104 protein-coding genes (2 of these 104 only partly in view) are annotated in these 115,343 nt (G+C 41.1%); 96 read left to right on the forward strand and 8 right to left on the reverse strand.

Going from position 1 to position 115,343, the window contains the following annotated elements:
- The 77 genes from fliR to LCD32_RS08015 all read left to right on the forward strand — a co-directional run.
- A protein-coding gene (fliR, locus tag LCD32_RS07635) for a flagellar biosynthetic protein FliR (RefSeq protein ID WP_007499578.1) crosses the window boundary here: on the forward strand, positions 1-645 show its 3' portion. Its footprint begins 135 nt before the window's first position; the window shows 645 of its 780 coding nt (coding positions 136-780); its start codon lies off the left edge, out of view; its stop codon occupies positions 643-645.
- Positions 642-1,730 (forward strand): flagellar biosynthesis protein FlhB, encoded by a 1,089-nt coding sequence (flhB, locus tag LCD32_RS07640; RefSeq protein WP_007499576.1) that lies wholly within the window; start codon positions 642-644, stop codon positions 1,728-1,730. Before fliR ends, flhB begins: the two co-directional genes overlap by 4 nt.
- Positions 1,731-1,759: 29 nt before the next feature.
- A complete protein-coding gene (gene flhA, locus LCD32_RS07645) occupies positions 1,760-3,793 on the forward strand; it encodes a flagellar biosynthesis protein FlhA (protein ID WP_007499573.1) in 2,034 nt (677 codons plus the stop codon).
- Positions 3,793-4,911: a flagellar biosynthesis protein FlhF gene (gene flhF, locus LCD32_RS07650; RefSeq protein ID WP_081114481.1), complete on the forward strand. Its 1,119-nt coding sequence runs from the start codon at positions 3,793-3,795 to the stop codon at positions 4,909-4,911. The genes flhA and flhF overlap by 1 nt, the downstream gene beginning before the upstream one ends.
- Complete coding sequence (locus LCD32_RS07655) at positions 4,908-5,813, forward strand: MinD/ParA family protein (protein WP_224563384.1); 906 nt, start codon at positions 4,908-4,910, stop codon at positions 5,811-5,813. Before flhF ends, LCD32_RS07655 begins: the two co-directional genes overlap by 4 nt.
- Entirely contained in the window at positions 5,810-6,892 is a 1,083-nt protein-coding gene (locus LCD32_RS07660; RefSeq protein ID WP_024720361.1) for a chemotaxis response regulator protein-glutamate methylesterase, read from the forward strand. The genes LCD32_RS07655 and LCD32_RS07660 overlap by 4 nt, the downstream gene beginning before the upstream one ends.
- 5 nt (positions 6,893-6,897) lie before the next feature.
- The gene (locus LCD32_RS07665; protein WP_224563389.1) at positions 6,898-8,925 is read left to right on the forward strand and encodes a chemotaxis protein CheA; all 2,028 of its coding nucleotides are present in this window, start codon (positions 6,898-6,900) and stop codon (positions 8,923-8,925) included.
- A gap of 24 nt (positions 8,926-8,949) precedes the next feature.
- Positions 8,950-9,411 (forward strand): chemotaxis protein CheW, encoded by a 462-nt coding sequence (locus LCD32_RS07670; protein WP_008344771.1) that lies wholly within the window; start codon positions 8,950-8,952, stop codon positions 9,409-9,411.
- 12 nt (positions 9,412-9,423) lie between these two features.
- Positions 9,424-10,050, forward strand: coding sequence for a chemotaxis protein CheC (locus tag LCD32_RS07675; RefSeq protein ID WP_224563392.1), 627 nt, complete (start codon positions 9,424-9,426; stop codon positions 10,048-10,050).
- Positions 10,050-10,550: a chemotaxis protein CheD gene (locus tag LCD32_RS07680; protein WP_007499566.1), complete on the forward strand. Its 501-nt coding sequence runs from the start codon at positions 10,050-10,052 to the stop codon at positions 10,548-10,550. Before LCD32_RS07675 ends, LCD32_RS07680 begins: the two co-directional genes overlap by 1 nt.
- 24 nt (positions 10,551-10,574) lie before the next feature.
- Positions 10,575-11,342: a FliA/WhiG family RNA polymerase sigma factor gene (locus LCD32_RS07685; RefSeq protein ID WP_007499565.1), complete on the forward strand. Its 768-nt coding sequence runs from the start codon at positions 10,575-10,577 to the stop codon at positions 11,340-11,342.
- Positions 11,343-11,363: 21 nt separating this feature from the next.
- A complete protein-coding gene (locus LCD32_RS07690) occupies positions 11,364-11,903 on the forward strand; it encodes a Swarming motility protein SwrB (protein WP_224563395.1) in 540 nt (179 codons plus the stop codon).
- Positions 11,904-12,058: 155 nt separating this feature from the next.
- A complete protein-coding gene (gene rpsB / locus LCD32_RS07695; RefSeq protein ID WP_025207335.1) occupies positions 12,059-12,793 on the forward strand; it encodes a 30S ribosomal protein S2 in 735 nt (244 codons plus the stop codon).
- Between the two features lie 91 nt (positions 12,794-12,884).
- The gene (gene tsf / locus LCD32_RS07700; RefSeq protein WP_007499558.1) at positions 12,885-13,766 is read left to right on the forward strand and encodes a translation elongation factor Ts; all 882 of its coding nucleotides are present in this window, start codon (positions 12,885-12,887) and stop codon (positions 13,764-13,766) included.
- Between the two features lie 134 nt (positions 13,767-13,900).
- Complete coding sequence (gene pyrH / locus LCD32_RS07705) at positions 13,901-14,623, forward strand: UMP kinase (RefSeq protein WP_008344767.1); 723 nt, start codon at positions 13,901-13,903, stop codon at positions 14,621-14,623.
- Position 14,624: 1 nt separating this feature from the next.
- Complete coding sequence (gene frr / locus LCD32_RS07710; RefSeq protein WP_224563398.1) at positions 14,625-15,182, forward strand: ribosome recycling factor; 558 nt, start codon at positions 14,625-14,627, stop codon at positions 15,180-15,182.
- A gap of 129 nt (positions 15,183-15,311) precedes the next feature.
- On the forward strand, positions 15,312-16,094 hold the full coding sequence (locus tag LCD32_RS07715; protein WP_007499552.1) for an isoprenyl transferase: 783 nt from the start codon (positions 15,312-15,314) through the stop codon (positions 16,092-16,094).
- A gap of 12 nt (positions 16,095-16,106) precedes the next feature.
- Positions 16,107-16,901, forward strand: coding sequence for a phosphatidate cytidylyltransferase (locus tag LCD32_RS07720; protein ID WP_007499550.1), 795 nt, complete (start codon positions 16,107-16,109; stop codon positions 16,899-16,901).
- A 39-nt stretch (positions 16,902-16,940) separates the two neighbouring features.
- Positions 16,941-18,092, forward strand: a complete 1,152-nt coding sequence (gene dxr / locus LCD32_RS07725; RefSeq protein WP_025207336.1) for a 1-deoxy-D-xylulose-5-phosphate reductoisomerase — start codon at positions 16,941-16,943, stop codon at positions 18,090-18,092.
- A gap of 6 nt (positions 18,093-18,098) precedes the next feature.
- Complete coding sequence (rseP, locus tag LCD32_RS07730) at positions 18,099-19,364, forward strand: RIP metalloprotease RseP (protein ID WP_007499546.1); 1,266 nt, start codon at positions 18,099-18,101, stop codon at positions 19,362-19,364.
- A gap of 80 nt (positions 19,365-19,444) precedes the next feature.
- Positions 19,445-21,142: a proline--tRNA ligase gene (locus LCD32_RS07735; RefSeq protein ID WP_224563401.1), complete on the forward strand. Its 1,698-nt coding sequence runs from the start codon at positions 19,445-19,447 to the stop codon at positions 21,140-21,142.
- Between the two features lie 75 nt (positions 21,143-21,217).
- Positions 21,218-25,531: a PolC-type DNA polymerase III gene (locus LCD32_RS07740; protein WP_224563404.1), complete on the forward strand. Its 4,314-nt coding sequence runs from the start codon at positions 21,218-21,220 to the stop codon at positions 25,529-25,531.
- Between the two features lie 377 nt (positions 25,532-25,908).
- Positions 25,909-27,801 (forward strand): glycoside hydrolase family 9 protein, encoded by a 1,893-nt coding sequence (locus LCD32_RS07745; RefSeq protein ID WP_017359075.1) that lies wholly within the window; start codon positions 25,909-25,911, stop codon positions 27,799-27,801.
- A 17-nt stretch (positions 27,802-27,818) separates the two neighbouring features.
- Positions 27,819-29,927, forward strand: a complete 2,109-nt coding sequence (locus LCD32_RS07750) for a glycoside hydrolase family 48 protein (protein ID WP_017359074.1) — start codon at positions 27,819-27,821, stop codon at positions 29,925-29,927.
- Between the two features lie 79 nt (positions 29,928-30,006).
- On the forward strand, positions 30,007-31,233 hold the full coding sequence (locus tag LCD32_RS07755) for an endo-1,4-beta-xylanase (RefSeq protein WP_046343548.1): 1,227 nt from the start codon (positions 30,007-30,009) through the stop codon (positions 31,231-31,233).
- 20 nt (positions 31,234-31,253) lie between these two features.
- Positions 31,254-32,384: a glycoside hydrolase 5 family protein gene (locus tag LCD32_RS07760; protein WP_156060464.1), complete on the forward strand. Its 1,131-nt coding sequence runs from the start codon at positions 31,254-31,256 to the stop codon at positions 32,382-32,384.
- Between the two features lie 241 nt (positions 32,385-32,625).
- A complete protein-coding gene (gene rimP, locus LCD32_RS07765; protein ID WP_008344744.1) occupies positions 32,626-33,099 on the forward strand; it encodes a ribosome maturation factor RimP in 474 nt (157 codons plus the stop codon).
- A gap of 32 nt (positions 33,100-33,131) precedes the next feature.
- The gene (gene nusA, locus LCD32_RS07770; protein ID WP_007499530.1) at positions 33,132-34,247 is read left to right on the forward strand and encodes a transcription termination factor NusA; all 1,116 of its coding nucleotides are present in this window, start codon (positions 33,132-33,134) and stop codon (positions 34,245-34,247) included.
- 15 nt (positions 34,248-34,262) lie between these two features.
- Complete coding sequence (rnpM, locus tag LCD32_RS07775; RefSeq protein ID WP_008344742.1) at positions 34,263-34,547, forward strand: RNase P modulator RnpM; 285 nt, start codon at positions 34,263-34,265, stop codon at positions 34,545-34,547.
- Positions 34,540-34,842, forward strand: coding sequence for a YlxQ family RNA-binding protein (locus LCD32_RS07780; RefSeq protein ID WP_007499528.1), 303 nt, complete (start codon positions 34,540-34,542; stop codon positions 34,840-34,842). The genes rnpM and LCD32_RS07780 overlap by 8 nt, the downstream gene beginning before the upstream one ends.
- A 19-nt stretch (positions 34,843-34,861) precedes the next feature.
- A complete protein-coding gene (infB, locus tag LCD32_RS07785) occupies positions 34,862-36,982 on the forward strand; it encodes a translation initiation factor IF-2 (protein ID WP_007499526.1) in 2,121 nt (706 codons plus the stop codon).
- The gene (locus LCD32_RS07790) at positions 36,979-37,257 is read left to right on the forward strand and encodes a DUF503 domain-containing protein (protein WP_017359071.1); all 279 of its coding nucleotides are present in this window, start codon (positions 36,979-36,981) and stop codon (positions 37,255-37,257) included. The genes infB and LCD32_RS07790 overlap by 4 nt, the downstream gene beginning before the upstream one ends.
- A 17-nt stretch (positions 37,258-37,274) precedes the next feature.
- The gene (gene rbfA, locus LCD32_RS07795) at positions 37,275-37,625 is read left to right on the forward strand and encodes a 30S ribosome-binding factor RbfA (RefSeq protein WP_007499525.1); all 351 of its coding nucleotides are present in this window, start codon (positions 37,275-37,277) and stop codon (positions 37,623-37,625) included.
- A gap of 68 nt (positions 37,626-37,693) precedes the next feature.
- A complete protein-coding gene (gene truB, locus LCD32_RS07800; RefSeq protein ID WP_203085353.1) occupies positions 37,694-38,623 on the forward strand; it encodes a tRNA pseudouridine(55) synthase TruB in 930 nt (309 codons plus the stop codon).
- 18 nt (positions 38,624-38,641) lie between these two features.
- Positions 38,642-39,592 (forward strand): bifunctional riboflavin kinase/FAD synthetase, encoded by a 951-nt coding sequence (gene ribF / locus LCD32_RS07805; protein ID WP_025207344.1) that lies wholly within the window; start codon positions 38,642-38,644, stop codon positions 39,590-39,592.
- A 155-nt stretch (positions 39,593-39,747) separates the two neighbouring features.
- Positions 39,748-40,017 (forward strand): 30S ribosomal protein S15, encoded by a 270-nt coding sequence (gene rpsO / locus LCD32_RS07810; protein ID WP_008354438.1) that lies wholly within the window; start codon positions 39,748-39,750, stop codon positions 40,015-40,017.
- A 183-nt stretch (positions 40,018-40,200) separates the two neighbouring features.
- A complete protein-coding gene (gene pnp, locus LCD32_RS07815; RefSeq protein ID WP_007499522.1) occupies positions 40,201-42,318 on the forward strand; it encodes a polyribonucleotide nucleotidyltransferase in 2,118 nt (705 codons plus the stop codon).
- A gap of 125 nt (positions 42,319-42,443) precedes the next feature.
- The gene (locus tag LCD32_RS07820; RefSeq protein ID WP_035392036.1) at positions 42,444-43,397 is read left to right on the forward strand and encodes a polysaccharide deacetylase family protein; all 954 of its coding nucleotides are present in this window, start codon (positions 42,444-42,446) and stop codon (positions 43,395-43,397) included.
- A gap of 33 nt (positions 43,398-43,430) precedes the next feature.
- Complete coding sequence (locus LCD32_RS07825; protein ID WP_017359067.1) at positions 43,431-44,660, forward strand: M16 family metallopeptidase; 1,230 nt, start codon at positions 43,431-43,433, stop codon at positions 44,658-44,660.
- 73 nt (positions 44,661-44,733) lie between these two features.
- Positions 44,734-45,660, forward strand: coding sequence for an aminoglycoside phosphotransferase family protein (locus LCD32_RS07830; protein WP_025207347.1), 927 nt, complete (start codon positions 44,734-44,736; stop codon positions 45,658-45,660).
- Between the two features lie 62 nt (positions 45,661-45,722).
- Entirely contained in the window at positions 45,723-45,995 is a 273-nt protein-coding gene (locus tag LCD32_RS07835; RefSeq protein WP_008344726.1) for a YlmC/YmxH family sporulation protein, read from the forward strand.
- 123 nt (positions 45,996-46,118) lie between these two features.
- A complete protein-coding gene (gene dpaA, locus LCD32_RS07840; protein WP_017359065.1) occupies positions 46,119-47,021 on the forward strand; it encodes a dipicolinic acid synthetase subunit A in 903 nt (300 codons plus the stop codon).
- Positions 47,018-47,611 (forward strand): dipicolinate synthase subunit B, encoded by a 594-nt coding sequence (gene dpaB, locus LCD32_RS07845; protein ID WP_017367267.1) that lies wholly within the window; start codon positions 47,018-47,020, stop codon positions 47,609-47,611. The genes dpaA and dpaB overlap by 4 nt, the downstream gene beginning before the upstream one ends.
- Before the next feature lie 139 nt (positions 47,612-47,750).
- The gene (gene asd, locus LCD32_RS07850; protein WP_035700789.1) at positions 47,751-48,770 is read left to right on the forward strand and encodes an aspartate-semialdehyde dehydrogenase; all 1,020 of its coding nucleotides are present in this window, start codon (positions 47,751-47,753) and stop codon (positions 48,768-48,770) included.
- Between the two features lie 92 nt (positions 48,771-48,862).
- Positions 48,863-50,077 carry an aspartate kinase gene (dapG, locus tag LCD32_RS07855; protein WP_099496513.1) on the forward strand — a complete coding sequence of 405 codons (1,215 nt, stop codon included), beginning with the start codon at positions 48,863-48,865 and terminating at the stop codon, positions 50,075-50,077.
- Positions 50,078-50,107: 30 nt separating this feature from the next.
- Positions 50,108-50,974, forward strand: a complete 867-nt coding sequence (gene dapA, locus LCD32_RS07860; RefSeq protein ID WP_017359061.1) for a 4-hydroxy-tetrahydrodipicolinate synthase — start codon at positions 50,108-50,110, stop codon at positions 50,972-50,974.
- Positions 50,975-51,145: 171 nt separating this feature from the next.
- Complete coding sequence (gene rnjB / locus LCD32_RS07865; protein ID WP_008344715.1) at positions 51,146-52,813, forward strand: ribonuclease J2; 1,668 nt, start codon at positions 51,146-51,148, stop codon at positions 52,811-52,813.
- A 121-nt stretch (positions 52,814-52,934) separates the two neighbouring features.
- Positions 52,935-53,663, forward strand: a complete 729-nt coding sequence (locus LCD32_RS07870) for a ClpP family protease (RefSeq protein ID WP_008344713.1) — start codon at positions 52,935-52,937, stop codon at positions 53,661-53,663.
- The gene (locus LCD32_RS07875) at positions 53,660-53,896 is read left to right on the forward strand and encodes a YlzJ-like family protein (protein WP_008344712.1); all 237 of its coding nucleotides are present in this window, start codon (positions 53,660-53,662) and stop codon (positions 53,894-53,896) included. The genes LCD32_RS07870 and LCD32_RS07875 overlap by 4 nt, the downstream gene beginning before the upstream one ends.
- A gap of 110 nt (positions 53,897-54,006) precedes the next feature.
- A complete protein-coding gene (locus LCD32_RS07880) occupies positions 54,007-56,382 on the forward strand; it encodes an FtsK/SpoIIIE family DNA translocase (RefSeq protein ID WP_046526661.1) in 2,376 nt (791 codons plus the stop codon).
- Positions 56,383-56,546: 164 nt separating this feature from the next.
- A complete protein-coding gene (locus LCD32_RS07885; RefSeq protein ID WP_057079526.1) occupies positions 56,547-57,272 on the forward strand; it encodes a GntR family transcriptional regulator in 726 nt (241 codons plus the stop codon).
- Positions 57,273-57,374: 102 nt separating this feature from the next.
- A complete protein-coding gene (locus tag LCD32_RS07890; RefSeq protein WP_172793306.1) occupies positions 57,375-58,604 on the forward strand; it encodes an MFS transporter in 1,230 nt (409 codons plus the stop codon).
- 319 nt (positions 58,605-58,923) lie between these two features.
- Positions 58,924-62,040, forward strand: coding sequence for an MMPL family transporter (locus tag LCD32_RS07895; protein WP_224563409.1), 3,117 nt, complete (start codon positions 58,924-58,926; stop codon positions 62,038-62,040).
- A 145-nt stretch (positions 62,041-62,185) separates the two neighbouring features.
- On the forward strand, positions 62,186-63,466 hold the full coding sequence (gene yfmF, locus LCD32_RS07900; protein WP_008344702.1) for an EF-P 5-aminopentanol modification-associated protein YfmF: 1,281 nt from the start codon (positions 62,186-62,188) through the stop codon (positions 63,464-63,466).
- Positions 63,463-64,755 carry an EF-P 5-aminopentanol modification-associated protein YfmH gene (yfmH, locus tag LCD32_RS07905; RefSeq protein WP_007499495.1) on the forward strand — a complete coding sequence of 431 codons (1,293 nt, stop codon included), beginning with the start codon at positions 63,463-63,465 and terminating at the stop codon, positions 64,753-64,755. The genes yfmF and yfmH overlap by 4 nt, the downstream gene beginning before the upstream one ends.
- Before the next feature lie 151 nt (positions 64,756-64,906).
- Positions 64,907-65,383: a MarR family winged helix-turn-helix transcriptional regulator gene (locus LCD32_RS07910; RefSeq protein ID WP_007499493.1), complete on the forward strand. Its 477-nt coding sequence runs from the start codon at positions 64,907-64,909 to the stop codon at positions 65,381-65,383.
- Positions 65,361-68,480 carry an MMPL family transporter gene (locus tag LCD32_RS07915; RefSeq protein ID WP_224563413.1) on the forward strand — a complete coding sequence of 1,040 codons (3,120 nt, stop codon included), beginning with the start codon at positions 65,361-65,363 and terminating at the stop codon, positions 68,478-68,480. Before LCD32_RS07910 ends, LCD32_RS07915 begins: the two co-directional genes overlap by 23 nt.
- Positions 68,481-68,509: 29 nt before the next feature.
- Positions 68,510-69,238 (forward strand): elongation factor P 5-aminopentanone reductase, encoded by a 729-nt coding sequence (gene ymfI, locus LCD32_RS07920; RefSeq protein WP_019744181.1) that lies wholly within the window; start codon positions 68,510-68,512, stop codon positions 69,236-69,238.
- A 73-nt stretch (positions 69,239-69,311) separates the two neighbouring features.
- On the forward strand, positions 69,312-69,569 hold the full coding sequence (locus tag LCD32_RS07925; RefSeq protein ID WP_008344693.1) for a DUF3243 domain-containing protein: 258 nt from the start codon (positions 69,312-69,314) through the stop codon (positions 69,567-69,569).
- Positions 69,570-69,700: 131 nt separating this feature from the next.
- Positions 69,701-70,492 carry a DUF3388 domain-containing protein gene (locus LCD32_RS07930; RefSeq protein WP_003211480.1) on the forward strand — a complete coding sequence of 264 codons (792 nt, stop codon included), beginning with the start codon at positions 69,701-69,703 and terminating at the stop codon, positions 70,490-70,492.
- A 23-nt stretch (positions 70,493-70,515) separates the two neighbouring features.
- Positions 70,516-71,427, forward strand: a complete 912-nt coding sequence (locus tag LCD32_RS07935; RefSeq protein ID WP_048003274.1) for a helix-turn-helix domain-containing protein — start codon at positions 70,516-70,518, stop codon at positions 71,425-71,427.
- Between the two features lie 73 nt (positions 71,428-71,500).
- Positions 71,501-72,082 (forward strand): CDP-diacylglycerol--glycerol-3-phosphate 3-phosphatidyltransferase, encoded by a 582-nt coding sequence (pgsA, locus tag LCD32_RS07940; protein WP_008344688.1) that lies wholly within the window; start codon positions 71,501-71,503, stop codon positions 72,080-72,082.
- A 16-nt stretch (positions 72,083-72,098) separates the two neighbouring features.
- On the forward strand, positions 72,099-73,349 hold the full coding sequence (locus LCD32_RS07945) for a competence/damage-inducible protein A (RefSeq protein ID WP_057079522.1): 1,251 nt from the start codon (positions 72,099-72,101) through the stop codon (positions 73,347-73,349).
- A gap of 177 nt (positions 73,350-73,526) precedes the next feature.
- Positions 73,527-74,570, forward strand: a complete 1,044-nt coding sequence (gene recA, locus LCD32_RS07950) for a recombinase RecA (protein WP_007499478.1) — start codon at positions 73,527-73,529, stop codon at positions 74,568-74,570.
- Positions 74,571-74,870: 300 nt separating this feature from the next.
- Positions 74,871-76,433: a ribonuclease Y gene (gene rny, locus LCD32_RS07955; RefSeq protein WP_003211958.1), complete on the forward strand. Its 1,563-nt coding sequence runs from the start codon at positions 74,871-74,873 to the stop codon at positions 76,431-76,433.
- A gap of 89 nt (positions 76,434-76,522) precedes the next feature.
- Positions 76,523-77,317, forward strand: a complete 795-nt coding sequence (locus LCD32_RS07960) for a TIGR00282 family metallophosphoesterase (protein WP_019744184.1) — start codon at positions 76,523-76,525, stop codon at positions 77,315-77,317.
- A gap of 202 nt (positions 77,318-77,519) precedes the next feature.
- Complete coding sequence (gene spoVS, locus LCD32_RS07965) at positions 77,520-77,780, forward strand: stage V sporulation protein SpoVS (protein WP_003211281.1); 261 nt, start codon at positions 77,520-77,522, stop codon at positions 77,778-77,780.
- Between the two features lie 203 nt (positions 77,781-77,983).
- Positions 77,984-81,028, forward strand: coding sequence for an efflux RND transporter permease subunit (locus LCD32_RS07970; RefSeq protein WP_224563416.1), 3,045 nt, complete (start codon positions 77,984-77,986; stop codon positions 81,026-81,028).
- A 177-nt stretch (positions 81,029-81,205) separates the two neighbouring features.
- Entirely contained in the window at positions 81,206-82,270 is a 1,065-nt protein-coding gene (tdh, locus tag LCD32_RS07975) for an L-threonine 3-dehydrogenase (RefSeq protein ID WP_224563419.1), read from the forward strand.
- Positions 82,267-83,448 carry a glycine C-acetyltransferase gene (locus LCD32_RS07980; RefSeq protein WP_116306873.1) on the forward strand — a complete coding sequence of 394 codons (1,182 nt, stop codon included), beginning with the start codon at positions 82,267-82,269 and terminating at the stop codon, positions 83,446-83,448. Before tdh ends, LCD32_RS07980 begins: the two co-directional genes overlap by 4 nt.
- Positions 83,449-83,560: 112 nt before the next feature.
- Entirely contained in the window at positions 83,561-84,667 is a 1,107-nt protein-coding gene (locus LCD32_RS07985) for an MrcB family domain-containing protein (RefSeq protein ID WP_136944352.1), read from the forward strand.
- A 90-nt stretch (positions 84,668-84,757) separates the two neighbouring features.
- Positions 84,758-86,284 (forward strand): tRNA (N6-isopentenyl adenosine(37)-C2)-methylthiotransferase MiaB, encoded by a 1,527-nt coding sequence (gene miaB / locus LCD32_RS07990; RefSeq protein WP_007499471.1) that lies wholly within the window; start codon positions 84,758-84,760, stop codon positions 86,282-86,284.
- Position 86,285: 1 nt separating this feature from the next.
- The gene (locus LCD32_RS07995) at positions 86,286-86,720 is read left to right on the forward strand and encodes a RicAFT regulatory complex protein RicA family protein (protein WP_008344661.1); all 435 of its coding nucleotides are present in this window, start codon (positions 86,286-86,288) and stop codon (positions 86,718-86,720) included.
- A gap of 450 nt (positions 86,721-87,170) precedes the next feature.
- Positions 87,171-87,716: an outer spore coat protein CotE gene (gene cotE / locus LCD32_RS08000; RefSeq protein WP_007499466.1), complete on the forward strand. Its 546-nt coding sequence runs from the start codon at positions 87,171-87,173 to the stop codon at positions 87,714-87,716.
- Between the two features lie 124 nt (positions 87,717-87,840).
- Positions 87,841-90,417 (forward strand): DNA mismatch repair protein MutS, encoded by a 2,577-nt coding sequence (gene mutS, locus LCD32_RS08005; protein WP_035700820.1) that lies wholly within the window; start codon positions 87,841-87,843, stop codon positions 90,415-90,417.
- A 22-nt stretch (positions 90,418-90,439) separates the two neighbouring features.
- Positions 90,440-92,341, forward strand: coding sequence for a DNA mismatch repair endonuclease MutL (gene mutL, locus LCD32_RS08010; protein WP_050827279.1), 1,902 nt, complete (start codon positions 90,440-90,442; stop codon positions 92,339-92,341).
- Positions 92,342-92,546: 205 nt separating this feature from the next.
- Positions 92,547-92,711 carry a hypothetical protein gene (locus LCD32_RS08015; RefSeq protein WP_224563423.1) on the forward strand — a complete coding sequence of 55 codons (165 nt, stop codon included), beginning with the start codon at positions 92,547-92,549 and terminating at the stop codon, positions 92,709-92,711.
- Between the two features lie 151 nt (positions 92,712-92,862).
- Here LCD32_RS08015 and bslA read toward each other — a convergent pair whose 3' ends face one another.
- A complete protein-coding gene (bslA, locus tag LCD32_RS08020) occupies positions 92,863-93,399 on the reverse strand; it encodes a biofilm surface layer hydrophobin BslA (protein ID WP_017359045.1) in 537 nt (178 codons plus the stop codon).
- Positions 93,400-93,524: 125 nt separating this feature from the next.
- A complete protein-coding gene (locus LCD32_RS08025; RefSeq protein WP_224563425.1) occupies positions 93,525-93,926 on the reverse strand; it encodes a hypothetical protein in 402 nt (133 codons plus the stop codon).
- Between the two features lie 590 nt (positions 93,927-94,516).
- Here LCD32_RS08025 and LCD32_RS08030 point away from each other — a divergent pair.
- The 3 genes from LCD32_RS08030 to LCD32_RS08040 all read left to right on the forward strand — a co-directional run bounded on the left by LCD32_RS08030 (position 94,517) and on the right by LCD32_RS08040 (position 97,368).
- Positions 94,517-94,990: a CarD family transcriptional regulator gene (locus LCD32_RS08030; RefSeq protein ID WP_007499456.1), complete on the forward strand. Its 474-nt coding sequence runs from the start codon at positions 94,517-94,519 to the stop codon at positions 94,988-94,990.
- A 314-nt stretch (positions 94,991-95,304) separates the two neighbouring features.
- Positions 95,305-96,054, forward strand: coding sequence for a poly-gamma-glutamate hydrolase family protein (locus tag LCD32_RS08035; protein WP_035391999.1), 750 nt, complete (start codon positions 95,305-95,307; stop codon positions 96,052-96,054).
- A gap of 165 nt (positions 96,055-96,219) precedes the next feature.
- Entirely contained in the window at positions 96,220-97,368 is a 1,149-nt protein-coding gene (locus LCD32_RS08040; RefSeq protein ID WP_017359041.1) for a Rap family tetratricopeptide repeat protein, read from the forward strand.
- 89 nt (positions 97,369-97,457) lie between these two features.
- Here the strand turns inward: LCD32_RS08040 and LCD32_RS08045 are convergent, their stop codons facing one another.
- On the reverse strand, positions 97,458-98,783 hold the full coding sequence (locus tag LCD32_RS08045) for a S8 family peptidase (protein WP_144684283.1): 1,326 nt from the start codon (positions 98,781-98,783) through the stop codon (positions 97,458-97,460).
- 584 nt (positions 98,784-99,367) lie between these two features.
- Here LCD32_RS08045 and LCD32_RS08050 point away from each other — a divergent pair.
- Together LCD32_RS08050 and LCD32_RS08055 are read left to right on the forward strand one after the other, a co-directional pair.
- Entirely contained in the window at positions 99,368-100,102 is a 735-nt protein-coding gene (locus LCD32_RS08050; protein ID WP_008344018.1) for a poly-gamma-glutamate hydrolase family protein, read from the forward strand.
- A 76-nt stretch (positions 100,103-100,178) separates the two neighbouring features.
- Positions 100,179-100,628 carry an OsmC family protein gene (locus tag LCD32_RS08055; protein WP_052320353.1) on the forward strand — a complete coding sequence of 150 codons (450 nt, stop codon included), beginning with the start codon at positions 100,179-100,181 and terminating at the stop codon, positions 100,626-100,628.
- Positions 100,629-100,674: 46 nt separating this feature from the next.
- On the opposite strand, the gene LCD32_RS08060 is transcribed toward LCD32_RS08055, so the two are convergent.
- The 4 genes from LCD32_RS08060 to LCD32_RS08075 all read right to left on the reverse strand — a co-directional run bounded on the left by LCD32_RS08060 (position 100,675) and on the right by LCD32_RS08075 (position 102,264).
- A complete protein-coding gene (locus LCD32_RS08060) occupies positions 100,675-101,034 on the reverse strand; it encodes a DMT family transporter (protein WP_017359037.1) in 360 nt (119 codons plus the stop codon).
- A 15-nt stretch (positions 101,035-101,049) separates the two neighbouring features.
- Positions 101,050-101,367 carry a DMT family transporter gene (locus LCD32_RS08065; RefSeq protein ID WP_017367286.1) on the reverse strand — a complete coding sequence of 106 codons (318 nt, stop codon included), beginning with the start codon at positions 101,365-101,367 and terminating at the stop codon, positions 101,050-101,052.
- A 2-nt stretch (positions 101,368-101,369) separates the two neighbouring features.
- Positions 101,370-101,912, reverse strand: coding sequence for a TetR/AcrR family transcriptional regulator (locus LCD32_RS08070; protein ID WP_008344015.1), 543 nt, complete (start codon positions 101,910-101,912; stop codon positions 101,370-101,372).
- Between the two features lie 112 nt (positions 101,913-102,024).
- A complete protein-coding gene (locus tag LCD32_RS08075; protein ID WP_035700839.1) occupies positions 102,025-102,264 on the reverse strand; it encodes a hypothetical protein in 240 nt (79 codons plus the stop codon).
- Positions 102,265-102,368: 104 nt separating this feature from the next.
- Here LCD32_RS08075 and LCD32_RS08080 point away from each other — a divergent pair, with 104 nt between their 5' ends.
- The 9 genes from LCD32_RS08080 (at position 102,369) to LCD32_RS08120 (ending at position 109,242) form a co-directional block, all read left to right on the forward strand.
- The gene (locus LCD32_RS08080; protein ID WP_007499437.1) at positions 102,369-102,770 is read left to right on the forward strand and encodes a YmaF family protein; all 402 of its coding nucleotides are present in this window, start codon (positions 102,369-102,371) and stop codon (positions 102,768-102,770) included.
- A gap of 68 nt (positions 102,771-102,838) precedes the next feature.
- Entirely contained in the window at positions 102,839-103,789 is a 951-nt protein-coding gene (miaA, locus tag LCD32_RS08085) for a tRNA (adenosine(37)-N6)-dimethylallyltransferase MiaA (protein WP_017359035.1), read from the forward strand.
- 25 nt (positions 103,790-103,814) lie between these two features.
- Complete coding sequence (hfq, locus tag LCD32_RS08090) at positions 103,815-104,036, forward strand: RNA chaperone Hfq (protein ID WP_003211269.1); 222 nt, start codon at positions 103,815-103,817, stop codon at positions 104,034-104,036.
- 161 nt (positions 104,037-104,197) lie between these two features.
- The gene (locus LCD32_RS08095; protein ID WP_025207367.1) at positions 104,198-104,530 is read left to right on the forward strand and encodes a YmzC family protein; all 333 of its coding nucleotides are present in this window, start codon (positions 104,198-104,200) and stop codon (positions 104,528-104,530) included.
- A 79-nt stretch (positions 104,531-104,609) separates the two neighbouring features.
- Entirely contained in the window at positions 104,610-104,822 is a 213-nt protein-coding gene (locus LCD32_RS08100; RefSeq protein WP_003212415.1) for a hypothetical protein, read from the forward strand.
- Between the two features lie 265 nt (positions 104,823-105,087).
- A complete protein-coding gene (gene nrdI / locus LCD32_RS08105) occupies positions 105,088-105,480 on the forward strand; it encodes a class Ib ribonucleoside-diphosphate reductase assembly flavoprotein NrdI (RefSeq protein WP_017359034.1) in 393 nt (130 codons plus the stop codon).
- The gene (nrdE, locus tag LCD32_RS08110) at positions 105,440-107,542 is read left to right on the forward strand and encodes a class 1b ribonucleoside-diphosphate reductase subunit alpha (protein ID WP_017359033.1); all 2,103 of its coding nucleotides are present in this window, start codon (positions 105,440-105,442) and stop codon (positions 107,540-107,542) included. Before nrdI ends, nrdE begins: the two co-directional genes overlap by 41 nt.
- 17 nt (positions 107,543-107,559) lie before the next feature.
- Complete coding sequence (gene nrdF, locus LCD32_RS08115; protein WP_034324190.1) at positions 107,560-108,540, forward strand: class 1b ribonucleoside-diphosphate reductase subunit beta; 981 nt, start codon at positions 107,560-107,562, stop codon at positions 108,538-108,540.
- Positions 108,541-108,624: 84 nt separating this feature from the next.
- Entirely contained in the window at positions 108,625-109,242 is a 618-nt protein-coding gene (locus tag LCD32_RS08120) for a hypothetical protein (protein ID WP_058213759.1), read from the forward strand.
- 55 nt (positions 109,243-109,297) lie between these two features.
- On the opposite strand, the gene LCD32_RS08125 is transcribed toward LCD32_RS08120, so the two are convergent.
- A complete protein-coding gene (locus tag LCD32_RS08125) occupies positions 109,298-110,056 on the reverse strand; it encodes an N-acetylmuramoyl-L-alanine amidase (protein WP_058213758.1) in 759 nt (252 codons plus the stop codon).
- A gap of 320 nt (positions 110,057-110,376) precedes the next feature.
- Between LCD32_RS08125 and spoVK the strand changes: the two genes are divergently transcribed.
- From spoVK to glnA, 5 genes are all read left to right on the forward strand, one after another.
- Positions 110,377-111,336: a stage V sporulation protein K gene (gene spoVK, locus LCD32_RS08130; RefSeq protein WP_008344008.1), complete on the forward strand. Its 960-nt coding sequence runs from the start codon at positions 110,377-110,379 to the stop codon at positions 111,334-111,336.
- A 120-nt stretch (positions 111,337-111,456) separates the two neighbouring features.
- Positions 111,457-112,719 (forward strand): GTPase HflX, encoded by a 1,263-nt coding sequence (gene hflX, locus LCD32_RS08135; RefSeq protein WP_224563455.1) that lies wholly within the window; start codon positions 111,457-111,459, stop codon positions 112,717-112,719.
- 18 nt (positions 112,720-112,737) lie between these two features.
- On the forward strand, positions 112,738-114,018 hold the full coding sequence (locus LCD32_RS08140) for an aminotransferase class I/II-fold pyridoxal phosphate-dependent enzyme (RefSeq protein WP_224563458.1): 1,281 nt from the start codon (positions 112,738-112,740) through the stop codon (positions 114,016-114,018).
- 91 nt (positions 114,019-114,109) lie between these two features.
- A complete protein-coding gene (locus tag LCD32_RS08145) occupies positions 114,110-114,520 on the forward strand; it encodes a MerR family transcriptional regulator (protein WP_007499423.1) in 411 nt (136 codons plus the stop codon).
- Between the two features lie 60 nt (positions 114,521-114,580).
- On the forward strand, positions 114,581-115,343 hold the 5' portion of the coding sequence (gene glnA / locus LCD32_RS08150) for a type I glutamate--ammonia ligase (protein ID WP_007499421.1). 572 nt of this gene lie beyond the right edge of the window; the window shows 763 of its 1,335 coding nt (coding positions 1-763); its start codon is at positions 114,581-114,583; the stop codon falls past the right edge of the window.

The following is a 115,343-nucleotide window of genomic DNA, read 5'->3' on the forward strand; positions in this document are numbered from 1 at the left end:
GTCATTAGTTTTAGCACCATTAAAGAACCGCCAGCACTCGATATCGACGGTCTTTACATGATGCTTGCCGTGAAAGAAGCAATGGTCGGACTTCTTCTTGGACTGATTGCATATATCATGGTGTCCGCAGTTCAAATTGCCGGCTCATTCATCGATTTTCAAATGGGTTTTGCGATCGCCAATATTATTGATCCACAAACAGGGGCGCAAACGCCGCTGATGGGGCAGTTTTTTTATACGGTGACCTTGCTGCTGATGCTGGCAACAAATGCACATCATTTGCTGCTTGATGGAATCTATTACAGTTTTCAATATATTCAAGTTGATCAGTATGCGCTGAACTTCGGTAGTGAATCCTTTGCTTACTTTATTGCAAAGAGCTTCAACCAAATGTTCATCATAGCCTTTCAAATCTCAGCACCTGTTGTGGCTAGTTTGTTTTTAGTCGATTTGGCATTAGGAATTGTGGCACGTACAGTTCCGCAAATGAACGTATTTGTCGTTGGACTTCCCATTAAAATGGGCGTGAGTTTTATTATGATCATCATTTGTATGGGTGTCATCTTCGGGGTCGTCCAAAATACATTTGAAACGATTGTGCTCACCATGAGGAATTTCTTAGCATTGGTCGGTGGTTCGTCATGACGACAAGACTTAGACTCGACTTGCAATTTTTCGCAGGTGAAAAAACAGAAAAAGCAACACCGAAAAAAAGACGTGATTCACGTAAAAAAGGGCAGGTTGCCAAAAGTACCGACGTCAATACAGCCATCTCATTTCTACTAATCTTTTTATCATTCTTTTTTATTGGGCCTTTTATGAAAGAGCGTATTATTGCGCTCATTGAACGTTTTTATTCAACAACGATGCTAATGAAGGTTAGCACATCTAATATTCACCAGTTATTCTTGGAATTGCTTCAAGAGACAGGTCTCCTCCTCATGCCAATTCTTGGTGTTGGGATGCTGGCAGGGATCATCAGTAACTATTTACAAGTTGGATTTCTCTTTTCAACTGAAGTGATCAAGCCCAAATTAGAAAAGCTTGATCCAATCAAAGGGTTTAAACGAATATACAGTATTCGAGCACTCGTTGAGCTATTAAAATCCATTTTAAAAATTGGTTTTGTTGGTTTTGCGACATTTATCGCTCTATGGATGCACTTTGACGAAATCTTGCGGCTCCCTCTACTCACTGCAGAGGAAACCCTTCATTTCGTGGCAAATATGACCTTGATTATGGGGTTATATGCAGCAGGTGCTCTTCTGATCTTAGCCGGGCTTGACTACATGTATCAGAAATTTGATTATGAAAAAAACTTACGGATGTCTAAACAAGACATCAAAGATGAGTATAAAAAATCAGAGGGTGACCCGCTCATAAAATCAAAAATTAAACAGCGGCAAAGGGAAATGGCCATGAGACGGATGATGCAGGAAGTCCCAAAAGCGGACGTCATCATTACAAACCCGACCCACTACGCAATTGCCTTGAAATATGACGAAGAAAAGATGGACGCGCCGTTTGTTGTGGCAAAGGGAACAGATATTTTGGCTTTGAAAATTAGAACAATTGCGAAAGAACATGATGTCATGACTGTAGAAAACCGGCCGCTCGCTCGTGCCCTCTATGATCAAGTGGATATCAACCAAGCGGTGCCGGAAGAATATTTTAAGGCGATCGCAGAAATTTTGGCTTACGTATATAAAACGAAACAAAAGATTTTATGAATTTTTGGTTTTAAAAGGAGAGAACAGGCATGTCAGCAAGAGATTTATCTGTTTTATTCAGTGTTATTTTAATCGTGGCGATGCTGGTCATACCGTTTCCGCCCGTCCTATTAAGTATTTTAATTATTATTAATATTTCTCTTGCGCTTATCGTGCTTCTCACCACAATGAACATGCAAGAACCACTGCAATTTTCCATTTTTCCATCGTTACTTTTGCTCTTAACACTGTTTCGTTTAGGGCTTAACATCTCTACAACCCGTTCTATTTTATCAACTGGAGATGCTGGTAAGGTTGTCGAAACGTTTGGATCATTTGTTGTTGGGGGCAATATACTTGTTGGTCTGGTTGTCTTCCTTATTCTGATCATCATTCAGTTTGTTGTCATCACCAAAGGGGCAGAGCGTGTATCAGAGGTTGCGGCCAGATTTACACTCGACGCGATGCCAGGTAAACAGATGAGTATTGACGCAGATTTGAATGCAGGAATGCTGACAGAAAGTGAAGCTAGAAACCGCCGTGAAAAAGTAGCCAGAGAAGCAGACTTTTATGGTGCGATGGATGGTGCAAGTAAGTTCGTTAAAGGGGATGCCATCGCAGGTATTATCATCGTTATTATCAATATTATTTTTGGCATCATTATTGGGATGATTCAGCAAGGAATGTCAATTCAAGAATCAGCTTCCCACTTTACTCTTTTAACAGTGGGGGACGGAATTGTGTCGCAAATCCCTGCACTTCTCATCTCAACAGCGACAGGGATTGTTGTCACGAGAGCGGCTTCTAACGGAAACCTTGGTTCAGACATTACGGGTCAGCTCTTTGCCTTCCCTGCCATGCTTTACGTCACAGCAGGCACGATCTTCCTGCTTGGATTGTTTACACCAATTGGCGTACTTTTGACAGGGCCGATCGCAGGTTTACTTGCACTCGGTGCGTACATGATGTCGAAAAACAAACAGGATCAAGAAGAGATTGAAGAAGTACTGGAAGAACAGGCAGAGGTAGAAGAGATGAAAAGTCCAGAAAGCGTCATTCATCTCCTGCAAATGGATGCCATTGAATTTGAATTTGGCTACGGGTTGATCCCGCTTGCAGATGCCAATCAAGGCGGAGACCTGCTAGACCGAATTGTCATGATCAGAAGGCAGCTTGCTCTTGAACTAGGTCTTGTCATTCCAGTTGTCCGTATTCGAGACAACATTGCGCTGAATCCGAATGAATACAGGCTCAAAATAAAAGGGAACGAAGTGGCAAAAGGAGAGCTGCTGCTAGATCATTATTTAGCGATGTCCCCAACGCCTGATGATGATCCGATTGAAGGAATTGAAACAATCGAACCATCCTTTGGTCTGCCGGCAAAGTGGATATCAGAAGCGGAAAAAGATCAGGCTGAAATGCTTGGGTATACAGTGGTCGATCCAGCATCTGTTGTGTCTACCCACATCACAGAGAAGATTAGACAAAACACCCATGAACTGCTTGGACGCCAAGAAACGAAGCAATTAATCGATCATCTGAAAGAAAGTTATCCAGTTCTAGTAGATGAGGTAACACCGAATCCACTAGCGGTCGGGGATATCCAAAAAGTACTTGCAAAGCTTCTGAAAGAAAAGGTCTCCATTCGAAACCTTGTGACCATTTTTGAGACCCTTGCAGACTACGGAAAATTAACCACGGATACAGACTTGCTAACAGAGTATGTTAGACAGGCACTTGCAAGACAGATTACTGCACAGTATGCAAGAGAAAATGAATCATTGAAAGTCGTGACATGCTCAGGCCGAGTCGAAAAGGTGATTGCAGACAGCGTGCAGCAAACAGAGCATGGGAACTACTTATCGTTAGATCCAGAATCCTCTGAAAGTGTGATTCAATCAGTGGCGAGAGAAATTGAACAGCTTTCGCTTCGTCAGGAAACGCCGGTTCTATTATGCTCACCTCCTATAAGAATGTACGTCAAACAGTTGTTAGAAAGATATTTCCCAGATTTACCGGTACTATCTTATAACGAACTAGAAGCAAATGTGGAAGTACAGAGCATCGGAGTGGTGGATATCTAATGAAAATGAAAAAAATCACAGCGAATTCTATGCAGGAGGCAACGATCCAAATCAGGCAGCAGCTTGGGAAGGATGCCGTCATATTAAATTCGAAAACCGTTGTCAAACGAAAGCTGTTCGGTTTAAAGAAACAGCAAATGGTCGAAGTGATTGCAGTGCTGGATCAAGATTTTGAAGAAAGAGCCGGTAAAGGATTACAACCAGCAGCTGCGCCTATCCCGGTGTTACCGAAAAAGGAGCAGATTCAACATCTTACGCAAGAGCTGCCGGCTGCCACTCAAGCCGTTAAAGCAGCGCCTTCTCATTCTCAGCCTTTAGAATATGCAAGAAACGAACGCCATGCCGGGATCTTGCCGGATTCTCTCATGAAAATGGATCAAAAGCTAAAGGATCAAGGTCTTGATGATGAGATTCGAGATGAGTGCTTAAAGGGTCTTTTAACAAAAGGTGCTGTGAAAGAAGAGCAGATTGAAAAAGAACTTGAAAAACTACTCACAGGGATGCTGCCGGCTCACACTTCTGATGAGCCGATGATTCGTTCGAAATACATTGTGTTGTTTGGTTCAACTGGTGCTGGTAAAACGACAACGATTGCAAAGCTTGCTGCGAAAACAGCCATTCAGCAGCAAAAGAAAATTGCTTTTATCACAACAGATACGTACCGGATTGCAGCGATTGAACAACTAAAAACATATGCTGAACTGCTGAATGCACCTCTTGAGGTTTGTTATTCAAGAGAGGACTTTGTGAAAGCACAGCAGACCTTTAAAGACTATGATCATATTTTCATCGATACAGCAGGCCGTAACTTTAAAGAAGAGGCGTACATCAAAGAGCTGACAGATATCATTCCATTTGATGAAAGCATTCAAAGTTTTCTCGTCATGAGTGCGACATCGAAATATCAAGATATGAAAGCCATGGTCAAACGTTTTGAACACGTTCCAATCGATCAATTTATTTTTACTAAAGTTGATGAAACAGACACGATGGGAACGATCTTTCAAATCATTGCAGAATCTCAAATCGGGCTCGGGTTTTTAACAAATGGTCAAAATGTACCTGAGGATATTCTTGAGAGTTCTCCCCTTGATTTGACAAGGATGGTCTTACAATGATGAAGCCTGACCAAGCCGAAGGTTTAAGAAAGCTTGTTCAGCAGAATCAACTGATTGTACCGAACTCTCTTCATGCGAATGGACAGGCGAAAACCATTGCTGTCATGAGCGGTAAAGGCGGAGTAGGTAAATCGAATTTGACGCTGAATATGGCACTGTCTATCGCAAGTACGGGCAAGCAAGTGCTCATCATCGACCTCGACTTTGGCATGGGGAATATTGATATTTTACTAGGGAAAACATCGACCAGCTCTATATTAGACGTGCTTGTTAGAAAAAAATCCTTCCAAGCGGCTATGACAAAAGGAACGGACAATCTGTATTACATTTCTGGCGGAAGCGGGCTTGAACAGCTGTTTTCTTTAGAAAAAGATCAATGGTCGTTCTTTTTAGAAGAGATGGAGAAAATATTGAATGACTTTGATTGTATATTCTTTGATATGGGTGCAGGCTTGTCAAAAGATCAACTCCCCTTTGTCTTATCGGCAGGAGAGGTGGTCGTTGTGACAACGCCAGAACCAACATCCATCATGGATGCCTACAGCGCAATTAAGCACTTAGCCATTCATCAGTTTGAACAGTCTGTTCAAATCATCGTCAACCGGTGTAAAACCCCGTCAGAAGGGTCTGAAACGTACCGGAAATTAGCAGGAGTGGTGACGTCATTTCTACACCGAAAGCTTGTGTTTGCTGGGGCGGTGCCTGATGATCCTGCTGTTCCTAAAGCAGTCACTGAACAAATGCCATTTTATATGAAGCAGCCTCATTCAAGGCTAAGTAAAACCATTAAAATGCTAGCTGAAACACTGTATCATCAGCAGATAAGAGAGGCACGGAGAGAGCAGCATACGTTTATAGATAAGTTGTCCTCTTTTTTTAAAAGGAGGAAGGTGGACTCATGATTAGAGTGCTTGTAGTAGATGACTCGGCTTTTATGAGAAAACTCATCAGTGATTTCCTAAGTGCCGAGCAAGAAATTGAAGTCGTCGGAACGGCGCGAAATGGAGAAGATGCCTTAAAGCGGATTAAGGAATTGAATCCAGATGTTGTCACACTTGATGTGGAAATGCCTGTTCTAAATGGAACAGAAGCATTAAAACAAATTCTGGCTGAACACGACCTTGCTGTGATTATGGTGTCAAGCCAGACGAAGCAAGGGAAGGAATTAACCATCCATTGCTTAGAACTCGGTGCTTTTGACTTTGTGACAAAGCCTTCAGGAAGTATTTCGCTCGATTTACACAAAGTAAGAGGTCAAATTGTAGAGCGGGTACTTGCGGCAGGCCTGTCGAGAAAACGTACTGAGAAACAAGTTTCTCCTAAGCCGTTCATGAAGCCGCCAAGTCCAATTCCAGCGGTCGCTCCCCGCCTGCAAGAAGTAAGAAGCGGTTCATCACTCCGAAAGATTATTTCAATCGGAACTTCTACGGGAGGGCCTAGGGCGCTTCAACGAGTCGTCACGAAGCTGCCAAAAGACATAGAGGCGCCGATTTTGATTGTGCAGCATATGCCGGCAGGATTTACGGCATCGCTGGCTACTAGATTAGATCATTTATCACAAATTACGATCAAAGAAGCTCAAGATGGAGACATCGCTAAAAATGGAGTGGCTTACATAGCTCCTGGTGGATTGAATATGTCACTTCATGAACAAGGGGCAGCTTTAGTGATCAGGCTGTCCCCAGAAGACACTGACAGCCGTCACAAACCTTCTGTTAACTATTTATTTGAATCCATCAGCAACATAAAAGGTTACGAGAAAATCGCTGTCATTATGACAGGAATGGGTAGTGATGGCACAGAAGGTGTCAAAAAAATGGTCGCAAGCGGTCATACAAAAGTCATTGCAGAAAAAGAAGAATCATGTGTTGTTTTCGGAATGCCTAAATCAGTCATTAAAGCAGGCCTTGCACATGAAACAAGGCATGTGGATGACATCGCACATGCAATTATAAGCTCCATGAAAAAAGAGAGGGCGTGAACACGTTGGATGTAAACCAATACTTAGATATCTTTTTAGATGAAAGCAGAGAACACTTACAAACTTGTAATGAAAAACTTCTTGAATTAGAAAAGAACCCAACAGACTTGCAGCTAGTGAATGATATATTCAGAGCCGCTCATACACTGAAAGGCATGAGTGCAACGATGGGCTTTGATGATATGGCTCAATTAACACATCATTTAGAAAACATGTTTGATGCCATCAGAAACGAACAAATGATTGTCACTCCTGAATCAATGGATACGATGTTTGAAGCACTCGATCACCTTGAAGCAATGGTTCAATCGATTGCAGAGGGCGGGGATGGAAAACGTGATGTCACGGAGATTAGTAAAAAACTAGATGTGACAGGAAGCCATGCAGAAACAGCATCTGCCGTTGAGACAGCTGAAGCATCATCAGCTGCAAGCGACCTAAATTATAACGAATTTGAGCGTACAGTTCTTGATGAAGCAAGAGAACAAGGCTTTAAATGTTATGAGCTGACCGTGACATTAAGTGACGCATGCTTATTAAAAGCCGTTCGTGTCTATATGATTTTTGAAAGACTGAACGAAGCAGGAGAAGTTGTCAAAACGGTTCCGAATGCAGAACTTTTAGAATCAGAAGATTTTGAATCTGAATTCAGCATTTCTTACTTATCGAAACAGCCGATGGAAGAAGTGAAAAAAATCGTGACAGCGATCTCAGAGGTTGAACAAGTGGAGATTTCTGAAGTCTCTGCCTTTGAAGAAGTGGCTCCGGCTGAAACAAAAGCAGCGAAACCTGAGCAGAAAAATGAAGAAGTCGCAGCTCCTGCTGCTAAAGTGCCAGCAAACGATGCGCCAAAAGCAAATGGCAATAACGGTGCAGCTGCCGGCGGAACGAAAACGATCCGTGTCAACATCGATCGTCTAGATTCACTTATGAACCTGTTTGAAGAGCTTGTCATTGATAGAGGACGTTTAGAACAGATTGCTAAAGAACTTGAAAACAACGAACTCACGGATACAGTGGAAAGAATGTCCCGTATTTCTGGAGACCTGCAATCGATCATCTTGAACATGAGAATGGTACCTGTAGAAACGGTGTTTAACAGATTCCCACGTATGATTCGTCAATTGACGAAAGAGCTCAATAAGAAAATTGAACTGATCATTGAAGGTGCTGAGACAGAGCTTGATCGAACAGTGATCGATGAAATTGGCGATCCGCTCTTACACTTACTTAGAAACAGTCTCGATCACGGGATTGAATCACCAGAAGAACGTGTGAAAAAAGGCAAACCAGAAAAAGGAACCGTTCTATTAAAAGCGTATCATAGCGGAAACCATGTCTTCATTGAAGTAGAAGATGATGGCGGCGGGATTAACCGTAAAAAGGTCCTTGAAAAAGCATTAGAGCGCGGGGTTATTACAGAAAGAGAAGCGGAAACGCTTGAAGATCACCAAATTGATTCATTGATCTTTGCAGCAGGGTTCTCTACAGCTGATACGATTTCTGATATTTCGGGCCGAGGTGTAGGTCTTGACGTTGTGAAAAACAAGCTGGAATCATTAGGTGGTTCTGTGAGTATTAACTCAACAGAAGGTCAAGGCTCACTGTTCTCAATTCAGCTTCCACTCACATTATCGATCATTTCCGTCCTTCTTGTGAAACTAGAGGAAGAAACATTTGCTATTCCGATTTCTTCTATTATAGAAACGGCTGTCATTAAGAAGAGTGACATCCTTCAAACGCATGATCGTGAAGTCATTGATTTCCGTGGATTTATCGTACCGGTTGTGTACTTGAAGAAACAGTTCAACGTACCAAATGCGAATGATTTAGAAGAAGAACTGCACATTATTGTTGTCCGTAAAGGAGACAAGCTAACAGCATTTGTGGTCGATTCGTTTATCGGTCAGCAAGAGGTTGTATTGAAATCACTTGGAGATTACCTACCAAACGTATTTGCGATATCAGGCGCAACAATCTTAGGTGACGGTCAGGTTGCACTCATCGTTGACTGTAATGCACTGATTAAGTAAAAAACAATAGAGGAGCGGTCTGAAATGAGTACAGATATCAAAACTGGCGAAAAGATGATTGTGTTTATCGTAAACAAAAAAGAATACGCCATTTCAGTATCAGAAGTAAAGTCCATTGAAAAATGGCAGCAGCCGACAAGAGTTCCTGGCGTTGCCCCTTATATATGCGGTGTCATTAATCTACGTGGTGTCGTGACACCTGTCATTGACCTTAGAGTGAGACTTGGATCAACTGACAACGAGATTACAGACGAAACAAGAATGATTATTGTACAAGTTGGTGACATTGAAGTCGGCTGGATTGTTGATGAAGCAAATGATGTCATTACTGTTCATCAGGAAGAGGTAGAATCTTCTACTGATTCAGCTGAAAAAGAAGGACTGTCATGGGTGACAGGAATTATTAAGCATGATCAGCGTCTATTCAATATCATTCATGCTGGTGCGGTCCTCGACAAGAGCGTGCAAGATGCACCTGTTCATTAAGGGGGATGTGAGATGAGCATTTTCAATGAAATTAAAGAGGAACAGCTAGATATTTTAAGTGAGGTTGGGAATATCGGAGCAGGCCATGCAGCGTCTGCTCTTGCCAGCCTATTGAACCGCAAAATTGATATGGCTGTTCCTTTTGTCAAAGTTCTCTCGTTTGAAGATTTAATGGATTTCTTTGGTGGAGCAGACCTTCCAGTTGCCAGTATCTTTTTGCGAATGGAGGGTGATCTTACCGGTTCAATCTTTTTCATTATGCCGTTTGAACAAGCTGAACAATTTGTAAGAGAGCTTGTTCAGGACCCAGCATTTGATATTGATACGATTCATGAACACATGCTAGGAACATCAGCGCTTCATGAGCTAGGAAATATTTTAGCAGGCTCTTATTTATCAGCACTTGCCGATTTAACAAAACTGCAGCTTCACCCAAGTGTTCCAGATGTCACGCTCGACATGTTCGGGGCTGTCATTAGTGAAGGATTAATGCAGTTTAGCCCTCTCGGCGATCAGGCGATTGTGATTGATACATCGATTTTTGATGATCAAAATCAGCAAGAGCTGAAAGGAAATATGTTTCTATTACCAGACTTTGAATCGTTTGAAAAACTGTTCAAAGCATTAGGTAACCTATAATGAACGTGCAGATTCCGGCAGTTGTAAAGGTTGGTATAGCGGATGTTCAGCTTGTGAAAACACCGGACCGTATTCGGACATCCGGTCTCGGTTCTTGCGTAGGACTTGTCCTTTTTGACCAAGAAAAAAAATTGGCAGGACTTGTCCATGTCATGCTTCCAGACTCCTCTCTTTCAAAAGGAGCGGTAGAGAACTTGGCTAAGTATGCAGATACAGGTGTCAAGCATACAATTGATCTGCTCTTAAAAGAAGGAGCACGCAAACATGCGCTAAAAGCGAAGCTTGCTGGCGGCGCAGAAATGTTTAAATTTAAGTCAACCAATGATCTGATGAGAATTGGACCTAGAAATGTATCAGCTGTGAAAGAACATCTGTCTCTTCATCATATCCCGATCATTAGTGAGGACACGGGCGGAAACAATGGACGCACGATTGAATTCGATCCGCTTACAACAGAACTTGAGATCCGCACTGTGAAACAAGGCATTATGAAGATATAACTAAGGAAGTATAGGGGGAGAAAGATGCAATCCTTAAATTACGAAGATCAGGCGCTATGGGCTAGATGGAAAGAGTGGAAGGACCCAGCTGCTGGAGATGATCTTATGCGCCGCTATATGCCGCTCGTCACATATCATGTTGGAAGAATTTCCATCGGTCTCCCGAAGTCAGTGCATAAAGAAGACTTGATCAGTCTAGGGATGCTCGGTTTATATGATGCCCTTGAAAAATTTGACCCCGGAAGAGATCTGAAGTTTGATACATATGCATCCTTCAGAATTCGCGGGGCCATCATCGACGGTCTTCGTAAAGAGGACTGGCTGCCTCGTACATCAAGAGAAAAAACAAAAAAAGTAGAAGCGGCAATTGAAAAGCTTGAACAGCGATATTTACGAAATGTGACACCAACAGAGGTTGCTGAAGAACTCGGCATGAGTGAACAAGATGTGGTCACAACGATGAATGAAGGGTTCTTTGCGAATTTGCTCTCGATTGATGAGAAGCTGCATGATCAAGAAGACGGAGAAAACGTTCAAGTCATGATTCGCGACGAAAAGACTGTGACACCTGAAGAAAAAATGCTGAAAGATGAATTAATTGAACAGCTTGCCGAAAAAATGACAGAGCTTTCGGAAAAAGAAAAGCTTGTGATAAGTCTTTTCTATAAAGAGGAATTGACGTTAACGGAAATTGGTCAAGTGCTTAATTTATCGACCTCCCGCATTTCGCAAATTCATTCAAAGGCATTGTTCAAGCTTAAGCATCTGCTTGATAAAGCCATTCAATCTTAAAGAGTTAGTGAGTGAAAAAATATGCTATGGCTGATTAGCTTTATGCTTCATGCTGCACTTATTTATTTTGTGATCATTTTATACACGAGAATGAATTCGCTGAAGGCAACAGAACAAAAGCAGCGAGAGCTTTTAGAAGAAACGGAAAATACCCTGGCTGCATTTTTGATGGAAGTCAAAGAAGAGAATGAAAAACTATCAAAAGCTGCAGCCACTTCCCCTGATTTTTCTGCTGAAGAGCTGAAATCGGATCTTCAGACACCAAAGCAGCCACAACCACCAATTGAATCCCTGCAATCGGTAGAAAGTGAAGATCCAGTTCCAGAGCACCTGTCGGCTCTCCTTAGCGAAGTTGAGGTGCAGGAAGAGAAGGTAAACGAACCCGTTTCAAGTCTCGAAACAGAAGCTTCTGCGCCTTCTGAAAGTGAAATAGAAGAAACATTTGAGGATCAAGTAAAGGCCTTATATGATCAAGGGCAATCATTAGAAGAAATAGCGAAAGAATTAAAAACGGGCAAGACAGAAATCGAGCTTTTATTAAAATTTAGCGGAAAGCTGTAAAGGATTCTTGATTGTCAGTCCATCATGTGTTATATTATTTCTTGGTGTTAAATACACACGCTTAATGATTCGTATGAAGGTGCTGCCGTGGCGCAGTTTTATGTGAACATGACTTAAGCGGAGGAAAAAAAACCATTATATTAGGAGGCAACAACATGTCAGTTATTTCTATGAAACAATTGCTAGAAGCTGGTGTTCACTTCGGTCACCAAACACGCCGTTGGAACCCAAAAATGAAGCGTTACATCTTTACAGAGCGTAACGGTATCTACATCATCGATCTTCAAAAAACGGTGAAAAAAGTAGAGGAAGCTTACAACTTCACGAAAAACCTTGCTGCTGACGGAGGAAAAATCCTTTTCGTTGGTACGAAAAAGCAAGCACAAGATTCAGTGAAAGAAGAAGCAATCCGTTCTGGTATGTACTATGTAAACCAACGCTGGCTTGGTGGAACGTTAACAAACTTTGAAACAATCCAAAAACGTATCAAACGTTTAAAAGATATCGAAAAAATGCAAGAAAACGGTACGTTCGAAGTTCTTCCTAAGAAAGAAGTCGTTCAACTGAAAAAAGAATTAGAACGTCTTGAAAAATTCCTAGGCGGAATCAAAGACATGAAGGGTCTTCCAGATGCACTTTTCATTATCGACCCTCGTAAAGAGCGTATTGCAGTTGCAGAAGCTCGTAAATTGAATATCCCAATTATCGGTATCGTTGACACAAACTGTGATCCAGACGAAATTGATGTTGTGATCCCTGCAAACGATGATGCAATCCGTGCTGTAAAACTTCTAACTGCTAAAATGGCAGATGCGATTCTTGAGTCTAAACAAGGCGAAGAAGAAGCTGTTGTAGAAGAAACGACAGAAACTGAAACAACAACTGCGTAACCTATTCAAAAGGTGATAAGAGGGAACTGCCTTTTATCACCTTTTTTTCACCTAGTAATCCGTGTTTTAACATAGAAGGAGGAAATGTAAAATGGCAATTACTGCTCAATTAGTAAAAGAACTGCGTCAAAAAACTGGTGCAGGTATGATGGACTGTAAAAAAGCGTTAACAGAAACTGATGGTGACATCGACAAAGCAATCGATCTTCTAAGAGAAAAAGGGATCGCAAAAGCTGCGAAAAAAGCAGACCGTATTGCGGCAGAAGGATTAACTCTTATTAAAACTGACGGCAACACTGGCGTTATCCTAGAAGTGAACTCTGAGACTGATTTCGTTGCGAAAAACGAAGGATTCCAAAATCTTCTTAACGAACTTGCTGATCATTTACTTGCTGCGAAACCTGCAACAATTGAAGAAGCACATGCTTCTAAAATGGAAAATGGTTCAACAGTTGAAGAACATATTACTTCTGCAATTGCGAAAATCGGAGAAAAAATTACGCTGCGCCGTTTCTCAGTCATCACAAAAGAAGATAACGCTGCATTCGGTTCTTACTTACACATGGGCGGACGCATCGGTGTATTAGCGGTTCTTAACGGAACAACTGATGAAGAGCTTGCGAGAGACATCGCAATGCACGTTGCTGCTGTAAACCCTAAATACATTTCTCGTGACCAAGTGTCTGAAGAAGAAGCAAACCGTGAGCGTGAAGTATTAACACAACAAGCGCTTCAAGAAGGAAAGCCTGAAAATATCGTTGCTAAAATGGTAGAAGGCCGTCTAAACAAATTCTTCGAAGAAATTTGCTTACTTGACCAAGCATTCGTTAAAAACCCAGATGAAAAAGTGAAACAAGTTGTAGGTGCGAAAAACGCAACTGTTCAAACTTATGTTCGCTATGAAGTGGGCGAAGGTATCGAAAAACGTCAAGACAACTTTGCTGAAGAAGTCATGAGCCAAGTGAAAAAATAATGTTTGAAAAGCTCTCTGGGGCTTTTTTAGGGAGCACAAGCACTGTGTTCCCTATTTTTTAGAGGATATTGATTTACAAAAGGCGGTTTCTTACGCATAATAAGAGACGGTATAGTTTACACTTGGAGGTTATCATGAGCAAACCGAAATATAATCGCATTGTACTGAAGCTAAGTGGAGAAGCACTAGCTGGTGATGCTGGAAATGGAATTAACCCAACTGTCATTCAATCAATTGCAAAGCAAGTAAAAGAAATTGCAGAACTTGATGTTGAAGTTGCAGTCGTTGTAGGTGGAGGAAACCTTTGGCGTGGTAAGACAGGCAGTGACTTAGGAATGGACCGGGCAACAGCAGACTATATGGGGATGCTTGCAACAGTGATGAATTCATTGGCATTACAAGACAGCCTAGAAACGCTTGGCATTCAGTCTAGAGTACAAACCTCTATCGAAATGAGACAGGTTGCAGAGCCATACATAAGAAGAAAAGCGATCCGTCACCTTGAGAAGAAACGTGTCGTGATTTTTGCTGCAGGTACTGGTAACCCTTATTTCTCTACTGATACAACAGCAGCACTTCGTGCAGCTGAAATTGAAGCAGATGTCATTTTAATGGCGAAAAACAATGTAGACGGTGTCTACAGTGCTGATCCTCGTACAGATGCGGATGCAGTAAAATATGATAAGCTTTCATATCTTGATGTACTAAAAGAAGGGCTTGCTGTAATGGATTCTACTGCGTCCTCATTATGTATGGACAATGACATTCCATTAATCGTCTTCTCTATTATGGAAGAAGGAAATATTAAACGTGCCGTCAATGGCGAATCAATCGGAACGATCGTGAGGGGGAAATAACGTGTCAAAAGAAGTGTTGAACCAAACAAAAGAAAAAATGGAAAAAGCCGTTCAAGCATACGGACGTGAACTAGCAACTGTCCGTGCAGGCAGAGCTAATGCTTCCCTTTTAGACAAAGTAACAGTGGATTACTATGGTGCGGAAACACCACTAAACCAAATTGCGTCAATTACAGTGCCAGAAGCACGTATGCTGATTATCACACCTTACGATAAAACAGCGATCGGTGATATCGAAAAGGCGATCCAAAAGTCTGATCTTGGTATCACACCAACAAGTGACGGAAACGTGATCCGTATTGCGATCCCAGCACTAACAGAAGAAAGACGTAAAGAACTTGTAAAAGTTGTGAGAAAATACTCAGAAGAAGCAAAAGTAGCTGTTCGTAACGTTCGTCGTGATGCAAATGATGAATTGAAAAAGCTAGAGAAAAATGGGGAGATCACTGAAGATGAATTAAGATCATCTACAGAGGATGTTCAAAAATTGACAGATGAATATGTCGCTAAAATTGATGAAGTGACAAAAGATAAAGAAAAAGAAATCATGGAAGTTTAAGAAAAAACTATGTACAATAGATAATAGTGAAAAGACCCTCTTCATGTTTACAGGGGGTTTTTTTGTTAATACTGTTGAGGACTATATTATTAGCGGGAACGCAACCTTTTTGGGTGATGGAGGAATCTCATGCTCAATATACTCAAAAATTGGAAGAATCAGCAAACAGCAGCTTCCAACTTAGAAAGCCTGACAAAAGAAGACATATTAAATGGAGAAATTCCTGAACATATCGCCATTATCATGGATGGGAATGGAAGATGGGCGAAGAAACGTGCGCTTCCACGGGTAGCAGGACATCATGAAGGAATGAAAGTTGTCAAGCGCATGACCAAGCTTGCAAATGAGCTGAATGTCAAAGTGCTGACTTTGTATGCTTTCTCTACAGAAAATTGGAAACGTCCAAAACTAGAAGTAGACTTTTTAATGAAGCTTCCTGAAGAGTTTCTAAACATCTATCTGCCTGAACTCATCGAGGAAAATGTCCGTGTACGTTTAACAGGTGATCCAGACGGCCTCCCGCAGCATACGAAAAAAGCGGTAGAGAACGCAGTGAAGAGTACGGCGAATAATGACGGACTCATTTTAAATTTTGCGCTCAATTATGGAGGACGGACAGAAATTATTTCTGCATGCAGACAAATTTCTGAAAAAGTCAAAGAAGGCAAGCTTCGAGCAGAAGACATCACAGAAGAGATGTTTTCAGCTTATTTAATGACAGAATCTCTTCAAGATCCGGATTTGCTTATTCGCACGAGTGGAGAAATTAGATTAAGCAACTTTATGCTTTGGCAAATTGCATACAGCGAGTTTGTCTTTACGGATGTGCTTTGGCCTGACTTTTCTGATGAGCACCTCATAGGCGCTATCGGAGAGTACCAGCGCCGCGGCCGGAGGTTCGGTGGAATTTAGAGGGTGGTGCAGATGAAACAAAGAATTTTGACGGGTGTTCTGGCAGCTGCAGTGTTTTTACTTGCAGTGATTTATGGACAAATGCCATTTACCCTGCTGATTTATTTAATGGGAAGTGTCGCTCTCTTTGAGCTTCTTAGAATGAAAAAGATTTCGATTTTCAGCTTTCCTGGCATTGTCAGCTTAATATTGCTTTGGCTTTTAATGGGCGGAGAAAATAGCTTCTTCCCGAACGTAGACGCATCAAAAATGCAGATTGCTTTATTTGCAGTCTTAATCCTTTTAACTTATACAGTTCTGAGCAAAAACTCTTTCACATTCGATGAGGTTGCTTTTGTTATATTAGCCACATTATATATTGGCGTTAGTTTCTATTATTTTATTCAAATTAGAGGCTTGTATGGCATGAGTGCGATCTTCTTCGCAGCGGTGATTATTTGGTCCACTGACTCAGGTGCCTATTTTATTGGGAAATCTATGGGGAAACGAAAGCTTTGGCCAGAGATCAGCCCAAACAAAACAGTAGAAGGATTTATCGGCGGAATCGTCACAGCGGTCGTGCTGTCACTTGTGTTCCAGGCGGTTACAGGATTTTTGCCATCATATCTGCTTGTTATGTTTATTACTCTTTTGCTCAGTATTTTTGGACAGCTTGGCGACCTTGTGGAATCTGCTTTAAAGCGTCATTACCATGTGAAGGATTCAGGGACAATACTCCCAGGTCATGGCGGAATTTTGGACAGGTTTGACAGCTTTTTATTCGTTCTGCCGTTTTTATATTTATTGCTGGCCACGTTTGCTAGCTAACCTCATAGAAACTAATTGAACGAGAGAAGGAGTGGCAATTTGAAATATATTTCGCTATTAGGCGCAACAGGATCAATTGGAGAACAAACATTAGATGTGATCAGGCAGCATCCAGACAAATTCAAGTTGAAAGCGATGACGTTTGGCAGAAATATAGACAAGGCCATCCCTATCATTGAACAATTTCAGCCTGAATTTGTTGGATGTGTAGACGAAGCGACCTATCGCACGTTAAAAGGTCATTCATTTCAATACGATATCAAAATGGCTGCGGGTGATGAAGCGAACATCGAAGCAGCGACCTATGATGCAGTGGATGTTGTGGTCAATGCACTGGTAGGAAGTGTCGGACTTGTGCCGACATTAAAAGCCATTGAACAAAAAAAGACGATCGCACTTGCAAATAAGGAAACACTTGTGACAGCTGGTCATATAGTAAAAGAGTACGCCAAAAAGTATGACGTGCCTTTACTTCCTGTCGATAGTGAACACTCCGCTATTTTTCAATCCCTGCAAGGTGAACAAGCTAAAAACATTGAACGCTTAATCGTCACAGCTTCAGGCGGCAGTTTCCGAGATAAAAAACGCACGGAGCTTGAGGGTGTAACGGTTGAAGAAGCGCTGAATCATCCGAACTGGTCCATGGGCGCAAAAATCACGATCGATTCAGCGACCATGATGAATAAGGGGCTTGAGGTGATTGAGGCGCATTGGCTGTTTGATATCCCATACGATCAAATTGATGTGCTGTTACATAAAGAGAGCATCATCCATTCCATGGTGGAATTCCATGACAAAAGTGTCATGGCTCAGTTAGGTACACCTGACATGAGGGTTCCGATTCAATACGCGCTCACTTATCCTGATAGAGCGCCATTAAAAGAAGCGAAATCATTAAACCTTTGGGAGATTGGACAATTAAATTTCCAAAAAGCGGATTTTGACAGGTATCGCTGCTTACATTTTGCTTATGAATCAGGTAAAATAGGAGGGACAATGCCTACTGTGCTTAATGCAGCCAATGAAATAGCTGTTGATGCATTTTTAAAAGGCAAAGTAACGTTCCTGCAAATTGAAGAATTGATTGAAAAGGCACTGAACAGACATCATGTGATTTCAACGCCTAGTTTGCAAGATATCCATGAAGTGGACAAAGATACACGAGACTTTGTTCAATCAATCCTCGCATAAGGTGGTATGTTCGTGAATACAGTGATTGCGTTTATTATTATTTTTGGAACGCTCGTTTTTTTCCACGAGCTTGGCCATTTAATTATGGCGCAGCGCGCAGGCATTTTATGCCGCGAGTTCGCAATTGGTTTTGGACCGAAGATTTTCTCCTTTAAACGAAAAGAAACCGTCTATACCATCAGACTTCTGCCAATCGGTGGATTTGTTAAAATGGCTGGAGAAGACCCTGAAGTCATTGAAATTAAACCGGGTCATACAGTGGGGCTCTTATTCAATGAGCAAAATGAAGTAGAAAAAATCATTTTAAATGATAAAGAGAAATATCCTGATGCACTTGTCATTGAAGTTGAACAAATTGATTTAGATCATGCGATGAGAATTTCAGGATATGAGGCTGGAAATGAAGACATTCTGACTGGCTACAATGTAAGCCAAACAAGCTTCTATATTGCAGATGGTGAAGAAATTCAAATTGCGCCATACAACCGTCAGTTTGGTTCAAAAACAGTATGGCAGCGTATTAAAGCCATTGCAGCTGGACCGATTATGAACTTTATCCTGGCATATGTGATTCTAGTGGCTTTAGGATTTATTCAAGGTGTAACCGTGGATGATCCTGTACTTGGTAAGCTGACAAAAGACGGCCGGGCAGCGCAAGCTGGGCTTATGCAGGGAGATCATATCGTTTCAATTAACGGGGATAAAATGAATTCTTGGACAGACGTTGTTCAAACGGTTCAAAAGAACCCAGATAAAAAAATGAATGTCGTCATTGACCGAGATGGCAAAGAAAGCACCATCCAAGTTGTACCGGAAGCTGTGAAGGCCGAAGGAAAAACCATTGGCCGTTTTGGCTCTTACCCGCCAACAGAAAATGGCTTTCTCAAAGTCATCTCATCCTCAGGAACGACAGTGATATCAACAGCAGGTCTCATCTTAACGAACTTGCAAAAGATTGTCACAGGACAATTTTCATTAGATATGCTTGCAGGTCCTGTTGGAATATATGACATGACAGGAGAAGTAGCGAAACAAGGTGTGTTAACATTAATGCAGTTTGCTGCGTTTCTTAGTATCAACTTAGGGATCGTGAATTTATTACCGATTCCTGCATTAGACGGAGGAAGATTACTTTTCCTATTCGTTGAAGCCATTCGCGGCAAACCAATTAATCGTGAGAAAGAGGCACTTGTTGTCTTCATTGGTGTTGCGTTCCTCATGCTATTAATGCTAGTAGTGACATGGAATGACATCCAGCGATTATTTTTATAAAAACCATTGTCTCTTGTTTCTCATTATGGGAAACAAGAGTTTTTGTGAGAAGTCCTATTTCTTAAATGAGGTGTAACGACATGAGACAATCCCTGACTTTCATTCCAACTCTTCGAGAGGTGCCGGCAGATGCTGAGGCAAAAAGTCATCAGCTATTAGTAAGAGCTGGATTTATTAGACAAAACACGAGCGGTATCTATCATTATTTGCCGCTAGCACATAAAGTGATTCAGCACATTCAAGCCATTGTTCGCAAGGAAATGGAAAAGGCGGGAGCAGCTGAGCTGTTAATGCCAGTGCTGCAGCAAGCAGAAATGTGGCAAGAGTCAGGAAGATGGTATACATACGGTCCAGAACTCATGCGTATGAAAGATCGCCACGGCCGCGAGTTTGCACTTGGCCCAACACACGAAGAAGTGATCACATCACTCGTACGCAGTGAAGTCAAATCGTATAAAAAGCTTCCTTTGACACTGTATCAAATCCAATCTAAATTCCGTGATGAACAAAGACCTCGCTTTGGGTTATTGCGCGGACGTGAATTTATTATGAAGGACGCCTATTCATTCCACTCTTCACCAGAGAGCCTTGATGACACATACAACAAAATGTTTACAGCTTACTCGAATGTCTTTTCAAAAGTAGGCCTTAACTTTAGACCAGTCATTGCCGATTCTGGGGCAATGGGAGGAAAAGATACACATGAGTTTATGGCACTGTCAGAAGTAGGAGAAGATACAATCGCATACTCTGACACATCTTCCTACGCTGCGAACATTGAAATGGCTGAGGCTGTGTATCACGGAGAAGAAGCAAACCCTGCGGACTTCAAAGAACTCGAGAAAGTACACACGCCGCAGGTGAAGACGATACAAGATGTTGCGTCATTCTTTGAAGTGGCTCCTTCTACATGTATCAAATCTGTCTTGTTTAAAGCGGATGATGCGTATGTACTTGTCCTGACAAGAGGCGATCATGAAGTAAATGATGTGAAAGTGAAAAACTTAGTTGGAGCACAGCTTGTAGAGCTTGCTTCACGTGAGGAAGTACTAGACGTGATCGGAACAGAACCAGGATTTGTTGGACCAGTGAAGCTTGAAGCGGAAGTAACGATTTATGCAGACCACGCTGTAAAAGGAATGACAAATGCAGTTGCAGGTGCAAATGAATCGGATTATCACTATGTCAATGTTAATCCTGCTCGTGATCTGTCAGTGAAGGAATATACAGATCTTCGCTTGATTCAAGAAGGGGACGTTTCTCCAGATGGAGAAGGCACGATCCAGTTCGCAAAAGGAATTGAAGTAGGACAAGTCTTTAAGCTAGGCACGCGTTATTCAGAGGCAATGGATGCAACATACCTCGATGAAAATGGACGTGCGCAGCCAATGATCATGGGCTGCTATGGCATCGGAATTTCTAGAACCCTTTCTGCGATTGTTGAACAGCATCATGATGACAAGGGGATTATTTGGCCAGAAACAGTTGCGCCATATGATCTTCATCTACTTGCCTTAAATATGAAAAACGATGCACAAAAGGAACTGGCTGAAACGCTGTATGAGCGTTTACAGGAAGAGGGCTATGAAGTCCTTTTCGATGACCGCCAAGAGCGTGCAGGCGTCAAATTTGCCGACAGTGACTTAATTGGACTGCCAATTCGCATTAGCTGCGGGAAACGTTCAGAAGAAGGTATTGTCGAAGTGAAATTCAGAAAATCAGGTGAATCACACGAAGTATCTGTTGATGAACTGATTTCATTTATACGCCAAGCATAAAAAACGAACAAAAAAATGAAGGTACCTCCTGCAAAAAAGAGGTACCTTTCTGATTTACAAAAGGAGGGTCCTGTCTTGGATGAACAATTACCGATTACCCGGCGGCAATTTCATATATTACTCAATCAGATTCAAATGACAGATGATGACCTCAGTCGTTACTTTGAAGAAGGCGAGATCGTCAAATTGACGGTGCATAAGGCGGCAAAAACATGGCATTTCCATTTTAAATTTAAGGCGCTTTTGCCTTACCAAGTATATGCAATGTTTTTAAGCAGGCTGACAAATGCATTTTCTCATATCGCACAAGTCACTTGTACGATTGAAGTCAATGATCCGCACATATCTGAAGAGCTCGTTCAATCGTATTGGTCCCATTGTGTGGAAGAGCTTCAAGGAATTTCTCCCCCAATCATCAGCTTGCTTCAACAGCAAAAACCAGCGCTGTCTGGACATAAGATCATCATCAAAACAAAAAGCGAAACTGAGGCTCTGGCCATCAAGAAGAAATATAGCCCAATGCTTCAGGCTGCATTTAAACAAGTTGGTTTTCCAGAACTTCAATTTGATACAGAAATTTTTGTATCAGATCAAGAGATTCAGAAGTTCAGAGAACAAAAACTTGCTGAAGATCAAGAAAGAGCCATGCAAGCCCTTGTTGAGATGGAGAAGAAGGAAAGTGAGGATCAAGAGGAAGCTCCTTCTGGCCCTCTGATGATTGGCTATCAAATCAAAGACAATGAAGAAATACGTACGCTTGATAGTATTATGGACGAAGAAAGACGAATCACCGTCCAAGGGTACGTGTTTGATGCAGAAACGCGCGAACTAAAAAGCGGCAGAACCCTTTGTATCTTTAAAATTACCGATTATACGAATAGTATTTTGATCAAAATGTTTGCGAGAGAAAAAGAAGATGCTCAGCTCATGAAATCCTTGAAAAAAGGGATGTGGGTCAAAGCAAGAGGAAGCATTCAAAACGATACGTTTGTGAGAGATCTTGTCATGATCGCAAATGACGTCAATGAAATGAAACCTCAGCTGAAAGAAGATACTGCACCAGAGGGAGAAAAGCGTGTTGAGCTTCATTTGCATTCGCCAATGAGCCAGATGGATGCTGTCACTGGCATCGGTAAACTTGTTGAACAAGCAAAAAAATGGGGGCATGAGGCCATTGCCCTGACAGATCACGCCGTTGTACAATCCTTTCCAGATGCGTATGCAGCAAGTAAAAAGCATGGCATCAAAATGATGTACGGGGTGGAAATCAATTTAGTCGACGACGGGGTACCGATTGCGTATAATCCAGAGCACCGCTTGTTAGAAGATGCGACGTTTGTCGTATTTGATGTTGAGACAACAGGACTCTCTGCTGTGTATGATACGATCATTGAGCTTGCAGCCGTGAAAATCAAAGGCGGGGAAATCATTGACCGCTTTGAGGCATTTGCAAACCCTCATCATCCATTATCAGCCACAACCATTGAACTAACCGGTATCACGGATGATATGGTGAGAAATGCACCAGATGTGGTCGATGTTGTTCGGGATTTCAAAGAGTGGATTGGACAAGATATCCTTGTTGCTCACAATGCGAGTTTTGATATGGGCTTTTTAAATGCAGCATATAAGCGACTGTTAAAAACAGATAAAGCGTCAAACCCTGTCATTGATACACTAGAACTCGGCCGATTCCTTTATCCTGAATTTAAAAATCACCGGCTGAACACGCTGTGTAAAAAGTTCGATATTGAACTCACGCAGCATCACCGGGCGATTTATGATGCAGAAGCAACTGGTTACCTCATGCTGAAGATGCTAAAAGATGCGGCTGAAAAAGAGATTGCCTACCACGATCAATTAAATGAAAACATGGGGCAGTCCAATGCGTATCAGCGCTCACGTCCTTACCATGCAACCGTGATTGCACAAAATGAGACGGGTCTAAAGAATTTATTTAAGCTTGTTTCACTTTCTCATATTCATTATTTCTACCGCGTGCCGCGCATCCCGCGCTCACAGCTTGAGAAATATCGAGAAGGTTTAATTGTTGGGTCTGCTTGTGATAAGGGTGAAGTGTTTGAAGGGATGATGCAGAAGTCACCTGATGAGGTAGAAGACATTGCCGCATTTTACGACTATTTAGAAGTTCATCCGCCAGAAGTGTATCAGCATTTACTCCAGCTGGAGCTTGTTCGGGATGAACGTGCATTAAAAGAGATCATCACAAACATTGTGAAACTTGGTGAAAAACTGAATAAACCAGTCGTGGCGACTGGAAATGTGCACTACCTGCATCCAGAAGACAAAATTTATCGCAAAATCTTAATTTCATCACAAGGCGGGGCGAATCCGCTTAATCGTCATGAACTGCCAAAAGTTCATTTTAGAACAACTGATGAAATGCTAGAAGCCTTCTCTTTCCTTGGAGACGAGAAGGCGAAAGAGATTGTCGTGATGAATACGCAAAAAGTATCTGAGATGGTCGAAAGTATTAAACCAATCAAAGACGATCTTTATACACCAAAAATCGAAGGTGCAGATGAAGAAATTCGGGAAATGAGCTATAACATGGCTCGCAGCATCTACGGTGACGATTTACCGAAAATTGTAGAAGACCGGATTGAGAAAGAATTAAAGAGTATTATTGGTCACGGTTTCGCTGTTATTTATTTAATTTCTCATAAGCTTGTTAAGAAATCACTTGATGATGGATATCTAGTTGGTTCAAGGGGATCAGTTGGTTCATCTCTCGTTGCGACATTAACAGAGATTACAGAAGTGAACCCGCTTGCGCCGCACTATGTATGTCCAAGTTGCAAGCACTCCGAGTTCTTTAATGATGGATCGGTTGGCTCAGGATTTGACCTTCCTGATAAAAACTGTCCTGAATGCGGGACGCCGTATAAAAAAGACGGACACGATATTCCGTTTGAAACGTTCTTAGGTTTTAAAGGAGATAAAGTGCCCGATATCGACTTGAACTTCTCAGGAGAATATCAGCCGATTGCCCATAACTATACGAAAGAGTTGTTTGGTGAAGAGTATGTATACCGCGCAGGTACAATCGGTACCGTTGCAGAAAAAACGGCATATGGTTATGTAAAAGGCTACGCAGGAGATCATAACCTTCATATGAGAGGTGCTGAAATTGACCGGCTCGTACAGGGCTGTACGGGCGTCAAACGGACAACGGGCCAACATCCAGGCGGAATTATCGTCGTGCCGGATTATATGGACATTTACGATTTCTCACCAATTCAATATCCAGCAGATGCGACAGGTTCTGATTGGAAAACGACGCATTTTGATTTCCATTCAATCCATGATAACTTGCTGAAACTAGATATTCTTGGACACGATGATCCAACGGTTATTCGGATGCTTCAGGACTTGAGCGGAATTGATCCAAAAACGATTCCGACAGATGATCCTGAGGTCATGAAAATCTTCCAAGGAACGGAACCTCTCGGTGTCACAGAAGAACAAATTGGATGTAAAACGGGAACACTTGGGATCCCAGAGTTTGGCACAAGGTTTGTTCGTCAGATGCTTGAGGATACAAAACCGACCACCTTCTCGGAGCTTGTTCAGATCTCTGGTCTATCTCACGGTACAGATGTATGGCTCGGCAATGCCCAAGAGCTGATTCATAATAAAACGTGTGAACTAAGTGAAGTGATTGGCTGTCGTGATGATATTATGGTCTATCTGATTTATCAAGGTTTAGAGCCGTCACTTGCCTTTAAAATCATGGAATCTGTTCGTAAAGGGAAGGGACTTCCTCCTGAATGGGAAGAAGAAATGAAGAATAATAACGTACCGAACTGGTACATTGATTCTTGTAAAAAGATTAAATACATGTTCCCTAAAGCCCATGCGGCTGCTTATGTATTAATGGCCGTTCGGATTGCTTATTTCAAGGTGCACCATGCACTTCTGTACTATGCGGCTTATTTTACCGTTCGTGCTGATGATTTTGATATCGAAACGATGACAAAAGGATCAAATGCGATTCGAGCGGTCATGGACGATATTAACTCAAAAGGTCTTGATGCATCACCGAAAGAGAAGAACCTATTAACTGTACTAGAGCTTGCACTTGAAATGTGTGAAAGAGGCTATCACTTTAAAAAAGTAGACCTATACCGATCAAGTGCCACTGAGTTTATCATTGATGGAGACGGGCTAATCCCGCCATTCAACTCTATCCCTGGACTCGGAACAAACGTTGCGTTAAATATTGTACGCGCACGCCAAGATGGTGAATTCCTTTCAAAAGAAGATTTACAAAAACGAGGAAAAGTGTCTAAGACCATCCTTGAGTATTTGGATCGTCAAGGCTGCTTAGAAGCACTTCCTGATCAAAACCAGCTTTCTTTGTTCTAATGTGAAAAATGAAGAGCGCCCTTAAAGGGCGTTCTTTTTATATATACAATAAAATTATTATGTAAACTAAAATATTTTAACTGGAATTATTTTCTTGTTGGTTCATATATCTTGATTTAACGTCGTGTTTTGAGAGAAGAGATTGTATGTCATTCTTTCTACCCAAATAGAGCAAAAAAGAGAATTTAGCCGTCTGAAATGTTCTCATACGACATATGATCATTTTGGGTACAGTCACATGAAGAATCAGGAGAAAACCCTCGGTGAGCGTCAAGCTGATGGCTGTTTACTATGCACATTTTTGAAACACGCTTGATTCTTTTCAACACTGTACAAAACACGTACGGAATGACAAGGAGGTGGTCATTTCTTGTTCAATGTTTCACGTTTTAAAAAAAGAAGGGGTGAGAAGTAGGTACATGTCAGATTACAACTATGTAGAGGTGCTTCAAAAATCCATTTTGTTTTACGAAGCCCAGCGTTCCGGAAAGCTTCCTGAAAGCAATCGTCTTAACTGGCGAGGGGATTCTGGACTAGAGGATGGGAAAGATGTTGGTCATGATTTAACAGGCGGCTGGTACGATGCTGGTGATCATGTGAAGTTCGGGCTTCCGATGGCTTACTCGGCAGCCGTGCTTGCATGGACAGTCTATGAGTACCGAGAAGCTTACGAAGAAGCAGAGCTGCTTGATGATATGTTAGATCAAATCAAGTGGGCAACCGATTATTTTTTGAAAGCCCATACAGGTCCAAATGAATTTTGGGCACAAGTAGGCGATGGGAACGCGGATCATGGCTGGTGGGGTCCAGCAGAAGTGATGCCGATGAACCGGCCAGCATTTAAAATTGATGAACATTGTCCAGGAACAGAAGTAGCCGCCCAAACGGCAGCCGCTTTAGCAGCAGGTTCAATTATTTTTAAAGAAACAGACGCGCCTTATGCAGCAAAGCTTCTCACCCATGCAAAGCAGCTTTATGCATTTGCTGACCAATATCGCGGTGAGTATACAGATTGTGTCACCAATGCTCAGCCATTTTATAATTCCTGGAGCGGCTATATTGATGAGCTCATTTGGGGTGGAATATGGCTGTACTTGGCGACAAATGACCAGACCTATTTAAACAAAGCACTAAAAGCAGTAGAAGAATGGCCGAAGGATTGGGATTATACGTTTACGATGTCGTGGGACAATACCTTTTTTGCTTCGCAAATTTTACTTGCGAGAATCACAAAGGAGAAAAGGTTTATCGAATCGACGGAGCGTAATCTCGATTACTGGTCGACGGGTTTTGTTCAAAATGGAAAAGTAGAAAGAATCACTTATACGCCTGGCGGACTAGCGTGGTTAGATCAATGGGGTTCACTTCGTTATACAGCAAATGCTGCATTTTTAGCGTTTGTGTACGCAGATTGGGTCTCTGATCAAGAAAAAAAGAATCGATACCAAACGTTTGCGATCAGGCAAACACACTATATGTTAGGGGATAATCCGCAAAATAGAAGCTATGTCGTTGGGTTTGGCAAAAATCCGCCGATGCATCCACACCATCGAACTGCACATGGCTCATGGTCTAATCAGCTGACAACTCCTTCTTCTCATCGGCACACGCTTTATGGAGCGCTTGTTGGGGGGCCTAATGCACAGGATCAGTATACCGATGACATCTCTGACTATGTATCAAACGAGGTAGCAACAGACTATAATGCCGCCTTTACTGGAAATGTAGCCAAAATGGTGCAGTTGTTTGGTCAGGGGCAGTCAAAGCTGCCGAATTTTCCGCCTAAAGAAAAAGTGGAAGATGAGTTTTTTGTAGAGGCAGCTGTCATGAGTAACGATACAACATCTACTCAGATCAAAGCCATTCTATACAATCGATCAGGCTGGCCGGCAAGAAGTAGTCAATCACTTTCTTTTAGATATTATGTCAATCTAAGTGAGATATTTGCGAAGGGATTCACTGATAAAGATATTCAAGTGACAGCTGTTTACAATGAAGGCGCTTCCTTAACTCCGTTAACGGTGTATGACGCATCATCCCATATCTATTTTACAGAAATCGATTTTACTGGCGTAGCTATTTTTCCAGGAGGTGAATCGCTTCATAAGAAGGAAATACAGTTCCGGTTATCTGCGCCAAATGGTGCGAATATATGGGATGCCTCAAATGATTATTCCTTTCAAGGATTAACATCCAATATGCAGAAAACAGCGAGAATTCCTGTTTTTGATCAAGGTATTTTAGAATTTGGTACGCTTCCGAATAAATAAATATAAAGGGTGAGGACATGACAAATAAAGAACGGTTTTTAACGCTTTATCATCAAATGAAAAACGATGCGAATGGATATTTTTCAAAAGAAGGCATTCCGTATCATTCCGTTGAGACACTCATTTGTGAGGCACCTGATTACGGGCATATGACCACTTCAGAAGCTTACAGCTATTGGTTATGGCTTGAAGCATTGTATGGTCACTACACAGGCGATTGGAGCAAACTAGAAGCGGCTTGGGATAATATGGAGAAGTTTATCATTCCAGTAAACGAAGATGGACATGACGAACAGCCGCATATGAGTTCTTACAATCCATCTAGCCCAGCCACATACGCTTCAGAAAAACCATATCCAGATCAATATCCGAGCCAGTTGACGGGTGCTCGCCCTGCTGGTCAAGATCCGATTGATGGTGAACTGAAGTCAACTTACGGAACGAATGAAACGTATTTAATGCACTGGCTTCTTGATGTAGACAACTGGTATGAATATGGGAATTTGCTCAATCCATCACATACAGCCGCATATGTAAACACATTCCAGCGGGGTCCGCAAGAATCCGTATGGGAGGCCATCCCTCATCCATCACAAGATGATAAAACGGCCGGAAAGCCCAATGAAGGTTTCATGAGCTTGTTCACAAAAGAAAATCAAGCGCCAGCCGCCCAGTGGCGCTACACAAATGCGACGGATGCTGATGCACGTGCGATACAGGCAATGTATTGGGCAAAGGAACTTGGCTATAATGGGTCAGCCTATCTTGATAAAGCGAAAAAGATGGGTGATTTCCTTCGTTACGGAATGTACGATAAATATTTTCAAACAATTGGAAGCGGCAAACAAGGTAATCCGTATCCTGGAAATGGAAAAAGTGCATGTCATCACTTAATGGCATGGTACACCTCTTGGGGCGGGGGACTTGGAGAATATGCGAATTGGTCATGGCGTATCGGAGCGAGCCATTGTCATCAAGGGTATCAAAACCCAGTCGCTGCCTACGCTTTATCCTCAGATAAGGGAGGCTTAAAGCCATCGTCACCGACTGGTGCAAGTGATTGGGAAAAGACGTTAAAGAGACAGCTTGAATTTTACGTCTGGCTTCAATCAAAAGAGGGAGCGATTGCAGGAGGTGCTACCAACAGCTGGAATGGAGACTATAGCGCTTATCCAGCAGGAAGAAGCACATTTTATGATATGGCTTATGAAGATGCGCCTGTTTACCATGATCCTCCGTCCAATAACTGGTTTGGAATGCAAGCATGGCCGATTGAGCGTGTAGCAGAGCTTTATTATATCTTTGCAAAAGATGGCGACAAAACATCTGAAAATTTCCAAATGGCCAAATCTGTCATCACAAAATGGGTCAACTATTCACTAGATTATATTTTTATTGGCACTCGTCCTGTGTCGGATCAAGATGGGTATTTTTTAGATGGTCAGGGTCAAAGGATTCTAGGGGGGACAAATGTTGCTGTTGCTACGACGAGTGCACCTGGAGAGTTTTGGATTCCTGGGAATATAGAATGGAGCGGTCAGCCTGACACTTGGAGCGGATTCCAATCTGCAACAGGTAATCCAAATTTAACGGCAGTTACAAAAGATCCTACTCAAGATACTGGTGTACTGGGCAGTCTCATCAAAGCACTCACATTCTTTGCTGCTGCAACACAGAAAGAGACAGGAAACTACACAGCACTTGGCATAAGAGCAAAAGAGACAGCGGCACAGCTCCTTGAGGTTGCTTGGAATTACAATGATGGTGTAGGGATTGTGACAGAGGAAGACAGAGAAGACTACCACCGTTTCTTTAAAAAAGAAGTGTACTTCCCAAATGGCTGGAACGGAACATTTGGTCAAGGAAATCAGATCCCTGGTTCCAGCACCATTCCTTCTGACCCGCAGCGAGGAGGTAACGGAGTGTATACGAGCTTTGCAGATCTTCGTCCGAAAATCAAGCAAGACCCAGCTTGGTCAGCACTGGAGAGTAAATATCAAGCATCTTTTAATGAAGCAACAGGCAAATGGGAAAACGGAGCGCCAAGTTTCACCTATCACCGTTTCTGGTCGCAAGTTGATATGGCTACGGCTTATGCAGAATACCATCGTCTCATAAACGAATAGAACGTAGTACAGCTGCCGGCTTTTTTAGTCGGCGGTCTTCTCATAAGATAAATGAAGTGAAAGCAAAGGTGATGTCATTATGGTTAAAAAGAAAGAATTTATGAATCATTCATCGAATGGCGGATCACAGGAACAAGAAAATCAAAGCTGGAGAAAAGAAGCAAATGATCGAATCTTACAACATAGACAAAGAGAGCTTGTCATAAACGTCATCAATAAGGAAAAAAAGCCAGTTGCCGGAGTAGAGGTGGAAATAAAACAAATCAGACATGAATTTGCATTTGGTTCAGCAATGAATGACCAAGTACTATTCAATCAAAGGTATGCTGATTTTTTTGTCCAACATTTTAATTGGGCTGTGTTTGAAAATGAGGCAAAATGGTATGCTAATGAGCCTGAAAGAGGGAAAATAACCTACGAAAAAGCAGATGCCATGCTGAATTTTGCCAATAGACACCAAATTCCAGTGAGGGGGCACGCCTTATTTTGGGAGGTAGAGGATGCCAATCCAAACTGGCTGAAATCATTACCGAATCATGAAGTATATGAAGCCATGAAAAGGCGGCTTGAGCATGCAGGCAATCATTTCAAAGGGAAATTCCGTCATTGGGATGTAAACAACGAAATGATGCATGGTTCATTTTTTAAAGACCGGTTTGGGAAACAGATTTGGAAATGGATGTATGAAGAAACGAAAAAAATTGACCCTCAAGCCTTGTTGTTTGTCAATGATTATAATGTAATCTCATACGGCGAACATCATGCATATAAAGCACATATCAATGAACTTCGTCAGTTGGGGGCACCAGTTGAGGCTATTGGAGTTCAAGGTCACTTTGAAGATCGAGTGGATCCAGTCGTTGTAAAACAAAGACTAGATGTGCTTGCTGAGCTTGGTCTACCGATATGGGTGACAGAGTATGACTCTGTTCATCCGGATGCCAATAGACGAGCGGATAACTTAGAAGCTTTATATCGGGTAGCCTTTAGTCATCCAGCTGTAAAAGGTGTGCTGATGTGGGGATTTTGGGCGGGTGCTCATTGGAGAGGTGAGCACGCAGCCATCGTGAATCATGATTGGTCGTTAAATGAAGCAGGCAGGCGTTATGAAAAGCTACTACAGGAATGGACGACACAAAGAGTGGAAAAAACAGATGCGAATGGCCAAGTGACATGTCCAGCGTTTCACGGGACGTATGAGGTTCGAATTGGTGAAGTAAGTAAAATGTTGCAGCAGCAGACGATTGAACTTGATTCAACTAAACAAACACCGCTGCAACTAGATATCATCGTACCAGTAGAATAAGGGATTGTGAGGAGAATGGAATGAAAAAATGGGTTCAACGGGTGGCTTGTTTTATGCTGCTGATCACTTTATGGGCGGGTTGGTTCACTCTGACCGTAAAGGCCTCCTCCTATGTGCAAACATCTGGTACACATTTTGTATTGAACAACCACCCATTTTACTTTGCTGGCACAAATAATTATTATTTTCATTACAAATCAAAAAAGATGGTAGATGCTGTTTTTGACGATATGAAGGCAATGGATTTAAAGGTTATTCGTATTTGGGGATTTCACGATGGTACCCCTCAAGAAAACTCAGTCTTACAATCTCGTCCAGGTGTTTATGAAGAATCCGGTTTTCAAAAACTAGACTATGCGATTTATAAAGCAGGGCAGGAAGGAATCAAGCTGGTCATCCCATTCGTGAACAATTGGGATGACTTTGGCGGGATGAATCAATATGTGAAGTGGTTTCAGGCAGGATCACATGATCACTTTTATACAGATCCTCGGATTAAAACAGCTTACAAAAACTATGTGCGCTATGTATTAGAGAGAACCAATACGTACTCAGGTGTTCAATATAAAGATGATCCTGCTATTATGACATGGGAGCTCGCCAATGAGCCGCGCGCTCAGTCAGACCCTTCGGGAGATATACTAGTAAACTGGGCAGATGAAATGAGTGCATGGATCAAATCAATTGACTCGAATCACCTTGTTGCAGTAGGAGACGAAGGGTTCTTTCGCATGACAGGTCATGACGATTGGTTTTACAGTGGGGGAGAAGGTGTTGATTGGGATCGTTTGACTGCTCTCCCTCATATTGATTATGGAACCTATCATTTATACCCGGATCACTGGAATCAGTCTGCTGCATGGGGAGTGAAATGGATCAAAGATCATATCACCCGAGGAAACGCAATCGGAAAACCTGTTGTATTAGAAGAGTTTGGCTATCAAAATCAAACAGCCCGTCCTGATGTATATGATAGCTGGCTGAAGACAATTGAACAGCTCGGAGGCGCAGGTAGCCAATTTTGGATTTTAACAAGCATTCAAGACGATGATTCCCTCTACCCGGATTATGACGGTTTTCGAGTTTTAAAGGAGAGCCGGGAGGCAGAAATCATTCGTGAACACGCCAAAAGAATGAATGAAAAGAACTGATGAAGAATGCCTGTTTATAAGGAACTTCATTTGCATAAAAAAATTGGATATGGTATAGTTTTTATGGAAATGCTAACGATTACCGAGACAAGAGTGGGGAAACCCGCTCTTTTGTATTGAACAGGCAATTTTTGTCTCGACATTATTCATCCGTTTTCTGCTCCCCCTGCTCACAATAAAGCAGGGTTTTTATGCAGAATGATTGATAAGAGCGTTTATCGAAAGCACAAGGAGGAAGAGAATGAGCAAAAAAGTAGTGGACATCGTAAGCGACATGGTACAGCCAATTTTAGATGGCTTACAGCTTGAACTCGTTGATGTTGAATTTGTCAAAGAGGGTCAAAACTGGTTCCTTCGCGTATTTATTGACTCTGACAAAGGCGTCGATATCGAGGAGTGTGCCAAAGTGAGCGAAGCCTTGAGCGAAAAGCTTGATGAGGCAGATCCAATTAGCCAAAACTACTTTCTTGAAGTGTCCTCTCCTGGAGCGGAGCGCCCATTAAAGAAAAAAGCTGATTTTGAAAAAGCACTTGGAAAAAATGTTTTCATGAAAACATACGAACCAATTGATGGTGAAAAGGCATTTGAAGGTGAGCTTACAAGCTTTGATGGTGAGATTGCAACAGTGACAGTGAAGATCAAGACAAGAAAGAAAGAGATCAATATTCCATACGAAAAAATTGCTAACGCAAGATTAGCAGTTTCGTTCAATTAACCTTTTCATTGATATAAGGGGGAACCATAAAAATGAGTAGTGAGTTGTTAGATGCCCTGACTGTTCTTGAGAAAGAGAAGGGCATTAGTAAAGAAATTATTATTGAAGCGATAGAAGCTGCACTCATTTCTGCATACAAGCGTAATTTTAATCAAGCACAAAATGTGCGTGTTGATTTGAACCGTGAAACGGGAACGATTCGCGTATTCGCAAGAAAAGATGTTGTAGATGAAGTGTATGATTCTCGCCTTGAAATCTCTGTAGATGATGCAGCAAATATCAACCCGAATTACATGGTTGGTGACGTCGTTGAAATTGAAGTCACACCAAAAGATTTCGGACGCATTGCAGCTCAGACAGCGAAACAAGTCGTGACGCAGCGAGTGAGAGAAGCAGAGCGAGGTGTGATTTACACTGAGTTTATCGATCGTGAGGAAGACATCATGACGGGAATCGTTCAGCGAATTGACAGTAAATTCATTTACGTGTCACTTGGCAAAATCGAAGCCCTTCTTCCGGTCAATGAACAAATGCCAAATGAGGACTACAAACCACATGACCGCATTAAAGTGTTCATTACGAAAGTAGAAAAAACAACAAAAGGACCACAAATTTATGTATCAAGAACACACCCAGGTCTTTTAAAGCGTTTATTTGAAATCGAAGTGCCAGAAATTTATGATGGTACTGTAGAGCTTAAATCTGTCGCTAGAGAAGCAGGGGACCGTTCTAAAATATCTGTTCGTACAGATGATCCTGATGTTGATCCAGTTGGTTCTTGTGTAGGACCTAAAGGTCAGCGTGTACAAGCAATTGTCAATGAGCTGAAAGGCGAAAAAATTGACATTGTTCATTGGTCAAATGACCCGGTTGAATTTGTTGCCAATGCGTTAAGTCCATCAAAAGTTCTTGATGTCATTGTAAATGAAGAAGATAAGGCGACAACTGTCATTGTCCCTGATTATCAGCTGTCATTAGCCATTGGTAAAAGAGGTCAAAATGCGCGTCTAGCAGCGAAATTAACGAGCTGGAAGATTGACATTAAAAGCGAAACAGATGCAAGAGAACTCGGTATTTTCCCAAGAACTGAAGACTCTGAATCTCTTTTCTTAGAGGCTGAACCAGTAGCTGAGGAATCTGACGAATAAGAGGTGATATAAAAGGTGAAAAGCCGAAAAAAAATCCCGCTTAGAAAATGCGTCGTGACGGGAGAAATGAAACCAAAGAAAGAACTGATTCGCGTTGTTCGTTCAAAAGAAGGTGAAGTGTCTGTTGACGCAACCGGAAAAATGAACGGGCGCGGCGCTTACCTTTCTCTCGATAAAGAAACCATTCTTGCGGCGAAGAACAAACGTAGTTTACAGCAGCAATTTCAGACACAGATTGACGAACACATTTTTGAAGAATTACTAGAACTAGCTGAAAAGGTGAAAAAACCTAATGACTGAATCTGAATGGTATCCTTTGCTTGGTCTAGCAAATCGAGCTCGTAAAGTCGTGTCAGGAGAAGATCTGGTGATCAAAGAAATTAGACATGCGCGTGCTAAGCTGGTTCTTCTTGCAGCAGATGCCTCATCCAACACAGAGAAAAAGGTATCTGACAAATGCAAATTTTACAATGTTCCGGTTAGAAAAGTTGAAGACCGTTCCGTTCTCGGACGTTCTATAGGGAAGGAAGCTCGCGTAGTTGTCGCTGTCACTGACCAAGGCTTCGCTAAGAAGCTCATAAGCTTGCTCGATTAATTTATTTGGGGGTGAACGAATGGCTAAAGTGAGAGTATATGAATACGCAAAAGCCATAGATGTTTCAAGTAAAGATATTATAGCAGCGCTTAAGGATATGAACGTGGAAGTGAACAACCACATGGCGACGCTTGAAGACGACACTGTGAAAAAGCTAGACGCTATCTATAAAAAAGCCAAAGCAAAAGAGACAGCTAACGAGAAACCCGCAGAACAAAAAAAACAATCATCTAACAAAAACAATGATAGAAAGAAGAATGACGTGCAGAATAATCAATTTAATAAAAACAAAAAAAACAACAACCAAAACAAAAACAAAAATAAACGCGGCGGCAACAACAAGGCGCAGCATCAGCAAGCAAGACCTGTGAAGCCGAAAAAAGAGCTTCCTGAAAAAATTGAATTTACAAATTCAATGACAGTCGGCCAGCTTGCTGACGAGCTTGGCAAAGAAACTGCTGAAATCATCAAAAAACTGATGATGCTTGGTGTCATGGCTACGATCAACCAAGAGCTCGATAAAGATACAGTCGAATTAATTGCTTCTGAATATGGTGTTCCAGTAGAAGAAGTCATCATTTTAGAAGAAACTGAACTTGAAAAGTATGAAGTTGAAGATAAAGAAGAAGATATGCAAGTACGCCCTCCAGTCGTAACGATCATGGGACACGTTGACCACGGGAAAACAACGCTTCTTGACAGCATTCGTAAAACGAAAGTTGTTGAAGGCGAAGCGGGTGGAATTACGCAGCATATTGGTGCATACCAAATTGAAGAAAACGGTAAGAAAATCACGTTCCTTGATACACCAGGACACGCAGCTTTCACTACGATGCGAGCACGCGGTGCTGAAGTAACAGATACGACGATCTTGGTCGTTGCAGCAGATGATGGTGTCATGCCGCAAACGATTGAAGCGATCAACCACGCAAAAGCGGCAGAGGTGCCAATCATTGTGGCTGTCAATAAAATTGACAAACCAACAGCGAACCCTGACCGCGTGATGCAGGAATTAACTGAGCATGGTCTTGTACCTGAGGCTTGGGGCGGCGAAACCATTTTCGTTCCTTTATCTGCAAAAACAGGTGAAGGCATTGACGAATTGATCGAAATGATCCTTCTTGTCAGCGAAGTAGCAGAACTAAAAGCCAACCCAAATCGTGCGGCAAAAGGAACTGTGATCGAGGCTGAGCTTGATAAAGGAAGAGGTTCTGTTGCAACCCTTCTCGTTCAAACTGGTACACTTCAAGTAGGTGACCCAATCGTTGTCGGAAATACATTTGGCCGTGTACGTGCAATGGTCAATGACATCGGACGCCGCGTGAAAACAGCAGGACCATCTACACCTGTTGAAATCACTGGTTTAAATGATGTACCGCATGCAGGGGATCAGTTCCTCGTATTCAAAGATGAAAAAACAGCTCGTCAAGTCGGTGAGGCGCGTGCGTCTAAACAACTTGATGAACAGCGTTCAGACAAAGCGAAATTATCTCTCGATGACCTATTTGAGCAAATCAAACAAGGTGATGTGAAAGATATCAACTTAATCGTAAAAGCAGACGTACAAGGTTCTGCTGAAGCACTGACGGCAGCTCTTCAAAAAATTGAAGTAGAAGGCGTAAAAGTGAAAATTATCCATACGGGTGTTGGAGCGATTACAGAATCTGATATCATTTTAGCAAGTGCTTCTAATGCGATTGTGATCGGATTTAACGTACGTCCTGATGGCAATGCGAAGAGCACAGCTGAAACAGAAAACGTAGATATCCGCTTACACCGCATCATCTACAAAGTCATCGATGAAATTGAAGCTGCGATGAAAGGGATGCTTGACCCTGAATATGAAGAAAAAGTCATCGGTCAAGTTGAAGTTCGTCAAACGTTTAAAGTATCAAAAATCGGTACAATTGCTGGTGGCTATGTCACTGAAGGTACCATTACTAGAGACAGTGGTATCCGCTTAATTCGTGATGGCGTCGTCATCTTTGAAGGTGAAGTCGACGTATTAAAACGATTCAAAGACGATGTGAAAGAAGTTTCACAAGGCTATGAATGTGGTATTACCATTAAGAAATACAATGATATCCGTGAAGGTGATGTCATGGAATCATTCGTTATGCAAGAAATCGAAAGAAAATGATCGGTTATACCGAGTGTGAGTGTATGATCTATGATGCATCCTCACTGAAGGAAAAACGTGCGGTTCTGCAGCGTATCATGACAAGAACGCGCCATAAATTCAATGTGACCATTGCTGAAATGGACTATCAGGATACATGGCAGCGTACTTCGATCGGAATCGCCGTCATTTCCTCCTCCCGGGTTCAAGTGGAAAAGGAACTTCAGCGTGTGTTAAGCTTTATTGATTCTTTTCCGGAAATTGAACGAACGATCACGAAAACTGAGTGGTTTTAATTAGAGGTGATAAGATCATGAGTATGAGAGCAACCCGTGTGGGTGAGCAAATGAAAAAAGAATTAGGCGACATCCTTGGCAGAAAGCTAAAAGATCCAAGAATCGGCTTTTTGACTGTAACGGATGTTGAAGTATCCGGTGATTTGCAAATTGCTAAAGTCTATATTTCTGTTCTTGGCGACGAGAAGAAAAGAGAGGAAACCTTAAAAGGCCTTGCAAAGGCGAAAGGGTATATCCGCTCTGAAATTGGCAATCGAATCAGACTTCGCAAAACACCAGAGCTTCACTTTGAATTCGATGAGTCTGTAGACTACGGTAACCGAATTGAAAGCCTGATTGCTGAACTAAACACAAAAGATCACGAATAAGACGTTGAAATAAGGATAGGCGATGATCGTCTGTCCTTTTTCATCGTTTATGAAAGGAGAGAACGCAGGTGCAAAACGGTGTTCTTTTATTACATAAAGAAAGAGGCATGACCTCTCACGACTGTGTGTTTAAAGTGAGAAAGATTTTACACACAAAAAAAGTGGGACATACAGGGACACTCGATCCAGAGGTTTCAGGTGTTCTGCCTATTTGTATTGGACGAGCGACAAAAATTGTGGAGTACTTAACAGATAAATCGAAAACGTATGATGCGGAAATCACCATTGGATTTTCTACAACGACAGAAGACCAAACAGGTGAAGTAGTAGAAGAAAAAAAGGTGCCGGTACCGATGTCAGAAGATGACATTGATGCTGCGCTGAAACAATTTGAAGGAACCATTGAACAGATACCCCCCATGTTTTCTGCTGTAAAAATTGGCGGAAAAAAGCTCTATGAATATGCAAGGCAAGGCATTGAAATTGAACGTCCAAGCCGTGAAATTACCATTCATCGCATCGAGCGGACAACACCTGTCACATTTGAAAATGGAAAGGTATCCTTTAGATTCACCGTACTGTGTTCAAAAGGCACATATGTGAGAACGTTAGCCGTCGATATCGGAAAAAAACTTGGGTTCCCAGCCCACATGTCTCACCTCATTCGCATTGGATCTGGTGACTTTACGTTAGATGAATGTATCACTCTTGATGAGCTGCAGGAGATCAACGAGGAAGGAACGGTTGAGGAACATCTTGTGCCGATCGAGCGTGCGCTCAATCATTTGCCGAAATGGGAGATAAATGATACATTAGCAAGTAAAGTGGAAAACGGTGCAGTCCTACCTATGCCTGATGAATTTGCTCATTTTGCAGAGGAAGATCGTGTCGCTGTCTTTGCTCCTTCAGGCCGTTGTATGGCGATTTATATGAAGCACCCGACCAAACAGAACCTGATGAAGCCGGCGAAGATTTTATCACAGGACAAGCAATCTTAAAGAAAAGGTGACCATCTCGTGAAGACTATACATATTTCACACCCACATACATTGAATCAAAAGGATCAAGTCCCGTCTGTGATGGCTTTAGGGTATTTTGACGGTGTTCACCTCGGACACCAAAAAGTGATTGATGCAGCGAAAAACATTGCGGAAAAAGAGGGTTTAGCTCTAGCTGTCATGACTTTTCATCCGCATCCATCACATGTTCTGCAAAAAGCACGTGAACCAAAAGACTTAATCACACCGCTTGAGGATAAGATTGATTTTATCGAACAATTAGGTGCTGACTACTTATACATTGTGCAATTCAGCGAAAGCTTTGCAGCACTGTCTCCTCAAGACTTTGTCGATCAATATTTGGACGAACTGAATGTGAAGCATGCAGTCGCTGGTTTCGATTTTACATTCGGCCGGTTTGGCGCAGGCACAATGGAAACGTTTGACGAATACGGGAAAGGGCGGATTGCTGCGACCATTGTACCTAAGCTTTCCAACCAAGACCGGAAAGTCAGCTCGACCCTGATACGTTCCGCATTGAAAAATGGAGACGTTGAATATGTGAGTGAGCTTTTAGGCAAACCGTATCAGCTGCGAGGCATTGTGATTCATGGAGATAAACGAGGACGCACGATTGGCTTTCCAACCGCCAATGTTGGTTTATCTGCTGAATACATCATCCCGCCAACAGGCGTATATGCAGTGAGAGCGGAAGTGAAAGGCAAGGTGTATGACGGTGTTTGTAACGTTGGCTACAAACCAACATTTTATGAAAAACGTCCTGATCAGCCTGCGATTGAAGTGAACCTTTTTGATTTTAACGAAGAAATTTATGGTGAACCGATTAAATTACAGTGGTACAAACGGATTCGCAGTGAACAAAAATTTAACGGTATCCAAGAATTAACGGCTCAAATTAGTCAAGATAAAGAAGAAGCGATTCAGTTTTTTCAAAATCATCTTCATTAAACAAAAAAATCGCAGAAAAACCGCTCTATCATTTGCAAAATCGGCATATTTTTAGTATGATAATTCCTGTAGCTTTAAAACCACTTACTTGGCAGGCCGACTTCACCGACGGTTGCGAGGTAGATGGGGCTAACATGATTTGGAGGTGAAACAGGATGGCTATTACTCAAGAGCGTAAAACTCAATTAATTAATGAGTTCAAAACACACGAATCTGATACTGGATCTCCAGAAGTTCAGATCGCTGTCCTAACAGAATCAATTAACAACTTGAACGAGCATTTACGTACTCATAAGAAAGATCACCACTCACGTCGCGGTCTTTTGAAAATGGTAGGTAGACGTCGTAATCTTCTTACGTATCTACGTAATAAAGACGTAACTCGTTACCGTGAGTTAATTAACAAACTAGGCTTACGTCGATAATCGTAAAAAGCGGGAGGATTCCCGCTTTTTTATCGTATAATCACTAATATTTTATGGTTAAAATGTTGAAAGAATGGCAAAAACCCTTCTACATACAGCTTTCACATTGATATGTGAAAATCATTTTGTTCATAATAAGAAATAACCTAAAAACTTTACGACAAGAGAGGAGTTTATCACAGAATGGGACAAGAGAAACAAGTCTTCACCATAGACTGGGCTGGACGTCAACTGACAGTTGAAACTGGCCAGCTTGCAAAGCAAGCAAACGGAGCGGTTCTCGTACGCTACGGAGATACGGCTGTGCTTAGCTCAGCAACAGCTTCTAAAGAACCAAAACCACTTGATTTTTTCCCGCTCACTGTAAACTACGAAGAAAGATTATATGCAGTTGGTAAAATTCCTGGTGGTTTCATTAAAAGAGAAGGCCGCCCAAGTGAAAAAGCAATCCTTGCGAGCCGCTTAATTGACAGACCGATCCGTCCACTATTTGCAGACGGATTTAGAAATGAAGTACAAGTCATTAGTATTGTCATGAGTGTGGATCAAGATTGTTCATCTGAAATGGCTGCAATGTTTGGCTCATCTTTAGCTTTATGTGTGTCTGACATTCCATTTGAGGGACCAATCGCTGGCGTGACAGTAGGACGAGTAGATGGAAAGCTCATCATCAACCCAAATGTTGAGCAGCTTGAACAAAGCGATATCAACCTTGTTGTAGCTGGAACAAAAGATGCAATCAACATGGTAGAAGCTGGTGCTGATGAAGTACCAGAAGAAACAATGCTTGAAGCCATCATGTACGGCCATCAAGAGATCAAACGCTTAATCGAATTCCAAGAAGAAATTGTAAAAGCTGTCGGTAAAGAAAAAATCGATATTCCTTTATATGAAGTCGATCAAGCATTAGCAGAGGAAGTAAAACAACTTGCTGAAGCGGATCTACTGAAAGCGATTCAAGTACATGAGAAGCATGCTCGTGAAGATGCCATCAGTGCTGTGAAAAAAGCTGTCGTTCAAAAATTTGAAGAAGAAGAGCGTGACGAAGCAACGATTAAACAAGCGAAGGATGTCTTAAACAAGCTTGTGAAAAACGAAGTTCGCCGCCTTATTACTGAAGAGAAGGTACGTCCAGATGGACGCGGCGTTGATCAAATCCGTCCACTTTCTTCAGAAGTAGGACTTCTTCCAAGAACGCACGGTTCAGGATTGTTTACAAGAGGCCAAACACAGGCACTCAGTATTTGTACATTAGGTGCACTTGGTGATGTACAGATTCTTGATGGTCTTGGTGTTGAAGAGTCTAAGCGATTCATGCACCATTATAACTTCCCACAATTCAGTGTTGGTGAGACCGGCCCAATGCGTGGTCCAGGCCGTCGTGAGATTGGACATGGTGCGCTAGGCGAACGTGCATTAGAGCCAGTCATTCCATCTGAAAAAGATTTCCCTTATACGGTTCGCCTTGTGTCTGAGGTGTTAGAATCAAACGGTTCTACTTCACAAGCAAGTATTTGTGCGAGCACACTTGCGATGATGGATGCAGGTGTTCCAATTAAAGCACCAGTTGCAGGGATTGCAATGGGACTTGTTAAATCTGGTGAATACTACACAGTGCTGACAGACATTCAAGGAATGGAAGATGCACTTGGAGATATGGACTTTAAAGTAGCAGGTACATCTAAAGGTGTAACAGCGCTTCAAATGGACATTAAAATCGATGGTCTATCAAAAGACATTTTAGAAGAAGCACTTCAACAAGCGAAAAAAGGAAGAATGGAAATTTTAGATAGCATGCTGTCAACGATTCCAGCTTCTAGAGGAGAATTGTCACGTTATGCACCAAAAATCTTAACGATGACAATCAATCCAGATAAAATTCGCGATGTCATTGGACCAAGCGGTAAACAAATCAATAAAATCATTGAAGATACCGGTGTGAAAATTGATATTGAACAAGACGGTACAATCTTTATCTCTTCTACTGAAGAAGACATGAACCAAAAAGCGAAGAAAATCATTGAAGATCTTGTCAGAGAAGTTGAAGTTGGCCAACTTTACTTAGGTAAAGTGAAACGAATTGAAAAATTCGGTGCCTTCCTTGAAATCTTCAGCGGCAAAGATGGACTTGTTCATATTTCTGAGCTTGCACTTGAACGTGTTGGCAAAGTAGAAGATGTCGTGAAGATTGGTGACGAACTACTCGTCAAAGTCACTGAGATCGATAAACAAGGCCGTGTAAACCTTTCTCGTAAAGCTGTTTTACGTGAAGAAAAGGAAAAAGAAGAAAAGCAGTCTTAATGAGAACAAATAAAATGTGTTAGAAGCCAGGTATCCGTGCCAGGCTTCTTTCTTTTCTTGCGCGTAACAATAGTTCTAGCTTGTTTCTCCCCATCATAATTTGTGGTAAAGGGGAGGGACAACCATTGAAAAAAACGATACCATTCTTTGTGTTTGTATTTTTACTGCTCGTGTCATATCAAACGATGAAGCAGCCGGCTGCTGTTACATATATGAATTCAATGAAAGAGCACGCCGAGGTAGCATCTGTTTCAAAAGATATTCTATATCAAGAGATCGAATCGAAGTCTTCTGACTATGAAGAGAAGCCGCAAAATGCTAAGATTGATAAAGTGTGGAAAAAGATGCCTGGTTTAAATGGACAGACAGTCGATATCGATGCTTCTTACGAAAAAATGAAAAAACAGGGCTCTTTCGATGAAAAGCTGCTTGTTTTTAAAGAAACAAAACCATCTGTCCATTTGCATGAACTTGGTGCTGAACCTATCTATAAGGGACATCCAGACAAAAAGATGAATGCATTCCTGATCAATGTAGCTTGGGGCGACGAGCATTTAACAAAGATGTTGAATACACTAGAAAAGCATCAAGTGAAGGCAACCTTTTTCTTAGAAGGCAAATGGGTGAAAAACAGTCCAGACCTTGCTAAAAAAATCGTGGCAGATGGTCATGAAATTGGAAATCATTCATACAATCACCCGGATATGCGCACACTGACAAGAGAACGAGCATTAGAGCAGATGATTAAAACAAATCGCCAAATTGAAGAATCCCTTGGGAAAAAACCGATATGGTTTGCGCCTCCAAGCGGCAGCTTTAAAGAAGAAACAGTAAAGCTTGCGAAAAAAGAAGGAATGGAAACCATTATGTGGACAGTAGACACGATCGACTGGCAAAAACCATCACCAGCTGTATTACAAAAACGAGTGCTTGGGAAAATTCACAATGGGGCGATGATATTAATGCATCCAACAGACGCAACAGCGAGAAGTCTTGACGCACTTATCACTCAAATCAAAGAAAGAGGATATGAATTAGGAACGGTTTCTGACCTTCTAAGTGAAAAAAGACATCCGTGATGCGATCTGTTTGTTGAATAGGAGGAGCAAAACTTGGTCAAAACGTATACATGCCAAAACGGAGTAAGAATTGTACTTGAAAACAATCCCACTGTAAGGTCTGTCGCAATTGGCGTCTGGATTGGAACAGGTTCTAGACATGAGACACCAGAAGTAAATGGGATCTCACACTTTTTAGAGCATATGTTCTTTAAAGGAACAAGGACGAGATCTGCACGTGATATCGCAGAATCCTTTGACCGCATTGGTGGTCAAGTGAATGCCTTTACGTCAAAAGAATATACTTGCTATTATGCAAAGGTACTTGATTCACATGCTGGGTATGCCCTCGATGTATTGAGTGACATGTTTTTCAACTCTGCTTTTGACGAAGAAGAACTGAAGAAAGAAAAAAATGTGGTCTATGAAGAAATTAAAATGTATGAAGATACTCCTGATGACATCGTTCATGATTTGTTAAGCAAAGCCATTTACGGTGATCATTCATTAGGTTATCCGATTTTAGGGACAGAGGAAACACTCTCTACTTTTAACGGTGATTCCCTTCGAAAATATATGGATGAATTCTATACGCCGGATCGCGTCGTCATCTCTGTTGCAGGGAACGTCGATGACACTTTCATTCGTGAGGTAGAAACATTATTTGGCTCGTATGAAGGAAAGGGGAAAAAGCAGCCTGTCGAAGCCCCGCAATTCCACTATGACAAACTGACACGCAAAAAGGAAACAGAACAGGCGCACCTTTGCATGGGCTTTAACGGACTTCCTGCTGGAGATCAGGGCATCTATGACTTAATCGTCTTAAATAATGTTCTAGGCGGTAGCATGAGCAGCCGGTTGTTCCAAGACGTAAGAGAAGATAAAGGACTTGCGTATTCTGTATTCAGCTATCATAGTTCATTTGCAGATAACGGAATGCTGACGATCTATGGTGGAACTGGAGCGAAGCAGCTGAACCTGCTATCTGAAACCATCTTACAAACATTAGACGTCTTAAAACGTGAGGGAATTACGCAGAAAGAACTTGAAAACTCTAAGGAGCAAATGAAAGGCAACCTCATGCTCAGTCTTGAAAGCACAAACAGCAAGATGAGCCGAAATGGTAAAAATGAATTACTCCTTGGCAAACATCGTACGCTTGATGAAATTATTGATGAAATCAATCGCGTCTCATTAGACGGCGTGAACAATTTATCGAAAAGAATCTTTACAGAAGATTATGCGCTCTCGCTTATTAGTCCGACGGGTGATCAGCCATCATAATGTAAACAACACGGCAGACTTCTCAAGAGGTCTGCCGTTTATTGTATACCAAGAAGAAAGGGGCCCTGCGTTCATGAAACACGAAAAACTGAAACAGCTATCTCCGCTTCTTAAACAAGCCATCTCTTTCCAGCCGATGACATCTGGATTTTCGGGAGACCGCACCTTTTTGGTCATAACGCCTAGTGAAAAGCTAGTACTCAAGCTATCAGACATTCAGAAATATTCCAGTTTGAAAAAGAAAGCGTCCATTCAGCAGAAGTTAAAAAATCGAGGCGTTATTTGTTCTGAAGTGATGGAGGTCGGAGTGAGTGCTGAACAAAACTGTACCTTTCGTATTTTTCCATTTATCGAAGGAGAGATTGCTAGAGCATCCATTCATCTGCTCACAGAAGAAGAGCAGTATGAAATCGGAAGGCGGGCAGGCAGAGACTTGAGTATCATGCATACATGCGATGCCCCTTTTTATGCAGCCCCTTGGGATAAGAAGGTATTAGCGAAACATGAACGGTATGTATATGCCTATCAATCAAGTGGAGTTGCCTTTTCCCATGATCAATTCGTATTAGATTTTATTCAGTCACATGCTGATGTAGTTAAAGAGAGACCAAACCAGTTCCAGCACGATGATTTTCATGTAGGGAATATCATCATACAACGTCATCAATATGCGGGTGTGATCGACTTTGATCAATCCGACTGGGGTGATCCGATTCATGACTTTTATAAACTGTCTTTATTCAGTCGAGAAAGCAGCATTCCATTTTCAGCCGGGCAATTGGATGCCTATTTAAGTACGCAGACAACACATGATTTTTGGCTTCTTTTTTCCATCTATACAGCCATGAGCTGTTTTTCTTCTATTGTTTGGACGTTATCCTATGACCCGGGGCATGTAAAAGACATGGTGAATCGAGTGGAGAGAATGCTGACAGACCATAAGCGTTTTACTCAACTGACGCCAGTTTGGTATACAGATTGGCTTGATTCGTGCGTGTAGAACGGGACGGTCTATTCACCCTCCGTGCTGCATATATGATATGGAAGGGGAGTGATGCGATTTTGAGGCTGAGTGAGCTGTCAGGAAAAGAGATCGTCGATATTAAAAGAGCGGAGCGGCTTGGCGTGCTTGGACAAACCGACCTTGAAATAAATGAACAGGACGGTCAAATTACAGCACTCATCATACCTTCCGTCAAATGGTTTGGCTTTCGAAAACAAGGAAATGACATCCGCGTTCCGTGGAATCACATTCAAAAAATAGGATCAGATATGATCATTCTCGATGTGCCTGAAGAACTTCAGCCGCACGGAGAAAAAGAGCACCCATCATAAAAGGGTGCTCTTTTTCTTTTCTCTCCCCGATTTGTTCACAGGCTGAATCCTCTCCTCATATGCTGAAAGGGAGATTCGGAAAATATTACAGACTTTTTTAAATAAAGAAGGTGAACGGTCAGTATGTTGAGCGGTTTAACGGTTGCGGTGATCGGGGGAGATGCTAGGCAGCTTGAAATCATTCGCAAGCTGTCACAGCAGCATGCCAAAGTGTTTTTGGTCGGATTTGATCAGCTGGATCATGGATTTATTGGTGCTGAAAAGCTGAAAATGTCAGAGCTTCCATTTGAACAAGTGGATAGTATGATCCTTCCGGTATCAGGTGCTACAGACGAAGGGGTCGTTGCCACCGTTTTTTCAAATGAGAAGGTCGTGCTAGAAGCTAAATATTTAGAAAGAACCCCTGCACATTGTACCTTGTACTCAGGTATTTCTAATATGTACTTAGACAATATGGCAAAGCAGGTGAACCGGAAGCTTGTGAAGCTGTTTGAGCGAGATGATATTGCCATATATAACTCTATTCCAACAGTTGAAGGGATTATTATGATGGCTATTCAGCAAACGGACTATACGATTCATGGGTCACATGTCGCTGTTCTCGGACTTGGTCGAACAGGGCTCACCATTGCCCGCACTTTTCGGGCGCTAGGTGCGGAAGTGAAAGTTGGTGCTGCGGATACAGCCCATTTAGCGCGAGCCTTTGAGATGGGACTTGATCCATTTTCAATGGACCGTTTAAAAGATGAAGTTACGGATGTCGACATCATCATTAATACGATTCCAAGCTTAGTATTAGATTCATCTGTCATCGTCAGCATGACACCAAAGACACTCATTTTGGATATCGCCTCCCGCCCAGGTGGAACAGACTTTGACTTTGCACAAAAGCATGGAGTGAAGGCACTTCTTGCACCAGGACTTCCAGGGATTGTGGCACCAAAGACAGCCGGACAGATCATTGCAAAAGTGCTTTCTGGTCTCTTATGTGAACTTGCGGAGGAAAAAAGGGGGATGGAATCATGACTACACTAAAAGGGAAAAGAATTGGCTTTGGTTTAACAGGTTCTCACTGCACGTACGAAGCTGTTTTTCCGCAAATCGAATCACTCGTGAAAGAAGGGGCAGAAGTGCGTCCTGTCGTGTCATATACAGTGCAAAATACGAATACGAGATTCGGAGAAGGAGCGGACTGGATTGAGCGGATTGAGAAGCTGACAGGATTTCAAGCGATTGACTCAATCGTCAAAGCAGAGCCGCTTGGACCAAAACTTCCACTTGATTGTATGGTCATTGCACCTTTAACAGGCAATTCAATGGCGAAATTTGCAAATGCACTAACAGACAGTCCAGTCTTAATGGCTGCTAAGGCGACCATTCGTAATCATCGCCCTGTCGTTTTAGGCATTTCCACCAATGATGCATTAGGTTTAAATGGTACAAATCTCATGAGACTCATGTCGACAAAGAACATTTTCTTTATTCCATTCGGCCAAGATGATCCATTCAAAAAACCGACTTCCATGGTAGCGCATATGGATCTACTGACGAAAACAGTAGAAGAGGCGCTCGAGCATAGACAAATTCAGCCCATTTTAATTGGATCAAACGAATAATAGATTCACTAGAAAATCATGAAAGATTCAAAAAAGGTACTTCAAGCCTTGCTTTTCTATGGTAAAATAAAATGTAAAAAGTCATAGGATGGCCATCCGAAAGAAAAGAATCATGGATGGGTCGGAAGGAGTTTTACTGATGGGAAGAGGATTGCATGTAGCTGTAGTTGGAGCGACTGGAGCTGTCGGTCAACAAATGTTAAAAACACTAGCTGACAGAGATTTTGAAATGGATACACTGACTCTACTATCCTCAAAACGTTCTGCTGGAACAAAAGTGACATTCAGAGGTCAAGAGTATACCGTTCAAGAAGCAACACCTGAAAGCTTTGAAGGGGTCAATATTGCACTATTCAGTGCGGGAGGAAATGTTTCCAAAGCGCTAGCTCCTGAAGCAGTCAAACGAGGTGCAATTGTTGTCGATAATACAAGTGCTTTTCGTATGGACGAAAAGACCCCTCTTGTCGTACCAGAGGTAAACGAAAAAGATTTGCATGACCATCAAGGGATCATTGCAAACCCTAACTGTTCAACGATTCAAATGGTGGCGGCGCTAGAACCGCTTCGTCAAGCGTATGGCATGAAAAAAGTCATTGTGTCTACTTACCAAGCAGTATCAGGTGCAGGACATGAAGCCATTGACGAACTGTACAGCCAGTCGCAAGCCATTTTAAATAAAGAAGATGTGAAACCAGAAGTCATGCCTTATCAAATTGCCTTTAATGCGATTCCGCAAATTGATAAATTCCAAGACAATGGCTATACATTTGAAGAAATGAAAATGATCAATGAAACGAAAAAAATCATGCACTTGCCAGAGCTAGAAGTAGCGGCAACATGTGTGAGACTACCAATTGAAACGGGTCATTCAGAATCAGTTTACGTTGAACTTGAATCAAATGACGCAACGGTTGATGACATCAAGTCCATCCTAAAAGATGCACCAGGCATCACATTACAAGATGATCCGTCTCAGCAAATTTATCCAATGCCTGCAGATGCTGTTGGTAAAAACGACGTATTTGTCGGCCGCATTCGGAAGGATTTGGATCGTCCAAATGGCTTCCATATGTGGATTGTATCTGATAACCTGCTAAAAGGCGCTGCATGGAACTCCGTTCAAATTGCAGAAAGCTTACGAGCATTAAAATTAGTTTAACATTCAATGGATGATGAGGACGAATAGAAGAGAGTTAGGCATCTTTCGCCTACTCTCTTCTGTTACGTCAGAATGAACTTGGAGTGAAAACAGTGAAAATAATTGTCCAAAAATTTGGCGGTACATCTGTCAAAGATGATCAAGGGAGAAAAAGGGCACTTGCACATATCTTATCTGCAAAAGAGAAAGGCTATAAATCGGTCGTTGTCGTGTCTGCGATGGGACGAAAAGGCGATCCTTATGCGACAGATACGCTGCTTGGTCTGCTTTATGGCAGTGCGCAGCATATGACAAACCGAGAAAAAGATTTACTCGTGTCTTGCGGAGAAAATATTTCAGCTGTTGTTTTTTCAAGTATGCTGAATGAAAACGGGCTAAAGGCTGTTGCGATGACAGGATCACAAGCAGGCTTTGTGACAGATAAAGAACATACAAATGCGAAAATTATTGACATGAAGTGTGAACGTCTTGAGGCGGCACTTTCAGAGCATGACGTGGTTGTCGTTGCTGGATTCCAAGGCGCTGCAAAAAATGGAGACGTGACAACAATCGGACGAGGCGGCAGTGATACGTCAGCTGCTGCGTTAGGCGCTGCATTGCAGGCAGATTACATCGATATTTTTACAGATGTAGAAGGGGTCATGACAGCAGATCCTCGTATCGTAGAAAATGCAAAACCACTGAGAGTCGTGACATACACAGAAATTTGTAACCTCGCATACCAAGGGGCAAAAGTCATTCACCCTAGAGCTGTTGAAATTGCCATGCAAGCAAAAGTACCAATGAGGGTCCGTTCAACATACTCTGATGATGAGGGCACACTCGTGACATCGCACTACTCTGATAAAATGAGTCATGATGTGTACGACCGCCTGATTACGGGTATTGCACATGTCAATGATGTCACACAATTCAAAGTCCCAGCTAAAGAGGGACAGTACAGCGTACAAACAGAAGTCTTTAAAGCAATGGCAAATGCCCAAATCAGTGTCGATTTCTTCAACATTACACCGAGCGAAATCGTCTATACGGTGACAGGTGCAATGACTGAAAAAGCAACGGCGATCCTAAAAGATCTGGGCTATACGCCGATTGTCACGACAAACTGTGCAAAGGTATCAGCTGTTGGAGCAGGCATTATGGGTGTACCAGGTGTCACATCTAAAATTGTATCTGCACTATCTGAGCAAAATATTCCGATCTTACAGTCCGCTGACAGTCATACGACGATTTGGGTGTTAGTGAACGAAGAAAACATGAGAGCGGCTGTCAATGCCCTTCATGAAGTGTTTGAACTTTCAAGATAAATGTGATTGAATCATGATGAGGTGAAAAAAATGAATTTCGGAAATATCGCAACAGCTATGATTACACCTTTTGATAAAAAGGGCAACATTGATTTCCAAAAGCTATCAATTCTCATGGATTACTTGTTAAAAAACGGCAGTGACTCTTTAGTCGTTGCAGGGACAACAGGCGAATCGCCAACTTTATCGACTGAAGAAAAAGTCGCTCTTTTTCAGCAATCGGTGAAATTAGCAAATGGTCGTTGTAAAATCATTGCAGGAACAGGCAGTAATAACACAAATGCGTCTATTAAACTAACGAAAAAAGCAGAAGAAGCGGGCGTTGATGCAGTGATGCTTGTCGTACCTTACTACAACAAGCCATCACAGGAAGGCATGTATGCACACTTTAAAGCAATTGCCGAGTCTACATCTCTTCCTGTCATGCTTTACAATGTACCAGGAAGAACGGTTGCTTCATTAGCACCAGAAACAACGATTAAGCTTGCGCAAATACCGAACATTGTCGCAATCAAAGAAGCAAGCGGTGATCTAGATGCCATGACAAAAATCATTGCAGAGACACCAGAAGATTTTGACGTTTACTCTGGTGACGACAGCCTAACGCTTCCTGCGGTTGCGATTGGTGCAAGAGGAGTCGTCTCTGTGGCTTCTCATATCGTAGGCCTTGATATGCAGCAAATGCTAAAAAGCTACGCTTCAGGACAAACAGCGAATGCGGCATTGATTCATCAAAAGCTGGTGCCGATCATGAACCAGCTGTTCTCAGCGCCAAATCCAACGCCTGTCAAAACAGCTCTTCAGCTGAAAGGATTAGATGTCGGATCTGTTCGACTCCCGCTTTTACCTTTATCAGAAGAAGAGAGACTGAATTTAAGCAGCGTATTAAACAGCTGATCAAAACAAAAAAATTCGTAAGCGGTCATTCTCAGATGTCCCTGAGTATGACCGTTTTTTATACATAAACACTTTCTTAAAATGTGACTTCATCTTGTTTTCTAAAATTAGATTCAGTTATAATAGCATTAAGCGATGATGGACGGGCTTGAGACTAGGAGGATAAGAATTTTGAAAAAGAAAAATACAGAGAACGTAAGAATTATTGCACTGGGAGGCGTTGGAGAAATCGGGAAAAACTTATATGTCATTGAGATTGATTCCGACATATATGTTGTAGATGCAGGACTCATGCATCCAGAAAACGAAATGCTAGGCATTGACGTGGTCATTCCTGATATCTCTTATTTAACAGAACGAGCTGATCGGGTGAAAGCAATTTTTCTTACCCACGGACATGATGAAGCAATCGGAGGCGTATTCCATTGCTTAAGCAAATTGTCTGTACCAGTTTACGGCACGAAGCTAACCCTTGCGTTACTTCGAGAAAAGTTAAAGCAATACGGCTTCAATCAAAAAGCTGATTTGCGAGAGGTTCATGCAAAGTCAGTCATTACATTTGAAACAACAAAGGTATCATTCTTTAGAACGAATCACAGTATTCCTGATTCAGTCGGAATCAGCTTCAAAACATCTCTTGGTTCAATCGTATGCACAGGTGATTTTAAATTTGATCAAACCCCAGCGCTTAACCAAGCCTGTGACATCGGAGAGATTGCGAAAATTGGAAACAATGGCGTTTTAGCACTTCTTTCAGACAGTGCAAATGCTGAAAAACCAGGCTATACACCTTCTGAGGCGCTCGTCCAAGACGAAATCTCAAATGCGATGTACAATGCTGAAAATCGTGTGATTGTCGCTGTATCTTCATCAAATATTAACCGTGTACAGCAAATCATTAATGCCACAAACCAAAATGGCCGTAAGCTTGCAGTAGCAGGGAAAAATATGATGACAACTCTTCAGCTTGCGATCAAACTTGGTTATGTGACAGCAGACGAAGAATTATTTGTTCCAGTCCAAGAAGTGAAAAAAATGGCGAAAAACAGTGTGGTCATTCTCACAGCAGGAAGCCACGGTGAGCCTCTCGCTGCTTTAACAAAAATGGCGAAACAAAATCACAAACAGCTTCATATTGAAAAAGATGACACGGTTGTGATTGCTTCTACACCTCTTCCAGGACAAGAACTCACCTATTCAAAAACGGTGGATTTCCTTACAAGAAGCGGAGCACAAGTGATTTTTGCTCAAAAACGTGTGCATGTATCTGGACATGGCTGTCAAGAAGAGTTAAAGCTTATGCTGAACTTACTGAAGCCGAAGTATTTAATTCCTGTAAACGGCGAATATCGCATGCAAAAAGCACATTCTCGTATTGCTGAAGAAGTGGGAATGAAACGAAGCGACATTTTCTTAATTGATAAAGGCGATGTTGTAGAATTTAGAGGACAAAACGTCAAAATCGGTGAAAAAGTGCATCAAGGGAACATTTTGATCGACGGTCTTGGTGTTGGTGATATTGGGAATATTGTCTTACGTGATAGACGCCTATTGTCTCAAGATGGCATCTTAATTGTGGTCATTACGCTCGATAAACAAAAGAAACAATTAATTTCTGGACCTGAGATCATCACAAGAGGATTTGTTTATGTAAGAGAATCCGAAGAGCTGATTGTGAAAGCAACAGAAATGGTCAAAGGGATTGTGAAAGAGCAAACGGAAAACTCAATTGTTGAATGGTCAACACTGAAACAATCCATGCGCGATGTACTAAATCAATTCCTATATGAAAAAACAAAACGCAAGCCAATGATCATTCCAATTATTATGGAAGTGTGATGAGAAAAGCCCAAAGAGCACAAGCTCTTTGGGGTTTTTTAATGTGACATGATGAATGCGGATGGAATGTGACGATCTTGTTCATAATAGGAGGAGAGTTTTTAGGAAAGGATGGAGACAAATGGACGAACAGAATGAACAGCAGCCTGAGCGAAAACCAGAAGAAAAAGATAGCATTATGAGCAAAATACAACAGCTTGGTGAAACAGCCGTCCCGCAGTTGTCACAAGATACAAACATACATTGCCTGACTATTATTGGACAAATTGAAGGGCACATGCAGCTGCCGCCACAAAATAAAACAACCAAATACGAACATGTCATTCCACAAATCGTAGCAGTTGAACAAAACCCAAAAATTGAAGGACTTCTGATCATTTTAAATACAGTGGGCGGCGATGTAGAAGCAGGACTAGCTATTGCGGAAATGCTCGCTTCTTTATCCAAACCGACTGTATCCATTGTGCTTGGCGGCGGCCACTCTATTGGGGTCCCAATCGCCGTATCGTGTGATTATTCATACATTGCCGAAACAGCAACGATGACCATTCACCCTGTACGTTTAACCGGTCTAGTCATCGGTGTTCCGCAAACCTTTGAATACTTAGATAAAATGCAGGAAAGAGTCATTAATTTTGTCACGAGTCACTCAAACATTACAGAAGAGAAATTTAAAGAGCTTATGTTCTCTAAAGGCAATCTAACAAGAGACATCGGGACAAATGTCGTTGGCCATGAGGCGGCTGAATACGGACTGATGCACGAAGTCGGCGGCGTTGGACAAGCGATTAAAAAGCTGAACGAGCTTATTGGAGAACGGGCTGCACAAAACGAGGGGCTGATCCAATGATTTTATATACACCTATGCCTTATGAAGCCATTTACGCTGAGGAACAAGGAGAACGTAAACTTCAGCAGGTAAACATTCAGGGCGTGCCAGTGATGGTTGAAATGAAAGAAGATGAAGCGGAAATCGTTCAAGTAATGAGTACAAATCCAATGGACTTTTTGAATCAGGAGCTTGCACCAGGTAAGCGATTGAAGTTACATTTAGGCACCAATCAAACCGACTCATATGAATGATTCTATGCTATAATAAAGGGAAAACTTACAACAAGATGCAGCCAAAACCAGGCTGCTTTCTTTCTGATCTTTTCGTAGGTTATATTTTCTTTTGTAGTAAGGTGATGAGTATGGCGAAAAAGAGAAAACGTAAAACAAGAAAAAAACAAAATAAACAGCTAAAACTGAAATATGAACTAAATGGGTTAGTCTGTATTGCCATAGCGATCATTGCCATTTTACAGCTAGGTGTAGTTGGACAAACCTTTGTACATCTATTCCGATTCTTTGCAGGTGAATGGTTTATTCTCTGCCTTATCGGATTATTTCTTTTTGGTGTGACGATCTTTTGGAAAAAACAAATTCCTGATTTACTGACAAGAAGAAAAGCAGGTTTATACTGCATCATTGCGAGTATCTTGCTTTTGTCCCATGTGAAGCTTTTTCAGCATCTTTCAGCTGCAGGTGTGATAGGTTCTCAAAGTGTAATCAGAAATACGTTTGAGTTATTCTTAATGGATATGAAAGGTGAGACAGGCTCGCCCGATTTAGGAGGCGGTATGATCGGTGCTGTATTATTTGCGGCCTCCTATTTCTTGTTTGCACAAGCAGGGTCGCAAATCATGGCCATTGTGCTAATGCTGATCGGCATTGTGCTGATCACAAACCGGTCACTGCAAGAAATGGTCAAAAAAGTGACGCTGCCTGTATCACAATTTTTGGTGAAGCAGTGGAAAGCATTTATTGAAGATATGAAAGGCATAAGGCAGGCGAAAAAGAATGCACCTGCGCAGAAAACAAGTGAAAAGAAAAAACGTTCACGCTTGCAAGAAGAGACAGAAGAAGATCATGATCATATCTTGATCGAGGAAGAAGAGCAGGCTTCTGACAATCGTCAGCCGATTATCTCAAGTTTTGCTGATCGAGATGACATGCTCACACCGCAAGTTCAAAAAGATCAGCCGGTCAAAGAGCCAAATCCTCTTCAAGAAACTGTACAAGGAACTCCGTCTCATGATACAGGGGATGAACCGAAAGAAGCTCCGCCTATGACGTTTACGGAGCTTGAAAATAAGGATTATGAGCTGCCATCTCTTGATATTTTAGCTGAGCCGCAGCATTCAGGTCAGCAAACAGATAAGAAGAATATTTATGAAAATGCAAGAAAACTTGAAAAGACCTTCCAAAGCTTCGGTGTAAAAGCAAAAGTGACACAAGTTCATTTAGGGCCGGCCGTCACAAAATATGAAGTATACCCTGATGTCGGCGTGAAGGTAAGTAAGATCGTCAACTTGAGTGATGATTTAGCCCTTGCATTAGCAGCAAAAGACATTCGAATTGAAGCGCCGATTCCTGGTAAATCCGCCATCGGAATTGAAGTTCCCAACGCAGAAATTGCAATGGTTTCTTTAAAAGAGGTTTTAGAATCGAAACAAAATGACCGCCCAAATGCCAAGCTGCTCATCGGACTGGGCCGAAATATTTCTGGTGAAGCTGTGCTGGCTGAAATGAACAAAATGCCGCATTTACTTGTGGCTGGCTCGACAGGAAGCGGAAAGAGCGTATGTATCAATGGCATTATCACAAGCATTCTCATGAGAGCAAAACCTCATGAAGTGAAGATGATGATGATTGACCCGAAAATGGTTGAATTAAATGTTTATAATGGCATCCCGCATCTGTTGGCTCCAGTTGTGACTGATCCTAAGAAAGCCTCACAGGCACTTAAAAAAGTGGTTAGTGAAATGGAGCGCCGTTATGAATTGTTTTCTCATACGGGTACAAGAAATATTGAAGGGTACAATGATTACATTAAACGAATGAATCAATCAGAAGAGGCGAAGCAGCCAGAACTACCTTATATTGTCGTCATTGTAGACGAGCTTGCTGATTTAATGATGGTTGCTTCCTCTGATGTAGAAGATTCCATTACAAGGCTTTCTCAAATGGCACGTGCTGCGGGGATTCATTTAATTATTGCTACACAAAGGCCTTCTGTTGATGTCATTACTGGTGTCATTAAAGCCAATATTCCATCCCGTATTGCATTTAGCGTATCGTCACAAACCGATTCAAGGACCATTCTTGATATGGGAGGCGCAGAAAAATTGCTGGGCAGAGGGGATATGTTGTTCTTACCGGTCGGTGCGAACAAACCAGTTCGTGTACAAGGCGCCTTTTTATCAGATGAAGAAGTGGAACATGTGGTTGATCATGTCATCACGCAGCAAAAAGCACAATATCAAGAAGAAATGATCCCAAGTGAAGAAACGCAAGATCAGCTTGGGGCTGTGGACGACGACTTATATGATGAAGCAGTTGAACTGATCATTGGCATGCAGACGGCCTCTGTTTCTATGCTGCAAAGGAGGTTCCGCATCGGTTATACCCGTGCTGCGCGTCTTATTGACGCAATGGAAGAGCGCGGGGTTGTCGGACCATATGAAGGCAGTAAACCGAGAGAAGTCCTCCTCTCAAAAGAACAACATGACGAGCTCTCTTCATAATTCGAAGAGAGCTTTCCTAACATGAAGTTAACGATATATTGATTATGTTAACTGGAAGTCAGACTATTTATTTATTTGCAAAAACATGATATAGTTATGTTCATCTTATCTCGGAATAGAGATTTCTCATCTTATCATTTGCATTGATTAGACGGAGGGAAAACATGTCGACCAAAACAGACAATCGCCATTTATATTTGAAAGTGATTGACCGTATTAAAGAAGATATTCAAACAGGTGTATATGCCGAAAAGGAAAAGCTTCCTTCTGAGTTTGAGCTCTCAAAGATTTTAGGCGTGAGCAGAGCGACCCTTCGTGAAGCCCTTCGTATATTAGAAGAAGAGAAGTATTTAATTAGAAGGCATGGTGTGGGAACTTTCGTCAACTCAAGACCGCTTTTTTCTACTGGCATTGAACAGCTGACAAGTGTCACAAAAATGATTGAACAGGTCAATATGACGCCAGGTACCATCTTTTTGTCCTCACAAGAAGGGGAGCCGACAGAGAATGATGTCATTCGTTTTCAGTGTGATGAATCCGAGAAGGTTTTTTCAATGGAACGCGTTCGAACAGCAGATGGACAGCCAGTCGTCTATTGTTTAGATAAAATTCCGGTCAAACATCTTCCCGCTTCTTTTACTCATGAGGAAGAATCGCTTTTTGAGCTGTTTGGCAGAGAACCGCACAGCGGAATTAAATATGCAGTGGCAGACATCGAACCGATTGGTTATCACGATCAGGTTTCACCGATACTAGAATGTGACCCAGAAACAGCGTTACTCTTACTGAAACAAATGCACTATGATCAGGATGATCAGCCGGTCTTATACTCGCTCAATTATTTTCGAGCGGATAAATTCAGCTTCCATGTCATACGTAAACGATTTTAACAAAGCAGTCGCTTCCATAGGCGTTGCTTTTTGTTTGCCCATACATAAAACCCGTGAAACATGCCACACTAATACGTAACAGTATATAGAATTGGGTGAATGATGTTGGGCGAGAAAACTGTCAGTAAAAAGAATATTATTGCATTATCATCAGTGCCTCTAATCATGACACTTGGGAACTCGATGCTAATCCCCGTATTACCAGAGATCGAAAAGAAACTCTCAATCACTTCCTTTCAAGTGTCACTCATTATTACGGTATACTCCGTTGTGGCGATTTTGTGTATTCCGATTGCCGGTTATTTATCTGACCGAATTGGGCGAAAAAAGGTGCTTTTGCCGTGTCTTTTAATCGCAGGACTTGGAGGAGCTGTGGCAGCTGTTGCCTCAACCATCATGAAAGAACCCTACATGTGGATTCTATTTGGCAGGGTCCTTCAAGGAGTTGGCTCAGCTGGGGCAGCACCTGTCGTTATGCCGTTTATTGGCGATTTGTTTCACGATGATGAAGAGGTAAGTGCGGGACTTGGAGCCATTGAAACTTCTAATACAGCTGGAAAGGTACTAAGTCCTATTATTGGGGCACTTCTCGCTTCTTGGTTTTGGTTTGTACCGTTTTGGTTCATTCCATTCTTTTCAATCATTAGCTTTGTGATGGTACTGTTTATGGTTGAATCCGCAAAGAAAGAGGAAGATCCGCCTACATTTAAAGAGTTTTTAAAATCAACAAAGACGATTTTTAAGCATGAAGGACGCTGGCTTTATGCCATTTTTGCTATTGGTGGTTTTATTATGTTTCTTCTTTTTGGCGTGCTCTTTTATTTGTCAGATAATCTAGAGGCGGCGTATCAAATAACGGGTGTCAAAAAAGGCTTGCTGCTAAGTATCCCGCTCCTTTTCTTATCAATCAGCTCGTATATTGCGGGGAAAACAATCGGGAAAGAAAAGGGGAAAATGAGGATATTTCTCATCGTTGGTATGGCTCTTTTATCACTTTCGTATATATTTTTATGGTGGAATCACAGTTTTTACGTGTTGTTTGTCTGCTTAAGTATTGGCGGCGTAGGGATTGGCATTGTGCTTCCAGCACTTGATGCGTTGATAACAGAAGGTATTGAAAAAGAGCAGTGCGGAACCATTACGTCATTTTATAGCAGCATGCGGTTTATCGGTGTTGCTTTAGGACCTCCAATTTACGCATTTCTTATGGATAAAGGAGACTCCATCGTTTTTATTCTATCGACCATATGTAGTCTCATTTCATTATTTTTGGTCCTCTTTTTTATCCAGCCAGATGAAAAGGATGAAAGTGAACAATTGAAAACGGTTTAAACATAGAAAAAAGACGGTATTTTGCCATCTTTTTTCTTTTTTATAAATTGACATGTAAAATTTTGATAGTTAAACTAATGTATAGTAATATCTTTTAAATTATCCCAAATAGGAGGTGTTCAAAAACATTCATTTTCTGTCTTTGTTTTAAGTCAGAAATTGAGCTCGTGGCTGATGATGGATATGCGTTTCTTCAACACGAAAGGACAATTGAATAGGTCATCCTGCCATTAGCACGTTGATGGAGACGAAGTCAGCACTTCAGACACGCTCAAAAACAGCAAATTGATTGATGAACTAGAAGGAGCTTGAAGCAGCTATGTTGCAAATAATTAAAGCAAGATGGATTGTATTAATGGTGTGGATGATAACAGCTGTGATTCTGTTTATTACTGCGCCCAATTTAGAGGAATTAACAAGAGAAAAAGGGCAGTTAAAGGTTCCAGAGGGGACACCAACAGCTGAGGCACTTCACTTATTGGATAAGCTTTCAGATCATAATGGGAAAAAAGATACTGGTGTGATTGTATTCTCCGAACAACATTTGTTCCCTGCCAAAGAGCAGGAATTAAAAAAGGCTTTAGCTGCACTCATGACACATGCCCCAGAACTCCACATTGACGGAATTACTTCGTATTTTCATGTAGAACGTGACATTCAAAAACAACTTTTATCAAAGGATAAAAGTACACTTCTTGTTCCATTCAAATTCGACCACTACGAAACAAAAGCTGTGAAGGTTAAAGAACGAATTGAGGAAGTTTTAAAGCCCTACAACGTTTCATATGAAATGACAGGTCAAAAATTTGTGGACTCAGATGTCATTAAAAGCTCTCAACAAGGTCTGAAGAAAACTGAACTTATCACGATGATTTTTATTTTCTTTATTTTAATAATTGTATTCAGATCGATACTGGCACCTGTTGTCCCGCTTATTACGATTGGCATTTCTTATGCTGTCAGCCGGTGTATTGTGGCTTTTCTCGTAGAATATACACCATTTCCTCTGTCTAATTTCACTCAGATTTTTATGGTAGCTATTATGTTCGGTATAGGAACGGATTATTGTATATTACTTTTAAGCCGTTTTAAAGAGGAGATTGGTCAGGGGCGTGATGTCAAAGAATCGATTATCATCACGTATCAATGTGCAGGGAAAACGGTCTTTTTCAGCGGCTTAGCTGTGTTAGTCGGCTTCTCAAGTATTGGTTTCGCAAAATTCCAATTGTACCAATCAGCCGTCAGCGTTGCCGTAGGCGTTGGCATTCTGCTCATTGCACTTGTCACAATCGTTCCCTTTTTTATGTCGGTTTTCGGAAAATCCCTTTTTTGGCCGTCTAAAAGAGAAAACATTCGTCATCCACAAAGTAAGATTTGGGAATGGGCTGGGCGCTTTTCATTTAAAAGACCGCTCATCAGCTTAGGTGTAGTTGCACTCATCACTGTTCCTCCGATTCTGATGTATGACGGCACTCTTTCTTATAATAGTTTAAATGAGATTGGGACAAAGTATGAGTCAGTGTCTGCATTTAATACGATATCTGAGCAATTTGGCTTTGGTGAAGCGCTGCCGCTGAATGTGCTTGTCGAAAGTGACAATGAGCTCGATAATCAAGAAAAGATTGTCATGATTGAAAAACTGACCCGTAAGTTAAATGACATTGAGGAAGTAAAAGCGGTTCGCAGTGTCACTCGCCCAGTTGGAGATGGGTTAAGTCAGCTCTACGTTACCTCTCAAGCGAAAGAGCTGGGAGGAGAGCTTGGGAAAGGTCATGAGGGCATCGGGAAAATTACAGATGGCTTGACCGAAACAAACTTAGCACTTCTCAAACAAAAACCAAAAATTGAAGAATCCGCTAAAGGGATTGATCAATTGATTGATGGGACAAAAGCCATCAAAGGTGGGATCGGAGAAGTGAGGAAATCACTCATTTCTTTAGAGGATGGTGTGAGGCGCAGTAAAGAGGGCGTAGGAACCATTCGCACTGAAATCAAACAAGCGAAAAAAGAATTAGAGCAAGAATATCGCAAAAGTGAAACCATGATTCAAGATCTTGAACGAGTCGTAAGCACACTCGAAGGTCACGCAACATCAAATGAGCAACTGATGACAACGATTAAGAAAGTGAAACAATCCTACGAAAACGTATCATTTGAAGGGCTTGAAAACCGGCTTCCAGAAATCAAAGATATGAATGAATATAAAGAAATCAAAAAAGTATTCAAAGACACAAAAGGAATGATCGATCAAGCTGGAGAGCAAATGAGCGTCTATGAAGAGGAAGCAACTGCCTTTAAACAAAAGATCAAGAAAGCAGATCAAGTCATTCAAACGTTCTCATACAAGCAAAAAGAAATCAAACAACAAGTAAAGGAGCTGATGACAGGTTTAGATCAAATTTATGATGGTCTTGATGAAACGAATAAAGGACAAAAACAGCTCATCAAAGAAATGCCTAAAATTGAAGACGGCGCAGATCAGCTGACAGATGGCCAAAAAGCCGTGAAAAAAGGGTTTAACCAGCTATCATCTAAACTCTCACTATTAACAGATGGATTAGATGAAAGTATTTCCGGACTTGAGCAAGTAAAAAGCGGCTTTACCGAGGCGGACAGCTATTTAAAACAGCTTCAGGAAGCACCAGATGAAGAAGTAACGGGCTGGTTTATACCAGAAGAAGTATTGAAACGCCATGAGTTTAAGAAAATATTTAATACGTATATGTCCCCAGATCGTAAATTAACAACCTTTGAAGTGATTTTAAATGTAAATCCATACAGCAATGAAGCAATGAAAGGTGTTGCAAAAATCGAGGAAACCCTTGATCAATACTTACCTGTAAGTGGTTTGAAAAACGCCAACTACGGTGTATCTGGTATCTCCAGTTTAAATGTTGACTTAAAAGAAACGTCAGACGGTGACTTTATCAGAACGGTTATTTTCATGTTAATTGGTATCTTTATTATTTTAGTTATACTATTAAGATCAATCGTCATGCCGATATACTTAACACTGTCACTCATATTAACGTATTTTACATCCATTGGCTTAACAGAATGGATTTTCAAAACATTCTTTGGCTACGATGGTGTCAGCTGGGCTGTTCCATTTTTCAGCTTTGTGATCCTTGTGACCCTCGGCATTGATTATTCGATCTTCCTCATGGATCGTTTTAATGAATGGAAGGGAGAGCATGTTCAAGCATCCATGATATCAGCGATGAGAAATATGGGGTCGGTCATTATTTCAGCAGTTGCTATTTTAGCGGGTACTTTTGCTGCGATGCTGCCCTCGGGTGTATTATCATTAGTTGAAATTGCAACGGTCGTACTCATTGGACTTTTATTATATGCTTTTGTTGTTCTACCACTCTTTATCCCGGTCATGGTTCGCATCTTTGGAAAATGGAATTGGTGGCCGTTTAGAATGAAATAACAACTTGCGTCTCTGCTTTTAGCAGAGGCGTTTTTATTTCCTATCCTTTCCTCTGATTGATATAATGACTATTAAATGGCTGTTTCACGTATATATCAGCTATGTTCTAATACATAATAAATAGGATGAACAAAGGAGGTTTCTCATGACGTACTTACAAGAGAAGACATTTGATACACCTGGTCTTCATACTCATATTGTCAAAACAGAAAAATTTAAAACCGTGACGATCCTTTTTAAAATGCTTGCGCCTTTATCCAAAGATGACGTCACCATGCGTTCTCTTTTCCCGCATGTGCTATTAAGAGGAACAGAAAAAATGCCGAAAACGGGAGAGCTTCGTGCTTATTTCGACGAGCTCTATGGGGCGACCGTTTCCGCAGACATGGCGAAAAAAGGTGAAAATCACATCATTACCTTCCGTCTAGAAATGGCGAATGAAAAATATTTAAAGGATCAAACCCCTTTACTAGAAAAAGGGATTGCCTTACTTTCTGAACTATTATTCCACCCGTACGTGGAAAACGGGGTATTTCATGAATTGTACGTTGAGCAAGAAAAACGAACATTGAAACAGCGCATTCAAGCCGTTTATGATGACAAAATGCGCTATTCAAACTTAAGACTTGTGCAGGAAATGTGTAAAGGTGAGCCATATGCACTGCACGTCAATGGTGAAATGGAAGACGTCGAAGCGATTACGTCAGAAGCGCTCTTTAAAGCATACGAGCATGCACTTCAGTCCAACCAGCTGGATCTCTATGTTGTGGGAGACGTTGATGAACAAGACATCAATCGAATGGTCTCGCAATACTTTAAAACAAGTGAAAGAGAGCCGGTCAAACAAAATACCGAATCATCAAGATCACAAATAGAGCCAAAAGAAGTCATTGATGAAGAGGATGTAAAACAAGGAAAGCTGAACATTGGCTTTCGCACACATACAACGATAGCGGATGAAGATTATCCGGCGCTGCATTTGTTTAATGGCATATTCGGCGGCTTCTCTCATTCAAAGCTATTTATCAATGTGCGGGAAAAAGCAAGTCTTGCGTACTATGCTGTCTCTAGACTTGAGAGCTTTAAAGGTTTGATGATGGTCATGTCAGGAATTGAAGTCGGCAACTATCAGCAGGCAGTAGACATTATCAAAGAACAATTTGATGCCATGCAAAAAGGCGATTTTTCTGATGAAGCAATTGAACAGACAAAGGCTGTCGTCAAAAATCAGTTGCTCGAAACCATTGATACGTCTTATGGAACAGCGGAATACTTATATCAGCATGCCGTCGTGCCAACAGGGGAGAGCCTCGATTCCTTTTTAGATGCGTTAGACAGAGTGACAAAAGAGGACATCATCAAAGTGGGTCAAAAAATCGAATGGGATACGACCTATTTTCTTAAAGGAACGGAGGGTGCTTCATGACAGTGAAAACAATTCAATTCGATCAGCTGCAAGAGACGGTGTATCACGAAAAAATGGACAGCGGACTTGACGTCTATGTGCTGCCAAAACAAGGGTTTAACAAAACATATGCAACCTTCACAACAAAATATGGCTCTGTTGACAATGAATTTGTGCCGCTTGGCAAAGAAGACATGATCCGAGTGCCTGATGGAATTGCCCATTTCTTAGAGCATAAGCTGTTTGAAAAAGAAGATGGTGATGTGTTTCATACATTTAGTAAACAGGGAGCAGCCGCAAACGCATTTACGACGTTTACGAGAACGGCATACTTATTTTCAAGCACGGCCAATGTCGAACAGAATCTTGAAACACTCATTGATTTTGTGCAAGAGCCTTATTTTACTGAAAAAACGGTCGAAAAAGAAAAAGGCATCATTGGTCAAGAAATCAACATGTATGATGACAATCCAGATTGGCGTTTATTCTTTGGTCTGATCGAAAACCTCTATCAAGAGCACCCAGTGAGAATTGATATTGCTGGAACCGTTGAAAGCATTGCGCCAATTACGAAAGACCATTTATATGAATGCTATGAAACGTTCTATCACCCAAGCAATATGCTTCTTTTTGTAGTGGGTCCTGTTGATCCGGCGCAAATTTTAGACCAAGTAAGAGCGAATCAGGCAAAAAAACCATTTACCGATCAGCCGGATATTCAGCGGAAAGAGATCAATGAACCTGATCGTGTATACCGAAAAGAATACGAACTGAAAATGAATGTACAAGGCTCTAAATGTATGTTTGGTTTGAAAACGAAAAACCCGCATAAAAAAGGAAAACAGCTCCTCAAACATGAGCTTGGCATGAATCTTATTTTAGAGACATTGTTTGGTAAAAGTTCTCTGCAATATGAGCGTATGTATGAAAAAGGCTTGATTGATGAGACATTCAGTTACGATTATACGGAAGAAGGCGGTTTTGGCTTCACTTCAGTTGGCGGAGACACAAATGACCCTGATCAACTCGCAGATGAATTAAAAGAAACGCTTCTTCAAGCAAAAAGCCTGATCACAGAAGAAAAGATTGAACTTGCTCGCAAGAAAAAAATTGGCAGCTTTTTAAAAGCGATGAACTCCCCGGAGTACATCGCCAATCAATTCACTCGATACGCATTCTTAGAAATGAGCTTATTTGATGTCGTGCCAGTACTGGAGCAAATCCAATTAACAGATATTCAGGCAATCTTAGACGAAGAAATTGATGAAGAAAGAATGTCAGTTTTCAAAGTCGTGCCGAAAGCAAAATAAATGAAAAAAAGACAAACTCAACGTATAAGAGTTTGTCTTTTTTGTGTCCAGCTAAAGAAAGCGCTTTATATGCGAAGATATTGATTGACAATTGTTTTGGGTATTAGTTAAACTCTTTAATAGTTAAACAATCAAACTAAAGGAGCAGCATATGGTACAAAATAAAATTGCCCAGCTCATCCAGAGATATGCGGACGTCTATCTCATGATGGAGAAAAAAGTATCGAGTATGATCACGGAAAAGCTCGATAAAGAACTGACACTTGATCAATATTACTCGCTTCGATACATCAATTTACACCCGGGATGTACATCAACAGACCTTGCCATCGAATGTAATGTCAATAAAAGTGCTGTGACATCCATGACCAATCGTCTTTTTAATAAAGATTATATTTATCGTGAGCATGATCAAGCTGATCGAAGAAATGTTCATCTCTATGTGACGCCCGAAGGAAAAGACGTGGTCAGCCGAATGGAAAAGCAGCTTCAGGATCTTGTTCGGTCATATTTAGAAAAGTTTGATGAAAAAGAAATCGAATCATTTATTCAAACATATGAAAAGATTTATCAGATTATCATCGAAGAGGAGGCACAACATAGTAATGAGAGCAATCATAAAGGGTAGATGGCTGATCACGATCCTTTGGGTCGTACTAGCGGCTGTATTATTAATCACCGCTCCTAATATGGCGCAATTAACAAAAGAAAAAGGGCAGATTTCTGTTCCAGATGGTTATCCTTCTTCCTACGCCGATCAATTATTAAAGAACATGTCTGAAAATGGGGATACGGAAAAATCGATCGTCATTGTCTTTCAAGGAAAGGATATCGTTAAAGAAAGAGAAGCCTCTTTAAAGAAAGCGATGGAGATTTTAGAAAAGGATCAAGATCTCCATGTTGAAGACATCACTTCTTATTTTGATGCAAACAAAGATATTAAAAAACAGATGCTCTCTAAAGATCAAACAACACTTCTTGTTCCAGTTACATACGACTCGAACAAAATCAAAGCATCCGATTTTAAAGAAAGAGTCAATGAAAAGCTTAAGAGCCTGAACCTGAAATTTGAAATGACAGGGCAGCCGCTAATCGACGATGATGTCATCACAAGCTCACAAGAAGGTCTGAAAAAAACGGAATTCATTACAATAGGATTTATTTTAATTGTTCTTGTGCTTGTCTTTAGATCCGCAGTGGCACCATTCGTTCCTTTAGTGGCCGTGGCGCTTTCCTATTTGGTCAGCCAATCCATTGTGGCTTACCTAGTAAAGTATGTTGATTTTCCGCTCTCGACCTTTACCCAAATTTTTATGGTCGCCATCATGTTTGGGATTGGAACCGACTACTGCATCTTATTGCTAAGCCGGTTTAAAGAAGAACTATCTCACGGAAAAGATAAGATTGAGGCGATTATTACAACATATAAGACGGCAGGTAAAACCGTTTTATTCAGCGGAATTGCTGTCCTCATTGGTTTTACGTGTATCGGTTTAGCCGAATTCCAACTGTATAAATCAGCTGTAGCCGTGGCGGTTGGTGTCGCCGTGTTAATTGTGGCACTGCTCACTGTCGTTCCATTCTTTATGGCGGTTTTAGGAAAAGTGTTATTTTGGCCGATCAAAGGCGATATTGCCCACCCGCAATCGAAAATGTGGGAAACAGCTGGTCGTTTTTCATTTAAGAAACCACTTCTCAGCTTGCTAATCGTTGCAATTATTACCCTTCCAGCGATTCTTATGTATAAAGGAACACTTTCATATAACAACCTAGACGAAATCGGCAATAAATACGAATCCGTCAATGCATTTAATACGATCTCTGACAAATTTGGACCAGGTGAAGCTCTTCCAGCAACTGTTGTCGTGAAATCATCCGATCTTTTAGACAATAACGAAGGTCTGATTGCTGTTGAAAAACTAAGCCGCGCCATTGAACAAACAGATGGCGTGAGTAAAGTGAGAAGTGCCACTCGTCCTGTTGGTAAAGGGCTGAATGATCTGTACGTGAAATCTCAAGCCAAAGAGCTAAATAGCGGGCTTGATAAAAGTAACGAAGGGTTGAAAAAGATCCAAGATGCTCTTACAACCATGAGTAAATCCATCGAGGATCAAACACCACAAATTCAATCATCTGGAAAAGGCATTAACAAATTGATTTCTGGAACCGAATCCGTAAAATCAGGTATTCAAAACGTCGAAAAAACGATGAGAGAACTGCAAACCTATATCGATCAAAACAAAAAAGGCGTTTCTGAAATTAAAGAAAGAATAAAGGGTGCGAAAAAGGAATTAACAGATCAAGTCGCACAAGTGAATCAGCAAGTGGCACTGTATAAAAGCATTTCCAAAGAATTAAAAGCAGCATTGGCACAAGTCGATACGTCATCCTCTGCCGCAGCGGATGTGAAAGCTTTGATCAGTCAAGCGAATAAACAGTTCAGTACACTTGAGCAGCAAATTCCGCAAGTGAAAGAAAATCAATCATATCAAGCCATCAAAGCTTCATATAAGGAACTTTCTACTACCTTGCAAGAAGGAGCCAAACAGGCTGACAGCTATGCAAAACAAGCAAAAGAAGCAAAAAAACAGCTTGAAGCAGCAGATGCTTTTATCGCAAAAGCTTCAGAGCAGCAAAAAGTGTTTACAAATCAAATTGATGAGCTGATTGCTGGCTTAGAAGCCATTGAAAACGGGCTAGATCAAACGTCTAAAGGCCAAGGGCAGTTAGCTGATGGTATGCCTAAACTTGCAAATGGAGCCGGCGACATCATTAATGGTCAAAAACAAATGAAAGAAAAAATTGGCGGCTTTGGTGACAATCTGACCAAGCTGACAGATGGTCTAAACAAAAGTGTCGACGGCCTTGAGAAAATTTCAAACGGCTTAATGGGTGCAGGAGACTACTTAGATGAACTGAAAAACGCGCCAGATCAAGACATGGCCGGTTGGTTTATTCCAAAAGATGTCCTAAAAAATAAAGCATTCAAGCAAGTGTTCGATTCCTATATGTCGGATGACCGCAAAATGACAAAGATTGACGTCATTTTAGAAGACAATCCATATGGAAACGACGCCATGAAAACAATTAAACAAGTAGAAGCTTCGGTCAAACGTGCACTTCCTGAAACAAACCTAAAAGATGTTTCATTTGGCGTATCTGGTGTTTCAAGTATGAACGCTGATTTAAAACAGCTGTCAGACCAAGACTTCAATAAGACGGTTCTTTACATGATGATCGGTATTTTCTTAATACTAGTGATTCTCTTCCGCTCGCTCGTGATGCCGCTTTACTTAGTTGGATCGCTGATTTTAACGTACTTTACCGCCATTGGTATAACTGAATTTATTTTCACCCATTTCTTCGGATATCCGGGCATCAACTGGGCTGTTCCATTCTTTGGCTTTGTCATCTTAATGGCGCTTGGAGTCGATTATTCAATTTTCTTAATGGAACGTTTCAATGAATACAAAACAAAAGACATCCAGTTTGCCATGACTGAATCAATGAAAAATATGGGATCTGTTATTATGTCTGCTGCCGTCATTTTGGCAGGAACATTTGCAGCGATGCTACCTTCAGGTGTATTGTCACTCTTACAAATTGCAACACTTGTTCTAACTGGACTTTTATTGTATGCACTCGTTGTGCTACCATTGTTCGTACCTGTGATGGTCAAATTGTTCGGTTCAGCCAATTGGTTCCCATTTAAACGAAAAGAATAAGGATTCCATAAAGAAAGTAGGAACAAAGTATGAGTCGTTGGGCGCTGATTACTGGTGCCAGTGGCGGAATTGGGCAGGCGGCAGCCAAAAAGCTTGCCCAAGAAGGCTGCCATCTGATGCTCCATTATCATCAAAATGAACAAGCGGCTAGTCGTCTTTCCGCTGATCTCAAAGAAACATATCAAGTAGAAACGCACGTCGTTCAAGCTGATTTAGCGAAAACAGGCGGAGCAGCGGAGCTTGTCAGCCGCCTGCCGCTTGATCCAGATATTCTTGTTTTAAATAGCGGAAAGAGTCATGTTGGTTTAGTGACAGATACTGAAAAAGAAGTTCTAGCCAGCATGGTGCAGCTTCATGTGACAAGTCCATATGAGCTTACCCAATCTATTTTGCCTGCCATGATTCAAAAAAAGTCAGGTCATATTATTGCAGTTAGCTCAATATGGGGGGAAACCGGTGCCTCGTGTGAAGTACTGTACAGTATGGTCAAGGGTGCTCAAAATGCCTTCATTAAAGGGCTTGCCAAAGAGCTTGCCCCAAGTGGAATTAGAGCAAATGCAGTCTCACCAGGTGCGGTTCAGACTGATATGATGAAAAGCTTCACACAAGAAGACCTTGCGATGATGGAAGAGGAGATTCCACTCGGCCGTCTTGCTGCACCTGAAGAGATAGCCGATGCCATTTGGTTTCTTGCCTCCAAGCAGTCAAGTTATATCACAGGTCAAATTTTATCTGTCAATGGCGGCTGGTACTGTTAAAAAACGTGTATAATTCGTCTCTCCATGACAAAAGCTATGGCTGTAATTCATCTTTTCGAATGGAGGAATCGACATGTCTGTACTTGAGAGCTGGGACCATTGGAAAAACTTTTTAGGTGACCGTTTAAATCATGCACAGGATAAAGGTTTATCAGATGATACCATCAATAACCTTGCGTATGAAATTGGCGGATACCTGGCTAATGAAGTTGAAGCAAAGAATGAGCAAGAAAGAGTACTTTCTGACCTTTGGAGCGTTGCATCAGAAGATGAGCAGCGTGCCATTGCAAACATGATGGTCAAGCTAGTTGAAAATAATAGCTCGCACTAAACAAAAAGAGAGGTCGTTTGTGCCTCTCTTTTTATTTTAAACGTTTAGCAACATTGTGCTTTCTAAAAATGTGAAAATGCTTTATGATAAAGGAAGGTAAAAATTTGCCACAATGAAGGGGGTAATATCATTTGGCAAAGCTCGAATGGTATTTTGAATATGAGATACAGGTGAACCGTCCCGGACTTTTAGGAGACATTTCTTCTTTAATGGGGATGCTTTCAATTAATATTGTGACAATTAATGGTGTTGATGTATCAAGACGCGGTATGCTTCTTCGATGTGACCACACAGATCAAATTAAGCGGCTTGAATCAATTTTAAATACAATGGAAACGATAAAAGTAACGAAACTAAGACAGCCAAAACTTCGTGACCGTTTAGCTGTTCGTCATGGAAGATACATTCAGCGTGATGCGGATGACAAAAAGACCTTCCGTTTTGAAAGGGACGAGCTTGGTCTTCTTGTTGATTTTATGGCTGAATTATTTAAAAAAGAAGGACATAAATTGATTGGAATTCGCGGAATGCCGCGGGTTGGAAAAACAGAATCAATTGTTGCTTCAAGTGTATGTGCCAGTAAGAGATGGCTGTTTGTATCGTCGACTCTTTTGAAACAGACCATTCGCAGTCAGCTGATTGCAGATGAATACAGCCCAGATAACGTCTTTATTATTGATGGGATTGTGTCGACAAGAAGAGGTTCTGAAAAGCACTTACAGCTTTTAAGAGAAATTATGAGACTGCCTGCTACAAAGGTGGTAGAGCATCCAGATATCTTTATTCAAAATTCGGAATATACAATGGATGATTTCGACTACATCATTGAATTGCGTAATAGTGCAGACGAAGAAATTACATACGAGCACGCTGAAGAACCACAAGTGTTTGATCATTCTGGTTTTTCTGGCTTCGATTTTTAATATGGTAATGGTAGGTGTTTGTTTTGACTGAATTGGGAAAACGGCTCGTTGAGGCCAGAGAGGAAAAAGGGATGTCGCTGGAGGATCTGATGGCGGCTACCAAAATCCAAAAGCGCTATTTGCTAGCAATAGAACAAGGAAACTATGATATCATTCCAGGTAAATTTTACGTCAGAGCGTTTATTAAACAATATGCCGAAGCCGTTGGACTGAATCCTGAACAATTGTTCGAAGAGTTTCGTAAAGATGTACCAAGTACGTATAACGATGAAGTGTCTGATAAATTATCAAATATTAAACCGCAAAGAGAGCTGCCAAAGCCTGCCTCAAAGGTACTGGAGCTGCTTCCGACGATTTTAATCATTGGAGGGATCCTTGTGGTGATCGCTATCATTTATGTGATCGTTCAAGCGGTTAATCATGATAGCGGACAGAAAAATAATCAGGTGGCTCCTCAGCAATCAGAATCAAAATACGAAGTGTCTGAGGATTCATCGCTGGCAAAGGATCAAAAGAAAAAGGAAAAAGCTTCGTCAGATGATCAAGAAAAATCATCTGAAAAAGACGATTCCTCAAAGGATTCATCTAAAGACGATGAAGATGTTTCTTTGAAGGCAACGAATACAGAGGGTTCTACGACAACGTATGAAGTATCAGGTGCAGAAGAGATGGAGCTAACCATTTCTGCCTCACAAGCTTCATGGCTTCGTGTGAGAGACGAATCTGGAAAAGTGCTGAAGATGGGTGAATTGAAAGATGGCGAATCGTTTAAAACAGACTTGACTGATCTTTCCCAAGTCGATATCCGCTTAGGAAATGCATCGGGAATCGATATTAAAGTCAATGACGAAACGCTGAAGTACGAATTAGACCCTAAAAACACCATGACACAAAACATTGTGATTGTGAATAAAGGAAAGGAAAAGTCATCTTAAGCAAGTAGATGACTTTTCTTTTGTTCCTACTATTATATACATAAAAAAATGCTTTATTGGAGGATTGGAATTCATGTTTAACTTACCGAATAAAATTACTCTTTCTAGGATCGCCTTGATTCCTGTGTTTATGTTGATTATGCTTGCTCCATTAGATTGGGGTGTTGCGCGCTTTGGTGACGTCAGTATCGAAGTCACTCACCTTGTTGGAGCGATCCTGTTTATTGTCGCTTCGACAACCGACTGGATTGATGGTTACTATGCACGTAAGCTCAATTTAGTCACAAACTTTGGTAAATTTTTAGATCCGCTTGCAGATAAATTGCTTGTTTCAGCGGCTTTAATTATACTTGTTCAATACAACCTCACACCGGCATGGATGGCAATTGTGATCATTAGCCGTGAATTTGCTGTAACAGGCCTAAGGCTTGTCTTAGCTGGAGGCGGTGAAGTGGTCGCAGCCAATATGCTTGGAAAAGTGAAGACGTGGGCGCAAATCATTGCGATTTCGGCACTTCTTTTGCATAACCTGCCGTTTGAACTTGTATCATTCCCATTTGGTGATCTTGCCATGTGGGTAGCGGTGTTCTTCACTGTTGTCTCAGGCTGGGATTACTTTGCGAAAAACTGGGAAGCCTTAAAGAATTCTAACTAAAAAGGACGTGTACGCTTTGAAGTCAGAGAGAAAAGCAGAAATTATTGCAGTCGGTTCCGAACTTTTGCTAGGGCAAATTACGAATACGAATGCACAATTCATCAGCAAACAACTAGCTGAAATTGGTGTGAATGTTTATTACCACACAGCAGTTGGTGACAATCCAGAGCGTTTAAAAAGGGCCATTCAAGTGGCACAGGAAAGATCGAATTTTATTATCTTCTCAGGGGGTCTTGGACCAACGAAAGATGATTTAACAAAAGAAACCATTGCAAATACGCTCGATAAAGAGCTTGTGCTAAATGAAGAAGCATTTGAGTCTATTCAAGAGTACTTCCGTAAAACCGGACGTGATATGTCGCCGAACAACCGTAAACAGGCGCTCGTTCTAGAGGGATCTGATGTGCTCGTAAACCGTTTCGGAATGGCACCTGGTATGTTTATACAAGAGGGAGATACGTTTTACATTCTGCTCCCTGGACCGCCAAGTGAATTGCACCCGATGTTTGAAAACGAAGCGAAGCCGCTTATTTCTGAAAAACTCGGCCTAAAGGAAAAAATCGTGTCTGTTGTCTTGCGTTTCTTTGGCATCGGTGAATCTCAACTCGAAACAGATCTTGAAGATTTAATTGATGCACAGACCAATCCAACGATTGCACCGCTTGCAGCTGACGGGGAAGTGACGCTAAGGCTGACAGCCAAGCATGAGGATGAAAAAGAAACAGAGCGTCTGTTAAAAGAAACAGAAGCACAAATTTTAGAACGGGTCGGCGAGTACTTCTACGGATATGGTGATACATCTCTTGCCTTTGAAGCTTCAAAGGCCTTGCATGAACACGGGAAAACAGTAGCAGCGGCTGAAAGCCTGACTGGTGGTATGTTTTCAGAGTGGCTGACAGATCTTGAAGGGGCATCATCCATTTTAAACGGCAGTGTGGTTTGTTACACAAATCAAGTCAAGCAGCAAGTGCTGGGCTGCCGTGAAGAAACATTGTCTTCTCATGGTGCTGTCAGCAAAGAGTGTGCTTTAGAGCTCGCAGAAGGCGTTAGAAAACTGACGGGAAGCGATATCGGTATTAGCTTTACAGGTGTGGCAGGTCCTGAACCACACGAAGGACAGCCGGTTGGAAAAGTATTTATCGGGCTATCGACAAAAGATCAGACAGACGTGTTTGAATGGATGTTTACTGGCAGTCGATCAGGCATTCGCAAGCGTGCTGTGAAATATGGTTTGCACCACCTTCTCAAATTATTAAAAGAAAGTTAATTTTGTTTTTTATGAGGTTTACTCCTTTATAAAAGAGCGTTTTTTCTAATAGAAACAGTTCTTTTCTTAAATAATCTGCCAAGAAAAAATCGAATATGTGTTCGTTTTTTTCTTGGCAAATGACGTAAAACAAGGTATAGTATAGATAGTGGAATTGATAAAGGAGGAAACAATAGAATGAGTGATCGTCAAGCAGCCTTAGATATGGCTCTTAAACAAATAGAAAAACAGTTTGGTAAAGGCTCTATTATGAAACTAGGAGAGCAAACAGATACACGTATTTCAACAGTACCTAGTGGTTCGTTAGCACTTGATACTGCGCTTGGAATAGGTGGATACCCTCGCGGCCGTATTATTGAAGTATATGGTCCAGAGAGTTCTGGTAAAACGACAGTAGCACTTCATGCGATTGCTGAGGTTCAGCAGCAGGGAGGACAAGCTGCATTTATCGATGCGGAGCATGCGCTAGATCCAGTTTACGCTCAAAAATTAGGTGTCAACATTGATGAGTTGTTACTTTCTCAGCCGGATACAGGAGAACAAGCACTTGAAATTGCAGAAGCACTTGTTCGTAGTGGTGCAGTTGATATTGTTGTCATTGACTCAGTAGCTGCTCTTGTACCAAAAGCAGAGATCGAAGGAGACATGGGAGATTCACACGTTGGTCTTCAAGCACGTTTGATGTCTCAAGCACTTCGTAAACTATCTGGTGCTATCAACAAATCAAAAACAATTGCGATCTTTATTAACCAAATTCGTGAAAAAGTAGGGGTTATGTTTGGTAATCCTGAAACAACGCCTGGTGGACGTGCACTTAAGTTCTATTCATCTGTTCGTTTAGAAGTACGCCGTGCTGAACAGTTGAAACAAGGGAACGACATCATGGGGAACAAAACGAGAATTAAAGTTGTGAAAAACAAAGTGGCACCGCCATTCCGTATTGCCGAAGTAGACATTATGTACGGTGAAGGGATCTCGAAAGAGGGAGAAATCATCGACCTTGGAAGCGAACTAGATATCGTACAAAAGAGCGGGGCTTGGTATTCTTATCAAGAGGAACGTCTTGGACAAGGACGTGAAAATGCGAAGCAATTCCTAAAAGAGAATAAAGACATTCTTCTTATGATTCAAGAGCAGATCAGGGAGCACTACGGTTTGGATACAAACGGAGTGAAATCAACTGACGAAGAAGGACAAGAAGAATTGGAATTGAATGACTAAAAAGACGCTGAAAAGCGTCTTTTTTTTACAATTACATAACAGCTAGCGGGTCAAAAGTTCTGTCTTTGCTTGAAATAACGACTTACGCCTCAGTCTGACTAGCTTGACAAGTATTTCCGACACAATTACAATGGGAATGTATCACTTGTTTTTCTTAACATGATTGATAACTAATTTAAACTTGACAAGGGCAGTGAGGATCTCATTCCCTGTGAAGGCCCTGTATGTTGAGACACAAAACAATGTACATGCCGACACTTTATTTGTAAAACCAAGTTCATAGCAAGAGGAGGTGAAAATATGTCGCCTACGATGTTTACGATCATCTCCATTTTGCTGAGCCTAATCTGTTTAGTTGTTGGCTACTTTGTTCGTAAAACCATTGCAGAAGCAAAAATATCCGGCGCAAGAAACATGGCCGAACAAATTGTTGAGGATGCAAAGCGTGATGCGGAAGCATTGAAGAAAGAAGCGCTCTTAGAAGCGAAAGATGAAATTCATTCGTTTCGTGTAGAGGCGGAGCAAGAAGTTCGTGAAAGACGTAATGAGCTTCAAAGACAAGAAAACCGTTTACTTCAAAAAGAGGAAAATCTTGATCGCAAGGACGAATCTTTAGATAAACGGGAGTCCCTGTTGGAGAAGAGAGATCATTCTCTGAATGAACGACAACAACATATTGAAGAGATGGAAAGCAAAGTGGATGATATGATTCGTTTGCAGAAAGCTGAGTTGGAGCGTATTTCTAGTCTAACTCGAGATGAAGCGAAACAAATCATTCTGGATCAAGTTGAAAATGAGCTTTCCCACGACATTGCAGTCATGACGAAAGAATCTGAAAACCGGGCGAAAGAAGAGGCTGATAAAAAAGCGAAAAACATTCTTTCACTTGCGTTACAGCGTTGTGCAGCTGATCATGTAGCTGAAACAACGGTATCTGTAGTCAATCTTCCAAATGATGAGATGAAAGGTCGTATTATCGGACGTGAAGGACGAAATATCCGTACGTTAGAAACGTTAACAGGTATTGACCTGATCATTGATGATACACCTGAAGCTGTCATCTTATCGGGCTTTGATCCGATAAGACGTGAAACAGCGAGGATAGCTCTGGACAAGCTAGTCCAGGATGGACGTATTCATCCTGCACGAATTGAAGAAATGGTGGAAAAATCACGCCGTGAAGTCGATGATTATATCCGCGAGATGGGTGAGCAAACGACATTTGAAGTCGGAGTTCACGGTTTACATCCGGATCTCATCAAAATTCTCGGTCGCTTAAAATTCCGTACTAGTTATGGACAAAATGTCCTGAAGCATTCAATTGAGGTTGCACATCTTGCAGGTCTCATGGCTTCAGAGCTTGGAGAAGATGCAAAGCTTGCAAAACGAGCAGGTCTTCTGCATGACATTGGAAAAGCCATTGATCATGAAGTAGAAGGAAGCCACGTGGAAATTGGCGTTGAGCTTGCGACGAAATATAAAGAGCATCCTGTTGTCATCAACAGTATTGCATCTCACCATGGTGACCAAGAACCGACATCTATTATCGCTGTTCTTGTTGCGGCAGCCGATGCATTATCTGCAGCACGCCCTGGTGCAAGAAGTGAGACGCTTGAAAATTACATTCGGAGACTTGAGAAATTAGAAGACATCTCTGAATCTTATGAAGGTGTTGAAAAATCGTTTGCGATACAAGCTGGACGTGAAGTGCGTATTATGGTGAAGCCAGATTCAATTAATGATCTTGAAGCTCACCGTCTAGCAAGGGATATTCGTAAGCGGATTGAGGACGAGCTCGATTACCCTGGTCACATTAAAGTGACAGTTATTCGAGAAACTCGCGCAGTAGAGTATGCAAAATAGAGCGGTGCGCTTAGCGCCGCTTTATTTTTTTGTGTAAATATGCAACACTGATAAGAAGATCATTTTATAAGAGAAAGGGTTCAAAACGTATGAAAATATTATTTGTTGGAGATATCGTTGGTTCACCTGGCAGAGATACACTGAAAGAATACTTGCCAAAGCTAAAGAAAAAATATCAGCCACACTTTACGATTGTCAATGGAGAAAATGCGGCTCATGGGAAAGGTCTTACTGAAAAAATCTATCATGAGCTGCTTCAAGCTGGGGCTGATGTGCTCACGATGGGGAACCATACATGGGATAAAAGAGACATCTTCGATTTCATCGATGATGCACCCCATATTGTTCGTCCGGCAAACTTCCCGCAAGGTACACCAGGGAAAGGGCTCACTTTTATTAAAAAACAAGGTAAAGAACTAGCTGTCATCAACTTGCAAGGCCGCACATTTTTACCTCCGATTGACTGCCCATTTCAAAAAGTAGATGAGCTTATAGCAGAAGCTTCAAAACGTACACCGTTTATTTTTATTGATTTTCATGGCGAAGCCACAAGTGAAAAGCAAGCAATGGGTTGGTATACAGATGGCCGTGCATCATGTGTCGTTGGAACACATACACATGTTCAAACAGCAGATAACCGCGTCTTGCCAAAAGGAACTGCTTATATTTCGGATGTTGGCATGACTGGTCCTTATGACGGCATTTTAGGTGTTGATCGGGAAACGATTATTAAACGATTTAAAACGAGCCTTCCTGTCCGTTTTGAAATTGCAGAAGGCCGCACGACATTAAGTGCAGTGATCGTAGAAATTGACGAACCGTCGAAAAAAGCTGTCAAAATTGATCGAATTTTGATAAATGATGACCATATTTTCTTTGAATAAATATTCACATATTTATTTCAGAAAAATATTAATCAGAAAGAAGGAATATGCGCCCTCTATCGTGAATATAGTAAAAATGGTAGGTAGCCTGCTATTTTTGAAAAACATTTTGGGGATGGATTTTCAAAAAAATAGCAACATCTAACAAAGATTGTTCTAATGAACACTCACTTATCCATTGTAAATTTAAGGGGGAGCAAAAATGGAAATTTTAAAAGTTTCAGCAAAGTCAAATCCAAATTCAGTAGCAGGAGCATTAGCCGGCGTTTTACGTGAACGCGGTGCAGCGGAAATACAGGCTATCGGCGCTGGAGCACTGAATCAGGCGGTCAAGGCTGTCGCCATTGCAAGGGGATTTGTTGCGCCTAGCGGAGTGGATTTGATATGCATTCCAGCCTTTACTGACATTCTTATCGATGGAGAAGAAAGAACAGCAATCAAACTGATTGTTGAACCACGATAATTCTAATTTTATTATTTTCAACCTGCTTACATCATGTAAGCAGGTTGTTTTTGTTTACCGCTATACATTTCTCATATAACATATTTCTTTCACAAAATAGATAGAAAATGACATATTAGAGCTTGCATTTTTTCACCATGATGATAAATTAAGATTAAGTTGAAAATACTTCATCAAAAATAAATATTTAAGTAGGTGAAATAATGATCGAAGCTTTTTTAAAAAGGGGAAAGCTTGTTTTTATTTTATTTTTTATCGTTCTCATTGCTGGAGGTTATTTGTTTACACAGCTTCCTAAACGAGAACTGCCAGAGTTTCAAGCAAATATTGTAACCATTTCGACTGTTTTCCCTGGTGCTGATGCAAAACAGGTAGAAAGTGATGTCACCAATAAGCTCGAGTCGGCCATTTCTGATATCAATGGTGTAGAGAAGACAAGCTCTGTTTCTGCTATTGGTTTCTCAAATATTGTGCTTGAAATTGATGATCAAGCCGATTTTCAAAAGGTGGCAAGTCAAATCAAGAGTGAAACCACAAATGCCGCCTCTTCTTTTCCAGATGGTGTGATGGAGCCAGATGTAAAGGATGAGTTTGGCAATGTGCCAGTTGGTTCTTATATGATTGTAGCAAGTAACTCATCTGATTTAGCAAAAAGTCAGAAATCGCTGCGTGCGTTAAAAGAAAAAGTGGAGGACATCAAAGGTGTTGATGGAGTTGTCATCAAAGGATTCAATGACAAACAAGCAATATTGAACTTGGATTCAAGTAAACTGGAGGATAACGGGTTAAACGTGACCGATGTCACAAATGCCATCAATCAAGAATTTGGCACATCCCCTCTAGGTGACGTCCAGGCAGATGGAGAAAAGGTCAAGCTGTCCATTGATGCCTATGATCGTTTAGATCAAATCAAAAAGATTGAGATTTTCTCAAAAACGAGCCGCAAGCCTGTTACAATCGGTCAGCTTGGTCGTTTAAAAGAAGTAGAAAAAGAGAAAAGTGATATCGTTTCATATAACGGAAAGCCAGCCTATTCATTTACAGTCAATATCAAGCCGGGACTGGATATTCCTAAAATGTATGACAAAGTCAGTGCGGTCATTGAAAAAGAGAAAGAGCTGCCAAATGGTGTGGATTGGATAGACTACTATTCACAAAAAAGTGAAGTAGATGCTATTTTTAACGATTTAATCAAAGAAGCGATCGTGGCCGTCATCGCCGTCATTGTCGTCACCACACTTGGTCTAACCATTGGTGGTGCGTTTATCGTTTCACTTGCGATTCCGCTATCCATAACGATCGGAACCATCCCGCTGCCGTTTTTACAAGTGGACCTTAATCAAATTTCAATTATTGGCTTTATCATTGCGCTAGGGATACTTGTAGATGACGCCATTGTCGTCAACGATAATATTTTGAGGCAGATGAAAAAATACGAAAGTCCGCTTAAAGGAACCATTGCAGGTGTAAAAGAAGTGGCTGGATCTATTTTAACGTCAACACTGGCTGTTGTCTTTGCCTTCTTGCCGCTTGTTTTCCTTTCTGGTGCGAACGGTTCATTTATTCGAGCGTTACCGTCTGTTCTAGTCACAACTGTACTTGCGTCAATGGTCATTTCATTGACACTTGTGCCAGTGTATCAATATACAGCAAACCGAAAAAGAAAGAACAAGAAGATTCAAAAAGAACCGGGCTTTTTAGGCAAACCATTAAAAAGATTAGCTGATTTTTATGCAGATCGAGTACTGACAAACATCGTGAAGCGACCACTTCTCATTGGATTAAGTGGTTTGCTCATTGCCACACTTGCCTTTTTGCTTATTTTCGCCACACCATTTGAGTTTTTCCCTGCGGCGAATAAGAAAGAGGTGGTTGTCACTGTGACACTTCCAAGTGAAACAACCTTAGATAAAACAAATGAAACTTTAGAGAAAATAGAACAAGAGATCAAACAGCAAAAAGGCATTGAAGAGACGGCCATTTTTGCAGGCGGCGGAGTGCCGAACTTGTTTAATGAAAGTATCTCAAACGCAAGTGATCATACGGGTCAGGTTGTTGTCAGAGTAGACAATGAGCAGATGACAAGCAAGGCATTGATCGATCGTATGACAGAGCCATTGCGAAAGAAATTTAAAGATGCTGATATCTTTATGAAAACCATTGTTCAAGGACCACCAACGGGAGCGCCTGTGACCGTCACTGTTGCAGGAGAACAATTTTCAAAACTCGTTGATGTGAAAGAGAAGCTCACAAAAGAAATGAAAGAAAGCGGAGCGAGCCTGATCACAGACGATGTCAATCAGCCGGTGAAAACCATCTCATTTGAATTAAATCGTGACCGAATGGCAGAGGATGGGCTCACTGCTCAGTTTGTCAGCAGACAGCTCGGCCTTGTTACAGAAGGAATTCCATTAGGCACCTTTAAACAAGGAACAGATGACATCGACCTCGTAGTGAAACAAGACATGAGCACACATCAAAACGGACTGAAGCTAAAAGACATCAAGGTGCCTGTGAGTGCAAATGAGGGTGGCATTCCTCAATTGGAGCCGCTTAGCCGATATGTAAAGGAAAAAGAAACAGAGCAGTATGAAAGCATTCCTCATGAAAACGGGATGCCGACGATCACGTTAAAGGCATATCCTGGTACATCAGATACGTTTAAAGAGGATATGACAGAAGTCGTAAATGAAGTTGGGAAAAGCGATGCAGCGAAGAATTTGACCATTTCTCAGGGCGGAGAAAATGAAGATCAAACCCAATTCTTTATTGAAATTAGTCTCTTATTTGGGGTAGTCCTTCTGCTCATTTATGTGACCATCGCTTTCCAGTTCAATTCACTCATGCTTCCGCTTTTAGTTCTTGGAACGGTTTACTTAGCGATATCCGGCGCCATTATTGGACTATTTGTCACTCAAACGCCGTTTAGCTTTATGGCCACAATGGGGATTGTCTCATTGGCAGGTATTGTTGTCCGAAATGCGGTCGTTTTGTTTGAATTTATTGAACAGAGGCGCAAGCAAGGTCTCGATCAACAGGCAGCTGTGATTGAAGCGGGGAGAGCAAGGATTAGACCTATTTTGCTGACAGCATTTACAGCACTTGTCGCTCTTATGCCCGTTGCTTTAAGTAATGACCCACTCTTTAAGCCGCTAGCGATCTGCATCGTATCAGGTGTCTTTTTCTCAACGATTCTGACACTACTGATTGTGCCGGCTTTGTATGTGGCCGTTTCAAAAAAACACTGACAACTTAAAAGCAAATCTCCGAATAAAAGGAGATTTGCTTTTTTTTTTAGAAAAATATCTAAAAAAATATGTGGAGTGTTCATTTGTCTTCTCCTGAAAGACATCGGTATTTACGTCTAAAATAAGACATGATAAGATCGGATTGGGAGAAGTTTTTTAACAAAGGGGTTGTACGTCATGTGTGGAACGATGAAAGCGATTGTTAAAAAAGAAAGCGCTTACGGAGCGACGATGATGGAAATGCCAATTCCAGAAATAAGGGATCATGAAGTGCTTATCCAAGTAAAGGCTACATCGATATGCGGAACGGATGTGCATATTTATAATTGGGATGATTGGGCGAAGGGGAGAGTCAAAGCACCGTACATTTTTGGTCATGAATTCACAGGGGAAGTTGTCAAAACGGGGAACCAAGTCTCACGAGCAAAAGTAGGGGATTTTGTATCGGCTGAGACGCATATTGTCTGTAATCAGTGTTATATGTGTTTAACGGGTCAGCAGCATTTGTGCAGCGAAACGAAAATTTTAGGGGTCGACATTGATGGCTGTTTTGCTGAATATGTCAAAGTACCAGAACAAAATGTGTGGCATAATCCAGCTCAAATGCCAGTGGAACTTGCATCTATTCAAGAACCGCTTGGAAATGCTGTTCATACAGTTCTGCATACACCTGTTTCAGGAAAGTCAGTGGCGGTTTTTGGCTGTGGGCCCATTGGTTTAATGGCGATTGCGGTTGCAAAAGCCTCCGGGGCTGTCCAAGTGTTCGCTGTTGATAAAAATGAATACAGACTGGATCTTGCCCGTAAAATGGGTGCAGATCATATCGTGGATATCGGAAAAGATGATCCTGTTGCCATGATCAAGCAGCTCACGCGGATGGAAGGGGCAGACGTGATGTGTGAGATGTCAGGACATCCCGTTGCGATTAATCAAGCACTCGAAGCTTGTGCAAATGGAGGGAAAGTGAATATACTAAGTTTGCCAGAGCGGCCGGTAACCATTGACATTACGCATCAAATTGTTTTTAGGGGATTAACCGTGCAAGGGATCACGGGGAGAAAAATGTTTGAGACGTGGCGTCAAGTATCTGAACTTTTAAGAACGAATACCATTGATGTACAGCCGGTTGTCACCCATACGCTGCCATTTGAAGATTTTGAAAAGGGATTTGAACTCATGAGAAATGGTACGTGCGGGAAGGTCGTACTGATCATGCCATCATATCAAAGGGGGACGAAATGATGAAAGAATTTACGTATTTACAAGATGAATTGGGCACAATGAAGCAGCAAGGCACCCATCAAACACTGAAAGAAATCGATTCCAAACAATCATCCACGGTGACATTAAATGAACAATCCGTCATACAACTCTCTTCAAATAACTACTTAGGTCTCACCTCACATCCAAGGCTGATGAAAGCGGCAAAAGAGGCGATTGATGAATTCGGTGCTGGAACAGGATCTGTACGAACCATTGCTGGAACGATGACAATGCATGAACGGCTTGAAAAAAAGCTCGCAGCTTTTAAAAAGACAGAGGCAGCCCTCGTATTCCAATCAGGCTTTACGACCAACCAAGGGGTCTTATCCAGTATTCTCACAAAAGATGATATTGTCATTTCAGATGAGCTGAACCATGCCTCAATCATCGATGGGATTCGCTTAACAAAGGCAGATAAAAAAGTATATGCTCATTCTAATATGGAAGAGCTTGAGAAAATATTAAAGAAATCGATGAATTACCGCGTCCGTCTTATCGTGACAGATGGTGTGTTCTCAATGGATGGAGATATTGCACCGCTTCCTGAGATTGTAAGACTTGCAGAAGCATATGATGCCTTTGTGATGGTAGACGATGCCCATGCGTCTGGAGTACTTGGTGAAAATGGCCGCGGAACAGTGAATCATTTTCAACTTGACGGCAGAGTGCATATTCAGGTTGGCACACTTAGTAAGGCAGTTGGTGTGCTAGGCGGTTACGTCGCTGGTTCTGCCGTTTTAATCGACTATTTAAAGCATAAAGCAAGACCGTTTTTATTCAGCACCTCACATCCGCCGGCTGTCACAAGAGCCTGTGAAGAAGCCATTGAAGTGTTGTTAGACGAACCGGAGCGCATTGAAACACTTTGGGAGAACGCGGCCTATTTTAAAGAAAAAGTCATCGGTCTTGGATTTGAGGTGGCACCAACAGAAACGCCTATTATTCCGATGATGATTGGAGACGAGGCACTCACTTTCCGTTTTTCAAAAGCATTAATCGAGCGCGGCGTTTTCGCTCAAGGCATTGCTTTTCCAACTGTAGCGAAAGGAAAAGCGAGAATTAGAGCCATCATCACAGCAGAGCACACAAAAGAAGAGCTTGACCGTGCACTGACAATCATCGAAGAAGAAGCAAAAAAACTGAATATACTTGATTGAGAGAGCTGAGGCTCTCTTTTCTTTTGCGCTAATCTTTCCATATTTCATCAAATCTACCGTTTGTTATGTATAATGTATGTAAAAAGATCTATTGAGGTAAGTGGTGAGGCAAATGTTATTTAATAAAGAAGATTTTCATGAACAATTTTTAGATTATAAGAACAAAGGGAGAATAGATAAAAATCACCCTTTTCACAACATGTTTAATAAAGATATCCCAAACAACATTCGTTATGAATTAGAAAAACGCCATATGAGGAATTTGGCTAGGATCGATATTAAAGCATCTACAGGAAATGGAAAAGTTGCAGAATGTTTTTGGATTGCACTTTTAGACAAGAGATTAACCTCAAATCCTAATTCTCAAAAAACAACGACACAAAAAGGGATATTTATTGTTATTTTATTCGCTGAGAATGGGGAAGATTTTTATTTAACAATTGAAACTGGAACTGAAAATTTATCTCTATCTGAAATTAGGGAAGAGGCAGCCATTTGGAGGGAAAGGCTACAGCCTGAATTAAAGCATCATAAAAGACTAGAGGGCTTTCATATAGGTGATTTTCATTTGGGTAAATCGTTAAGACCTAAAAAATATGTAGCAAGCTCATTGATCTTTAAAAAGTATAATATTGATCATTTTGACCATCACCAATTAATACAAGATATCAATTCTTTAAATGAGTTTTTTTATGATTTTGTTTACGAAGTATATTTGGATCAGGACCTTATTCCAAAAGTGGAACATCAGAACAAATTTAAAAGAAAAAGAATCATTCATAGAGATGTTTATAAACAATTAAGAGAAGAAAGATCAAAGCAAAACGAAGAGACGGGTAGAATAGCAGAGCAATTTGTTTATCATAAGGAAGTAGAGCAATTAAAAGCAGTGGGAAGTGAACAATTAGCGGAAGCTGTCGTTTGGGTAGCTGAAACAGAAGATGGTCACGGATTTGATATCAAATCTTATTACCCCGATGGAAAAGAGAAGCTTATAGAAGTAAAAGGATCTAAACTGACTCACCATGACTTTCCATTCTTCTTATCTGAACAAGAAAGAATGGTAGCAGAAGAAGAAAAAGAATCATATGTAATTACTTTAGTTGAGAGTGTCGGTACACAGCAGATGAAGATTGTCAAAGAAATACAAAATCCTTTAGGAAAAGACGATCTTCATCTGAAGCCTACTCAATATTCATGTAAAATTCGTGTGGATTGAAAAGTGTGGACACATATGAATTTATTTTCAATTCACGACAAAATAGTCTATACTGTAGGGTGGAGCTTGGTTTGAAAGGAGTACAAATTCATGAATGAAGAGCAGAGAAAAGCGAGCGGACAAGTAAGTTCATCGGACAAAAAATCCGAAAAGGACTACAGCCAATATTTTGAAGCTGTGTACATTCCGCCTTCCTTAAAAGATGCAAAAAAACGGGGTAAAGAAGAAGTCGAATACAATCAATTTCAAATTGACGAGCGGTTTCAAGGGTTAGGGAACGGCCGCAAGTTTTATATTCGCACATATGGCTGTCAAATGAATGAGCATGACACAGAAGTGATGGCTGGTATTTTTATGGCGCTTGGTTATGAACCAACAAATTCGACTGAAGATGCGAATGTCATCTTATTAAACACTTGTGCCATTCGTGAGAATGCAGAAAACAAAGTGTTTGGAGAGCTTGGTCATTTAAAAGCATTAAAGCGTGAAAAGCCAGATTTAATCTTAGGCGTCTGCGGATGCATGTCGCAAGAAGAATCGGTCGTTAACCGTATTTTAAAGAAACACCCATTTGTTGACTTGATTTTCGGTACCCACAACATTCACCGCCTGCCAGAGCTATTATCTGAATGCTACCTTTCAAAAGAAATGGTCATTGAGGTTTGGTCTAAAGAAGGCGATGTGATTGAAAATCTTCCGAGAGCCCGCCAAGGAAAAATTAAGGGATGGGTGAATATTATGTACGGCTGTGATAAATTCTGTACATACTGTATCGTCCCTTACACGCGCGGTAAGGAAAGAAGCCGCCGTCCGGATGAAATTATTCAAGAGGTCAGACGCTTAGCAGCAGAAGGATATAAAGAAATTACCCTTCTTGGTCAAAACGTGAATGCGTATGGAAAAGATTTTGAAGACATGGAATATGGTCTTGGTCACCTAATGGATGAGCTGCGTAAAATCGATATTCCACGTATCCGTTTTACAACAAGCCACCCGCGTGACTTTGATGATCACTTAATTGAAGTGCTTGCCAAAGGCGGAAACCTTCTCGATCATATTCATTTGCCGGTTCAATCAGGAAGTTCTTCTGTGCTGAAACTCATGGCAAGAAAATACGACCGTGAACGTTACCTTGACCTAGTGCGCAAAATCAAAGAGGCAATGCCAAATGCTTCATTAACAACGGACATTATCGTTGGGTTCCCAAATGAAACAGATGAGCAGTTTGAAGAGACGCTTTCCCTCTATCGTGAGGTTGAGTTTGATGCGGCTTATACGTTCATTTACTCTCCAAGAGAAGGAACACCAGCAGCCAATATGAAAGACAACGTGCCAATGCGTGTAAAAAAAGAACGTCTGCAGCGCCTGAATGCACTCGTAAATGAAATTTCTGCGAAAAAAATGAAGGAATATGAAGGGCAGACTGTCGAAGTATTAGTAGAGGGTGAAAGTAAAAACAACCCTGAGATCCTAGCCGGATATACAAGTAAAAGCAAGCTTGTGAATTTTAAAGCACCAAAAGAAGCGATTGGCAACATCGTCAAAGTGAAAATCACACAAGCCAAAACTTGGTCTCTTGACGGAGAAATGGTTGGAGAAGCTATCGAGGTGAATTAAAATGACGCTTTATTCAAAGAAAGAGATTGTCGAGCGCGCAAGAGAGCTCGCGAAAATGATTTCTGAAACAGAAGAAGTTGATTTCTTCAAAAAAGCAGAAGCGCAAATCAATGAAAATACAAAAATTGCAGCGATCATTAATCAAATTAAGGCGCTTCAAAAGCAAGCTGTGAATTTAAAGCATTATGGCAAACATGAAGCCTTAAAACAAGTGGAAGAAAAAATTGATGCCCTGCAAGAAGAACTGGATGAGATCCCAGTGATTCAAGAATTCAAAGAATCACAAACAGAGGTTAATTCCTTGCTTCAGCTTGTAGCGCACACAATTTCTAATCAAGTAACGGATGAAATCATTCTTTCAACCGGCGGTGACCTCTTATTAGGAGAAACCGGTTCAAAAGTGAAAAACTCATCCCCAAGTTGCTCCATTAAATGAGAAAACCCCGCAGATGCGGGGTTTTTATATTATATAGAATATATGTAATTTGTATTTTGCTACTGCACCAACAACAAAATGTTGATGCAGTAGCCCCTGTATACCATAAAAATGTCTTAAACTAAAAATGAATTGATTTTACAGATTAGAAGATTTAAATTGAAACTCAATGCTTAATCCAAAAATATTTATTATAATATGAAACTCTTTCATAAAAATCCCTCCCTATATAAAGAAGGGCTACTAACTTTATTACATCAAATTACACCATTTCAGTCAACCCCAATCTCTCACTCTCCAACTTTTCCAATTTTCAAGGCAAGTTTATGGGCGACCATGCATACACTGAAACAGAAATGAATTTAATTGAACATGAGACTCAAAATCGTGACACACTAGACGAATGCCCAGCATAAGATAAAACGATCAAGAACAAGGAGGCATGCCGGAATGTCTGAATACAGAGAAATTATTACAAAAGCGGTGGTTGCAAAAGGGAGGAAATTTACCCAAAGCACACACACCATTTCTCCATCGCAAAAACCAACCAGCATCCTAGGCGGTTGGATCATTAATCATAAGTATGATGCTGAAAAGGTCGGTAAAACAGTTGAGATTGAAGGTACATTTGATATTAACGTGTGGTATTCTTACGCAGACAACACGAAAACCGAAGTGGTCACAGAACGTGTAAAATATGTAGATATCATCAAACTGAGATATAAAGATAAAAACTTCCTTGATGATGAGCACGAAGTGATTGCGAAAGTCTTGCAGCAGCCCAATTGCTTAGAAGTCACCATTTCTCCAAATGGCAATAAAATTGTCGTTCAAGCAGAGCGTGAATTCATTGCTGAAGTAGTAGGGGAAACCAAAATTGTTGTAGAAGTCAATTCAAGCTGGAAAGAAAAAGATGATCACGAATGGGAAGAAGAAGTGGATGAGGAATTAGAAGATATTCATCCAGAATTCCTCGCGGGTGATCCAGAAGAGTAATTGATGACTAGGGCGCATATCCCCCTAGTTTTTTTGTGCCTTGATCTAGGGAAAAAAGGTGAATTTTTATGCTATAATGAAAGATGGTATGAATTCGAAAGTAATATAGTGAGGGATTAGAAATATGGCAAGTTATACGCCCATGATACAGCAATATTTAAAGATCAAGGCAGATTACCAAGATGCCTTTTTATTTTTTCGCTTAGGCGATTTTTATGAAATGTTTTTTGATGATGCAAAAGAAGCAGCACAAGAATTAGAAATTACGTTAACAAGCAGGGATGGCGGCACGATTCCAATGTGTGGTGTTCCATATCATTCTGCGTCTGCATACATAGAACAACTGATTGAAAAAGGCTATAAAGTCGCCATTTGTGAGCAGGTGGAAGACCCTAAAACGGCAAAAGGTGTGGTCAAAAGAGAGGTCGTTCAACTGATTACACCAGGTACGGTCATGGACGGCAAAGGACTGAATGAAAACGAAAATAACTTTATCGCGTCTGTTTCCAGCTTTCAAAATGGCTACGGTCTTGCGCTTTCCGATTTATCAACAGGTGAAAACATGGCGGCTTTCATTGAACGGTTAGATGAAGTTGTGTCTGAAATTTATTCTGTCGGTGCAAAAGAGATTGTGGTATCAAAGCAGCTTGATGAAGAAACGGTGAAAACCCTGAAGGAACGCTGCCAAGCGACCATCTCATACGAAGATAGCGCTGAATTAATAGATGAAGCTGAACGACTCGTTGCTCATCTTGACGAACATCTGAAAATAGCATTTTTAACACTCTATGCATACTTAAGAAGAACGCAAAAAAGGAGTCTTGATCATCTTCAGCAAGTTCAAGTGTTTCAGCTTGAACAAACGATGAAAATTGATCTTTACTCAAAAAGAAACCTTGAATTAACAGAAACCATCCGTTCAAAAAGCAAGAAGGGTTCTTTATTATGGCTCTTAGATGAAACAAAAACGGCAATGGGCGGAAGATTGCTGAAGCAATGGATTGATCGTCCGCTCATCCGCCTTTCACAAATCAAAGAACGCCAGGAAATGGTGCAAATTTTGATGGAACATTTCTTTGAGCGAGAGGATCTGCGAGAACGTTTAAAGCAAGTGTATGATCTTGAACGTCTAGCAGGCCGTGTGGCATTTGGAAATGTGAATGCCCGAGATCTTATTCAATTGAAAGAATCTCTCAAGCAAGTGCCGGCTATTAAAGAGCTTGTCCATTCTCTCCCGGAGGAAATGGCGAAATCTAGAGCAAATGACATTGACCCATGCGGTGATTTACTTAATTTATTAGAAGATGCTCTTTATGAGAATCCGCCGATGACGTTAAAAGAAGGCAATTTGATTAAAGATGGCTACAATGCAAAATTAGATGAATATCGTGATGCGAGCCGAAACGGGAAAGATTGGATCGCTCGTCTTGAACAGCAAGAAAGAGAATATACAGGCATTCGATCGTTGAAAGTCGGCTTTAATAAAGTGTTTGGCTACTATATCGAAGTGACCCGTGCAAATACGCATTTATTAGAAGAAGGCCGTTATGAAAGAAAACAAACCCTTGCCAATGCAGAGCGGTATATTACACCTGAATTGAAAGAAAAAGAAGCCCTTATTCTTGAGGCGGAATCAAATATTAGTGAATTGGAATATGAACTATTTTCTGCGCTTCGGGAACAAGTAAAAGCCTATATTCCTAGATTACAGTTGCTTGCAAAACAAATGAGTGAGCTTGATGCGCTGCAATGCTTTGCCACTGTGAGTGAAAAACGGCGTTATGTTCGCCCTGAATTTTCATCAGATGAAGTGGAAGTCATTGATGGTCGTCATCCTGTTGTTGAAAAAGTGATGGATCATCAAGAGTATGTGCCGAATGACTGCCAAATGGGCAAAGGGAGACAAACCTTGCTCATTACTGGTCCGAATATGTCAGGGAAAAGCACATATATGAGACAAATGGCATTGATCTCGATTCTTGCGCAAATTGGCTGTTTTGTGCCAGCATCAAAGGCAACCCTTCCGATTTTTGATCAAATCTTTACACGTATTGGGGCAGCAGATGATTTGATTTCTGGTCAAAGTACTTTTATGGTAGAGATGCTTGAAGCAAAAAATGCGATGGTACATGCGACAAAGAACAGTTTGATTTTATTTGATGAAATTGGACGCGGGACAAGCACTTATGATGGAATGGCTCTTGCACAGGCAATCATTGAATTTGTGCATGATCATATTGGTGCCAAAACCCTTTTCTCCACTCATTATCATGAACTGACGGTACTGGAATCCCAATTAAGCGAACTGAAAAATGTCCACGTACGAGCAGAAGAACATGAAGGGACAGTTGTTTTCTTACATCAAATCAAAGAAGGAGCAGCGGATAAAAGCTACGGCATCCATGTAGCGCAGCTTGCTGAACTGCCTGATGCGATCATTGATCGAGCCCAGACCATCTTAACGGAGCTTGAGAGCGGATCACATGAAGTGATTCCGAGCGTCTCTAAAGCCCCGAAAAAAGAAATGGCTGAGGAAAAACAGCAGCTTTCTTTCTTTGAAGTGGAAGAAAAACCGCAAACAAAACCTGTTCTGAAAAACAAAGATCAAGCAGTGATCGAAGAATTGAAGTCATTTAATTTAATGGATATGACACCGCTTGAAGCGATGACAAAGCTATATGAATTGCAAAAGAAATTATAATGTAAAGTGAGGTGAGCAAGAAATGGCAAAGATTATTCAGTTATCCGATGACCTATCAAATAAAATTGCAGCTGGTGAAGTGGTCGAACGCCCGGCTTCTGTTGTGAAGGAGCTCGTGGAAAATGCGATCGATGCTAGTAGTACTGTCATTGAAATCGATGTAGAAGAAGCAGGACTTTCTTCTATTAGAATTATTGATAATGGGGTGGGAATCGATGCTGAAGATTGTAAGCTCGCCTTTCAGCGTCATGCGACGAGTAAAATCAAAGATGAAAATGATCTGTTTCGTGTCAGGACGCTCGGTTTCAGGGGGGAGGCGCTGCCAAGTATTGCCTCCGTCTCTCACTTAGAAATGAAGACAAGTACCGGTGAAGGTGCTGGAACACACTTAGCTCTCCAAGGCGGGAAGATCATTTCGGAGAAAAAAACCACTGGCCGTCGCGGCACCGAAATTGTGGTCACCAATTTATTTTATAATACGCCAGCCCGTCTAAAATACATGAAAACTGTTCATACGGAGCTTGGCAACATTTCTGATGTTGTGAACCGAATTGCACTTGCTCATCCAGAAGTGTCGATTCGTTTGCGACATCAAGGAAAAGTGCTGCTTCAAACAAATGGAAACGGAGATGTGCGGCATGTGCTTGCGGCCATTTATGGAACGGCAGTGGCCAAAAAAATGCTGCCACTACATGTACAATCACTTGATTTTGAAGTGAAAGGCTATATTTCCTTACCAGAAGTGACAAGGGCATCACGTAATTATATGTCTTCTGTTGTCAACGGTAGATATGTCAAGCATTTCCCGCTGGTGAAAGCCATTCATGAAGGATACCATACACTGCTCCCGATCGGACGCCATCCAATTACATTTATTGAGATGAAGATGGACCCCATTTTAGTCGATGTGAACGTACATCCTTCTAAACTTGAAGTCAGACTAAGTAAAGAGCAAGAACTTCATGAGTTGATCAAACAAGGGATTAAGGACGTCTTTCAAAAGCAACAGCTCATTCCAAGTGCTTCAGTGTCAAAAAAAGCACCAATGCCAGCAGTGAAAAATGAGCAACAGTCCTTATCTTTTGATTCTAAACAAACAATGAAAAGCCGAATGGAAACACCTGTTTCCTATGAGCCGGACTCACTCGCATCGGCTGTATACGAGACTAGTCAGAACGACACATACGGGGTGCGTGAACCGGAAAGTACGGAAGCGCCTTTACCAGCATCGTCTGAAGAAACGTTTGACCATGTATATGTAGAGGAATCTGCAGCTTCGCATGAACAACATGACGAAGTGATACTGGAAGAGAGTGCAGCCCAGCATCAGGCTGAAAGTGAACGTGTCCCTGTGATGTATCCGATTGGACAAATGCATGGAACATATATTTTGGCCCAAAATGAACGCGGTCTTTATATCATCGATCAGCACGCTGCCCAAGAGCGAATCAAGTATGAGTACTTTCGTGAAAAGGTAGGAGACATTGAACAGGAAGTGCAAGAAATGCTTGTTCCATTAACCTTTCACTACTCAAAAAACGATATGTTGATTATTGAAGAGCATATCGATATTTTAGCAAAAGTAGGGGTCTTCTTAGAGCCATTCGGATCAGGCAGCTATATCGTTCGATCGCATCCGCAGTGGTTTCCTAAAGGGGAAGAGGCTGAACTCATCGAAGAAATCATTCAGCAAGTACTTGATGAAAAGCGTGTGGACATCAAGAAACTGAGAGAAGAAGCGGCGATCATGATGAGCTGTAAAGGCTCGATTAAAGCAAATCGTCATTTGCGTCACGATGAAATCAAAGCCTTATTAGATGAACTCCGGCAAACACAAGACCCATTTACATGTCCGCATGGCCGGCCGATTATGATTCATCATTCCACATATGAAATGGAGAAGATGTTTAAACGTGTCATGTAGCAAGGTTTAAGATGGTGGGTGAATCGGTTTGCCCACCAATTAATTTTTCAATCCGATAGTTTGGTTCGTGTTTTTGTGATGTGAAGATAAACACCCGCTGTCATGTTGTAAGGATAAACCTCTTTCCTCAAATGGATAGGGGTTTTTGTTATTTGGTTATACGATTAGGTGAAGCGTGATATGATTGTAAAAAGGAGGGAATATGATGACATTCAAAAAAGCGTTCAATATAGGTTACTTTGTTTTGCTTTTATCTTTTTTTGTCGTATATTTTTTGCTTCCAGTCGACCAACTATTTACCGCAATTATGATTCTAACCTTACTATTTGGCGTATATCAATTTGTGATTTTTAAAAAACTAAAAGAGTAAAAATAATAATAAAAAACGCCATATATGGGTTTGCCAACTAAATGATGACAGACCATAATGAGATATGGTGTAACAATTATATAAAATGCAGTAAGCACAGCGGCAAGGGTTGTGATGAATGAGAAAAAGCGCTCTAAGAGCGCTTTTTTGTTTAGCATCCGCAAGGATTTGGCGGTGTGACGACAACTGGCCGTTTATTAATATCAATCGTATCCTCTGCATAAAATGTGGAACCGATGCTGATCGCACGATTTTCTGCGCGGAACGTATATGTACCTGCAGCAGGAAGTACTTTATGAGAAAGTTGTAATGTATATTGGGAACTTCCGAATAAATCGAAACGAGCTGGAATGCGAACAGTTTTTCCGTTGTTCAAAATGTAACTGTCTTTTAATGCTTTTCCGTTGATAATATCCTTTGTTGTGGCTTGAAAACCTGCTGGTAAAGTAAATTCAACTGCACCAATACTAAGAACAGAATTTGGACGGTAAGTCAGGTCAATGTCAGAAAAAGACCATTCCTGTTTACTTGCTCCTGTGATTTTTGCATAAAGGGCAGCTGGTCGTGCATTTGTTGAAGCTTTGCCTTCCTCTGTTTTAGCCCCTTCAGCTGATGCGGCTAGCGGTACTGAGAGTGCCATGACCAATGTAAGCATCCCCATCATAATGATTGTCCATGTTTTCTTCATTTCTTCCTTCCCCCTTGGTTGATTATAGGTAAATAATAGATGATTACATCCATTATTTACCTATAAGGTTACCATATTCCCATATGTCATTAAATGGTATTTTATACCCTTATTTTGCTTGTTTTTTAGTAATAACGGGGTAGGAATGCATTTGGTTGGTTCATTCCGTAAGCATTTCCTGTCATATGATGATTTGCCGGCATCATCATCTGCATATCATGATAGCCATATGGCTGGTAGGGAGCCATACCATAATTGCCGTAGTGACCGAAGTGATGGTGATCGTTCATCTGTACATTTGAATAGGGTTCATACTGCTTCATAAAAGGGGAATAGGCTGAATGATGATGCGGGTGGTGTCCGCTATAAGCATCTTTTTTACCGGTATGATAATGATTTGGCATATTCATATGGTCATGCATGTTTGGTGCGATCATATGCTCATGATTGGCTGTATACACATTTTCAAACGTGTGATAGGGATTTCCTTGATGGTAATGGTTGGTTTGGTTATTCATATTATTCATTTTGTATCTCATCCTTTTTTTCAGGTTGCCATATCCTATGAGCTGCACCTGTTTCATGAGCCTATCCATATGAAAGAAAAGAACGACATGTAACAAAAAAACCGGCTTTTCAGCCGGGAAAACAAAAAGCAGGTGCAGCGTCAAACACTAAAATGAGAAGCTATGTCTTTTTCTGCGACGCTTCTTACATCTGCTGCAGACACTTTTAGGAAAATAATGGGGATCGTAGCTTCTTGACGTATCCCAAAAATCGCTCTCAAACCAATCATCTTTTTTATGATAAAACTTCTTTTTTTCACACGTATCCATATGGTGATGATCGTCATGCTTTTTATAGCATTTTGAGTGGGAATGTTTGCTCTTGCATTTGCACATTGTCATCCCTCCTAAATGTGACTCAATGCTAGTATATGCAAGAAAGGTGTACGAGGACTGGATGGTGGCGCTCCTTTTGTAAAAAAAGGCTAATTCTTTAAAAACTCAAATAAAAAGAATTGACTAGTGCTAAATTAACATGATAAAATATAAATTTTTATCCTCTGCTGAAATGTGTTATAATGATATTGTGAATACTTTCGGAGGTGGCGGATTTGTTTCAAATAGGTGATAAAATTGTTTATCCAATGCATGGAGCCGGTGTGATTGAAGGAATGGAAGAAAAAGAGATTTTAGGTAAGACGCAGGAATATTTTCTGATTCAAATGCCGAATATGCAGATGATGGTCCCAAAAGGCAGAATCAATCAACTAGGTATACGTCCGGTAGCTGATCAAGCTACGCTGAAAGTTGTGATGAACAATTTTGCAGAAGAAACAAACGACGACACGCTTACTTGGAAGCAAAGATATGATGAAAATCTGAAAAAGCTAAAAACAGGTTCGATTGAAGATGGCGCAGACGTTGTCAAAGATCTGATGAGACGTAATCAGAAAAAAGCCTTAAATTCTAGTGAAAAGAAGATGCTTGAAGATGCACGGGGCATGTTAGTTAGCGAAATTTCACTTGCACAAGGCATGTCGCAAGATGAAGTGCTGACAGCATTAGAGAATGAATTAAGAGTTTAATGCTGGATATACAGAGACTGGCTGTAAACAGAAGGAGATATTCCTTTTGTTTACAGCTTTTTTATTTGAAAAAAGATGAAAATTCCCAATTTTGTAGGTGTTTTTGACTAAAACTAAAATGAGGTCATAGGATTTAGTTTTTACTTGCACATGAACCGTTTTAAAGAAGCCGAAAATACCTAGGGCAACATAAAAAAACAGGTAAGTTCTCCTGATTCATGAAAAGGAGCCGTACATTCTTTGAATTCTTTTAGCGATTGATAGTAAAATAATGCGATAAGATGACATCGAAGAGAATGAAAAGGAGCGGTGAAATGAAAAGACTACTCATAAGTGGATTCATCTTTCTCATCCTGTGTGCTCTTTTAATGGTGAAATGCAGCCATTCTATCCAAGAAAATAAAGAGCAAAAACAACATCATGAAGAAGTAGAAAAGTATAAGAAAGAGCGAAAAAAAGGGGATCAATATGAAAGTTTTAAACAGCTTATACGGCATGAAAGAGACGGCTATGAGATAGAGTTTCATGAAAAAGGGGGAAGTGACTTACTTGTCTTTTCTCCTCACGGCGGCGAAATTGAACCAGGAACAAGTGAAATTGTAGAAGCATTTGAAAAGAAGTACTCTACGTATTTATTTGAAGGGACAAAACAAGATAACAATCGTGACTTGCATATCACTAGTACAAAATTCGATGAACCGATTTTGGTTCAAATGATTAAAACATATCCCTTTTCTATATCAATCCACGGCTATAAAAGTGATAGAAGACATACACTTGTGGGCGGGACAAACGAAAAAATGCAAGATGCGGTTGTGCGAGAACTAAAAGACCGGGGCTTCTCCGCAGAGCTCGTGCAAAAAGGCCAGCGCCTCTCTGGAACGGATCCAAACAACATTAATAATCAAAATGCAAGTGGCGAAAGTGTCCAATTAGAAATTAGTACGGCGCAGAGAAAAGCCTTTTTTGACAACTTTGATACAAGAAAAGGAAAGAAAAAAGCATTTAGTCGCTATGTCAGTGGTTTAAAAGAAGTGCTTAGAGAATTCGACCCTTCTTCGTAGAAAAAAGGTTTTGATGGGCAAAAGTACTCTCTTTAAACTTGGTAAAAAAGATAGAAATGTGCAAAATCAACATAAAATATGAAATAAATGACAATTTGCCTTAAAATCATAAATTATGTAAAATAATAGTTATCAGTTTGATATGATAGAATGGGGCTGAAGTGGATGGCACACAAAATACCATCTTCCGAAGTAGGTGTAAAAATCAATCAATGGTACACACATATTTGCAAATTTGAAGTTGATCAGGCAAACGATATGAAGCGCCTTGTTGAAGAAGACATTCATGAGATGGAAGAAGATCAAGATTTATTACTCTATTATTCTCTCATGGATTTTCGCCATCAAATGATGCTTCAGCACTTAACGCCAGTCCATGCAGGGAATGAATCGCTTCAAGCGGTTTCTTTTCCAAAAGAAATTGAAGAGGCAGAAGATGAGATGACGGGTTTATTGGGTTATTACTTTCATTTTTTTCATGGAATGTATGCATTTACCCAGCACCGGTATATCGAAGCCATTTCCTATTATAAGCATGCGGAACATCAGCTGATCTTAGTGACAGATGAGATCGAAAAAGCGGAATTTTATTATAAAATTGCTGAAGTATACTATCATATGAAACAAACCTATTTTTCTATGCATTATGCGAAAAAAGCGAGAGACATCTATAAGAAACATCAGCTTTATGGAAAAAGAAGCATTCAATGCGATTTTGTGATGGCAGGTAATTGGATTGATGTAAGTCAGCATCAAAAAGCGCTCCCTTATTTAGAAAAAGCTTTAAAAGTGTGTGAAGCAATGGAAAGAAAAGAATGCACATCTTATTTTAAGGCGATGGCCCTCAATAACTTAGGAACTTGTCATTATAGTATGGGAACCTACCATACAGCGACTGTCTTCTTTGAACAAGCCATTTCACTTTATCAAAAAGATCAAGCTGCAACGATGATCAAATCATTGTTTTCACTGGCTCTTACTTGTTTTAAACTCGAAGATATGGAGCGAGCGAGTGAGGCTATAAAGGAAGGCATGAATCAGGCCTCTATATTGGGAGATGAAATTTATCAATTGAAATTCCAATTTTTACAGGCACTCTATATAGAAACAGACAGCTGGGAACAATTGAGGTCAGCCCTTTTGGGACTACGAAACAAAAAAATGTTTGCTGATTTAGAGGAATTGGCACTTGATGCGGCTAATTATTATAAGGAACGCGACATGTACAAGGAATCTTCCACTTTTTTTGAAATTGTGATCGAAGCGCGTACGCACATTCAAAAAGGAGATGAGATGTATGAGAACGAAGCATAACATGTCAGCTGCTCAAGTAGAAGAAAGACTTCACACATAAAAACAGATAAAACAACACCCTTTACGAAAAACGTAAAGGGCTTTTTTATTTATTCTTGGATTGCTTTTTCTGCGTCGATGGCACCTGCTCCGTAGATCATTGGATCCTCTCCAGACCACTTGCTTGTATTTTCTTTTAATAAAGTTTTGACTTCATCAGGAGTTAAATCTGATGAATGCTCTAATAATAGTGCGCAGATACCGGCACAAATGGGTGTCGCCATCGAAGTGCCAGATAATGTCGTATAAACATCATCGACTCTGCTTGATTTATCTAGTTTATCTAGGAATGATCTTGGTGATCTAAGAGAGACGATATTGACTCCTGGTGCGAGGAGGTCGGGCTTTGTTTCACCATAGACCGTTGGACCTCTGCTCGAAAATGGCGCCACGACATCGTCACTTGATTCGGGCGTATTTCGATCATCATAGGCTCCGACTGTAATGACTTTTTGACTCACGGCAGGGCTTGCGATTGTTTGACTGTTAGGACCGGAGTTCCCAGCAGCAACGCATACAACAATCCCTTGATCCCAAGCCGCATTGACAGCGCGCACCATCGGATCGTCTTGTTCGTCATCATAACGCTGCGCATCGCCACCAAGTGACATACTGATAATGTGAATTGGGTCGTCAGGATGGTCTTCGTTGAACTGTATGCACCATTCAACACCTTCTATAATAGTAGAAAGTGATCCAGCTCCTTGTTTATTTAACACTTTCACCCCAATGATATTGGCTTTTGGAGCAGGACCTTTGTATAAGCCACCTGAAGCAGCTCCGTCTCCAGCCACATCCCCAGCGCAATGCGTTCCATGACCGTTATCATCATAAGGTTTCGTTTTTTGTTTGACTAAATCTACAAAGTCGCGAATTCTTCCTTCTAAGTCCTGATGTGGGTATACGCCCGTGTCAACGACCGCCACCGTAATGCCTTCGCCAGTTAAGGTCATGCCATTTCGAACGACTTCATCCGCATGACTTGATTGTGTCGCCACATCCAGCAGTGCATGTACCTGTCTGTCTAAATATATTTTGCGAATATGCTCCCCATTCGCTAAGAGTTCCTCTAAAGCAGCAGGGGTAAGATGAGCTGCGCAGCAGTCAATGTGTGAAAAATGTTTTTTGATGTTTGTTTTTCTGCTTTTTTTCAATAGCTGCTTTGTGCTTTGAATACCTGCTTCGACTGCATCTTCTTTAAATTCAATGATGACCCGAAGCTTCTTGCTCTTCTTTAACCTACCTTCAAAAAAACGATGAAGAAAACAAGGTGTCCACTTAAAAGGTTTATAGAGGTGAAGGACGGTCTCTCTTAAAGGTTGATCCAATTTACTAGCATGTGTTCTGACCATTTGTACCATGGAAAATCCAAACATGTGATGCCCTCCATTCTAGCTATCAATTCTCGTACACTCTTACGTTATGAACATGACAGCATCTTCGTTCGGATTCTTGTCCCTTCTTTTGTTCATATTGGCGTCTGACTCATTTCCTCCAAAAAGAAAAAGCGTTTACATTTTGTAAAATAATAGAAAAAGGTGGAAATCATATCAAAACTGCCGATGATAGGTGGGAGAGTTCTTCTTAGAGAACCAGTAAAACAGAGGATTCTGCAGAAAAAAGGGGGTTCTAGACAGGGTCAATGCTCATACAAATGTGATTCATTCCAGATGAAAAAAACCAAATCAGCATAAAAAAAAGACGAATTAAAGAAAACAGACTGGGTAGGACTAGGTCATTTTAAACATAACTTCATTTGTTTGTCATACTATTCTAACTCTGTTTTCAATCAGGAGAGGCGTTTCTGTGTATATAAATGCAATTATCTTATTTTTGAGGAATCTCATGATCTAGAGTGTTATGATCAAATTTGAAGAGAAAATGTGGAAAAAATGAAAAGAAATGATGATTCAATATTAATCATAGAAACGGCTTAGAAATCTGTTAAAGGAGAACGGGAATGAAGAAGTTTTTTGCTTTGCTTCTCCTGCTTGCACTCGGATGGGGCGTCTATTATACCATGCAAGCACAGGAACATGATGAGCCAGTGTCATCAGGTGGAGAAGACGAAAGCGGTTCAAATGATATGTATCGAAATTTTAAAGAACTGGAAGAGAATGAATCAACAGATCATTATCAAATCACATCCAATCCAGTGCCCGGCAGCCGTCTTCTAGTGATGTCGCCTCATGGCGGGAGAATCGAAGGCGGCGTTAGTGAGATTGTCCATTTTTTTGATAACGATTTTTCTACGTACTTATTTGAAGGTTTTAGAGAAAATGCATCAGAACTTCATATTACAAGTACAAACTTCGATGAACCAATCGGAGTCGCACAGGCAAAAGCACATGATTATGTATTAGCTGTTCATGGATATAAAGGGGAGCCGGGAATTGACCACACCCTTGTTGGCGGAACAGACTATGACCGTGCTGAAAAAATTGTGAACTCATTAGAGCGCAACGGTTTTTCTGCTGAACTTGCAGTTGCACACGCAACCCTAAGCGGAACGAGCAATCATAATATTAATAATCTTACAAAAACAGGGCAAAGTGTACAGCTTGAGATTAGTAGAAGTCAACGGGAAGCGTTATTTGACAGTTTCGATTTTCGGCAGCGATCGAGTACAAAAAACGAGACGTTCTACCGGTATGTCAGGGCGATTCGAACGGTGCTGGATGAAGAATATACGTAAGGATGGTGCACATCTTAAGACAGCAAGGTGAATTCTTGTTACACTATAAAAAGTGATAACAAAAGGAGAGACAGATATGGCGCGTCATCATTTTCATCTTCAGGCAAGCTGGCCTGGTCTGCGTAACGATGTGGGGACAATCGAATGTGCACAGTTAAAGACGGAGATTTCCATTCCAAAAGAAATGGATGGACCGGGTATTGGAACAAATCCAGATGAGATGCTCCTAGGTGCAGCAGCCACATGTTATATCATTACACTTGCAGCCATGATGGAGCGGAGTCAATTAGAGAAAGAGGATCTATCGATGAGCTCTGAGGCAGTTGTCGATGTGACAAACGGTGTGTTTACATATGAGAAAATCATTCACCGTCCTGTCATCATTCTCAAAGAGTCTGCTACAGCACAGGACATAGAACGAGCTCGTAAGCTGGCACATAAAGCGGAAAGCTCATGTATGATCTCTAGAGCTGTGCAAGGGAATGTCCATATTTCCTTAGAAGAAACCATCAAAGCTGGTGATTAAGATAAAAAAGTCATTTTCTCTTGATTAATGGAGAAAATGACTTTTTTTATGAGGTCCATTCGGTTTGATCGAAGGGTTCTTTCTTTTGTTTTTTGGATTGATTTAAGACAATGACGCCGCATATGACAAGTGCAAGACCAATGAATCCTTTCATATGAATGGTTTCGTTAAATAGCACGAGGCCCACTAGAGCAGTAAGTGCTGTACCGACCCCAGACCAAGTGGCATATGCAGATGATAGCTCAATTGTTTTGAGTGCCAAACTGAGAAAGGTAAAGGCGCATCCAAATCCGATCAGGACCCCCATACTCGGCAGCACCTGTGTAAAACCTTGCGAAAGCTTCAGCATCGTACTGCCAAACACCTCTGTCAAAATGGCTCCTGTTAAATAAAGCATTCCTTTCATATCACTTCACATCCTTTAAGACATATTTAATAGTACGACCCCTGAAACAAGCATTGCCATTCCAATAAGTGCTTGACGGTTCAAGGTTTCTTTGAAAAAGAGCACGCCAAAAAAAGCCGTGAGGACGGTACCTACCCCAGACCATGTGGCGTAAGACATGCTAAGTGGAATGATATTTAGGGTCAATGACAGCATGTAAAAAGCAAGTGTATAGCCAGCGACAACGACAGCGCTAGGTTTAAAGCGTGTGAAACCATTTGATAGTTTCAGCATCGCTGCCCCAATCGCTTCTGAAAAAATGGCGATAGCCAAAAAAAGATATCCGAGGATCATCATCATCCCTCCTCTAAAATGTGTAAAATCCGATGAAGTAAAAGGGTTTTTTCCTCTCGATTCAATGGTTCAAGCTGAAACATTTCTGAAAACCATATGCCATCACAGGCAAGACGGATCAATTGGCTAAGTGCAGGGTCATTGATTTCCTCGGCTGCTTTTTCTTTAAATTCCGCATAAAAATGACGCCAAGGATTTAATAACGCTTCATCAAATGACATGGTTGCCAGCATACTTGTACATAGCTGTGTGGTGTTTTGTCTATCAAGATCATTTAATGTGGCCAATATATAGGCACGTACATAGGGCGCCTTTTCGTTTTTGTATGTTTCCTGATACGTGTCAAGCTGCTGACGAAAAGAGGCAACCGCATGCTCATTCATTTGCTGGATCAGGTCTTCCTTGCTTGAAAAATGATACAGTAGCCCAGCTTTGGTCATATTTGCATGTTCTGCCACCTGCTGAAGGGTGAGCTGACTCAATCCTTCTTTTAGAATGGTGTGAGCTGCTGCCTCAAAAATTTGTTCTTTTTTCGTTTTAGACATAAAAAAAACACCTACTTTACTGAACGGTCGGTAAAGTAAATGTTAACCTATGAAAAACAAACGTGTCAATCGATTCATTTTATAAGAGGATGTTTTCACTAAATCGTCATATTTAATAATAAGGGTATGGTCCATATGGCGGTGGATAAGGATAACCATAGCCATATCCTGGAGCAAGAAGCGACCCAGCTAGAAGCCCTCCAGCAAAACCACCTAAAAATGGCGGTCCAAAAAATCCAGGTCTCCCATAGCCAAAACCAGGGCGCCCAAAACCAAACCCAGGTCTTCCAAAACCAAATCCAAAAGGTCTTCTCATCTCATCTTGAACAAACGGTGCGTCAAAATAATTCATAAAAAAAGACTCCTTTCACATAAAATCACTGTAACTGACATCAGTGTATTCGAGTGGCCCACTTGTGTTTGGGTGAATGCCTAAAATAAGGAGGAATGTAAAAAATGGGCCTGTATCCGTCTGATTGGGCTAAATGTCCACCTCATGCTCATGCTTATAAAGCGCGAACGGATGTAACCGAAGAACATTATCATTTAATAGAAGGTATTTCTCAGCCTGTGAATGGAAGCAGTACCGACAGACATACTCATTATTACCGGGGGATCACGTCATTTGAAAGAGGGCATTTTCATAGATATTATGGCGTCACTGGACCTGCTATCCCAAGAGTGGACGGGACGCACTACCATGAAATTGAGGAAGTCACGTTTTCTGCCTATACCGATTCTGTCCCGATTCCATACGGGGGAGTCGTTTACAGTCCAGATGAAGAAAGGCCAACGCATAAGCACCGTTTAAAAGGAAAGACATATGAAGTGGTCGGGAATGAACCACTTGGCTGGTGACGGGAGGATATAGGAGAGAAAGAGAAGTTATGCTATACTGTAGGCAGTTTGTAAAAGAGAGTGATGTTATGAAAAAACAACCAGTGATTGTATTAGTAGGTCCGACGGCTGTCGGAAAAACAAAGCTGAGCATTGATATAGCGAAAGCATTTAATGGAGAAATTATCAGCGGGGACTCCATGCAGATCTATAAAGGGATGGATATTGGCACAGCGAAAATCACCCCTGAAGAAATGAATGGCGTACCGCACCATTTAATCGATATTAAACAACCGGATGAATCGTTTTCTACAGCTGAATTTCAGCAGCTTGTCCGCTTAAAAATCAAAGAGATTGCTGCGAGAGGGAAAACGCCCATGATTGTTGGTGGAACTGGGCTATATATTCAGTCTGTTTTATATGATTACACGTTTACTGATGAGAAAAGTGATCCTGCTTTTAGAGAAGAGATGACGCTGTTTAAGCAGCAGCATGGACCGATCAAGCTGTATGAAAAGCTAAAAGAAGCCGATCCTGACGCTGCAAAAGCGATTCATCCGAATAACGTCCGCCGCGTGATCAGGGCGCTTGAAATCATCCATACAACAGGTCAGAAAATGTCTGATATGCAAAACGGGCATCAAGAAGTTCCTCTGTATGACACTGCCTTCATTGGGCTGAAAATGGACCGAGAGCTTTTGTACGAGCGCATTCATCAAAGAATTGATATGATGTTAGATGAAGGCTTAATTGAAGAAGTGAGCGCACTTTATCAATCTGGTTTGAAAGATTGTCAGTCTGTTCAAGCGATTGGTTATAAAGAGTTGTATGCCTATTTTCAAGGCAACTGCTCACTTGATGAAGCCATCCAGCAATTAAAACAAAATTCCCGCAGATATGCGAAGCGTCAGTTTACGTGGTTCCGTAATAAAATGGATGTCACCTGGTTTGATATGACACCACCTTGCCACTTTTCGGACAAAAAAGAGGAAATTTTCGCATATATAGCAGGAAAGCTTGGACTTAAAGCGAAACTGTAGTTATCAGAATCAAGGAGGACGAAACATGAAACCGATTAATATTCAGGACCAATTTTTGAATCAGATCCGCAAAGACAATACATTTGTCACAGTATTTTTACTGAATGGCTTTCAGCTTCGCGGTCAAGTAAAGGGATTTGACAATTTCACGGTGCTGCTTGAGACAGAAGGGAAGCAGCAGCTTATTTATAAACATGCGATTTCAACATTTGCACCTCAAAAAAATGTAAATCTTGAATTAGAATAAACACCCGTTTTCACCAATAGCCCCATGCAGCTGCGAATAAACCGGCCGAAACCCGCTACGTTTTTTGTCAGTGCAGAGGGGCTATTTTGCATGCCATGAAACTTTTCTGTCCAAGTTGCGTATAAATCCTTATTGGACATTTAAAAGGTGAGGGGATTTATATGGAAAATGCAGAGCTTGAATTGAGAAGGATTCGAGTGATCCTTCTTTTGATTGGAATCGTTGTCTTATTTGGATCATGCGCCATCTCGAACATCGAAACGAGACAAGAAAGTTGGCATAACCATTCTGGTGAGCATGATGGGAGCCATGTTGATGGTCTTTTACCATCATCTGTTGCGCTAAAAAATAATCACATTGCTGTTGTAAAAGATGATGAAGTACATGTATACCGGTTTGATGAAAAAGAAGGAGAGCTGACGCTCATTACGACAAAATACATAGATGAATGGGATGAAGATGATGGTGATAGTGAAGACTTTGATGAAGAGTAAGCACGTAAATTTACAAATGAATGTGAAGTCGCTACACTATAAACATGCATCAGACATCTAGACAGAAAAGGATGAGTTCATGACACACAAAATTAAAATTAATCATTGGGAACAAACTTGTGAAGATGACTCCTGTTTCGAATATGGAACAAGTGTTTCTGTAAACGGGAAAGAGTTAGTAAGAGAAGCCTCGATCGTCTCTGCGCTTGAAGCGGTGCTGAAAGAATTAGGTGTTGAAGTGGAAATAACAGAAGTGTCAGAAGATTTACAGTGCGATGCCTACAAAAAATAAAACAAAAAGTCTAGTCTACTAAGCGATTTTTTTTCGTGTTATGATAGATTTCGGTTTCAGTTGAATAGGGAGTAGGGCAGTCTATTTTTAGAACCTGCTCTGCTCTATTTATTTGAACGTACGAGTTCGGCTATGAATGTTCGGCCGGGTTGGTTGATTTTTTTCGTTTCGAGCATCTATATATTGTGTTTTGAAAAAACATAGTATACTATATATAGTGAATAACGAAATGATCAACAATACTAAAAACTAGGTCGTGATGGAATTGATTCAAATCGTATTTGATTCAAAAACAGGAAATGTTCAACGCTTTTTGGACAAGACCCCTTTTACAGACAAACGAAAATTGACTGGAGAAGAGTTTTTGGATACGCCGTTTATTCTCGTCACCTTTACGACAGGATTTGGACAAGTCCCTGGTACCACTCAGTCATTTTTAGAGAAAAATGCGCACCTTCTACTAGGTGTAGCGGTGAGTGGGAACAAAGTGTGGGGAGATAACTTTGCCAAAAGCGCCGATACGATTTCTAAACAATATCAAGTTCCTATTTTGCACACCTTTGAACTAAGCGGAACAAAAAGGGATGTTGAATTGTTTACACAGGAGGTAGAAAGAATTGTCACAAAATCAGGTTCCAAAGTGGATACAATTAAATAACGAGATTATGATTCAAAAAGAAGGAAAGTTTCAGTTCGACAAGGACAAAGAAGCTGTACATAGTTATTTCGTAGATTATATTAATCAAAACACGGTCTTCTTTCATAATCTAGAAGAGAAGATTGATTACTTAATAGAAAACGACTACTATGAGGAAGAATTTTTAAGACAATACAGCATGTCAGATATTAAAGAAGTATTTGAAGCTGCATATGCCAAGAAATTTAGATTCCCATCATTTATGAGTGCGTTTAAGTTTTACAATGACTATGCACTGAAAACAAATGACAAAAAGAAAATCCTTGAACGCTATGAAGACCGCATTTCAGTTGTGGCTCTTTTCTTTGCGGGTGGAGACAAAAAGAAAGCACTTGAGTTTGTGGAACTGATGATCAACCAAGAGTATCAGCCAAGTACACCAACATTCTTAAACGCAGGCCGTAAAAGACGTGGTGAGCTGGTGAGCTGCTTCTTGCTTGAAGTGAATGACTCATTAAACGATATCTCAAGAGCCATTGATATTTCCATGCAGTTGTCTAAATTAGGCGGCGGCGTCAGCTTGAACCTTTCAAAGCTTCGTGCGAAAGGTGAAGCGATCAAAGATGTAGAAAATGCGACCAAAGGTGTCGTAGGCGTCATGAAACTTCTTGATAATGCATTCCGATATGCAGATCAAATGGGACAAAGACAAGGTTCAGGCAGTGCGTACTTGAATATTTTCCACAGAGATATTAATGATTTCTTAGATACGAAAAAAATCTCTGCGGATGAAGATGTTCGTGTGAAAACACTTTCGATCGGCGTCGTCATCCCAGATAAATTTATCGAGCTTGCTAGAGAAGATAAAACAGCTTACACATTCTATCCTCATACAGTTTATAAAGCTTATGGACAGCATCTTGATGAGATGGATATGGAAGAAATGTATGACGAGCTTGTAGAAAACCCGAAAGTCAAAAAAGAAAAAGTCAATCCGAGAAAACTTCTTGAAAAATTAGCTGTTCTGCGCTCAGAATCAGGCTATCCATATATCATGTTCCAAGATAATGTGAATAGAGAGCACGCACTGAACCATATTTCACGTGTGAAATTCTCAAACCTTTGCTCAGAAGTACTTCAAGCTTCAGAAGTCTCTTCTTACACGGACTATGATCAAGATGATGAGATCGGACTTGATATTTCTTGTAACCTTGGTTCTTTAAATATCATGAACGTGATGAAAAACAAATCCATTGAAAAAACAGTCAAGCTTGCAACGGACTCACTCACACTTGTGTCTGAAACAACAGATATCCGCAATGCACCAGCTGTTAGAAAAGCGAACAAAGCGATGAAGTCAATTGGACTTGGTGCGATGAACCTTCATGGGTATTTAGCTCAAAACCAAATCGCTTATGAAAGTGAAGAAGCAAGAGATTTTGCTAATACGTTCTTTATGATGGTGAACTATTACTCCATTAAGCGTTCAAGTGAGCTTGCAAAAGAAAAAGGGGAAACATTCCACCGTTATGAGGGCTCTGGTTATGCAACAGGTGAGTACTTCAATAAATACGTAGAAAATGATTTCACTCCAAAAACAGAAAAAGCAGCTGCGCTATTTGAAGGCATGCACATTCCAACAAAAGAAGATTGGGCAGCACTCAAAGACTTTGTAGCGGAAAATGGCATGTACCATAGCTATCGATTATGTATTGCACCAACAGGTTCTATTTCGTATGTTCAATCGGCAACAGCGTCTGTGATGCCAATTATGGAACGTATTGAAGAAAGAACATACGGAAACAGCAAAACGTATTATCCAATGCCAGGACTTTCAGCACAAAACTGGTTCTTCTATAAAGAAGCATACGATATGGACATGTTTAAAGTGGTCGATATGATCGCAACCATTCAGCAGCACGTCGATCAAGGAATCAGCTTTACATTATTCCTAAAAGATACGATGACAACGCGTGACTTAAACCGCATCGATCTTTATGCACACCATAAAGGCATTAAGACACTTTATTATGCAAGAACGAAGGATACAGGGCAGGAAGGCTGTCTTTCTTGTGTTGTTTGATTAAAGGAGAGTTTAACGTGACAAAAATTTATGATGCAGCCAACTGGTCAAAACACGAAGATGATTTTACACAAATGTTTTACAACCAAAACGTCAAGCAATTCTGGCTTCCAGAAGAGATTTCCTTAAACGGGGATCTCTTAACATGGAAATATTTAGGTGAAAAAGAGCGAGATACGTACATGAAGGTACTGGCTGGACTGACGTTACTTGATACAGAACAAGGAAATACAGGAATGCCGATAGTGGCTGAACATGTGGACGGTCATCAACGTAAAGCCGTGTTAAACTTTATGGCCATGATGGAAAATGCCGTGCATGCAAAATCATACTCAAATATCTTCATGACGCTTGCACCAACTGAAACGATTAGTGAAGTATTTGAATGGGTCAAGAAAAATAAATTCTTGCAAAAGAAAGCAGATATGATTGTAGGTCTGTACCGTTCCATTCAAAAGGATGACCCGATTTCCTTATTTAAAGCAATGGTTGCTTCAGTGTATTTAGAAAGCTTCCTATTCTATAGCGGCTTTTACTACCCGCTATATTTCTACGGTCAAGGAAAGCTCATGCAAAGTGGTGAAATCATTAACTTGATTTTGCGCGATGAAGCGATTCACGGTGTGTATGTTGGATTGTTAGCACAAGAAATTTACAACAAACAAACACCTGACGTGCAAAAAGAGCTTTATGATTTCTCTATCGATCTGCTTAATGAGCTTTATGAAAATGAACTTCATTACACTGAGGATATTTATGACCAAGTCAATTTATCGCATGATGTGAAAAAGTTCATTCGTTACAATGCCAATAAAGCGTTAATGAACCTTGGATTTGCCCCTTACTTTGAAGAAGAAGAGATCAACCCAATTGTATTGAACGGACTCAATACAAAAACAAAGTCACATGACTTCTTCTCAATGAAAGGGAACGGCTACAAAAAGGCAACAGTTGAGCCGTTAAAAGATGACGATTTCTTCTTTGGAGATGAATCATAAGGAAAGCGTAAAAGTCAAAACGCATCACTCGTTTTGGCTTTTTGCCATTTCTAACAATGTGTTACATACTGGAGGTTACCGAACATGGGAAAAATGGACGAAATGATTTTAGTTGCACCGCGCGCACGCGTGTTCCAAAACGAAACACTTGCGTTTAATGGTGTGAATAGTGAAGAGAAAACAATCAGCACCATTATGAAAGAAATTGAAGAGCACTTCGAGCAAATGCGAAGAGGCGATGCAGAAGAAAATCCTGACTTCAAACAGCCGATACCTTATGTCGTGATTAAGCGTGAGGACGAAGTGTATGTATATGAAAGACTTCAAGGCGGGGGAGAGACGCGCTTACATCATAAGTTATCTCTTGGCTTTGGGGGTCATATGAATTTCATTGAAGGAAAAAATTTTGCTGAGATTCTAAAAGAAAATACCGATCGTGAACTGGACGAGGAACTTTCGATTCAAGAAGAAGACAAACTTGAGATGAAAACCCTTGGACTCATTAATGATGATGACAATAGTGTCGGCCGTGTGCACATCGGACTGTTATCAGCCCTTGAATTATCGCCGGGTGCTCATGTAGAAGTAAAAGAAACAGATCAAATCTCAGGCAAATGGATGAAAGTAACAGATTTGAAAAAGCCTGAGTACTTCGATCGTCTTGAAACATGGTCTCAATTTGTCGTGAACATTTTAGCATAATTGGATAGACAACAAACCGGCTCTAAAGATGACTTGAGCCGGTTTGTTTTTTAGATTATTGAAAAACGAATGCGTCGTGACCGGCCTGCTTTAATCGAGCGACGAGGTCATCTGCATTTTGCTTTGAACGGAAAGCGCCAGCTTGGACTCGGTACATGCCGCTATCCAGTACGACCAGCGCTTCAAATCCTTTGGATCTGAGTGTAGCTGCTAGTTCATCCGCATTGGCTTTGACCTTGAAAGCCCCTGCTTGCACTTTATATAGGTTACTTGCTTTTTTTTTCAATTGAAGGGCTTTTTCTAATCCAGTGGCATGAGCACGAGCGATCCCTTGAAGGAAAGTAGCGTTACGGAGCTTATTTGCATCAGCTACCGTATCGATGAAACCGTTTTCAGTTAAAATGGCAGACATAGAAGTTTCCCGCAGAACGTGGAAGTTCGCCGTTTTCTTGCCGCGGTCGGCAAAATCAACGGAGCGGACAATCTCATCATGAAGGGCATTGCGATACGTGGTGGTTGGTGCTGAAACGCCAGGGTACACATAACTTTCAAAACCTGTGCCTCCGCCAGCATTAATATGAATAGACACGAAACAGTCAGCTCCCCAGCTGTTTGCCGCATTCGTACGCTGGGATAACGTGACGGATTGGTCAATTGAACGACTTAAGCGGACGGAAACCCCATCATATTCACTAATCAACATATCTCTCAGAAAAAGCGCAATTTGCAGTGTGATATTTTTCTCCAAAAGTCCATTAGCAGCAGCTCCAGAATCTGTTCCTCCGTGGCCAGGATCAATAAAAATTTTCACCATCTATTCATCACCTCGTCTTTATTTTATGAGGAAATAGAAAAATTGCCTGTACAAAATGCGGAAATCATCGAGACTCTTTTCTGCACAATTTGGGAAGAAAAGGCGCTATTTTTCTAAGAAAAAACAAATTGTTGGTTTGTCCGCCCGAAATGGATGAATACAATGGAAATAGCACATCATTTCCTGGGAAACCGCACAATCCCCTACAATAACCGGTATCTCGGGTCATTTTGACAGTAAACCGATGCTAGTGCGGGCGATTGTCACGATTACAGCTCCACCCGAATAGATTAAAGAGAGAAGAGCGAGAGGTGAATACGTTGGAGCGAGCTGTCACATATAAAAATAACGGCCAAATCAACATTATACTTAATGGACAGAAGCAAGTATTGGTTGATGCAGATTCAGAGGCAGAATACCTAGAGGCCTTGCAAAAAAATGAGGCCAAACACAGCATCTTACGAGAAATAGAACGAGAAATGAACAGCCTTGTCGGGATGGATGAAATGAAACGAAACATAAAAGAAATTTATGCTTGGATTTTTGTCAATCAAAAAAGACAAGAACAAGGATTAAAGGTAGGAAAACAAGCGCTTCATATGATGTTTAAAGGAAATCCTGGCACAGGGAAAACAACGGTTGCACGGCTTGTCGGGAAGCTTTTCTTTGAAATGAATGTTCTTTCAAAGGGGCACTTAATTGAAGCAGAACGAGGAGATCTTGTTGGAGAGTACATTGGACATACAGCTCAAAAAACAAGAGATTTGATTAAAAAATCACTAGGCGGCATTTTGTTCATCGATGAAGCCTATTCTCTTGCCCGCGGAGGAGAGAAGGATTTCGGGAAAGAAGCCATTGATACCCTTGTAAAACATATGGAGGATAAGCAGCATGAATTCATCCTCATCTTAGCTGGATACTCCAAGGAAATGGATCATTTTCTTTCTCTAAATCCTGGTCTGCAATCGAGATTTCCGATCAATATCAACTTCCCTGATTATACGGTCGATCAGCTGATGGATATTGCAAAACGAATGATGGCCGATCGGGAATATGTCTTTACCCAAGAGGCAGAATGGAAACTGCGAGACTATTTAATGCATATCAAGAGCACAACGAGTCCTGCCAAATTCAGCAACGGCCGTTTTGTGCGAAACACCATTGAAAAAGCGATCCGAACTCAGGCGATGAGGCTGCTTCTTGTGGATCATTATGATAAAAAAGATTTACTTACGATTAAAAGCCATGATCTGCAAATGAAAGAGGATACGCCTTCTTGAAATGGCGTATCCTTTTTGTAAAGAGACAAGAAATTAAACCTTCCGAATGGTGGTATACGTGTGATGTGTTTGGTATGATGGTACTACTGAAACTTAAGTACAGAAAGGAAACAACTGACGTTGAATGAACATGAAATGATCGAAAAAGCGATCCTTGTCGGCTGTCAACTGCCACATATAACGGATGAACGCTTTCAATATTCTATGGAAGAATTAGCTTCCTTAACCAAAACAGCTGGCGGTGAAGCTGTCAGCATCATGACGCAAAAAAGAAATAGACAGGACAGCGCGACTTACATCGGAAAAGGGAAAGTGGAAGAGCTTGAAGTGCTTTGCGAGGAGTTAGACTGTGACGTTATTATTTTTAACGACGAGCTTTCGCCTAGCCAGTTAAAAGCTTTAGCGACTGCCTTAGATGTGAAAATCATTGACCGTACGCAATTGATTCTAGACATCTTTGCCAAAAGAGCCCGTACAAGAGAGGGGAAGCTGCAAATAGAGCTTGCCCAGCTTCAGTATGCCTTGCCGAGACTGAGTGGACAAGGGATCAGCCTTTCAAGACAAGGCGGCGGAATTGGCGCAAGAGGTCCAGGTGAAACAAAACTTGAAACAGATAGACGTCATATTCGAAACCGCATACACGAGATTCACGGACAACTATCTGCAGTCAAAGAACACCGCACGAGATACCGGGAACGACGGAAGAAAAATGGCGTATTCCAAATCGCTATTGTCGGGTACACAAATGCCGGGAAATCAACATTGTTTAACCAGTTAACAGAAGCGGATAGCCATGAAGAAGATTTGCTGTTTGCTACACTTGACCCAATGACGCGTAAAATGACACTTGAATCTGGCTACAGTGTACTGATTTCCGATACAGTTGGTTTTATTCAAGACCTTCCAACCACACTGATTGCAGCATTTCGTTCCACTCTTGAAGAAGTAAAAGAAGCAGACTATTTGCTTCATGTGATCGATTCTTCGAATGAGGATTATGAAGGGCATGAACGAACGGTTCATAAGCTTTTAGAGGAATTAGAAGCTGACCGTATTCCGATGCTGACTGTCTATAACAAAAAAGACCAAATCCGGCCGGATTTTATCCCTTTCTCAAAGCAGCGCCACATTTTAATCAGTGCTAGGCGCGAGGAAGATGTGAAGCGGTTAAAAGCGGATATCATGGCTGAACTGAAAAAAGATTTTTTAAAGCCATATCATGTAAGAATTCCGGCATATGAAGGAAAACTCATATCTGCCTTAAAGTCAGAAACCTTGGTGGAATCACTGGAATTCCAAAAGGAAGCAGAGCTTTATGACATCACTGGATTTAGTGGTGAGGAGCAAACCATATTAGGACAAATCAAGAAGTATATGTTGTAGGAAAGGAATTAAATCACGATGTTTCACACTTTAAAACATGGCACCATTTTAGAAAAAAAAGCAGCAGAAGCAGAACAAGACATTTCACAAATACATCAGCAAATTGATCGAAAGAGCGAACAAAATGAGTGGCGGGTTCTTGAAAGCTACCGGAAACATAAAGTCAGCGACTCTCATTTTAACCCGACAACTGGTTATGGCTACGATGATATGGGAAGAGACACGTTAGAAAAGATCTATGCGGATGTATTTGGAGGGGAAAGCGGTCTTGTACGCCCGCAGATCATTTCTGGAACACATGCCATTTCCATCGCCTTATTCGGTGTGCTAAGACCTGGTGATGAATTGATCTACATGACGGGGAAACCTTACGATACCCTAGAAGAGATTGTCGGGATTCGCGGCAAAGAAGGGACAGGCTCATTAAAAGATTTTCAGATCGATTACAAAGCCATTGATTTGCGTCAAGATGGATCTGTCGATTTCGACAAAGTCAAAGAATCTATTTCCCAAAAAACAAAAGTCATCGGGATTCAGCGTTCTAAAGGCTATGCGTCAAGACCATCCTTTACAATAGAAGAAATTGAACAAATGATTTCATTTGTGAAAGACATCAATGATGACATCATTGTGTTTGTTGACAACTGCTATGGTGAATTTACTGAATTACAAGAGCCGTGTCATGTGGGCGCAGACCTTATGGCAGGTTCGCTCATTAAAAACCCAGGCGGCGGCCTTGCTAAAACTGGCGGCTACATTGTCGGTAAAGAAAAATGGGTAGAAGCTTGCTCTTATCGAATGACATCTCCAGGCATCGGCAGTGAAGCGGGTGCATCGCTGTATGCGCTTCAGGAAATGTATCAAGGATTTTTCTTAGCACCGCATGTTGTTGCACAAAGTTTAAAAGGTGCCGTGTTTACAGCGCGTTTTCTTGAAAAACTCGGGTTCCAAACAAACCCGTCGTGGAATGCGAAAAGAACCGACTTGATTCAATCTGTAGAATTTGGAGACCCTAAAAAAATGATTGCATTTTGTCAGGCCATTCAATATGCATCACCGATTAACAGTCATGTCACACCGCATGCGAGCTATATGCCGGGATACGAGGACGATGTGATTATGGCAGCGGGCACATTTGTCCAAGGAGCCAGCATTGAATTATCAGCTGATGGTCCGATTAGACCGCCTTACACAGCCTATGTTCAGGGCGGTCTCACGTACGCCCATGTGAAAAATGCCATTTGCAGTGCTGTAGATGCCTTATTAGAGCAAGGTTTTATTGAAGTGCCTGCTCGATAAAAAAATCCATGTTAATATTCCTAACATTTCGTTGACACATAATATAACATGACATATAATAAATTTAAGCAAAGAGGAGGAGACAGTTGAGATGAGTGATAACATTCGCCGCTCAATGCCTTTATTCCCAATTGGGATTGTCATGCAGCTAACAGAATTATCTGCAAGACAAATTCGCTATTATGAGGAAAATGGTTTAGTATTTCCAGCTAGAAGTGATGGGAATCGCCGATTATTTTCTTTCCATGATGTTGATAAATTACTAGAAATCAAAAACCTCATCGAACAAGGTGTAAACATGGCAGGAATCAAAAAACTTTTTGCCAAAGCTGAGGCAGAAAATCCATCGTCTGAAACAAAGACAGAGGAGAAAACCACAGCGAAGCACAACTTGACAGATGATGAACTCAGGAAGCTACTGAAGAAGGAACTCATTCAGGCTGGACGTTTCCAACAAGGAACGACCTTTAGGCAGGGGGATATGTCAAGGTTCTTCCGTTAACCAATTAGCAAAAGCATTGCTATACACATTTTACCTTTTGTAGGGGAGGAGTTTTACGAAATGGCAAAGTACACAAGAGAAGATATCGTAAAATTAGTAAATGAGGAAAACGTAAAGTACATCCGTCTGCAATTTACAGACATTCTCGGAACAATTAAAAATGTTGAGATTCCTGTGAGCCAGTTAGAAAAAGCTCTCGATAACAAATGTATGTTTGATGGTTCATCTATTGAAGGGTTTGTACGTATCGAAGAATCAGATATGTACCTATATCCAGATCTAAACACGTTTGTTATTTTCCCTTGGACAGCAGAAAAAGGTAAAGTTGCACGCTTTATTTGTGACATTTATAAGCCAGACGGAACACCATTTGATGGAGACCCTCGTAACAACTTAAAGCGTATCTTAAAGGAAATGGAAGAACTAGGATTTAGTGATTTCAACCTTGGACCTGAGCCAGAATTCTTCTTATTTAAATTAGACGAAAAAGGCGAGCCAACGCTCGAACTAAACGATAAAGGTGGATACTTTGACCTTGCACCAACAGATTTAGGTGAAAACTGCCGCCGTGACATCGTGCTTGAGCTTGAAGAAATGGGCTTTGAAATTGAAGCGTCTCACCACGAAGTAGCACCTGGACAGCATGAAATTGACTTCAAATATGCAGGCGCTATCCGTTCTTGTGATGACATTCAAACGTTCAAACTCGTTGTGAAAACAATTGCGAGAAAGCACGGACTTCATGCGACATTCATGCCAAAACCATTGTTCGGTGTAAACGGATCTGGTATGCACTGTAACCTATCATTATTTAAAAATGGTA

This window comes from Bacillus sp. RSS_NA_20 (assembly GCF_020165915.1).
Lineage (GTDB): Bacteria > Bacillota > Bacilli > Bacillales > Bacillaceae > Bacillus > Bacillus altitudinis.

Coding starts and splice junctions, on each gene's coding strand:
- flhB (WP_007499576.1), top strand. CDS start 642: ATGACGACAAGACTTAGACTCGACTTGCAATTTTTCGCAGGTGAAAAA.
- flhA (WP_007499573.1), top strand. CDS start 1,760: ATGTCAGCAAGAGATTTATCTGTTTTATTCAGTGTTATTTTAATCGTG.
- flhF (WP_081114481.1), top strand. CDS start 3,793: ATGAAAATGAAAAAAATCACAGCGAATTCTATGCAGGAGGCAACGATC.
- LCD32_RS07655 (WP_224563384.1), top strand. CDS start 4,908: ATGATGAAGCCTGACCAAGCCGAAGGTTTAAGAAAGCTTGTTCAGCAG.
- LCD32_RS07660 (WP_024720361.1), top strand. CDS start 5,810: ATGATTAGAGTGCTTGTAGTAGATGACTCGGCTTTTATGAGAAAACTC.
- LCD32_RS07670 (WP_008344771.1), top strand. CDS start 8,950: ATGAGTACAGATATCAAAACTGGCGAAAAGATGATTGTGTTTATCGTA.
- LCD32_RS07675 (WP_224563392.1), top strand. CDS start 9,424: ATGAGCATTTTCAATGAAATTAAAGAGGAACAGCTAGATATTTTAAGT.
- LCD32_RS07680 (WP_007499566.1), top strand. CDS start 10,050: ATGAACGTGCAGATTCCGGCAGTTGTAAAGGTTGGTATAGCGGATGTT.
- LCD32_RS07685 (WP_007499565.1), top strand. CDS start 10,575: ATGCAATCCTTAAATTACGAAGATCAGGCGCTATGGGCTAGATGGAAA.
- LCD32_RS07690 (WP_224563395.1), top strand. CDS start 11,364: ATGCTATGGCTGATTAGCTTTATGCTTCATGCTGCACTTATTTATTTT.
- rpsB (WP_025207335.1), top strand. CDS start 12,059: ATGTCAGTTATTTCTATGAAACAATTGCTAGAAGCTGGTGTTCACTTC.
- tsf (WP_007499558.1), top strand. CDS start 12,885: ATGGCAATTACTGCTCAATTAGTAAAAGAACTGCGTCAAAAAACTGGT.
- pyrH (WP_008344767.1), top strand. CDS start 13,901: ATGAGCAAACCGAAATATAATCGCATTGTACTGAAGCTAAGTGGAGAA.
- LCD32_RS07715 (WP_007499552.1), top strand. CDS start 15,312: ATGCTCAATATACTCAAAAATTGGAAGAATCAGCAAACAGCAGCTTCC.
- LCD32_RS07720 (WP_007499550.1), top strand. CDS start 16,107: ATGAAACAAAGAATTTTGACGGGTGTTCTGGCAGCTGCAGTGTTTTTA.
- rseP (WP_007499546.1), top strand. CDS start 18,099: ATGTTCGTGAATACAGTGATTGCGTTTATTATTATTTTTGGAACGCTC.
- LCD32_RS07735 (WP_224563401.1), top strand. CDS start 19,445: ATGAGACAATCCCTGACTTTCATTCCAACTCTTCGAGAGGTGCCGGCA.
- LCD32_RS07745 (WP_017359075.1), top strand. CDS start 25,909: ATGTTTCACGTTTTAAAAAAAGAAGGGGTGAGAAGTAGGTACATGTCA.
- LCD32_RS07750 (WP_017359074.1), top strand. CDS start 27,819: ATGACAAATAAAGAACGGTTTTTAACGCTTTATCATCAAATGAAAAAC.
- LCD32_RS07755 (WP_046343548.1), top strand. CDS start 30,007: ATGGTTAAAAAGAAAGAATTTATGAATCATTCATCGAATGGCGGATCA.
- LCD32_RS07760 (WP_156060464.1), top strand. CDS start 31,254: ATGAAAAAATGGGTTCAACGGGTGGCTTGTTTTATGCTGCTGATCACT.
- rimP (WP_008344744.1), top strand. CDS start 32,626: ATGAGCAAAAAAGTAGTGGACATCGTAAGCGACATGGTACAGCCAATT.
- nusA (WP_007499530.1), top strand. CDS start 33,132: ATGAGTAGTGAGTTGTTAGATGCCCTGACTGTTCTTGAGAAAGAGAAG.
- LCD32_RS07780 (WP_007499528.1), top strand. CDS start 34,540: ATGACTGAATCTGAATGGTATCCTTTGCTTGGTCTAGCAAATCGAGCT.
- infB (WP_007499526.1), top strand. CDS start 34,862: ATGGCTAAAGTGAGAGTATATGAATACGCAAAAGCCATAGATGTTTCA.
- LCD32_RS07790 (WP_017359071.1), top strand. CDS start 36,979: ATGATCGGTTATACCGAGTGTGAGTGTATGATCTATGATGCATCCTCA.
- rbfA (WP_007499525.1), top strand. CDS start 37,275: ATGAGTATGAGAGCAACCCGTGTGGGTGAGCAAATGAAAAAAGAATTA.
- rpsO (WP_008354438.1), top strand. CDS start 39,748: ATGGCTATTACTCAAGAGCGTAAAACTCAATTAATTAATGAGTTCAAA.
- pnp (WP_007499522.1), top strand. CDS start 40,201: ATGGGACAAGAGAAACAAGTCTTCACCATAGACTGGGCTGGACGTCAA.
- LCD32_RS07830 (WP_025207347.1), top strand. CDS start 44,734: ATGAAACACGAAAAACTGAAACAGCTATCTCCGCTTCTTAAACAAGCC.
- dpaA (WP_017359065.1), top strand. CDS start 46,119: ATGTTGAGCGGTTTAACGGTTGCGGTGATCGGGGGAGATGCTAGGCAG.
- dpaB (WP_017367267.1), top strand. CDS start 47,018: ATGACTACACTAAAAGGGAAAAGAATTGGCTTTGGTTTAACAGGTTCT.
- asd (WP_035700789.1), top strand. CDS start 47,751: ATGGGAAGAGGATTGCATGTAGCTGTAGTTGGAGCGACTGGAGCTGTC.
- dapA (WP_017359061.1), top strand. CDS start 50,108: ATGAATTTCGGAAATATCGCAACAGCTATGATTACACCTTTTGATAAA.
- LCD32_RS07870 (WP_008344713.1), top strand. CDS start 52,935: ATGGACGAACAGAATGAACAGCAGCCTGAGCGAAAACCAGAAGAAAAA.
- LCD32_RS07875 (WP_008344712.1), top strand. CDS start 53,660: ATGATTTTATATACACCTATGCCTTATGAAGCCATTTACGCTGAGGAA.
- LCD32_RS07880 (WP_046526661.1), top strand. CDS start 54,007: ATGGCGAAAAAGAGAAAACGTAAAACAAGAAAAAAACAAAATAAACAG.
- LCD32_RS07885 (WP_057079526.1), top strand. CDS start 56,547: ATGTCGACCAAAACAGACAATCGCCATTTATATTTGAAAGTGATTGAC.
- LCD32_RS07890 (WP_172793306.1), top strand. CDS start 57,375: ATGTTGGGCGAGAAAACTGTCAGTAAAAAGAATATTATTGCATTATCA.
- LCD32_RS07895 (WP_224563409.1), top strand. CDS start 58,924: ATGTTGCAAATAATTAAAGCAAGATGGATTGTATTAATGGTGTGGATG.
- yfmF (WP_008344702.1), top strand. CDS start 62,186: ATGACGTACTTACAAGAGAAGACATTTGATACACCTGGTCTTCATACT.
- yfmH (WP_007499495.1), top strand. CDS start 63,463: ATGACAGTGAAAACAATTCAATTCGATCAGCTGCAAGAGACGGTGTAT.
- LCD32_RS07910 (WP_007499493.1), top strand. CDS start 64,907: ATGGTACAAAATAAAATTGCCCAGCTCATCCAGAGATATGCGGACGTC.
- LCD32_RS07915 (WP_224563413.1), top strand. CDS start 65,361: ATGAGAGCAATCATAAAGGGTAGATGGCTGATCACGATCCTTTGGGTC.
- ymfI (WP_019744181.1), top strand. CDS start 68,510: ATGAGTCGTTGGGCGCTGATTACTGGTGCCAGTGGCGGAATTGGGCAG.
- LCD32_RS07925 (WP_008344693.1), top strand. CDS start 69,312: ATGTCTGTACTTGAGAGCTGGGACCATTGGAAAAACTTTTTAGGTGAC.
- pgsA (WP_008344688.1), top strand. CDS start 71,501: ATGTTTAACTTACCGAATAAAATTACTCTTTCTAGGATCGCCTTGATT.
- recA (WP_007499478.1), top strand. CDS start 73,527: ATGAGTGATCGTCAAGCAGCCTTAGATATGGCTCTTAAACAAATAGAA.
- rny (WP_003211958.1), top strand. CDS start 74,871: ATGTCGCCTACGATGTTTACGATCATCTCCATTTTGCTGAGCCTAATC.
- LCD32_RS07960 (WP_019744184.1), top strand. CDS start 76,523: ATGAAAATATTATTTGTTGGAGATATCGTTGGTTCACCTGGCAGAGAT.
- spoVS (WP_003211281.1), top strand. CDS start 77,520: ATGGAAATTTTAAAAGTTTCAGCAAAGTCAAATCCAAATTCAGTAGCA.
- LCD32_RS07970 (WP_224563416.1), top strand. CDS start 77,984: ATGATCGAAGCTTTTTTAAAAAGGGGAAAGCTTGTTTTTATTTTATTT.
- tdh (WP_224563419.1), top strand. CDS start 81,206: ATGTGTGGAACGATGAAAGCGATTGTTAAAAAAGAAAGCGCTTACGGA.
- LCD32_RS07980 (WP_116306873.1), top strand. CDS start 82,267: ATGATGAAAGAATTTACGTATTTACAAGATGAATTGGGCACAATGAAG.
- LCD32_RS07985 (WP_136944352.1), top strand. CDS start 83,561: ATGTTATTTAATAAAGAAGATTTTCATGAACAATTTTTAGATTATAAG.
- miaB (WP_007499471.1), top strand. CDS start 84,758: ATGAATGAAGAGCAGAGAAAAGCGAGCGGACAAGTAAGTTCATCGGAC.
- LCD32_RS07995 (WP_008344661.1), top strand. CDS start 86,286: ATGACGCTTTATTCAAAGAAAGAGATTGTCGAGCGCGCAAGAGAGCTC.
- cotE (WP_007499466.1), top strand. CDS start 87,171: ATGTCTGAATACAGAGAAATTATTACAAAAGCGGTGGTTGCAAAAGGG.
- mutS (WP_035700820.1), top strand. CDS start 87,841: ATGGCAAGTTATACGCCCATGATACAGCAATATTTAAAGATCAAGGCA.
- mutL (WP_050827279.1), top strand. CDS start 90,440: ATGGCAAAGATTATTCAGTTATCCGATGACCTATCAAATAAAATTGCA.
- LCD32_RS08015 (WP_224563423.1), top strand. CDS start 92,547: ATGACATTCAAAAAAGCGTTCAATATAGGTTACTTTGTTTTGCTTTTA.
- bslA (WP_017359045.1), bottom strand. CDS start 93,399: ATGAAGAAAACATGGACAATCATTATGATGGGGATGCTTACATTGGTC.
- LCD32_RS08025 (WP_224563425.1), bottom strand. CDS start 93,926: ATGAATAATATGAATAACCAAACCAACCATTACCATCAAGGAAATCCC.
- LCD32_RS08035 (WP_035391999.1), top strand. CDS start 95,305: ATGAAAAGACTACTCATAAGTGGATTCATCTTTCTCATCCTGTGTGCT.
- LCD32_RS08040 (WP_017359041.1), top strand. CDS start 96,220: ATGGCACACAAAATACCATCTTCCGAAGTAGGTGTAAAAATCAATCAA.
- LCD32_RS08045 (WP_144684283.1), bottom strand. CDS start 98,783: ATGTTTGGATTTTCCATGGTACAAATGGTCAGAACACATGCTAGTAAA.
- LCD32_RS08050 (WP_008344018.1), top strand. CDS start 99,368: ATGAAGAAGTTTTTTGCTTTGCTTCTCCTGCTTGCACTCGGATGGGGC.
- LCD32_RS08055 (WP_052320353.1), top strand. CDS start 100,179: ATGGCGCGTCATCATTTTCATCTTCAGGCAAGCTGGCCTGGTCTGCGT.
- LCD32_RS08060 (WP_017359037.1), bottom strand. CDS start 101,034: ATGAAAGGAATGCTTTATTTAACAGGAGCCATTTTGACAGAGGTGTTT.
- LCD32_RS08065 (WP_017367286.1), bottom strand. CDS start 101,367: ATGATCCTCGGATATCTTTTTTTGGCTATCGCCATTTTTTCAGAAGCG.
- LCD32_RS08070 (WP_008344015.1), bottom strand. CDS start 101,912: ATGTCTAAAACGAAAAAAGAACAAATTTTTGAGGCAGCAGCTCACACC.
- LCD32_RS08075 (WP_035700839.1), bottom strand. CDS start 102,264: ATGAATTATTTTGACGCACCGTTTGTTCAAGATGAGATGAGAAGACCT.
- LCD32_RS08080 (WP_007499437.1), top strand. CDS start 102,369: ATGGGCCTGTATCCGTCTGATTGGGCTAAATGTCCACCTCATGCTCAT.
- miaA (WP_017359035.1), top strand. CDS start 102,839: ATGAAAAAACAACCAGTGATTGTATTAGTAGGTCCGACGGCTGTCGGA.
- hfq (WP_003211269.1), top strand. CDS start 103,815: ATGAAACCGATTAATATTCAGGACCAATTTTTGAATCAGATCCGCAAA.
- LCD32_RS08095 (WP_025207367.1), top strand. CDS start 104,198: ATGGAAAATGCAGAGCTTGAATTGAGAAGGATTCGAGTGATCCTTCTT.
- LCD32_RS08100 (WP_003212415.1), top strand. CDS start 104,610: ATGACACACAAAATTAAAATTAATCATTGGGAACAAACTTGTGAAGAT.
- LCD32_RS08120 (WP_058213759.1), top strand. CDS start 108,625: ATGGGAAAAATGGACGAAATGATTTTAGTTGCACCGCGCGCACGCGTG.
- LCD32_RS08125 (WP_058213758.1), bottom strand. CDS start 110,056: ATGGTGAAAATTTTTATTGATCCTGGCCACGGAGGAACAGATTCTGGA.
- LCD32_RS08140 (WP_224563458.1), top strand. CDS start 112,738: ATGTTTCACACTTTAAAACATGGCACCATTTTAGAAAAAAAAGCAGCA.
- LCD32_RS08145 (WP_007499423.1), top strand. CDS start 114,110: ATGAGTGATAACATTCGCCGCTCAATGCCTTTATTCCCAATTGGGATT.